Below are 114,989 nucleotides of genomic sequence, written 5' to 3' on the forward strand. Positions count from 1 at the left end.
ATGCACCGGAGACTGCGAGCATGGCCGCAGCGGAGCCGAGAAGAAGGCTCTTGATTTTCATTTCTGACCTCCAGTCAATTTCCTTAAACGGTCTGGGCGTTGGCTGCGAGGCAGCGTTCCCTGTCCCATCCCCAACTAAAAAGAAGATAAACGCCAATCCGTCCCTCTTCCGAGATTGAAGATACCGAACGGCTTACGCGAAGCAACGGGGATTTTGGTTTCTGCGGGCCCCGCGGGGGAGGTTGGGGTGTTGCTGTTGCACAAAAGACACGATTTCGCTCACGAAGCCGCCCAAACCCTTTACAGCCGTTAATAAATTTCACGGATTTCGGGCGAGAATCAACAGGAATCGCGGCCCTCAATCGCAACTGATCGACCGACGAATGGGCATTTTCTGAAATTGATTCGGGTTTGTGGACAGGCGCTTTGCTGTCCGCGCGGTTCGCTGTGTCATGAACAGGCGGGTGATTCACGCGCACACGCGCCCTGGCGTCCAGCACGTATCTGGGTAAACGGAAAATCCTGGCACGGGGTGGCGGAGAGGAAGGGATTCGAACCCTCGAGACGGTTTCCCGTCTACTCCCTTAGCAGGGGAGCGCCTTCGACCACTCGGCCACCTCTCCGGCAAAGCCCGAATTAGCGATAGTTCCAATGCTGTGCAAGGATTTTTCATTTCCCTTGAGGATTTTTTGCCGGCAGCACAATCATATCCGCAGCCGAATCGTCGCTTGCATCGCCGGCAAGCGCCCGCATCGCCTGGTGCTGGCTCAGAAAGACCCGGCCGGTCAGTTGCTCCAGAAAGTGCGACCGCTCCAGACGGTCCATGACCGGGCCCTTGATCTCGCTGAGGTTAAAAGTGACGCCGGTGTCATTCAGCCGTTCATTGATCGCTTCGAGCGATTCCAGCGCGCTCATGTCGATTTCGTTGACTGCCGGGCACATCAGGACGACATGTTCGAGATCCGGCCGCTGCGTCGCCTCGTCATAGATGCGGTCTTCCAGATAGCGCGCATTGGCGAAATAGAGGCTTTCATCAACGCGCAGCGTGAGGATACGCCTGTCGGTAATGACATCGTGGCGCAAAACGTTGCGATAATGCTCGGTACCCGGCACGCGTCCGACAATGGCCGTATGCGGCCTTGACGTGCGGTAGAGGTGAATGAGGATCGAGATCAGCACGCCAGCGGTCACGCCGAGTTCGACACCGAGGCCGAGCGTGATCAGGACCGTCGTGCAGACCGCGGCAAAATCAGCCTTCGAATATTTCCAGGCCTTCGGGAGAATCGAGAAGTCCACGAGCGACAATACCGCAACAATGATGGTCGCGCCGAGCGTCGCCTTGGGGAGAAAGAAAATCAGCGGCGTAAGGAAAAGTGCGGCGATTGCCAAACCGACGGCCGTATAGGCGCCGGCGGCCGGTGTTCGCGCGCCGGCGTCGAAATTGACGACCGACCGCGCGAACCCGCCGGTGACCGGATAGCCGCCTGAGAACGCCGCGCCGATATTGGCGGCGCCCAGTCCGATGAGTTCCTGGTCCGGATCAATCCGCTGACGCCGCTTGGCGGCCAGGGTCTGGGCGACGGAAACGGATTCGACGAAGCCGATCACCGAAATCAGGACGGCGGCCGCCGTGAGTTCGCCCCACAGCTGGGGCGAGAAGGATGGGAGTGTCAGCGGCGGAAGGCTTTGCGGGACACCGCCCACCGTTGCCACACCGCGATCCGCGAGACCGAAGGCCCAGACCGCCAGCGTGGACAACACAACGGCTGCGACCGGGCCGGCCTTGGCGATGACATCTGACATGCGCGGTCCGAAACCGATACGCATCAGCAACGGTTTCAGACCTCTGCGTACCCAGAAAAGAAAAGCCGTTACGGTGAGGCCGATGGCCGCCGTGAATACATTGACCTGCGAAAGACTCTGCGCGATCGACACAAGCAGTTCGAATAGGTTGTGGCCCGACGCCTCGATGCCGAGAACGTGTTTGATCTGGCTGGCGGCGATGATGATGCCCGATGCGGTTATGAAACCGGCAATCACCGGATGCGACAGGAAATTGGCGAGAAACCCCAGCCGGAACACACCGAGCAGCAGCAGGAAGCCGCCGGACAGGAACGCCAGCGTCAGGGCGGCGGCGATGTATTGATCCGTTCCCGGCTCGGCGATCTGGCCGACGGCCGCGGCTGTCATCAGCGATACGACGGCGACCGGCCCGACCGCCAGCGCACGGCTGGTACCGAAGACCGCGTAGAGGATAATCGGCGCGATCGAGGCGTAGATGCCCATCTGTGCAGGCAGGCCGGCGAGCAGCGCATAGGCGAGCGATTGCGGAATGAGCATGATCGTGACGACGACGGCGGCGACGAGGTCGTCCGCCAAGGCGTTCCGGTCGTAGGTACGACCCCAGTCGAGAAGCGGGACATATCGCCGGATGCTTGAAGCGCTCGATCTTGCCATTCGATTTTCCACTGTCGCAAAACCGGCCCCACCGCCGCCGCCGGTTGGCGGCACCGGTCTCGTCCGGCGTCAATGGGCAGACGATCAGCCGACCATTTCGGGCCTGGCCAGCCACTCCTTGCCGCGCAGCATTGCGCGCCAGTACATTGGCGGCAGGATCTTTTCTTTCAGGAACCATGCCGCGCGGGTCGGCTTTTGCCCGTTGATCAGCCATGTCGGCATGCTTGGCAGCAGCTTGCCGCCGTAGCCGAACTCTGCAAGCACGATCTTGCCGCGTTCGACGGTGAGCGGGCAGGAGCCGTAGCCGTCATAGTGGGCCACGGAGCGGGCATGCCCCATATCGTGCAATATATTGTTGGCAACTGTCGGCGCCTGTTTGCGCGCCGCCGCGGCCGTTTTGGCGTTCGGCGCATTCATTACATCGCCGATCGACCAGATATTGTCGAAATGCTTGTGCCGCAGCGTGTTCTGGTCGACATCCACCCAGCCTGCGGCATCGGCGAGCGGGCTGACCCGAATGAAATCGGGTGCCGTCTGCGGCGGCACGACATGGATCATGTCGAATTCCAGCTCCTCCTGCCGCTCATTGCCGGTTTCGTCCGTGACCGCAAACCAGGCCTTTCGGGCAGGTCCGTCGATCCCGACCAGCCGATGCCCGAACATCAGATCGGCGTGGTAGCGCTCCATGTAATCCATCAGCGCCGGTACATATTCCTTGACCCCGAACAGCACGTTGCCGGCGTTGCAGAACCTGATATCGATATTGTCGAGAACACCGGCGCGTCTCCAATGGTCCGCGGACAGATAAAGCGCCTTTTGCGGCGCACCGGCGCATTTGATCGGCATGGGCGGTTGGGTGAAAACGGCACGCCCGGCTTTCATTTCGCTGACCAGCTTCCACGTGTAGGGCGCAAGGTCGTAGCGGTAGTTCGAGGTCACGCCGTTCTTGCCGAGCGTCTCGACAAGGCCTTCGACCCCGTTCCAGTCAAGTTTGAGACCCGGCGCGACGATCAGCCGGCGGTATTTGACCACCCGGCAGCCGTCGAGGATGACGGCGTTGTTCTGCGGCTCGAAAGCCGAAACGGCGGCCTTGATCCAGTGAACATCGCGCGGGATCAGGGAAGCCATCGTCTTGGCGGTGGTCGAAGCATCGAAGATTCCGCCGCCGACCATTGTCCAGCCCGGCTGGTAGTAGTGGATGTCCGCCGGATCGATGATTGCGATATCGAGATCGCTGTCGCGGGCATGCAGGCTGGAAGCCACGGCAATGCCGGCGGCGCCGCCGCCGACGATGACGATGTCATGGCTCGCGTCGGCCGTATCGGTCGGTGTCCTGCCGCCATTGGCGATCCTTCGGACAACGCCGGACATGTCGTATCCGGCCTTGCGGGTCGTCTCCAGTATTGAGGGCAGGGGCGTGCCGCGTGCACCCTGGTCGAGTGACCACAGGGTCGCCGATCGGGTGCCCGTGCGGCAATAGGCCAGAGTCGGTTTCGGCAAGGACTGCATGGCTGCGCCGAAAGCCACGGCATCGCTGTCCTTCACCCGGCCGGCCGTCACCGGGATATACTGGCACTCAAGGCCGGCCTTGGCCGCGGCATCGCTGATTTCCTTGAATGCCGGCTGGTCGGCGCCTTCGCCGTCCGGCCGATTGCAGATGATCGAGCGGAAACCCTGATTGGCGATGGCCGCAAGGTCGGCCGGGTGGATCTGTGGGCTGACCGCCAGGGTGGCGTTGATATTCTTGATGTCCATTATGAATTCCTCCTGTGCCGCTGGCGGTCCGGGCATCTGCCGGACATGTCAGAGCGCGTTGACGGGCACTTTCAGCATCGGCCGGCCATCATCGTCCTTTGGCACTTCGCCAGCGCGCATATTGACCTGCAACGACGGGATAATGAGTTTCGGCATGTCCAGCGTTGCATCGCGCTCGGTGCGGAACTTCACGAATTCCTCGCGGGACTTGCCGCCGCCGACATGGATATTGTTGGCCTTTTCCTCGCCCACGGTGGTCTCCCACTGGATATCCCGGCCGTTGGGTCCATAGTCGTGGCACATGAACAGGCGTATTTCGTCCGGCAGGGCCAGGATCTTCTGGATCGATTCGTAAAGCGTTGCCGCATCGCCTCCGGGGAAGTCGGCGCGCGCCGAGCCGCCGTCCGGCATGAACAGCGTGTCGCCGACAAAGGCCGCATCGCCGATCACATGGGTCATGCAGGCGGGCGTATGGCCGGGCGTGTAGATCGCGAAGGCACGCATCGTGCCGATGTCGTAGGAATCGCCATCCTTGAACAGCGCATCGAATTGTGAACCGTCGCGCTGGAATTCGGTTCCCTCGTTGAAAACTTTGCCGAAGGTGTTCTGCACCACCATGATCTGGTCGCCGATACCGATCTTACCGCCGAGTTTCTCCTGGATGTAGGGTGCGGCGGACAGATGGTCGGCATGCACATGCGACTCGATGATCCACTCCAATTGCAGGTCGTTCTGCCGGATATAGTCGATGATTTCGTCGGCATGCTCATAGGTGATGCGTCCGGCGGCGTAGTCGATGTCCATGACGGAATCGACAACCGCGCAGGACTTGCTGGCCGGATCCTTGACGATATAGCTGATCGTGTTGGTGGCGGGATCGAAGAAGGCCTTGACCTCCGGTTTGACCGACATGTTGACTTGGTAGGACATGATATTCTTCCTCTTGCTGATGGACGGCCTGCGCTGGTGTCTCAGGCGCGTGCCGGCGGTGAAAGCGCATTCAGCGCAAAGCGGGTGAGGGCGATACCGGCGACCATTGCGCCGACGAACAGGACTGTGCTGCCATAACCAAGGCCAAGCGCCGGTATGGCGCCGCCGGGGCAGAAGCCTGAAATGCCCCAGCCGATGCCGAAGATTGCCGAACCGGTGATCAGGCGCTGGTCGATCATCCGGTTGGCGGGCAGATAGTAGGCAGCTTCGAGCACGGGTTCGGCCCGAGCGCCGAATACCAGCCGGTAGCCGATCGCCGTGGTCACGAGCGCGCCGCCCATGACGAAGATGAGGCTGAGATCCCAGCTTCCTGCAAAATCGAAGAAATTGAGCACCTTGGCCGGGTTGGCCATTCCGGAAATTGCGATGCCGAGGCCGAAGATCATGCCGATCAGCAGTGCGATTGCGATACGCATGACTCAGATGCCTCCCAGGATGTGGCGGACGATGAAAACCGTGGCCGCTGTCGACGCCATGAAGACCAGCGTCGCAACGATCGAGCGCGGGGACAGACGCGCCATGCCACAAACGCCATGTCCGCTGGTGCAGCCCGAGCCCAGTGTGACGCCGATGCCGACGATCAGGCCGCCGGCAACCAAGGCCGTTGCCGATATCGGAACGGAAAAGGCGATATGTCCGCCGCTTGCCGTGAAGATCAGCGGCGCCAGAACAGAACCGGCGAGGAACGCAAGGCGCCATCCCCAGTCCGCCGACAACGGCGGTATGATACCGGCCAGGATGCCCGTCATGCCGGCAATCCGGCCGTGAAAAGCCATCAGCAGGGTCGCGGCAAGCCCGATAAGAATGCCGCCGGCCAGTGAAAGAAAGGGGGTGAACTCGGTTTCCATTCTGTTTCCCTCCAGGAATTTTTGGGCCGCCCGGTTATTGGATGCTCCGGCCGGCCGTGCCCCGCCGGGCTGCGGTGATCGCGTAGATCGTGCCGGTTTTCCCACGGGGTTGGCTCTGATATATATGAGGGGAATCTAATATTCAATATTTAGAATATTAAAATATGCAAAAATTACGCTGCATAACGCGGTGCCCTGACAGTCGCCCGGCCTTGGTCAATGAATTTAATGAAAACGCGACCTGCTGCGCCTGGGCGCGGCGTTGGTCAATCGATATTCTGTCGCACCGGTTTGCAAAACAGCTCGTACATTGTCTCGATAAGGGAAGACACTTCTTTATCAGCGATACTGTAATAGATCATCCTGCCGTCGCGCCGTGCCATTACAAGGCGATCGAATCGCAGCCGTGCAAGCTGCTGGGATACGGTGGCCTGCGGCATGGACAACATGCCTTCAAGGTCCGACACGGACTTTTCGCCTTCGGTCAGGATGCACAATATCAACAGGCGCGTTTCGTGGGACAGGGCCTTCAAGAGTTCACTTGCTTTGCGCGCCTGTTCCAGCAGCGTTTTCATTTCGTCCGGACTCATGTCCGGGTTCCATTTGGGAAGTGCCATGTCCCTGTCCGATTCAGCGCCTACGATCCGGCTCACATATATAGCATCGGATATGCTGAATCCAGACAACGGATATTCACGACAAGTCACGGAAAATACAGCTGTCCTTGTGGCGCGATCAGCCGCCCAAGGAACGGGTGGCGACGCGGCGCGGCGAACCGGAGCGCCAGAACCGTTGATCGCGGCTGGAAGCTGCGCCATTTAATCCGCCAACCGGAGGAAGAACATGGGATTGATGTTGAATGGCGCTTACCTGGCGCAGGATCCACAGCCCGATACCAGGGAAGACGGTGAGTTCCAGCGTACCAAAAGCACGATCCGCAACTGGATAACCAGAAATGGCGCGGCGGGGCCGGCGGGTGAGGGCGGTTTTCGGCCTGAACCCGGACGTTATCATCTGTTTCTGGCTTGGAACTGCCCGTGGGCGCACAGGGCTTTGCTGGCGCGCCTTTTCAAGGGCCTGAACGACGACATCGGTGTCTCCTTTGCCGCACCGCGCCGCACCTCGGATGGCTGGGTCTTCGAGAAAGAAGGCGCGTTTGCCGAACCTCTGTTCGGCGCGGCGGCGCTCCATGAGATCTATGCCCGGGTTTCGCCGGCCTATACCGGCCGGGTGACCGTTCCGGTCCTGTGGGATCTCGAGCGCGGGGTGGCTGTCAGCAACGAGTCGGCCGATATCGTGCGTATGCTTGATCAGTCCTATGACAGCGGCATCCGTCTTTATCCGGATGACCTTGCCGCCGAAATCGAGCGGTGGAACGAACGCATCTACAATACGGTCAATAACGGTGTCTATCGGGCCGGATTTGCCCGGACACAGGACGCCTATGGTCGTGCCGTTGTCGAAGTGTTCGACACCCTTGACGCGATCGAGCGGCAACTCGGCAAAACACGGTATCTGACAGGCGATATGTTCACCGAGGCGGACCTGCGCCTGTTTCCGACACTGGCGCGATTTGATGTGGCCTATCACTATGCCTTCAAATGCAATATCCGGCGCTTGCAGGACTATGGGAATCTCTGGGCCTATGCGCGCGAAATCTACCAGATGACGGGAGTTGCGGACACGGTCCGTTTTGATATCTACAAACAGGGGTACTTTTCGCCCAGTCCCCTGCGCAATCCGCTTGGTATCGTCCCTGCCGGCCCTGAGGTCGATTGGTCAAGGCCTCACGGGCGAGGTTGACGGTTGCCAACAGGCATGCCTCGTCTTGACTTCAAAGCAATGTGCCGTCACACCCTTGGGTTGGGGTTTCTAAATCGGGCGGTTGATGCAGAAACGTGCATTCATCATTCATCTCGCGCGCGCCACCGGCAGGAGGCCGTTTGTGGATGAACTCGTGCGGGCGTGTCCTGTCCAGGCAGAGATCGTCGACGGCGTCGACGGCAGCACCCTTGCGCAGGACCGGATAGACAATGTGTACAGCCCTCGGCTGCACCAACCGCACTATCCGTTCAGACTTCGTCCGGCCGAAATCGGTTGTTTCCTGAGTCATCGCAAATCCTGGCGAAGGATCGTCGATGAAGATCTCGACTACGGCCTCATATTTGAGGACGATGCGGCGCTCGACGCCGCCATTGCCGAACCCGCGATCGCCTTCGCGGAAAACCACATCGCCAATGCCGGCTACATACAGATGCCTGTGAGAAGCTTGCCCGGAGAAGCGGAACTAAGCTCCGAAAGCGCTGGCTTCAGGCTCCTGTCTCCTCAGGTCACACCTCTGAGACTGTCGGGACAATTGATCAGCAAAGCCGCGGCGCGGCGGCTGCTCTATTTGACCGAGGTCTTCGACCGCCCGGTCGACACCTTGCTTCAGATGCACTGGATTACCGGTATCCGGCCGCTGGTGGTGACACCCTCCGGCCTGTCTGATCATACGCAGGCCGCCGGAGGCAGCACCATCGCGTCCGGCAAATCCGTTTTCGAAAGGGTGAGCCGGGAGATCAGGCGTTTCGCCTACCGCCGCAAGATCGAGCGGCTTTCGCGCAATCACAAAGCCCCTGCCTAGCGCGTGGTCTGTTTCAGCAAAGACTGTGCGGCGTTCTTCTCATAGTCGGTAAAGGCAAGCGCGCGTTCGCGGTTGGCTTCGATCGCAGGCAGCCTGGCCGCGTATTGTTCAGCGGTCGCCGTCTCTATCGCGGACCTGATCTCTTCGGCGGAATGGCAGACCAGCATTCCATCGGTGTCGAAAAAGCGATCGATGTCCGGCGCGCCCCAGTAAATCGGCACAGTTCGGCAGAGCAGACAGTCCACCAGCTTTTCGGTAAAGTAGCCGTGCTCGCGGCTGTTCTCGATAACGATCGAATAACGATAGGGCGAGAGACCTTCTTCCTTTGTTTCGATCCGCCTGTAGGCAAGACCCAGCAGGTCGACCTCCCAGCCGCCGCTCGCGCACCAGTCGGCGATTTCATGCCTCAGAGCGTGTCCCTCCAGTTCCCGCTTTGCCGAGGCAATCAGCGACATGTGCCGGCTCTTGTCCCGACCCGTTTCGTTGGTCGGATCGACCCAGGCGCCGCCGAACGGCATGACCAGCGCATTGCGTGTCCAGCGCGTCATCGCCGGGCGGTGTGTGATGATGCGATGGAACCGCCCTTGCAGCGCGATCGCAGCCAGATAGTTGCGCCGGTGGACGGCAAAAGGTTCCGCGATCAGCATTGAGACCCGACACGTCACGCCCGGCCTTGGATCGAGGAAATACCGCGACCGCGGATAAAGAATGAGGTGGTCGTCGCGTTCGAGGTCGCCGACGGTGCCTGAAACAGGGGATGTGCCCAATGGCCATTTCAGCTGGTCGAGCCGCACGTCGGCCAGCCTGCCGCGCAGTTTGTGTTCATAAGGCAGGATGCCGATCTTCATGCGGATAGTCTCTTCGCGCCCACGCGAAGGTTGTCATAACGGGAAATGCCGTGACTGCAAGGCCGTCGCCGCAACAAATTCGCCTGCGGTGTTCGGCGCCGGTTGTGTTTGAGGTCAACCGGCCAGCTCGCGGCTGTGACGGTTGTGCGCCGCAATGACCGGCTCCATGTCGAGCGTGGTGATGCGGCCATCCTCGACGACGGTTCTGCCGTTGATCACCGTGTGACGTGCATTTTGCGGTGCGCAGAACAGCACTGCCGCGACCGGATCGTGCAGGGCGCCGGCATAGTTGATGGTGTTGAGGTCCAGGGTAAAGAAATCCGCGCATTTTCCGGCCTCCAGTGCGCCGATATCATTGCGTCCGAGAACCGCCGCGCCGCCCAGTGTCGCCAGTTCCAGCGCCTGTCGCGCGGTCATCCATTCGTTGCTGCGCAACGGATGGGACTGAGACAAAAGGAAATGCTTGCGCGGACCCTCGGGCGGCAGCAGCCCCATCTGCAGGCGTGAAAGCAGCATGGCCTGGCGCGCTTCGAGAAGCATGTTGGACGAATCATTGCTGGCCGATCCATCGACGCCCAGGCCGACCTTGACGCCGGCGTGGAGGTATTTCTTGACCGGCGCGATTCCGGATGCGAGCCGCATGTTCGAACACGGGCAATGCGCGGCTCCGCATCCGTTTTGAGCGAATTTCGCGATTTCCTCGTCGTCGACATGGATCGCGTGGGCGAACCAGACATCATCGCCCAGCCATCCGAGATCCTCCATCCATTCGACCGGCCGCTTGCCGAAGCGCTCCAGCGTGTAGCGTTCCTCGTCGAGGGTTTCGCAAAGATGGGTGTGCAGCATCACCTTCTTGTCGCGCGCCAGCACCGCCGTCTCGCGCAACAGGTCTTCCGAGACCGAAAAGGGTGAGCAGGGGGCGAGCACGATGCGCGTCATCGCGCCGTGACCGGCATCGTGTTAGCGGTCGACGACCCGGATGCAGTCGGCGATAATGTCGTCCTCCTCTTCGACGCAATCGTCCGGCGGCAGGCCGCCCTTCGATTCGCCCAGCGACATCGAGCCGCGGCTCGCATGGAAACGTACGCCGAGATCGGTCGCGGCCTCGATCAGGAAATCGACCTTGTTGCCGCTGCGGAACAGATAGGAGTGGTCGAAGACGGTGGTACAGCCGGAAAGGACCAGTTCGCCAAGGCCGACCAGGGCGCTGGTGCGGGATGCTTCCGGATGGGTCTTTGCCCAGATGCGGTAATGCGCCTGCAGCCAGGCAAACAGATTGTTGTCCTGTGCGGCAGGCAGGTTGCGCGTCAGCGTCTGATTGAGATGGTGGTGGGTGTTGACGAAGCCGGGCAGCACGATTTGCCCGCATGCATCGATGATGCGGTCCGCATCGGCTGGAAGCGTGTCGCTCGGGCCGACCGCCCTGATGATGCCGTCCTCCGCATAAAGGCCGCCCCCCGGCAGTTCCCGCCGGTCTTGGTCCATGGTCACCAGCATGTCGGCGTTCTTTACAAGCAGTGAGGCCATGGGTGTCTCCGTCCGGAAGGAGTGGAACGATGATTGCCATGCAATCCTAGCGGCTCGAACGGCCCGTTCCACCGCAATTGTCGCGAAACACTTTCAGTTCACTGGTTTCATTAAATGGGATCGTATCTCTTTATTCGAAATATTTGCTGGCACCGGAAATTCTGGATAGGTAAAGGAAGGCATGCAAACCCAATGGAGCGCGCAATGAGCAATGGCGGCGAAGGTATGAAGCGAAGGTTGCGGTCACGCGAGTGGTTCGACAATCCCGACAATCCGGACATGACGGCGCTTTATCTGGAACGCTATCTTAATTACGGGCTGACACGCGAGGAACTGCAGTCCGGAAAACCCATCATCGGCATCGCCCAGACCGGCTCGGATCTGTCGCCCTGCAACAGGCCGCATCTTGAGCTGGCAAAACGCGTGCGCGAGGGCATACGCGAAGCCGGAGGCATTGCCATCGAGTTTCCGGTTCATCCGATACAGGAGACGGGCAAGCGGCCGACCGCCTCGCTCGATCGCAATCTTGCCTATCTCGGCCTGGTCGAGGTGCTTTACGGTTATCCGCTGGACGGTGTCGTGCTGACCACGGGCTGCGACAAGACGACACCGGCCTGCCTGATGGCGGCGGCAACCGTCGATCTTCCGGCCATCGTGCTGACGGGCGGGCCGATGCTCAATGGCTGGTTCCACGGCGAGAGGGTCGGTTCGGGGACGGTTGTCTGGAAGGCGCGGGAACTGCTGTCGGAAGACAAGATCGACTACGACACCTTTATTGAGATGGTGTCCGATTCCGCGCCTTCGATCGGCTATTGCAACACCATGGGCACCGCGACGACGATGAATACGCTCGCCGAGGCGCTGGGCATGTCGCTGCCGGGTTGCGCGTCGATACCGGCCCCGTATCGCGAACGCGGCCAGATTGCCTATCGGACCGGAAAACGCATTGTCGACATGGTCCACGAGGACCTGAAACCGTCTGACATCATGACCCGTGAGGCGTTCGAGAACGTCATAACCGTCAACTCGGCGATCGGAGGATCGACGAACGCTCCGATCCACATCAACGCCATTGCCCGGCATGTCGGCGTGCCGCTCTCCCTCGATGACTGGGAAAGCCGCGGGCTCGACGTGCCGCTCATCGTCAATCTGCAGCCGGCCGGCGAATATCTCGGCGAGGACTTCCACCGCGCCGGCGGCGCACCCGCCGTAATTGGCGAACTGATGCGCCACGGTCTCATCCACGAACGCGCGGTCACCGCCAACGGCAGGTCGATCGGCGACAATTGTCGCGACGTCGTGAGCGAGAATGGCGACGTCATTCGTGACTTTGACAGTGCCCTGAAAAAACAGGCCGGTTTCAAGGTCATGCGCGGCAACATATTCGATGGCGCCGTCATGAAGCTGAGCGTGATCTCCGACGCTTTCCGGGAACGCTACCTGTCGGACCCGGATCATCCCCAGCAATTCGAGGGCAGGGCGGTCGTGTTCGACGGGCCGGAGGACTACCATCACCGCATCGACGATCCCGCGCTGGGCATTGATGAGAACTGCGTCCTGTTCATGCGCGGCGCCGGGCCGATCGGCTATCCGGGCGCCGCCGAGGTCGTCAACATGCGCGCGCCGGCTTATCTCCTGAAACGGGGCATTCGCGAACTGCCTTGCATCGGCGACGGGCGCCAGTCGGGAACCTCGGGTTCTCCGTCCATTCTGAACGCTTCGCCGGAAGCTGCCGCCGGCGGCAATCTGGCGCTGTTGAAGACCGACGACCGTGTGCGCATCGACCTTTCGGCGGGCACGGTCGACATGCTGGTTGACGGCGCCGAGATCGAGCGCCGCCGTTCCGAACTTCAGGATGCCGGCGGATATCAGTATCCGGCCTCCCAGACGCCGTGGCAGGAAATGCAACGCGGCGATGTCGACCAGTTGTCGGATGGAATGGTGCTCAAAAGCGCGGTGAAGTATCAGCGCATTGCCTCGAAGGGGCTGCCCCGCGACAACCATTGACGCGTTTTCAGCCTTTCTCGGCGTCGCGCAGAAACGCCGAGATGACCTTTGGAAGGTCGCCGACATGCAGCAGGGGCGCATGGCCCTGACCGGATGCGATGTAGCGCTGCATATCCGGGTTTCGGCTGGCCATTTCATCCAGCGTTTTTTGTGACAGGAGCGATGAGTTTTCACCGCGGATCGTCAGCAGCGGAATATTGCGCAGGCCGTCGAACTGCGGCCATAGGGTCGGCAAGGGCACGTTCAGGTCGATCGCGTGCAGCATGTCAATCAGCGCCGGATCGAACCGGCCGACGACCTTCCCGTCCTTTTCCTCGAAGCTGGCGGCAGCAAGGTCGCGCCAGTCCTGGTTGGACAGGGCGCTGAAACTGGCGCCTTGCAGCGTTTGCAGGGTCTCGGCCACGGCCAGTACGTTGGATGGTTGCTTGATGCGATCGTGATGGGCCATGATCTGCGCCAGTCCGGCTCCCTCCACCACCGGTCCGGCGTCGTTGAGGATGGCCGCAGACATGATGCCCGGCCGCATCGCGGCAAGCGCATGAATGATCAGCGCCCCGCGGGAGGTTCCCACAAAGACTGCATGTTTGACGGCCAGCGCCGCACAGCCGGACAGAACATCGTCCGTCTCTGTCTGGATGTTGTAGTTGGATTTGTCCTTGTCCCAGTCGGACAGGCCGCGGCCGCGATAGTCGAAACTCACGACACGCCGCGGCGCCGCCTCGCTCCGCGACAATATCAGGGCCAGATCGTGAAAGTCGGCACTGTTGCGCGTAAGGCCAGGCAGGCACACGACCGTGGCGTGGTCATCCGCTCCGGCTTGTCCGCGCCCGTAGTCGCGCGCCGCAAGCCTTAGACCGTCGCTCGCGGAATAAAAGACCTGCTCGAAACCGGGTTCGGCACGTGTTGCAACGGTATCGTCCATGACTGACCTTCCGGCATTATCCCCCACCGGTGGTCAGATACGGCATCCGGACGGCAAAGCAAAGCCGTGGTGCTTCAATTACCGATACGCTTGGACATCGGCATTTAGCTGTAACGGGTGGATCGGAGGATCCGGAAAGCCGCCGCGGTCAGCGGCGGCCGTAACGCAGATCCGCAACGATATTGGCGTTCTGACCCAGCCTGACCTTGTAGACCTGATAATTCTCCATCACCCGCTGCACGTAGTTGCGCGTCTCGGTAAAGGGGATGTTCTCCACCCAGTCGACGACAAAGTCGATCGACTTGCCGCGCGGGTCGCCATATTTCTCGATCCACTGCCGCGAGCGGCTTGCGCCGGCATTGTAGGCGATGAAGGTCAGGACGTAGGAACCGTTGAAGTCCGAGATGTGCTGACCGAGATAGTGAGCGCCCAGCGTTGCATTGTAGGCTGCGTCCCGGGTCAGCTTTGATTTGGAATAGGCGATGCCGTGTTTCCTTGCGACCGATTTTGCCGTGGTCGGCAAAAGCTGCAGCAGGCCCCTGGCATTGGCCTTCGAAACAGCCGCCTTGTCGAAGGCGCTTTCCTGCCGGGCGATCGCGTAGGCCAGTGCCTTGCCGGATCCCGAGATGTTTGCGTTCTGTGGAATGACCCCGGTCGGGAAGGCCAGCGCCGCGACGTCGAGGCCGCGATGGTAAGCGATCTTTCCGACCTGCAGCGAAAGGCGGTGCTCGCCCTTCTTTTCGGCCATGGCCGCCAGGATGGCGAGTTCGCCCGGACTGGTCAGCTCTCGGGCAAGCGCGATATAGAGCGCCTTGGCGCGGTGCGCGTGGCCGGCTTCCGTCAGGCGGTGAATGGCGCGCACCGCATGGCGTCCGGCAAAGTGGGTGCGCTCCGTCGCGGTCGGCGACGGGTAGCGCACATTGATTCCCTTCCTGTTGATCCGCGCGGCGGCCAGCTGCCCGTAATAAGTGGCGGAAAATCTCGCGGCCTGCGCGAAATAATCGGTCGCCTTTCCTGGGCCGCCGGCTTCCGCTGCGCGTCCGAGCCAGTAATAGCCGCGTGAAAGGGAGAGCGGCCGTGTCGCGGTCTTCAGCACCCGTTGAAAATGTGTCGCCGCCGTCTTGCCGTCATTGGAAAGCCGCAATGCGTACCAGCCTGCGTGCCACTCGGCCTCGATAATGTCCTTGGGCCGCGAGGAGGCATGGCGAGCCGCCAGCCGGTAGGCGGTCTTCAGGTCTCCTTCATCCGCGAGCGCCCTGGAGATGATGCGGGATTCGACCCACCATTCATGGGTGTTGACGAGGGCATCCGGATTGCGCGGCGCCTGCAGCAGCAGCTTGGCCGCGGTATCGTAATTCTTCTTGCGTCTGTGGTAGGAGATGCGCGCAAACAGGTAACCCGGATCCTTTTGCCAGCTTGGATGCACGGCCTTGATCAGTTGCGCGGCCTTTGAACTTTTGCGGATGACGGCAGCGCGCGCCTTGAACAGCGATTGTGCATTGGCAAGCGCATCCACTCGGTCGGCCTGCGTGATGCGGTCGCGGTAAAGGAGCATGTCCATGCGGCGCTTGTGATCCGCACGCGTCAGCAGATCCGAAAACGCCTTGAGCACCTGGGATTCCAGCCGCTTGTCCAGAACCTGCTCGCGCCACACCGGTGCAATGACCGCCGCCGCCTTCGATTTCCGGCCGGTCGCCGACAGCGCCCGTGCCAGCGCAATCGCGCCTTCGATCGTCTCGGGCTTCGTGGTGCCGAAAGCGGTGATCACCTGTTGCGGCGTTGCGCCTTCGCGCGACAGCGCCCGCTCCGATTTTTGCCGAAGAGCGCCGAGACCGGGCCAGTGGGAAAGTTCGCTGGCGGCAGCGGCGATTTCGGATGAGGGAACGCCGCGCGCTCCGGAGATCGCAATGGCCCAGGTCAGCACTTCCCGGTCGAGGGAGCCGCGCGGCAGGCTGTCGCGAATGGAGCGCGCCGTTTTGATTTCGTCGTCCGAGAGCGCATCGAGACCGCGCTTGAGCTGGCCGGATTTGACGGACGGGTTGTTGATCCGGTGAACGGAAGACGTCACGTCGCGCGGGGCAACGGTGTTGTTGGCGATTTGCTGCTGTCCGGGACGCCACTTCGGCACAGGTACCTTGGACAGACTGATCTCCGCGCCGGCCGTGTGGGCCGCGCTGAAACACAAGGACGAAGCCAGCAGTGTCGTTAACGCCAGTCTGATCATCAGAACATTATCCCTTCAATTTGGGCGGAAATCAGCCCGCATATCGTTTTCGTCACGCCTGCATGGCCGTCATTCAGAGTGACAAAGATCGGTGAAAAGAGCGTTAAGCGGAGGTTATTGCGGCCAATTGTAATAAAATGTGTCAGGACCGGCGCGGGCATGGAATTTGTCGCACAGCGGCGCTTGCGGCGAAGATGCGCCGGGACTATGGTGCAGCGCTTTTTGCCGCCGGCGCAGTCGGTTATTCTGCGTGCGATGATATGTCAATGCGGGCCAGCGCGCTGGTCTTGTCAGGAGTTAGCATGTTCAAGGGGTCTCTTCCGGCGTTGGTGACACCGTTCAACGACGCCGGTGAATTCGACGAGCCGGCCTTCCGCAACTTTGTGGAATGGCAGATTTCGGAAGGAAGCAATGGTCTGGTGCCGGTCGGCACGACCGGCGAATCCCCAACCCTTTCGCACGCCGAACACAAACGGGTTGTCGAGCTTTGCATCGAAACCGCCGACAGGCGGGTTCCGGTCATCGCCGGCGCGGGCTCCAACAATACCAGCGAAGCAATCGATCTGGCACGGCATGCGGAAAAGGCCGGTGCCGATGCGGTGCTCGTTGTCACGCCCTATTACAACAAGCCCAACCAGCGCGGTCTGTATGCCCACTACGCGTCGATTGCAGCTGCGATTTCGTTGCCGGTCTTCATCTACAACATTCCTGGGCGCTCAATAATCGACATGAGCGTCGAGACGATGGCGGCACTGGCCGGCGATTTCGACAACATCGTCGGCACGAAGGACGCAACCGCCAAGCTGGACCGCGTATCCGAGCAGCGGCAGGCCTGCGGCGCTGATTTTATCCAGCTGTCGGGAGAGGACGGCACGGCGCTTGCTTTCAATGCCCATGGCGGCGTCGGGTGCATTTCGGTGACGGCCAATGTCGCGCCGCGGCTTTGCGCCGAGTTCCAGGATGCCATGGCCCGCGGTGATTACGCGGTGGCACTGGAGTATCAGGACCGTTTGATGCCGCTTCACAAGGCGCTGTTTCTGGAACCCAATCCCGGGGGTGCGAAATACGCGCTCAGCAAGCTCGGCCAGATGACCGAGACCCAGCGGCTTCCGATGGTTCCGATCGAGGCGCAGACACGCTCCGCGATTGACGAAGCCATGCGCCACGCCGGCATCGTGAATTAGGAAATGACGGCAGAAGCGGTTGAATATCATGTCGAAGGCCGGTTCAAAGCCAGCAAGACGCACCGTTGCGGAAAACCGTAAGGCGCGTTTCAACTACGAGATCGTCGACACGTTCGAGGCAGGCCTCGTGCTGACCGGCACCGAGGTGAAATCCTTGCGCGAGGGCAAGGCCAATATCGCGGAGTCCTATGCCACCGAGGAAGGCGGCGAGATCTGGCTGATCAACTCCTATCTGCCCGAATATCTTCAGGCCAACCGCTTCAATCATGAAACGCGCCGCAGGCGCAAGCTGCTGCTCAACAAGCGCGAGGTGCGCAAGCTGATCGGTGCCGTTCAGCGCGAGGGCATGTCGCTGGTGCCGTTGAAGATCTATTTCAACGACCGCGGCCGGGCGAAGCTCGAAATCGCACTGGCGAAAGGCAAGAAGCTGCACGACAAGCGCGAGACCGAGAAGAAGCGCGACTGGGAGCGCCAGAAGGCGCGTCTCATGCGCGAGAAGGGCTGACGGGCGTCGCCTATTTTTGTTTAAGAAAGTCCGCTACGTTCTTAAAAACACTCGTGAACATTTCTTCTGTCAACCGGCCTGTATTGGTGTTGTAGCGCGAGCAGTGATAGCTGGAAAAAACGGTCAGTTCCCCGGCCTGTGTCATGCCGCCATGGCGGAACGGATGGGCGGCGACGCGTTCACCAAGGGTCCGTATCGTCGAATCATGGGCGATCTTGCCAAGCGTGAGGACCGCGCGCAGGTTCGGCATGGCCGCGATGGACGCGGACAGAAACCGCCGGCAGGTATTGATCTCTGCGCCGACAGGTTTGTTTTCCGGCGGAACGCAGCGCACTGCATTGGTGATCGCCGTGTCGACCAGGGTGACGCCGTCATCGGGTCTGGCATCAAATGTGCCGCGCGAAAATCCGTAACGTGAAAGCGTGCCATAGAGCAGGTCGCCGGCAAAATCGCCCGTGAATGGCCGGCCGGTTCTGTTTGCGCCGCGCAATCCGGGGGCAAGGCCGACAATGAGGAACCGGACCGCGCCGGCGCCGTCTTGCGGGTAGAATGTATGAACAGGGGCGTTGTGCCAGTCCGCATGTGCTTCGCGCTGTGCGGCGATGAAGGCATGCAAACGCGGGCAAAGGGCGCAATCCCGCTCGGGCTCTGTCGGGTCGGTCATGCCGCCCGGCATATACCAAAGCCACTAATGATTGAAGTCGTATTCCTCTTCTTCCTCCATGCGCGGCTGGCGCGCTTGCGGCTTGTCCGATTCGGCGCGTCCGATCTCCGACTTCAGCGATGCGAGATCAATAAAGTTGTCCGCCTGCCTGCGCAGGCAGTCGGCGATCATCGACGGCTGGGTCGCGAGCGTCGAGACGACAGATACTTTCCGGCCGCGGCGCTGCAGTGCCGCCACGAGGCTCTTGAAATCGCCGTCGCCCGAGAAAATCACCAGGTGATCGACGGTTTCGGACTGCTCCATCGCGTCGACGGCAAGCTCGATATCCATGTTGCCTTTGATCTTGCGCCGACCGCCGGAGTCGGTGAATTCCTTCGCCGGCTTGGTAACGACCCGGTATCCATTATAGTCCAGCCAGTCGATGAGCGGGCGGATCGATGAATATTCCTGATCCTCGATAAGGGCGGTATAGTAATACGCGCGCAGCAGGTAGCCGCGGCCCTGAAACGCTGTCAGTAGTTTCCGATAGTCGATATCAAACCCAAGACTCTTTGCTGTTGCATAGAGATTCGCACCATCTATGAACAAGGATATCTTTTCCCTCGGATCGAACATTATTTCACCTATGGATTATTTGTTTATGCGGGCGCTACAAAGAAGGAATATAATACACGTATTAACCAATCATCACCGAACAAAATAGCTTTCCCATCGATGCAATTTTATTGCATACACTGAGTAAGTAAACAATGTAAATCGGTCTCAACAATGGCCGCACAACAAATTGTGAACCGTTTTATTTTTGCAGCCAGTACACAAGGGAAATTGAAAGAATTCGCGCCTGCCGTCACTTTGCCGAGTAACGGATTTCACGGATCATCCCGGCTTTGCGGCGATCAGGCGAACGGACAATGGCAAGTGGCGCTGACGCGCCGCAATATCCGATTGCAACCAGTGCCTGATGACCGCTGAACTTGGACGTGGCGTAGTGCGGCGGCCCTTCGCATAAGCTGCAGTCCAGCCATAAGATGATCCCGATCCGGCTCCTCACCGGCGAAAAACGCCATTTACGCTTGAATTGTTGTGCTTTTGGGGGTATCGCCAACCCAATCACGAAATTTTCGCGAATATAAAGGACAGGCCATGGCCCGTGTCACAGTAGAAGATTGCATCGACAAGGTCGACAATAGGTTTGATTTGGTATTGCTCGCCAGCCACCGCGCGCGTCAGGTCTCGCAGGGTGCGATGATCACGGTCGATCGTGACAACGACAAGAACCCCGTGGTTGCGCTGCGCGAAATCGCTGACGAGACACTGTCGCCTGGCGATCTGAAGGAAGACCTCATCCACTCGCTGCAGAAGCATGTCGAGGTGGACGAGCCCGAACCCGATCCCGCGACCCTGCTTTCGGCCGAGCAGACCGAGGAAACCGTCATCGTTACCGGAGAGGTTCCGGCCGAGCCGGAAGGCGAGGGCGTCTCCTTCGACCGTATGTCCGAAGAAGAGCTGCTTGCCGGCATCGAAGGGCTGGTTCCGCCGGAAAAAAGCGACGATTATTGAGCGGCCGCAAAAGAACCAATACCGTTTCTGTCAGGACGCGCCGGGTCGGATGGCCTGGCGCGTTTTTTGTTTTGACGAAAGACTTTGACTGGCAGGATAATGTACCGAGGTCGGTCAAAGTCGAAGGAGTGAGTTTTACATGATGCGCCAGTACGAGCTCGTAGAGCACGTGCACAAATACAAGCCGGACGTCAACGAGGCCTTGCTGAACAAGGCCTATGTCTACGCCATGCAAAAACACGGCAAGCAGACGCGGGCCAATGGCGATCCCTATATCTCCCATCCGCTGGAAGTGGCGGCCATCCTGACCGACATGCGGCTGGACGAGGCGACGATCGCGGTTGCGCTGCTGCACGACACGATCGAAGACACGTCGGCGACGCGAGATGAGATCGATGAGTTGTTCGGCGAGGAAATCGGCGGCCTCGTCGAGGGGCTGACCAAACTCAAGAAACTTGATCTCGTTTCCAAACGGGCCAAACAGGCGGAGAACCTGCGCAAGCTGCTGCTTGCGATTTCGGACGATGTGCGCGTTCTGCTCGTCAAGCTGGCGGACCGGCTGCACAATATGCGCACGCTCGACTTCGTTCCGCCGGAAAAACGGGCGCGCATCGCTGAAGAAACGATGGAGATCTACGCGCCGCTGGCCGGCCGCATGGGTATGCAGGACATGCGCGACGAGCTCGAGGAGCTCTCTTTCCGGCACCTGAATGCGGAGGCCTATGAAACGGTCACCAACCGGCTGAAGGGGCTGTCGAAGAAAAACAGCGGCATCATTCGCAAGATCGAGACCGAGCTTGGCGACCTGTTCGAGGAGCACGGGCTGAACGCCACCGTGACGGGGCGGCAGAAAAAGCCCTATTCGGTGTTCCGGAAGATGCAGTCCAAATCGCTGTCATTCGAGCAGCTTTCGGACATTTACGGATTTCGCATCATCGTCAACAGCATCGGCGACTGCTATCGCGCCCTCGGCATCGTGCATATGCGCTGGTCGGTGGTTCCGGGCCGCTTCAAGGACTACATCTCTACCCCGAAGCAGAACGATTACCGGTCCATCCACACGACGATCATCGGTCCGTCCCGCCAGCGTGTCGAGCTTCAGATCCGCACCCTTCGCATGCACGAAATCGCAGAATACGGTGTCGCCGCGCACGCCATCTACAAGGATGGCGGCGAAAGGGAAAACGGGATCCTGCCGCAGGATTCCAATGCCTATTCCTGGCTGCGCCGCACCATCGAGCAACTGGCGATGGGCGACAATCCGGAAGAGTTTCTGGAACACACGAAACTCGAGCTCTTCCACGATCAGGTGTTCTGTTTCACGCCGAAGGGCCAGCTTATCGCGCTGCCGCGCGGTGCCACGCCCATCGATTTCGCCTATGCGGTGCACACGGATATCGGCGATACCTGCGTCGGCGCCAAGATCAACGGCCGGATCATGCCGCTCGTCACGCAACTCAACAATGGCGACGAGGTGGAAATCATACGCTCCGGCGTCCAGGTGCCGCCGGCGGCGTGGGAGGAAATCGTCGTCACCGGCAAGGCGCGGGCGGCAATCCGGCGGGCCACCCGGGCTGCCGTGCGCAAGCAATATTCCGGTCTCGGCTATCGGATACTGGAGCGCGCCTTCAATCGCGCCGGCAAGAATTTCGGCCGCGACCAACTCGAACCGGTGCTTCATCGCCTGGGCTTCAAGGACATCGAGGACGCGATCGCCGCCGTGGGGCGCGGGGAACTGTCTTCAAAGGATGTTCTGACCGCCGTACATCCCGACCATCAGCACGAGCGGGTGGCCGTCAAGCAGTCGACCGCCGACGAGGGCTGGTTCAATCTGCGCAGCGCCGCCGGCATGATCTTCCGCATACCCGGTCGTTCGAAACAGGCGAAGAACAGGCGCGAACAGAGATCCGTAAACGGTGCTGATGCGTTGCCGATCCGCGGAACGGGTGACGATATGCCGGTATCGTTCGGAACCGGCGGCGCCGTTCCGGGCGATCGTATCATCGGCATCATGGAGCCCGGAAAGGGCATCACGATCTATCCGATCCAGTCGCCCATGCTGACGCAGTTCGATGACGAGCCAGAGCGCTGGATCGATGTGCGCTGGGATATCGACGAGGCCGGCAGCAAGCGTTTCCATTCGCGCATATCGCTCAATGCCATCAACGAGCCGGGGACGCTGGCCGAGGTTGCCCAGACCATTGCCGCAAGCGATACGAATATCCAGACCCTCTCCATGGTCCGCGTCGCCGATGACTTCACCGAGATGGTGGTCGATCTTGAAGTCTGGGACCTGAAACACCTCAACAAGCTGATCGGCGCCCTCAAGAAACTGTCCTGCATCAGCACGGTATCGCGGCTTTACGAATAGGGTTGCGGCACCATGGCAACCGCGCTCATTGCAAGTCACGATGCGATGGATGGAGCGGTGCGCTCACCATGGCAAACCGAAGCCATTGAAACTGTCGTCTGAAAAGTAATATTTAACAACATCCGTTATATTGTGTGCGGATGAACTGTTTCGAAGAATGAAGAATAAAGGTCCCGCATGCTCTTTCGTCGTCGCAAGCCAGCCGGATTTTTGGAAAAGATCCGGGTTTTCCTTTGGCCGCGACGGTCGTTTTCGCGATCGTTCCAGTATTTCGGCAAGCGCATCCTTCGTCTGACGGCGACCCCCCACGCGATTGCCGCCGGTGTTGCTGCCGGCGTGATGGCCTCCTGGACACCGTTTATCGGGCTTCATTTCGTCATCGCGGCCGCGCTCGCCATGCTCCTGGCCGGAAATGTCCTCGCTTCCGCGCTTGGAACGGCTTTCGGCAATCCGTTGACATTTCCCTTTATCTGGACAGCGACCTACAAGCTCGGCAAATACCTGACCATCGATGATTTTGACGGCAGGGTTCCGCCAATCGACCTCAGCGGCTGCCTTGAGCGGCTTGGCTGGCACCAGGTGTGGGATGCGATTCAGAACCTCTGGGAGCCCATACTCAAGCCGATGGCTATCGGCTGTATTCCGTTTATGCTGGTTTTCGGACTGCTTTTTTATGTCGTGACCTATTTCAGCGTGTCCACCTTTCAGAATCAGCGCCGCCGCAGGCTCATGAAGCGGCGCCGCGTCGACCTGAGCGGCGAGCAGACCGTCTGAACGCGGCCGACAGGGACAATTGGCGCGATGATAATCGGAATTGGCAGCGACCTGATAGACATTACCCGTATCGAACGGTCCATCGACCGTTTCGGGGACCGCTTCACACACAGGATTTTTACCGACGTCGAACGGCAGAAGTCAGACGGTCGCACGGCGCGCGCCGCGAGCTATGCGAAGCGCTTTGCGGCGAAGGAAGCCTGTGCGAAAGCACTTGGAACCGGCGTGGCGCAAGGTGTCTTCTGGCGCGACATGGGCGTGGTCAACGATGCGGGCGGCAAACCCACCATGCAACTGACCGGAGGGGCCGGCGCGCGGCTTGACTCCATGGTGCCGGAAGGATACAGGCCGGCCATTCACCTGACCATAACGGACGATTTTCCGCTGGCGCAGGCATTCGTAGTCATTGAAGCACTGCCGGTTGACGCCTGATGCGGGTCCGCCATCTAATTGGGCGGTTCCACAAACGCTTCAAATACTCTAGTAAGCTGGGCTGATCGTCACACCAGGAAGGTTTCAAGCGTGTCCGAGAAGGTAGAAAAAAAAGAATCGACCTTTGGCGAAACTGTGAAGGTTATTGTCCAGGCACTGCTTCTGGCGCTGGTCATCCGCAGTTTCCTGTTCCAGCCGTTCTCAATCCCCTCCGGTTCGATGATGCCGACACTGCTGGTCGGCGACTATCTGTTCGTTTCGAAGTATGCCTACGGCTATTCGCGCTATTCGTTTCCGTTCTCGCCGAACCTCTTCTCCGGGCGCATCTGGTCGGGCGAGCCCAAGCGCGGTGACATAGCCGTTTTCCGCCTGCCGAGCGATCCGAGGGTCGACTATATCAAGCGCGTCGTCGGTCTTCCCGGGGATCGCATCCAGATGATCAACAGCGTGCTCCACATCAATGGCGAGCCGGTCAAGCGCGAGCGCATAGGCACTTTCAGCGCGGACGGCAATTACGAGACCAAGGTCAACAATGCACCCGTCTACCGCGAGACGCTGCCCAACGGTGTGACCTACGAAACGCTTGATGCGGTGCCGAATTCCGCCACTGACAATACGCGCGTTTTCCAGGTTCCCGAGGGCCACTACTTCATGATGGGCGACAATCGGGACAACTCCGCCGACAGCCGGCTGAGCGTGGGCTATGTTCCGCTCGAGAATTTTGTCGGACGGGCCGAGATGATCTTCTTCTCGATCGGCGACAACACATCGCCGCTGGAAATCTGGAAATGGCCGAGCGAACTGCGCTTCGGGCGGCTGTTTGAGATGACTGAATGAAGCAGAAGAGTGCACTGTCCGAGGCGGATCACGCCCGTCTGGAAACAATTATCGGGCACTCTTTCACCAACAAAAAGCGCCTTGAACGGGCCTTGACTCATTCCAGTGCCCACCGCAGCGGGCAGGGCAATTACGAGCGCCTGGAATTTCTCGGAGATCGTGTCTTGGGCCTTGTGGTCGCCGAACTGCTTTTCTCGCTTTTTCCGACCGCCAAGGAAGGCGATTTGTCGGTGCGTCTCAACCAGTTGGTCAGCGCGGAAACCTGCGCCGCGGTGGCCGACGAGTTGCAACTCCACAAGTTCATCCGGACCGGCACGGATATCAAGACGCTGACCGGCAAGCGCATGTTGAACGTGCGCGCCGATGTCATGGAATCCCTGATTGCAGCCATCTATCTCGATGCCGGTCTGGAAGCGGCGCGCCGGTTCGTCCTGCAAAACTGGGAAGACCGGGCAAAGGCCTCGGCCGAGGCCAGGCGGGACGCAAAGACGGAACTGCAGGAATGGTCGCACAGCCGGACAGGCGAGGCGCCATCCTATGCCATCGTCGAGCGAACCGGTCCCGATCACGATCCGCTGTTTACCGTCCGTGTCGTCGTCAAGGGCCACGGTGAGGAAGTCGGCAGCGGTCGCTCGCGTCGCGCCGCCGAACAAAGCGCCGCAACAAAACTGCTCGAAAGCCAGGGCGTGTGGAGACCATCGTGACGGAACATACCGAGCCCGATACCGGTACGGAAACGCGATCCGGATTTGTCGCCCTCATCGGTGCGCCCAATGCCGGCAAGTCGACACTGCTCAACCATCTGGTCGGCGCCAAGGTGTCGATTGTCAGTCACAAGGTCCAGACGACACGCGCGCTGGTGCGCGGGATCGTCATTCACAAGCAGGCGCAGATCGTCTTCGTCGATACGCCCGGCATATTCAAGCCGCGCCGCCGCCTGGACAGGGCAATGGTCACATCCGCCTGGGGCGGTGCCCACGATGCCGATGTGATCTTCTTTCTCGTCGATGCAGAACGCGGCCTTGTCGGCGATGCCGAGAATATCCTGGATGGTCTCAAGGACGTCACCCGCAAGAAGGTGCTGCTGATCAACAAGGTCGACCGCGTCAAGCCTGAAACACTTCTGGCGCTCACCGCCAAGGCCAATGAGGCGGTCGAATTCGAGCGGACCTTCATGATCTCGGCGCTCAAGGGATCCGGCTGCGACGACGTTCTGGATTACCTTGCCGAAACGTTGCCGAACGGGCCCTGGTATTATCCGGAAGATCAGATTTCCGATCTGCCGATGCGCCAGCTGGCCGCTGAAATCACCCGCGAGAAGCTCTATCTGCGCCTGCACCAGGAACTTCCCTACGCCTCCCACGTGGAGACCGAGAAATGGGAGGAGCGCAAGGACGGCAGCGTTCGTATCGAACAGGTTATCTATGTCCAGCGCGACAGCCAGAAAAAGATCGTGCTCGGCAAGGGCGGTGAAACCATCAAGAACATCAGCCGCACGGCGCGCAAGGAACTGGCGCAGATCCTCGAGCAGCCCGTGCACCTGTTTCTCTTTGTCAAAGTGCGCGATAATTGGGGCGACGATCCGGAACGTTATCGCGAGATCGGGCTCGATTTTCCCTCCTGACGGATGAGATCGCCGGTATGGAATGGCAGGATGAAGGCATAGTTCTGGGAGCACGCCGCCACGGAGAAAGCAGCGTCATCGCCGAAATCATGACAAGGCAACGCGGACGCCATCTCGGCCTTGTGCGCGGCGGCCGTTCGCGCCGCATGCAGCCGGTGCTGCAGCCGGGAAACAGCGTCCAGGTCACCTGGCGCGCCCGTCTGGACCAGCATCTGGGCACTTATCAGGTCGAGCCGACGGCCCTGAGGGCGGCCGCATTGATGGAATCGGCAACGGCGGTCTATGGCGTTCAGGCTCTGGCCGCGCTTCTTCGGCTGCTGCCGGAGCGCGATCCGCATCCGCATCTTTATGAAGCGCTCGGCATCATCCTGGAAAACCTCCAGGACCCGCAAAGTGCCGGTGAGCTGTTCATCCGCTTTGAACTCGCCATGCTGGAAGATCTCGGTTTCGGCCTCGATCTCACAAGCTGTGCTGCGACGGGCACCCGTGAAGAATTGTGTTACGTCTCGCCCAAATCAGGCCGCGCCGTCAGCCGCGAGGCAGGACGCCCATGGGCCGACAAGATGTTGTCTTTGCCCGAGTTCCTTGCCGAAGGCAGCCGCAAATCGGCCGAGGGGGACAGCCTCTCGGCAGCCTTCGACCTGACCGGCTTCTTCCTGCGGCGTCATGTTTACGAGCCGCGCGGCATGGAGGTTCCCGACGCGCGGTCCGGCTTTGTCAATGCAGCACTGAAAGCGCTCGCCGCAAATAACTGATTTGTCTTTCTACGCCGCCGGTGCGGCGGCGGCACGGGGCACGGCCTGCTCGCGGATGGGCCAGTGCACGATGGCGGCGAAAAGGCCGAGCAGCACGCCAATCCACCAGACGGGATTGTAGGAGCCGAAGACATCGTACAGATAGCCGCCCATCCACACGCCGAGGAATGAGCCTATCTGGTGCGACAGGAACACGATGCCGCCCAGCATACCGAGATGGCGGGTGCCGAACATGACCGCGACCAGCGCATTGGTCGGCGGCACGGTCGAAAGCCACAGGAAACCCAGCGCGACCGAGAAGAGGATGACCGATGTGCCGGTCTGCGGCAAAATGAGAAACAGGGCGATCGCCACCGATCGGCACAGGTAAAGCACGACAAGAAACATCGGCTTGGAGTGGCGCTGTCCGATCACGCCGGCGGCCAGCGAGCCGATTATGTTGAGAAAACCGATCAGTGCGACACCGATGACCGCATATCGCGCCGCCACCCCGATGTCGCTCACATAGGCCGGGAAATGCGCTGCAACGAAGGCCACCTGAAAGCCGCAGACAAAAAAACCGGCGGTCAGCAGCAGATAGTCGCCATAGCCGAGAGCCTCGCGCAGGGCTTGCCGCGCCGTCTGGTCGATCTCGTTTGCCGATTGCGTGCCCGATTGCGCATTGCCGCGTAGGGAAACGGCAAGGACCGGTACGATCAGCATCGCGACCGCAAAATAGACCAGCGTGTCGGACCAGCCCACGGCATCGATCAGGCCCTGGGTTATCGGTGCGAAGATGAACATGCCGGCCGAACCCGCTGCCGTGCCGAGGCCGAAGGCGAAGGAGCGGCTGTCCGCGTCAACATTGCGGGCAAAGGCCGCCAGAATGATACCGAAAGAGCCGGCGGCAACCCCGAGACCGACCAGAACACCGCCCCCGATGTGCAGCCAGATCGGCGCGTCCGCCACCGCCATCATATAGAGGCCGCCGGCGTAGAGCAGGGCGGAGAGCGCCAGAACGCGCCATGTCCCGTAGCGGTCGGCGATCGCGCCGAACACCGGCTGGCCGAGACCCCAGAAGAGATTCTGCAACGCCATTGCGAGACCGAACGTCGTCCGGTCCCAGCCGGTATCGGCGAGCATCGGCAACTGGAAGAAGCCGATTGCCGAGCGCGGTCCGAATGTCAGCGCGGCAATGACGCACCCGCTGGCGATAATCAGCCACGGAAATCCGGCCCTGGCGGTACTGGTTGTCATGGTCGCCCCTTTCGGATGTCAACTATAGGGCGCGGGAAACGCCTGGAAAGATTGCGGCTGGTGCTGTCGCGCTGCTTGACGGACATGCCGAAGATAGCGGGAATTTACGGAAGATCGGGACAGGCTGTCAAAGCAGCAATTTTGAGCAATTCATCAAGAAAACTGATCAAACGGTCAAGTTGTATTCGCAAGCATTAATTGTCGCACCTGGCGCGATGCCGCTTGCAAATTCGGTTTCCGGGTCCTATGTAAGGACTGTCCGGCGCTGCCGGGTTTTCTTTCGACCTGCTTATGCTCATATTGAGCAAAAGCAGGAAATGGCAGGGGAGAGGCGCGATGAACATGCTCCAGACAGCCACCAACGATTGGAATGCACAGCCGGAAGCAGGGGCGCTTGAGCGCTTTGGTGCTGTCGATATGCCGGGCCTTGAATTCACGCCCGCAGTGGCGCGCGAAACCGAGCATCTATATGCACGGGTCAAGGATCATATCCCGGCCATCGAGTGGCCGGTCTTCGCACCCTATATCCACGCCATCAACCGGCTCAAGAAAGAGCGCGGCGCCGTTATCCTGGCGCATAATTATCAGACGCCGGAGATTTTCCACTGTGTGTCCGACATTGTCGGCGACAGCCTCCAGCTTGCCCGCGAGGCCGGCACGGTGGACGCCGAAATCATCGTCCAGTGCGGTGTGCATTTCATGGCCGAGACGTCCAAGCTGCTCAATCCGGACAAAACGGTTCTGATCCCCGATCTCAAGGCCGGGTGCTCATTGTCCGAATCGATCACCGGAGCCGACGTGCGCCGCCTCAAGGCCGCCAATCCCGGCGTTCCGGTGGTCACCTATGTCAACACATCGGCCGATGTGAAGGCGGAAACCGACATCTGCTGCACCTCGTCCAACGCACTCGCCATTGTCGAGAGTCTCGAAGAGGACACGGTGCTGTGCATTCCCGATGAATATCTGGCGATGAACATCGCCAGGCAGACATCGAAGAAGATCCTGACCTGGAAGGGCCATTGCGAGGTGCATGAGCGCTTCACCGCCGACGAATTGCTCGCCTACAAGCAGACCGATCCGAACATTCAGATCATCGGCCACCCGGAATGCCATCCCGACGTCATCGCCGTGTGCGATTTCTCCGGCTCGACCTCCGGCATGATCAACTATGTCAAGGAAGAACGGCCGCAGAAAGTGCTGCTGGTGACGGAGTGCTCCATGGCGTCCAATGTCGAGGCCGAAACGCCCGGCGTTGAATTCGTCAAGCCGTGCAACCTTTGCCCGCACATGAAGCGCATCACGCTGCCGAAGATCCTCGACAGCCTCGTTTTCATGAAAGATGAGGTCACCATCGATCCGCTGATCGCCGACCGCGCCCGCCTTGCGGTCGAGCGCATGGTCAATCTGGGAAAATGAGCAGCACAACGGTCTTTTCTCCGCGTAGCTGGGCCGGCATTGACGATGTGGTTATCGTCGGCGGTGGCCTGGCCGGCCTTTTCTGCGCGCTGAAGCTCGCGCCACGGCCGGTCTCCGTGCTGGCTGCGGCGCCGATCGGGCAGGGAGCATCCTCCGCCTGGGCACAGGCCGGCATCGCCGCCGCCATCAGCGAGGGCGACACGACCGAAAAGCACCTCCAGGACACCGTGGCGGCGGGTGCCGGCATTGTTGATGAGAAGATCGCCCGCGCCATGATTGACGAGGGCCCCGATCGCATCGACGATCTGCTGCGCTATGGCGTTCCCTTCGATCGCGATCTGGAAGGCCGCCTGGCCGTATCCCGCGAGGCCGCGCATCGCGAGAGCCGCGTTGTCGGCGTGCGCGGCGACATGGCGGGCAAGGCCATCATGGAAGCGCTCATTGCCGAGGTCCGCAAAACGCCGTCAATCCGTCTGCTCGAGGGCTATGTGGTCGAAACGCTGATGACCGAAGGGCGCTATGTGACCGGGGTGGTGGCGCGCCCGGAGTGCGGCAAGTCGAAAACCCGCCTGGCGTTTCCGACCCGGGCGGTCGTCCTGTGTTCGGGCGGGATCGGTCATCTCTACGCGGCGACCACCAATCCCGGCCAGGCGAGCGGCGGCGGCACCGGCATGGCGGCACGGGCCGGTGCGGTGATCGCCGATCCGGAATTCGTCCAGTTTCACCCCACCTCGATCGATGTCGGGCGCGACCCGGCGCCGCTTGCCACCGAGGCTTTGCGCGGTGACGGCGCGACGCTCATCAATGGTTTGGGCCACCGGTTCATGACCGATCTTCACCAGGACGCGGAACTCGCTCCGCGCGATATCGTCGCGCGCGGCATCTATGCCGAGGTTCAGGCCGGGCGCGGCGCGTTTCTCGACTGCACGCGCGCGATCGGGGCACAATTCGCGGACCGGTTCCCCACGGTTCACGCCTATTGCCGCAAGGCCGGGATTGATCCGGTCCGGGAGCCGATCCCGGTTGTCCCGGCGGCCCATTATCACATGGGCGGCGTTCTGGTGGATGCCGACGGGCGGACCTCGCTTGACGGTTTGTGGGCCGCCGGTGAAGTCACTTCCACGGGCGCCCATGGTGCAAACCGCCTTGCGTCCAATTCGCTGCTTGAGGCCGTCGTGTTCGCCGGGCGCATCGCCGAGGATATCCAGGGGTTGCTGCCTGCACCGAAATGCGACAATTGGGCAAGCCCGGCCGACGAATCCGACGATATCGTTACGGAAAGCGATAGTCCGGAATTGCAGCTTCTGCGGCGCACGATGAGCGATTGCGCTGGCGTCATCCGCGACCGGGACGGGCTGACGAGGGCGGCGCGCCTCATTGCAGAACTGGAAGCCAAAAATCGCAAGGCGCGTTTCGGAAACATGCTGATCACCGCGAAATTAGTCGTGGCCGGTGCGCTGTTGCGAGAGGAAAGCCGCGGCGCGCATTTTCGCTCCGATAGACCCGCCCCAGATCCTCAGTGGAAAAAACGCACCTATCTGACCCTCCCCGAGGCCGACGACATTGTCGGCAGCGCAGCCGAAATGGTCGCGGCATGACGGACCTTTCCGCCCTGTCACCCCTCCTTGTGGAACGGTGCGCCCGCGCCGCGCTTGAGGAGGATCTCGGCCGTGCCGGCGACATCACCAGCCAGGCAACGATCGGCGCCGACGCGACCGCCAGGGCTGTTATCGCCACCAGGCAGGACGGTGTGGTGGCCGGAATGCCGCTTGTGGCGAGCGCATTCCGGATTATCGATCCCGGCATGTCCGTCCGATGCGAGGTTGCGGATGGCGCGCATTGCTCTGCCGGCGGCGTTCTTGCACGCGTCGAGGGCAACGCCCGAAGCATGTTGGCCGCCGAGCGCGTCGCGTTGAATTTCCTCATGCATCTGTCCGGCATCGCGACGCTGACCGCAGCCTATGCCGACAAGATCGCCCATACCGATGCACGGGTCTGCTGCACACGCAAGACCATCCCGGGCTTGCGCGTTCTTGAGAAATATGCGGTGCGCTGCGGCGGAGGCCGCAACCACCGTTTCGGCCTCGACGATGCCGTGCTCATCAAGGACAACCACATCGCCGTCTCCGGCGGCGTTGCGAAGGCCATCGAGGTGGCCCGTTCCCACTGCGGCCACATGGTCACGATCGAGGTCGAGGTGGATACGCTGGCGCAGTTGGAGGAGGCTCTGACCGCGTCGCCGGATGCCGTGCTGCTCGACAACATGTCGCCCGAAACGCTGACCGAGGCGGTTCGTGTCAATGCCGGGCGCGCGGTGCTGGAAGCATCGGGCAATATCGATCTGGCAACCATCGCCGCTGTGGCCGAGACCGGCGTCGACTACATCTCCACGTCGAAGATCACCATGGCGGCACCGCCGCTCGATGTCGGCCTTGACATCTTTGTCTAACGCCCGCCGACCTTGATGCCAGGCGCCGGGCGTTCCTCCAGAACCTCCCTGCGGAATCGGTAGAGTGCTGCGGGGCGCCCGCCCGTCGCCGTGCTGGTTGCGCCCGTGGTCTCGACCAGCTTGGCGCCTTCGACCAGCCGGCGGAAATTCTGCTTGTGCAGGTGGCGGCCGGAGATCGCTTCGACAGTCGATTGAAGCGCGGTGAGGGTGAATTCCGTTGGCATCAGTTCGAAGATGACGGGCCGGTATTTCAGCTTGCCGCGCAGCCGCGCCATGGCCGTTGCCAGGATGCGCCGGTGATCGAGCCGCATCTGGCGTCCAAGCGGTGCCGGCAGGCCGGTCGATCCGGTTCGGCGGTCGGCCACGGCCTCATCGACGAGGCCTGCCTCGTAAAGAAGCTCGTAGCGTTCAAGCACCCGTTCCTCGTCCCACGGGAAATCATCGTCGCCAAAGGCAAGGCGCAACCGCGAGCGCCGGTTGGGCAGTTTGCCGTGGCTTTCCTCCAGCGGACGGTCGGCCCAGGCCTTGAGTGCCGGCAGGATCGTGTCGTCGAGGATACCGGGCCGCCCGGCGCGCCAGTCCTCCCATGGCAGGTACCCGTACCAGTTGCGCCATTGCGCACCGCTGCTTTGAAGCGCGCCCGTCTGCTCGCCGTCATTTCGGGTGAGCGCCAGATAGCCGACGGAAACGATATGAAGATCGACATCGTCCGGCTGCTTGTGCCTGCCACGGTCACCGAATGTGTAGAGTTGTTCGACATAGCCGAGATGCAGTGCTGTCTGCTGTTCGACAGAGGCGCGCAAGCCGGTTTCGAACGTACGGTGCGACAGCGGATCGAATGAACCCAGCGGCAACCCGTCCGGCACCGCCTTTCCGTCTTCGTCCCGCGTGACGACGAGGATTTTGGGATCATTGCCCTCGACTGAGACGATGGCGGCGTTGAGCCCGATTTCGACGGCTGTTGAATCAGAAGCCATCGGATCTGATCTCCAGTGGCAGGATAAAGGGTTTTCCCTCTGCGGCTTCCGCGCCACGCCCGATCCGGGCGATCGCTTCGATCATGCGTCCGTCCCGGCCGAGCGCCGCGTCCGCCAGCTGGATCAGGCGGGCATTGGGTGTCGCCGAGGGCGATCGCCGCCTGAGTTCCAGCGCAAGCTGCATCGCGTCCAGATCCGGATTGAGTGCCAGGGCGACGCTATAGGCCGCGGCGGTGGATCGCGAGATGCCCATCCAGCAGTGGATGAGAAGGGGGGCGGAACGGTCCCATTCCCGTGCGAAATCGATCAGACGGGAAACATGGTGCCCTTCCGGCGGGCGCAAGCCTTCGATATTCGCGCTGATGTCATTCATGTCGAGGCGAAGATGGCGCTCCGCCAGGATGCCGGGAGGGCGTCGGACTTCGTGTTCGTTGGAGATCAGCGTGATCATCTCGCGCGCCTGATGCGCCCGGGCGGTGGCGGGAAGCTTCGAAAGCGAGCAGACGACAATATGTGTCATAGTGAAGACTCAGGCGCGTTTCTTGTCGTGTCCGCGCAGTGCCTCTATTGCCTCGAAGCGCCGCACGAATTCCCCTTGCACGTGCGTGGCCGGCAGCGGATCGAGCGAGACCATATCACGGCTTACTCCGCGCGGTCGCCCGAAAAGCTTCTCAGCCTCGCTCTCGGAAAATCCCGCCAGCTCCGTCGCTTCGAAAAATGCGGATATGCGGTCGGCGCGCTTGATGAGTGCCTTCAACGCCTTGGGCATCGCGGGCGCAAGCCCGAACCTGAGATGCACCGCTTCCTCAAGTCTCTTTTCGACCTTCTTGTAGTCGCCGCCCATGATTGCCTTGAACGGCGAGATCATGTCGCCGATGACATATTCCGGCGCGTCGTGCAGCAGAGCGACCAGGCATTCGTCTGCGCTGGCGGACGGCCGCAGGCGCCGGAAAATCTCTTCCACGACCACAGAATGCTGCGCCACCGAAAAGGCGTGGTTACCGGTCGTCTGACCGTTCCAGCGCGCAACACGGGCAAGACCATGGGCTATGTCGCCGATTTCGATATCCAGCGGCGAGGGATCGATGAGATCGAGCCGGCGGCCGGACAGCATGCGCTGCCAGGCGCGCGGCGACGTGGAAGCTGCCGGCATTCCTCAAGCCTCGCCGGCAGCGTCAGCCGTGGGAAAGGAAAGGCCGGTCCAGGCCGGCAGAGTGGCCTCCACGGGAACGTCACCGGCAAGAAGCGGCGTGTTGCTGTCGCGTGCCGCCGCGACCTTGTCGATCCGGACAAGCGCCAGGCCGCGATTGCCCGCAACCGTCCCGAGCAATCCGACAGCGCGGCCGCCGGCGGTGAGCGAGGACCCGGTTTCGGGGAGGGGGGCTTGCCCCTCGACGATGACGACGCGCCGTCTTGCGGTGGAGCGGTGCTGCATCCGCGATACGACTTCCTGCCCGACAAAACAGCCCTTTTTGAACGAAACACCGCCGTTCAGATCGAACGAGATGTCGTGCGGGAAAGCATCGGACAGAGCATAGTCGGCGCCGGCTTCGGCAACCCCGTTCTCAACCCGAAGGTGATCATAATCCTCATGTGAGGCGGTTTGCGAGGGCGAGGCGCCGTAAATCCTGTAAACGTTGGCCTCGTTCCGGAAGCGGTCGTCCAGCAGCCAGCCATCCTGCTGCTCTCCACCCCACGCCGCGTGGACCGAAACATCGTCGACGGGCGCAATCTCGGCCTTGGCGCGCAAGCGGTACATCATCATGCGTTGCACAAATCCCCCGACCTTCGCCCTGGGAAGATCCAAAAGAAAACGGTCCGCCCCGTCGCGTGATATCAGAAACTCAAACAGGATCTTGCCCTGGGGCGTCAGTAATGCACCCGGCCGCGCCACACCGTCGGGAAGATTTTCAACCTCGCAGGAGATCACATCCTGCAGCAGCATCTGCGCGTCGTCTCCGGAGATGCCGACCAGAGCCCGGTCGGTGAGTGCGGCACAGTGCATGATGACCCCATATTCCGATTGTTCAGCAGGACCTTAGGTAGTCTGCCAAACGTGAATGGACAAGAGGTCCGCTAGTCACCTGCCACGAAGAATTTCCAATCGCCCTCGGGTCCGATGCCGGTCCGGTAGAAGATATAGGCGCCAAACGCCTTCATGTCCTCATAGTCGCCCGCGGTGACAATACGGTAGAGTTCCACCATCTGGCGCTCGTCGAGGCCATCGAGTGGCAGGGCATAGAAATAGGGCCACAGATAGATCTCGGTGGGCTCGCCCGCGTCGAGATGCACATAACCTGAGCTGAAGATATCGAGCAGGATGGCCAGCAGTTCCTGTCCTTCGCCGTCACCGGAGTTTTCCTTGAGATACTCGATCGGATCGCCCTCATAGCCGCTAATGGACAGCTGCGTTTGGGTGATGCCGGTGCCGAGAAGTGGCCGAAGCCCCTCCACGCGGCCCTTTGACGCCGCCTCGATGATCAGTTCGCGCATGCGCTGCACCGGCGCCGGCAGCCTGTCGATGTCATAGCGAACCACGACCGCTTCGCCGGGAACGGCAGGCGCTTCATCGATCGTCACATCGGTCTCAAACGTATCGCCCGGCTCTGTCTCTGTATCGATCGGGATACCCGGCCTGTCATCACCCGCCCTCGGCCCGTCCGCCGTATCCGCGTCGGAACTGCCGATTCCGCTCAGCGCCAGCGCATCGTTGACAATGACTGTGCGATCACTGTGATGGGTATCGGATTTCGCGGCCGACAGGGCGAGGCCCATCGAAAGCGGGTTCAACAACATGAATGCCGTGATCCCGCCGACAACGCATCCGGTTCCCCGCGTTTTCTGCATGCCTGCAGCCGCTCCCAGTGCACCGCCGTCCGGTCTGAATTACTGTATCAGACGCTCCGGCGAAAATTCTCCAGTCAGCATGCGCCGCTTCAGATCTTCGAGCATCGCCTCGGTGGCGTCCTCGCCGAATAGTTTGACCGTCTCGCGCATGACCGTCACAAAAGCGGCGTCTGCGATAATTTCCGGTTCGATTCCGTCCGCAACGCCCTCCGCCCAGGCCTCTGTCTGATGCTCAAGGGCGGTTTGCATTTTTTCGTAGACGATCATTTCGTCTATTTCGGACAAACTTGTTTCTGTCATATCACCACCTGGAGACCAAATCTCCACTACTTCCCGACCTTAAGGTAACACGCAAATCACGGCAGAAACGGCGCAGTGAAAGATCAGGTTAACAAAGTACTAATTTCCGTAGCGCGCTATGATCTCCGATGCAAGCTCAAGCCCCTGCTTGCGATAGAGTTCTTCCGCCTCAATGGCGACGCTGTTGCATTTTCGATGCACCGAGGCGAACGAACGGTACCCCTTGTTGAAGGCGGCGACAAAGCGCGCGCGCCGTGCCGGATCGGTTGCCTCGATGTCGATAAGGGCCTGCATCCTGTTGCGCCATCCTTCTTCGGAACCCAGGCACAGCTTGCGCAAATAGTGCACCGAGCCGACGATCTCGGAAAGCTGGATCAGTCTTTGCTCATAGGGCGGCTCAGCGTTCTGCGCCGCTGCTGGCGATACAGCGATCAGAGACAGCATTGTGGAGAGCGCGGCAGCGCGGCAAAAACGTTTCATGGCCATGATTTAGCATGGAAACGAAAAGCCGCGAAAGCGGCATTGTGCGATAAGCCTTAACGGCGTTTTGAGGCACGTTTCCGAGTGAGGAACGGGCCTATTCACTGGCCGCCTTCTCGATCTTCGTTTCCGGCATGAAGGCGTGGGCGACAAAGGCGAAAGTGATGTCATAGGGCACATCCTTGCCGTCGCGCTGCACAGTGATGTTTCCGACTTCGCGGCCATCGCCGATGTCGCCCGTGTCGAGCGCAGATGCCTGTCCTTCTTCCCAGGCGATGGTAAGGCCGCGCCGCTCGAGCGGACCTTCCTCGCGGACCTTGAGCATCGTCACGGCGATCGGATCGCCGCCGTCGCGCACCAGCACCACCCGTGCCATCGCCGGGATATCCTCGGGCAACTCGCCCCGGTAGAGGAACGGACGATCCCGCGTATCGTAGCGCTCATAGGGATTGCGGCCGTAGTCGCGCATGCCCGGATTGTTGGGAACAAGCACCTTTCCGTCCGGGTGGCGGGTCTTGAAATTCTTCCAGGACTCCAGCCGCGAAGGAATGAGTTCCAGCTTCATGCCCGTCAGTTCTCCAGCAATTGCCTCGCCGGTGAATTGCTGCCACCAGCTTTCGGTGCGCCGGTCATACATGACGAGATCGGAGTTCCGAAGCTTGCCGGTCGTACCGAACGTGTCGGCCGCGCCGCCGATCCGGCGATCAAAGACCAGTGCCGCATTGCAGAGGGGGCAATAGGTCACGGTAACGGGCAAGCCGCCGACCGTGTCGTTGACAATCTCGTGCCACATGAGGATGCGCAACGGATAAGCGCGCGCGTCGCCATTGATCTCCAGACCCATCACCGGTTCCCGGTCGATAAGGTCCTCCACCTCCGATACTGCCGTGAAGCTGGGATTATCGATTGATGGAATCCCGTCCTTCGGCGGCCCGCCGGACATGATTTCGCTGTATGCGATCGCGTGCCTGGAGAAATCGGTCGACCAGCCCTCGCGCTCCCACCGGTCCGGATCGGACCATGCGGTGCCGGGTAGAAGCAGCATCCCCGCCAGCAGCAGGGCAGTGAGCCGGATGAGTGAATGCGCGCTGGCCATCGGTCGGTCTCCGGATTGTGTCAGGGGCAACCTAGCAAGCCCATCAAGCGTGCAGCCACTCAAGGGTCCTCACATTTTTTTGATGTCAGGCTTCCATCGACAGAACGCGCGGCTCCGGCTCATGGCCGTGCATGTCGATATACTCAACGCATTCCAGGACGCTTGGCGGCGTTGGCAGCGACCGGATTTCCTCGATCGTGAACCAGCCGGCATCCGCCGCATCGTCGGCGGCGACCGCCTCCTGGCCATCCGCTGCCTCAACAAGATGAACCGCCAGCACATAGTGGCTTTCCAGCACACCGTCATCGCCATGCGCAATCAGATCGTACAGCCGGAAAAACCGCGCATGATCGCCCCGTATCCCGGTTTCCTCACGAAGTTCGCGCAGGGCGGCGATGTCCAGCCGTTCGCCGGGCTCCACCTTGCCGCCCGGAAACGCGTACTGGCCCTGCGACTGGCCTTTGCCGCGCAGCACCAGGAGGTAGCGGTTCTCGCGCCGCAATATCGCGGACACAGCAATCCGGGGATAAGCCATAATCGAAACTTCCTTGCCGTGTCTTCCTTGTTATCCTGCGGGCCGGTATTTCGCCGCGATTCATCCTATTGAATAATCGACAAGGAAAACAGCCAGACAGGACCGCCATGCGCTCATCAAGACTGTCCGCAATGATCTGGATTCTCGCCGCGCCCCTGGTGTTGTCGGCCTGCGCCACGCTGAACGAGGCCGAGTGCCAGACCGCGAACTGGCGCGATCTGGGTCAGCGCAACGGCCAGGAGGGCAGGGCATCATCCTATATCGTCGAGCATGAGAAGGCCTGTTCGCGTTACGGCACGCCGGTTGACGCGGCCTCCTGGCGCGCCGGCTGGGAAGTCGGCATCCGGCAGTATTGCCGACCGCAGAACGGCCTGATTGTCGGACGCGAGGGCAAATATTACGCGCAGTCGTGCCCGGCCGATGTCGCGCCCGGTTTCCTGAGAACCTACGCGATCGGCAAGCGTGTCTATGATGCCCGTCAGGAGCGTGACCGGGTGCGCGGCGAAATCGACGATCTCACGAGCAAGATTGCGGAAGCCGGCGACGAAGGCGAACGCGCGCGCCTGGCAACGCAGTTGTCGTTCAAACAGAACGATCTGTTCCGTGCCCAGGAGCGGCTGCGCGACGCCGAGATCGATGCGGATCGCGTCACCTTCTAGGAACGATTGCCTATGTGCGGACGATTTTCCCTGACCCAGTCGGCGGACGCACTTGCGGCCTTCTTCGAATTGTCGGAAATCGAACGGCACGAGCCGCGTTACAATATTGCGCCCACACAGCCGATCCTGATGATTGCGGCCGGCGACGGCGCGGGCCGCCCGCCGGGCACCAATCTGCCGGACCGCCGCGCCTTTCTGGTGCGCTGGGGCCTTCTGCCCGCGTGGATCAAGGATCCGAAGGATTTCCCGCTGATCATCAACGGGCGCTCCGAAACGGTCCTGCAGAAGGCCTCCTTCCGCGGGCCGATGCGGCACTGGAGGACACTGGTTCCGGCGTCAGGGTTTTATGAGTGGCGGCGCCAGGGCAGGCGACGGCCCCAGGCCTATTGGGTGCGTCCGCGCGATGGCGGAATTGTTGCCTTCGCCGGAGTGATGGATTCGCTGCTCGCGGCCGACGGATCGGAGATCGACACCGGCGCGATCTTGACGACGACCGCAAACAAGACGCTGGAGCACATCCACCATCGCATGCCGGTCGTCATCCATCCCGAGGATTTCAGCCGCTGGCTCGACTGCAAGACGCAGGAGCCGCGCCATGTGACCGATCTTCTCGTGCCGGCGAATGAGGATTTCTTCGAAGCCGTCCCTGTCTCGGACAAGGTCAACAAGGTCGCCAATATGGGACCGGACATACAGGAACCCGTTGACATCGCCGGCGAAACGCCTGAATTAGCGGCCGAAGATCCCGAAGACGGCAATCAATTGTCGCTCTTCTAGCGGGCAGCGCTTACACAACGTCACGGGAGAAGAATGTTCGACCATCCGATCACCGGAGCGGCGATGGCCGGATTTCTGCTTGGCGGCTCGCTGATCATCGCCATCGGCGCCCAGAATGCCTTCATCCTGCGTCAGGGCCTTGTGCGTTCGCATGTTTTCGTCGTCTGCCTGATTGCCGCGATTTCCGACGCCCTGCTGATTGCAGCGGGCGTCGCCGGTCTCGGAACCGTTGTCGCCCGCTCGCCCGTCCTCATCAGTGTCGTCACGCTTGGCGGCGCCCTGTTTTTGTTCGGCTATGCCGTGCTGGCCTTCAGGCGCGCACTGCACCCGCACGGCCTGGAAGCGTCCAGCAAAACCGCAGCGGGCTTCTGGGCGGCGGTCACCACCTGCTTGGCGCTGACTTTCCTCAATCCGCATGTCTATCTCGACACGGTCCTGCTGATCGGCGGCCTGTCCGGAGGCTATGAGGGCTCAGCCCGTCTTGCCTTCGGTATCGGCGCGGGCATCGCTTCCTTTGTGTGGTTCTTCGGCCTCGGATACGGAGCGCGGCTGCTTGCGCCGATCTTCGTGCGGCCCGTGGCCTGGCGCATTTTGGACATCATCATCGGGCTGATCATGGCTGGACTGGCCGTCGGCCTTTTGCTGCGATACGTCAATTCATGATCGTTTAATGATCGCTGCAGGCATGACTTGACGGCGCGCCCGCGAACGGCGATAAGTTGCGCCATGAAAACGCTTCGCGGCTCCGCCGCAATTTGCATCATCTGCATCATTATCAGCTAGCCATCCGCTGGCCTGGCCGTTTTCGTCTCAAATCCGTGCAAAGACAAACGCCCTGGCCAGAGGCACAAGGGAGTTTGACCTATGGGCGACCGACGCCTTCAACTGCACAACACGCTGACGCGCGAAAAGGAAGATTTTGCCCCGATCGACCCGACGAATGTGCGTATGTATGTTTGCGGTCCGACGGTCTACGACTTCGCGCATATCGGCAATGCGCGCCCGGTCATCGTGTTCGATCTCCTTTTCCGGCTGCTGCGGCACCATTTCGGCGCGGAAAACGTCACCTATGTGCGCAACATCACCGATGTCGACGACAAGATAAATGCCCGCGCCGCCCGGGATCATCCGGACAAGCCGCTCAACGATGCGATTGCGCTGGTAACGGCCAAGACGGCCGATCAGTTCCACGCCGATGTCGGACAGCTCGGTTGCCTCGAGCCGGATTTCGAACCGCGGGCGACGGACAACATCCCGCAGATGATCGAGATGATCGGCGTGCTTCTGGAGAAGGGCCACGCCTACGAGGCGGGCGGCGAGGTTCTTTTCGACGTCACATCGACACCGAAATATGGCGAACTTTCGCATCGCAAGCTGGAGGATCAGCAAGCCGGCGCACGCATAGCCGTTGAGGACCACAAAAGGAATCCCGGCGACTTCGTCCTGTGGAAGCAGTCGGCGGAAGATGAGCCCGGCTGGCCTTCACCCTGGGGCGTTGGCCGCCCGGGCTGGCATATCGAGTGCTCGGCCATGAGCGAGCGCTATCTGGGAAAGGTCTTTGACATTCATGGCGGCGGCCTCGATCTGATTTTCCCGCACCATGAGAACGAGATCGCCCAGTCTTGCTGCGCCAATGGCACCGAGCGCATGGCGAATATCTGGATGCACAACGGCTTCCTCCAGGTGGAGGGTCAGAAGATGTCCAAGAGCCTTGGTAACTTCGTCACCATCCACGAATTGCTGGCCGGCGACACATTCGGCGCACGAAGCTGGCCGGGCGAGGTGCTGCGGCTGGCTATGCTGATGACCCATTATCGCGAGCCGATCGACTTCTCGAAGCGCAAGCTCGAAGAGGCCGAGCGGCTTTTGGAGAAATTCGCCCGCCGCGCCGGGGATGCGGCCGACGACGGGCTGCCGGACGCCGAAGTGATCGACGCGCTGTCCGACGATCTCAATTTTCCCGGTGTGCTGGCACGATTGAGCGCGCTCGACGGAGCGGCGCTGGCATCGACACTCAGGATGCTCGGCTTTTCCGCCTACAGGCAGGCGAAGACGACCGATGTCGATGAGGCGGTGATTGCGGAGCGCATCGCCACCCGGCTCGCCTTCATTCGCGACAAGGACTGGGCGAGCGCCGATGCTATCCGCGATGAACTGGCCTCGAGCGGCATCCAGCTCAAGGACGGCAAGGATCCGGAGACCGGAGACCGCGTAACCACATGGGAAGTGCTTTAGCGGCCGCCCGGAAGGCCGTCCGAACGATGAACAGGCGAACGAGACAATGAGTCAGCGCGAGAAGATCTACCTATTCGACACCACATTGCGGGACGGGCAGCAGACGCCCGGCATCGATTTCGGCGTCGAGGACAAGATTGCCATCGCCAAGCTGCTCGATGAGTTCGGCGTCGATTATGTGGAGGGCGGCTATCCGGGCGCCAATCCGACCGACACCGCCTTCTTCGAGAAGAACCGCATGAAGAGTGCCTCCTTTGTCGCCTTCGGCATGACAAAGCGGGCAGGCGTATCCGCCTCCAACGATCCGGGTGTATCGGCGCTGCTGCAGTCGCGGAGCGACGCCGTGTGTTTCGTGGCCAAGAGCTGGGACTACCATGTCGACGTAGCGCTTGGCATCACCAATGAGGAGAACCTCGAGGGGATCACGGCGTCCGTCGAGGCGACGGTTGCCGCCGGCAAGGAGGCAATGGTCGACTGCGAGCATTTCTTCGACGGCTACAAGGCCAATGCCGACTATGCGCTGGCCTGCGCGCGGGCGGCCTATGATGCCGGCGCGCGCTGGGTGGTGCTTTGCGACACCAATGGCGGCACGCAGCCGGCGGAAGTTGCGAAGATTGTCAGTGCGGTTATCGCTGCCGGCATCCCGGGGGATCATCTCGGCATTCACGCGCACAACGACACAGGGCAGGCCGTCGCCAATTCGCTGGCGGCCGTCGATGCCGGCGTACGTCAGGTGCAGGGAACGCTCAACGGCATCGGCGAGCGCTGCGGCAATGCCAATCTTGTGACTCTGATCCCGACGCTGGTGCTGAAGCCGCTTTGGAACAGCCGGTTCATGACCGAGATCGATGCGGACAAGCTCAAGCAGTTGACGCGCATCTCCCATGCCTTCGATGAACTGCTGAACCGGTCTCCCGAGCCGCAGTCTCCCTATGTCGGCGCTTCCTCCTTCGCCACCAAGGCCGGCATCCACGCCTCGGCGCTCCTGAAGGATCCGCGCACCTATGAGCATGTGGAGCCGGATGCCGTGGGCAACCAGCGCAAGGTCATGGTCTCCGACCAGGGCGGAAAGTCCAATTTCATCAACGAGTTGAACCGGCGTGGCATCGAGGTCTCCAAGGACAATCCGCGCCTCGACCGGCTGATCTCCATCGTCAAGGAACACGAGGCCGCCGGCTATGCCTATGAGGGCGCCGATGCCAGTTTCGAACTGCTGGCGCGGCGCACGCTTGGCCGGGTGCCGGAGTTCTTCAAGGTGGACAGTTTCCGCGTCATGGTGGAGCGCCGTTTCGACGCCAACGGAAATCTGAAGACCATTTCGGAAGCCATCGTCAAGGTGGAGATCGACGGCGAGACCAAGATGTCCGTATCCGAGGGTCATGGTCCGGTCAACGCGCTCGATATCGCCCTGCGCAAGGATCTCGGCAAATACCAGGCCGAAATCGAGGATCTCGAACTGACGGACTACAAGGTGCGAATCCTCAATGGCGGCACGGAAGCGATCACACGGGTGCTTATCGAGTCGCGCGACCAGAGCGGCGAGCGCTGGTGGACCGTCGGCGTATCGCACAACATCATTGATGCGTCCTTCCAGGCGTTGATGGATTCGGTGACCTACAAACTGCTCAAAATGCGCAAGGATGGATGAACCTGCTTGCCATTATTTTGTGCATGTGATTGCGTGATGCGCCGGCCTGGTGCCGGTCACGCGATCATGGGGATATTCACGGCCGCTTGATTCATTTTATCCGCCTGATATTCCAAGCTTTTGAATCTGAATAGAAATGGCATGGCCATGAACGGCACGGAGCCAGACAATACGGCAGCACGCGGATTTGCCTTCGGGATCAGCGCCTATCTGATGTGGGGCCTTCTGCCGTTCTACATGAAGGCTGTCGATCACGTGCCGGCGATTGAGGTCGTTGCATACCGCATTCTGTGGTCAATCCCGGTCGCCGGTCTGATCATCCTTTGGATGGGCCGCACGGCCGATCTGAAACATGCCGTCAGGAACCCGAGAGTGCTGGCGATGGCCGGGCTGACGGCGACCCTGATCGCCATCAACTGGGGCATTTACACCTGGGCGGTCGCCAATGAGCGCACGGTTGAGACGGCCCTCGGCTATTACATCAATCCGATCGTCAGCATCATGCTCGGCGCGCTGTTCCTGGGCGAACGCTTCACGAAGCCGCAACTGGCGGCCATCTTCCTGGCGGTCCTCGCGGTTGCCGTGTTGACCTATGATGCCGGCGGGCTCCCCTGGGTGTCGCTTTCCCTTGCGTTCAGCTTCGGTATCTACGGTTATTTCCGCAAGACGATGCCGATCGGGCCGTCCCAGGGCTTTTTCCTTGAAGTCGTGCTTTTGAGCCTGCCGTCGCTGTTCATTCTGCTGGCGCTGGACATCGAGGGGATGGGTCATTTCATGGCGGGCAACACCTTTGACACGATGCTCATGATGTTTGCCGGTCCGGCCACGGCGCTGCCGCTGATCAGTTATGCGCTGGGCGCCAGGATGCTGCGGCTCTCCACCATGGGGCTGATGCAATATGTGGCGCCGACCCTTATTTTTCTCATTGCCGTCTTCGTCTTCCGCGAGCCGTTTTCATCATGGCAGCTGCTGGCCTTCGTGCTGATCTGGTCGGCGCTGGCGCTCTATAGCTGGTCGAGCATCCGCGATATCCGTGAACGGGCACGGACGGAAAAGGCGCATGCGGCAGGAGAGTAGGTCCATGGCAAAGGTGGCGGTCATAACCGGGGCAGGGCGCGGCATTGGCGCAGCAACGGCGATCCTTGCCGCGCAACACGGTTACGATGTCTGCGTCAACTATGCCGCCAATGCCGAAGCGGCTGAGCAGACCGCTGACGCGTGCAGGAAACACGGTGCGAAGGCGATTGCCATGCGGGCAGATGTCGCGTCTCCGGAAGAAGTGACGCATTTGTTCGAGCGCTGCGACAGCGAACTCGGATCGCCGGCTTTGCTCGTCAACAATGCCGGGGTGATCGGTGGCGCGACGACGGTTGAAAATCTTGCCAGTGAGGTTCTGCGGCGCACCTTCGCCGTCAATGTCGAAGGCGCATTCTACTGTGCGCGAGAAGCCTTAAGGCGCATGTCGAACCGGAACGGCGGCAGCGGCGGCGTTATCGTCAACATCTCCTCGATCGCCGCGACGCTCGGCAGTCCCGGCGAATATGTGCACTACGCGGCCTCGAAAGCGGCTCTCGACACAATGACCGTCGGTCTTGCCAAGGAGGTCGGGCCGCTCGGCATCCGGGTCAATGCGATACAGGCCGGTACGGTCGATACGGACATCCACAAGACCGGCGGCAATCCGGATAGGCCGGCAAATGTGGCCAGGGCATCGCCACTCGGCCGGGTTGCGACGCCCATGGATATCGCCGAGGCCGTTCTGTGGCTTGCCTCCGAAAAGGCTGGCTATGCGACCGGAACGATTCTGCGTCTCGGTGGAGGGCTTTAGGTCGCAGTGACAATTTCAACATTCGCTGTTCCCAATGAGGCACCTGCACAATCGCAGCGTGATCCGATATCTTCGGCGATCTCAAATTGGCAGCGGGTTCGAGGAGTACAAAGCCATGGAGACAAACCGGCCCGGAAGCATAAGGGAAAATCCCGGGCATAGCAGAACCTGCAGGTCCTGGATCGGTGTTGCGGCTTGCGTGTTTGTTTTTCTGCCGTTGTTCGGCGCTCCTGCGACGGCCAGCGACAGTGCAGCCGATACAAGCGAAAACAAGAAGGCCGAACTTCCGCGCGTTGCAATCGTGACAACCGGCGGAACGATTGCCGAAAAGGTCGGATGCGGCTCCGCAGGCGCGGTGCCTGCGGTATCGGGAAGCGCACTTGTTCAATCGGTTCCGGGCCTCTCCGATATTGCGCGTATCGAGGTAACGGACCTCATGAACGAAGATTCTTCGCAGATGAAGCCGTCGGACTGGCTGCATCTCCACTGCATCGTGAGGCACATATTGGACCGCGAGGAAATATCGGGTGTGGTCGTCACCCACGGCACGGATACGATGGCCGAGGCAGCCTTTCTGCTGGACGTGCTTTTGACATCGAACAAGCCGGTGGTCTTTACCGGCGCCATGCGCACCGCATCGGATGCCGGCTCGGACGGTCCCGGAAATCTGCTCAATGCCGTCCGTCAGGTCCTGTTGTCCTCTGACAGGAACTGGGGCGTCACCGTCACCTTGAACGGCTACATCAATGCCGCGCGCAGTGCGCGCAAGACGCAGACAACCAATGTTCAGACCTTCACATCCGGCGAAAAAGGCTATCTAGGCTATCTGTATGATGGCCAGCTTGTTCAGTTCAACCAGCCAGCCCAACGGGTGCAGGTGGAGCTGACCGGCAATCATTCGGCCACTCCGCCATATATTCCGATCCTGAAGGACTATTCCGGCTCGGACGGACGCTTTATCCGACACGCGCTCGAAACCGGAGCGCAGGGCATCGTGGTCGAAGGCGTCGGAGCCGGCAATGTCAATCGGGAGACCTACCAGGCCATGCTGGAGGCCAAAAAGCGCGGGCTGCCGGTTGTGATCGCGACCCGCGTGCCGAACGGTTCAGTGGAGCCCGTCTATGGTGACGAGGGCGGCGGCGCGGCACTCAAGAAGGCCGGTGTGATCCTGGCCGGCGATCTGCCGGCGGAAAAGGCGCGTCTGCTTCTGATGGTCGGCCTCATGCGATACGGGAACGATCCGGGTAAGCTGAACGCCCTTTTCGGGGAATTGTATCGATGACTGCCCGCCGAAACAGGGCAGGCAAGCCGTGATGCAGAACATCGTGAAGCTTTGACTCTGTGTTCGATTTTCCGCAATTGAATCATAGTCTTTCGCCAGACACGCCTGCCCCGGACATCAAGCATTCCTGACCCATATCGGAAAACGGACCTTGAGGCACAACGCGCGAACGGCCGGAGAGAGCCAATGCTGTAAGTTCGTTGAGAAGCAACGAATGGTGACTTTCGCCGAATTCGCCCAATCTGCTTGTCATCTTCGATGATAATCCCGCGCCCGCATCAATAAACGCGGCCAAGCGATGGTGTCGCGCTCTAAGACCGACCGCAATCGGGTCACCGCGCCGATCTTCCTGCTAGTCTCGCGGGTCAAACTGTCGAAGCGGCTAGATCTGGATCGCGATGCCGAACGTGCGCTAGACAGTGTACCGAGGTTGATCGTGGCGAACTGGATGGAGGGGAAACTCAGTTAGGATCGGAATTGCCAAAGATCATCGCCGGTAAGTTGAAAGGTCCACAACTTTGTCACATCGTTCTCCGAACAGCTCAACGGCGTGATCGACAGCCGTATCGCTCGCCAAAACCTCGGCGTCTGAGAACACGTCAATGCATGTTTGAAGCCTTCTATCATCTCTGGCACGTCCATCATCAAACAACTGGCGCTTCTTGGCTCCCATTCCAAACCCGAGAAAAAGCACAACGACAAACGCTCCTAAGAGAAATGGTGTGATCTTTGCTGGCTGCCGTTCTAGGCCAAAAAAATACAAGACCGCACCGCTTAGAAAGGCGAGTACGGCTGGTATGACATCGCCAACCACCCCATCTCTGCTGTTGCCGCCTGCGTAGCCGGTGAGCCCACCAAGTAATGCGACCGCAAGTATCATCCAAAAAGCGACGAGCGCCTCGACCCTGTTGTTTGGCTTGTGGGAGATTGCGCACAAAATCCAAAAGACAATGCCCACTCCTAAAGAAACAATAAAGAAGTTGAAGAATACTCGAAAGGCAGACAGGTATATTTCGGAACCAAAGAAAATATCAGTCATCAGTGCCGATCAGACTCCCTGCGAAGATAGTAGTATACCAGATTGCCATTTGCGATTGCTCTTTCAATCCAGGGCTCACGCTGTGCCAAGTACCTCATGTCATCCGGCACGCCATAGGAGTAGTTGTCCTCTAACGACGGGATACGCCTGCGTTCACCGTAACCTCCGTAGTAATCATCGAGAATGTCCGCGTACTCCAGAATCCGTCTGATCTCGGACTCGTGATTGTCACTAAGTCGTGAGATTGAAACGCCCCATTCACCCATGGAGATAATTGCACTGAATGGCGGCGCTGGGAGCCATGTGGGATCATCATCGTCACAGCAATCGTCGCCCTCGCAATCGTCGGCCATAACGCCGGGGACACCATTTTGATTGAAGCTAAGGATTGCAGAGCAGATTCGTTCAACCGCCCTTTCTCCTTCAAAGCCGGAATAAATGATCGGGCAGCTCTGCGCATAAGCTTGAGTGGCCATAGCCGCTGTTGCGCAAGCGCTCAATAATAAAGCAAAGATACGCATGCAGTATCTCCCTAAACGTTGGCAGTTGCTTTGAAAGCGTAGCACAACCTTAAGAATATGGCGATAACTCGCGAAACCACCGTCACCCACCTACGCGATGTGCTCCGGCTCGGTGCTCGATCAGCTGGTTTGGCAGATGCAGCGTTGGTAACCTTGGATCAGCTTTGTCACATCCCCGATAGCGGCCACTGGGGCTAGCGCAACAAAAGTCCACTTCGTCCGCACTCCAAACATTGAGGCAAAACGCGGCGGTGGCCGCTCTGGGTCAGTTTTGACGCAAAGGTCAAAGTTGTCTGACGTTCGACACGCGAAATGATCTCGCCGACTGAGTTTGAGTCCAACGGTCCGGACGCATCATGTTTCAGGTGCCTGTGAAATCGCTTCCTTTGACCGGTGGAATGGTTCTCATCGGTGGTTCGGTGCTGTGGGTGCTGATCACAGCCCTCAGGTCTTTGCGATGCGAAGCTGAGCGAGGAAATGATGCGGGATTTCGGCGATGCCGCGGCGTTGTCGCCGTACTTGGAAGGCGATGAGGCAGATCCGAAACAGGATTCGGATAGGGCTCGAGGTGGCCGGCTTGCCTAATTGGTTGGCCGCATGCACCATGTAAAGCGCGAATGCAGCCATTGGCGTGTGACATTATGAGTGACCGACCGCTGACCAATCTGGACTTTTTCGACGGTGGACCGGGTGCCGGCGCCTGTTTTCGCTCCGATCAGCCGGCGGTTGCGCAAAACATCATGAGCGAGCGCTACAAGGCGCATCATCTGACCTGTCTTGCCGGCGAGCATGATTTCGATTTCTTCCATGTCGGGGCCGAAGTGCCGGTCGGATCGTTCAACGTCCTGCGCTACGGTTCCCATGTCGAGATCGAGCCGGGCGCCTTCAAGGACTTCTTCATGCTGGAGATGCCTGTCGCGGGCGGCGCGCGGGTGCAGCAGGGCGGCATGCATCTGGGTTCCAGCTACGATACGGCCCTGTTCCTTTCGCCGGACCAGCGCATTCACTCCGTATGGACCAGCGGCACAACCCAGCTCATGCTCAAGATCAAACGCTCGGAACTCATTACCCGTTGGCAGAAACGGCTTGATGACCCGGTGGCGGAGTTGCCGGACGTGTCGCCCGAAATCGACCTGAACAGGCCCGCCGGATGGCGCATAAGGCGGTTGATGCATCTGCTCTATGAGGAGCTCGAACGAAGCCTCAGGTTCGAAGACGAGAGCGTGACGCAAACGCCCCTGGCGGCGGCCGTCATCGACAATGTGTTCGAATATTGGGCGCAAGCCCACAGCCACCTTCTCGAAGGCCCCACCTTCAGAATATTGCCGGTCCACATCAAGCGCAGCGTCGCCTATATCGACAGCCACCTTTCGAAGGACCTGAAAGTGTCGACGCTTGCCCGCATCGGCAATGTCAGCGAGCGCGCCATCTATGACGGCTTCCTCAAATTTCTGAAGCGATCGCCCAAGCAGTATATTCTCGAGCGCCGTCTGCACTGCGCGCGCCAGGATCTGATAGCCGGAAAGGGCTCGGTCGCCGGCGTGGCCCGCAAATACGGCATCAACCATCTCGGGCGTTTTTCCCAGTATTACCGGCTCAGATACGGCGAAAACCCCTCGGAGACCTTGCTCCAAGGGTAAAGGTGCCCGGCGTCGGCTTTGCTGCAGTTTCCGGATAGTGATGCGCGCTGCGGAGTTGCGGGCAATTCGTACGCGTGCACACTGCTCCGATGAACGGCGGCGGCACGGCACTTTTCGATCGCATGGCGAGCACTGGCACAAAGCTGCTGGCTGCGTATTTTCCGGTCGCCGATCCGCTGGTTCCTCTGGAGCTTCTCGATGTTTACGGCGATGAGCGGGTCGACCTGATCGAACTCGGCATCAGGGCACCGGATCCGCATCTGGAAGGCGATACGATCAGGCGATCCATGCTGCGTTCGACCGGGTCTGGACGTGTTGCCGATGCCGGCGAAGCACTGCAACGGATGGCCGGATTTTCGTCCGGTTCCCAAAGTGTGATCTTTGCCTATCCGCATCCTGAATTGGTGGCGGGCACCGAAGATTGGGATGGAGCGGATATCCTGCTCTGTGCGGGGCCTTATACGAGCACACGCGATCATATCGTTTCGGGCGCGAGGGCCGCGGATGTCTCGATCGCCGAGTTTGTTCCCTACCGGATCGAGGATGCCGACCTTGAACGGGCCTCCACCGCGTCATCTTATGTCATGCTGCAATACGCCCCCGGCAAAACCGGAATTCGGGACGGGTTCGACCGGTCGGCAAGGGCCCGATTACAGCAGCTTCGCCAGCACGGTATCGCCGCGCCCATTCTGCTCGGCGTGGGCATTTCAACGTCAGATCAGTGCAGGCATGCGCTGGATTGCGGTGCGGACGGCATTGTAGTCGGATCGAAAACGGTGATGATGGCGGAAAAGGGCAGGGCGGCTTTGACGGACTATCTTGGTGAAATCAGGCGGGTGATGGATGGACGGTGACCTGGTCATTGGCATCGATGTCGGAACGACGGCAGTCAAGGCGGGCCTGTTGGATTCGGGCGGTACGCTCATCGACGACTACGCCGCGCCGTATCCGACCAACCGTCCCGACAGCGCCCTCGTGGAGCAGGATCCGGAGAGCTGGGTTTCGCTGGTATCGGCTTCGCTGGAGCGGCTTGCGGCAAATGGCCTGCCGATTGCGGCCCTCGGCATCTGCTCGCAGGTCAACACCCACGTTTTCGTCGGTGCCGACGGCGCACCGCTTTTCCCGGCCATCGTCTGGCAGGATGGCAGGGCCAGTTCTGAGGCCGCCGAACTCGATGCGCGCGTGACCGACGAGCAGCGGATGGCGTGGTGGGGTGCGCCCCTGCCGATCGACGCCAGCAACGTGCTGGCCCGGATGCTGTGGATGGCGCGCCACAGGTCCGACATCTGGGAAGAGACAAAGCATGTGATGCTGCCCAAGGACTACTGCATTTTCCGGCTGACGGGTGAATTGACCGCCGATCCCCTGTCGAATATCGGCCTTGTGGGGAAATCCCTGGATTATATCCCCGAAGTCCTGGATCTGGTGCCGGGCGCTGCCGAGCGCCTTGTTCCGCCAAGCGATATGAGATCAATTGTCGGCCGCGTGCGTCACGGGCCGGCGAGCGGCGTTCCGGTGGCGAACGGAACCATGGATGCCTGGACGGGACTGCTCGGTTGCGGAGGGCATGCGGACGGAACCACCGTCTATCTCAGCGGCACCAGCGAAATCCTCGGCATCACAAGCCGGACGGTGTCGGCGACCCCCGGCATCGTTGTCTTTCCCGAATATCAGGGTATTCGCCTGCATGCCGGGCCGACCCAGTCCGGCGGCGCGTCGCAGATGTGGTATTGCGGCTTGCAGGATTTGCGGCCGGAGCAGATGGCGGCTTTGGCGGCCCGTTCCGACTATGCGCGCCCGGCGCCGATTTTCCTGCCGCACCTGCATGGCGAGCGGGCGCCGATCTGGAATGCGGATGCCCGCGCGCTCTTTCTAGGGATCGAGGAACGCACCTGCGCCGCCGACATGGCCCGGTCTGTCTATGAGGGGGTGGCCTTTTCCGCCAGGCACCTTTTGCAGAGCCTGGAAGCGTCTGCCGGTGTCCGAAACGACGTGATCAATTGCGGTGGCGGCGGTTTTCAGACGGATATCTGGAACCAGATCCGCGCCAATGTGCTGGCGCGCCAGTGCCGCCGGCTGGCCGTCAAGGATCCCGGCGTGCTCGGTGCCGCCGGGCTGGCGGGATGGGCAATAGAAATGCACCCGGACCTTTCGGCGGTCTTCAGGCAGATCACCCGGTTCGACCGCACATACGAGCCGGATGCAAAGATGGTTGCGCTTTATGAACAGCTCTTTCCGATCTATGTCGATGCCATTTCGGCCAATGCCGAGCTTTGCAGGGCATGGCTGAATGTGGATGCGAGACACCCTTGATGCCATGCGATTATCCAAAAACTGCGATATTCGACGGGAGCAGTACCCGACTCGACCGAAAACGGTTCTTCATCGCGGGGCGCGCGCCTATTCTTTCGCAAACACCTATAAAACCGGGAGGGAAATGATGTTTTTTGCTGGAACGATTGCAAGAGGACTTGCGGCGCTGCTCGTGCTCACCGGCGTGGCGATGGCGCAGAACGTCACCGTTGTCACACCTTATCTGGCGCAACCCGGAACGCAGATGTATCTCGAAGGTTTCGAGGCAGAGGCTGCCGGCAAAGGCTGGAATGTCAACGTCATTGACACGGCCGGAGATGTTGCCGCCGTCATCAGCCGCATCGAGGACGCTGTCACGCAGAAGGTCGACGCCATCGTCATCAATGTCGATCCGGCGCAGGTCGCGGCCGGCCTGGAGGCGGCTGCGGCGGCTTCGATCCCGGTGATCGGAATGGACAGCGGGGCCGATCCGCTCGTCGTCACCAACGTCACGTCGAACGGTTATGCGATGGCGGCCGAGACTTCCGTCTATGTCGCCAACCGCATCGAGGGCAAGGGCCGCATCGTCATGTTCGTGTTCGACGCTTTTCCGCCGGTGCAGATTCGCGGCGTGATCGCCGACGCGGTATTCGGCAACTATCCCGATATCGAGGTCATCGACCGCATCACGCCCGATGTGCAGGATGGCGGCATCGCGGACAGCCGCGCCAAGATGGAGGCCCTGCTGGCCGCCAATCCGGAGAAGGGAAGCATATCGGCCGTCTGGGCGGCATGGGACCAGCCGGCCCTCGGAGCGCTGCAGGCGATCGAAGATGCGGGACGCGCCGATGAGGGCATCGTCATCGTCGGAATCGACGCCAATCCGCAGGCGCGCGACGCCATCGCGGCAGGCGGCAATTTCGAAGCGTCGATCGCACAGGATTTCATCGGCATTGGCAAGGCCACGGCGGATGCCGTGGCGCGGGCTATTTCCGGCGAGGAGATCCGGGAGAGGGTGACATACGTTCCGACGGTTCTGGTCACGAAGTCGAACGTGAACAACTAGTGGCCCGGCGGAAACCGGCAGGCCCCCGAACGGGGCCTGCAATTTTCTGAGAACCGGCGAATGAACGCACTCTCCATCCGCAACCTGTCAAAATCCTTCGCCGGATCGCCCGCACTGTCTGACGTGGCTCTCGAACTGCGCGGCGGCGAGATCCATGCCCTGATGGGAGAAAACGGCGCTGGAAAGAGCACGCTGATCCGGATCCTGGCCGGCGTCGAGACAGCCGATGCGCTGGTGCTTGAGAAGGACGGCCGGGCCCTGCCGCTCAGCAATGCCCAGAACGCCCACGACGCCGGGTTCCGTTTCATTCACCAGGAACTCAACATCGTGCCGCAACTGTCAGCGGCGGAGAACATCTCGCTGGGCTTGCCTTATCCGCGCCGCCTCGGGCTTGCCGTTGACTGGAAGGAACTGAACAGCCGGGCAGGGATGGCGCTGTCGCGCCTCGGCGTCGATCACATCGATCCGGCAATGCAGGCGGCACGGTTCGATACCGGTGACCAGATGCTCATCAAGATCGCAAGCTGCCTGGTCGACGCCGAGGGAAGGACGGCCGATCTCTACGTCTTCGACGAGCCGACAGCGGCGCTGACCGGCGAGGAGTCGGAAAAGCTGTTTGCCGTGATTTCCGGATTGAAAGACAGCGGTGCGGCCGTTCTCTATGTCTCTCACCGCATGAACGAGGTGATGCGCCTGTGCGATCGCGTCACGGTGCTTCGCGACGGCCGCAATGTCCTGAGCGCTCCGATTTCCGAAACGAGCAAGGAGGAGATCATCACCGCGATGACGGGACGCTCGGTCGCCGAAATCTATCCGCCGCGCTCCAGCGACGTGGGCGAGGCCGTGGTTTATGCTGCCTCCGGCGTTTCGACGGACGAGGTCTCAAGGATCGAGTTCAAGTTGCGCGCCGGTGAGATACTTGGTGTTGCCGGTCTGGCCAATGCTGGCCAAAGCGGCGTCCTGCGCATCGTCATGGGGCTGGCGGAGCCGGGGAAAGGACGGATCGAATTCGGATCAGAGCCTGCGCCGAAAACGCCGTCCGAAGCCTGGGCGCGGGGCATTGCCTATATTCCACGGGAACGCCGCCGCGAAGGCCTGATGCTCCAGATGCCGGTGTGCGACAATGCCGTGCTGCCGCACCTCGATCGCTTGCGGCGGCTTCTATTCATGGCGAACCGGCGCGGTGAACGCGCAATGGCGACACGCACGGCCGATGATGTGCGCCTCAAGGCCGCCGGACTTTCGCAGCCCGTCTATCAGCTTTCCGGCGGCAATCAGCAGAAGGTCCTGTTCGCGCGGGCCCTCGGCAGGCAACCGGCGATCCTGGTGCTCGACGAGCCGACGCGTGGTGTCGATATCGGCGCGAAATACGACATCTATGCGCTGGTCCGGGAACTGAGCGAGGCGGGATGCCCGGTCATCATGACTTCGACCGATCTGTCGGAGACGCTGGGCATGTGCGATCGCGTATTGATCATGCGGGATGGCGCGCAGCAGGCAATCATCGATGCAGCGGGCCTGACACCGGCCGACCTTCTGAGCCGGATCTACGCGTCATGAGACGGGCGACGGGGGATTCATGCTAAGAATACTCAGAATCTACGGCACCCTGATCGGCTTTGCGCTGATCGTCGTGCTCTTTTCGGTCCTCCTGCCGGGCACGTTTTTCACCTCCGGCAATCTCATCAATATCTCGCAGCAGATCAGCATGCTGGCCGTCGTCGCGTTCACCATGACGATCGTCATGGTCATGAACGATTTCGATCTCTCGGTCGGTTCCATGGCGAGCCTTGCCGGCGTGACGGCGGCGGTTCTGTTTTCGCTGGGATACCCGGTCTATGTCGGTGTCGGTGCTGCATTGCTGGTCGGCCTGCTGGGCGGTGTGTTCAACGGTGTTCTCGTTTCCCTTGTCGGTATCCTGCCATTCGTCGCGACGCTCGGAACGCTCACCATGTTCAGCGGACTGGCCTTCCTGGTCAGCGGCGGCCGGACCATATTCGGGCGCGATATTCCAAGCGAATTCTCAGGCTTCGCGCGCGGCGGCATCCCGCTTGATTTTATCGGTCTCGATGGGCAGAAGCTGCCCTTTCTCAGCCTTGTCGCGCTCCTTGTGCTCGCCGTCGTCTGGTTCGTCCTTGAACAGACGACCTATGGGCGGCGCCTCTACGCGATCGGCGGCAACAAGGAGGCTGCCCGGCTGGCCGGCGTGCGGGTCAAGTCGCTGCGCCTGTCGGCCTTTGCCCTGACAGGACTTGGCGCAGCCATTGCCGGCCTGATGTATTCAAGCCGCGTGGCATCGGCGAATCCCACACAGGGAAGCGGTCTCATGCTCGACGCGATCGCGGCCGTCTTTCTGGGCATGACGATGAGCGAGGAGGGCGAGCCGCGCGTGCTCTATACGCTGGTCGGGGTCTTGATCCTGGGCGTTTTGGACAACGGCCTCACCCAGCTCAGTGTCGACAGCTACATCCGCGAAATCATGGTCGGCGCCATCGTCGTCAGCGCCGTGGCGTTCTCCAGCATCACCAAGCAGAGCCGCTAGATCTAGAGCCCCATGCAATTGGCGTAGAAGGTTGTCGTTGCCGGCCAGTCGGAAAAGACGCCGATGACGCCGACCTGCCGGGCCAGCACATCCAGAAGCACCAGCGTGTCACCGTCGTTTTTGGTGATGTCGCCGATGGTCTGGTGGTACCAGCCGCCGCCGGATGCGAGCGGGCCGGAGCGTTCAACCGTCCATGCAATGATGTCGAGACCGGCATCCTTTGCGGCCTTGGCGTAGGCGGATGGCACCGGTTTGCCGTTGTCGCCTGTCGTCACGAGGACCCAGAGCGGCGGCGCGATGATCCGGACGCCGCTTGCCTTCAGTTCTTCCATGGACGGTTTCCAGGTCTTCGCATCCTGCGGGTCGAAGCCCCCACGGCTGAACCGGCCCTCCAGCAATACGGCCTGCTTGCCGAATTCCGGCTCGTTCTTGATCCAGTAGGCGATATCCGCCGGATTGAAGGATTGTACGAAGACGTGGCTTGCCGGAACATTCGCCTGCTTGTAGGCATCGATCATCTTCTGGGCATATTGTTCCTGGGTGAAGTCGCCCTCATAGGGCATGTCCACTGCCGGCGATTTGAGTTCTGGCGTGTGTTTCAGGCCGAGTTCCTCGAAAAGCTCGATCGAATCCGCCAGTGTCATCAACCGCCCGCCGGTTGAATAAAGATCCGTCCGCCAACTCGCCAGCCCGCCGACATAGTCCTCGACCGTTGTGGCGTTCTTGTCGGACGAATCCATCTTGCCCGTCAGTTGGCGGAACTGTTCGAGCGTGATGTCGGATGTGCAGCACTTGGCCTGCGCCGGCTTTCCGGCCGCGGAATCGGCAGGCGAGAACGGCACGGAGCAGCTTGCGGCGATTTCCGGCTTCAGCAATATGTCGGTGGTCGTATGCAGGTCGCATTGCGAATGGCGGCACACCAGTTCGCGGTCCTTGGTAAAGGTCACATCGCATTCCATGATACCGGCGCCCATTCGCGCTGCCGCACGGTAGGACTGTTCGGTATGTTCGGGAAACTGCAGCGGCGCACCGCGGTGACCGATGGAAAAATCGCTCTTGAAGAAGGGCCCTTTCTCGCAGGCCTTGAGCGCTTCCTTGAGTTCGCCGTCATTCAGGCTGTCGAGCAGGTAGAACGGGCGCGGGCCGAGTTGCACCGACTGATCGTCGGCGGCGGCGATCGTCGGCATGATGAACTGTATGAGCAGGGCGGACAGCAGTCCGGCGAACATGGCGGGAATTTTCATGGGCGGTCCTTCAGCGGATTTCGGACAATAGATACCGTCGGTGAATGTCTCTTCAATATCCACACTATGCACGCTTTGCGACGGTTCGATAAAGACGGGCGGTTCAAGTCTTCCAGACGACCGAGTAAAGGTCGGGCCGGCGGTCGGAAAGGTTCCGGACAGAGCCCTCGCGCCGCGCCCAGTCGAGGGTTTCGAGATCCAGATCGGCGAAGATGACCGTCTCGATGTTCTCGCTTGCCTCGGCCGCAATGCCGTCACGCGCGAAGGGAAGGTCGCTGGGTGTCAGGATCGCCGATTTGGCGAAGGAACCGAATTGTTCCGGCACATTGACCATCTGCCCGGCCATACCCGCGGTCGCGACATAACACTGGTTCTCGATTGTCCGCGCCGCGCAGCAGTGCCGCACCCGCAGATGGCCGTGCACCGTGTCGGTCAGATAGGGCACGAAGAGCATCATGGCGCCCTGGTCGATCAGGTGCCTGGCAAGTTCGGGAAACTCGCTGTCATAACAGATCATGACGCCGATGGGCCCGCGATCCGTCTCGATCACGTCGGCGGAATAGCCGCCCTCGACCGCCCAGGCACCGGCCTCTGTCGGCGTCGGATGCAGCTTGTCGCGTGTGTGGACGGTTCCGTCGCGCAGGAACACGAAGGCCGTGTTGCGCGCTGTACCGCCGTCATCGACCGTCAGGTGCGATCCGGCAATGATATTGATCCCGTGTTCGCGGGCCAGCTTTTGGCCGAATTCGCCGAATTCCCTTGTATGTGCGTGCGATCGTGCCGCGACGTCGCGCGGCTCGATCGGCTCCTCCGCCGAAAGCAGGCACAGCGTGAAAAGCTCGGGGAAGATCACGAAGTCCGATTGATAATCCGCCGCGGCGCGCACGTAGTATTCGAGGCGTGTATAGAATTGCGCCGGTTCGGCCGTGCCGTCGGCGCGCCACTGCACCGATGCGATCCGGACCTTGGCTGTATTTGCGCTCATATCACTCGCTCCCCTCGGAAGGATGCGCTCACATCTTGTCGATGACCGCGCGGTCGCCGGCGTCCGTGCCGCCAGCTTCCCATTGGGCGGCGATCAGGGGAACGATTTCGGCCGCATCGGAAACCACCAACGGTTTGGCGAGGTGGGCCGAGTGCAGGAAACCTGACGTGCCCATATGGTTGAGCAGTTCCAGCAGCGGGTTCCAGAAACCGTCGATGTTGGCCAGCACCATCGGCCGGTTGTGTCGGCCGAGCTGCGACCATGTCATGATCTCGATGATCTCCTCCAGCGTGCCGATACCGCCGGGCAGGGCGACGAAGGCACCCGATTTATCGAACATGGCGTGCTTTCGCTCGTGCATGTCACGGGTGACGATCAACTCGTCGAAGGCGAGCTGCTTTCCGTTTCCGGCCTCCCGGCTTTGCAGGAATTCCGGGATGATGCCCGTCACCTGTCCGCCGCCGTTGAGAACCGCCTCGGCGACCGCGCCCATGATGCCGCCGGTGCCGCCGCCATAGACCAGCCGAATGCCGCTGTCGGCAATGGCTTTGCCGAGCACGCGTGCGGCGGCCTCGAATGCGGGATGATTGCCCGGTTGCGAGCCGCAATAGACGCAGATTGACCGATTCTCCACCATCTTGTCGAACAAGCATGGCCGGCCCGGACTGGTCAAGCCGTTGCCGCAAACGCACAGCTGGCGCTTTTTTGTCGATAACCGGTGCGATCTGGCCGCCAACGGCGCTCAAAACACCGCAAATGCTTGTTTGGGTCAGGCAAAAGTTCTAATTTGGCGGCGATTTCCGGGAACCTGCGCTACGCACGTCGTGCACGTGGCAGGAAAACCGATATTGATGCGGAAGGGCGCGATCCGCAGGTGTGCTGCATGTTTTATGCTGCGCCGACTGGAGTATGAAATGAAGAACAATAAGTCCCTGATATGGGCACTTGCCGGATTGCTGATCATCATCATCGTCGGGGTCTACGTCTACCAGACCGACCCGTTTGCCGAACCGGACGCAACGGAGACGGCACAGCAGGGCGAGACCGGTTCCGAGCCTGCCGCAACGGGCGATGAAGAAAAGACGGCCGCGGCGCAACCGGACAACAATGAAAGCGGCAGTGAATCCGCTTCCGGCGACGAGACTGAGGTCAGTGCGCCGACCTTCGATGTCGTGCGGGTCGAACCCGATGGCTCGACGTTGATTGCCGGCCAGACGACGCCGGGAACACAGGTCGAAATCGTCAGCGGCGGGCAGGTCATCGCCAAGGCGGACGCCGGAGCCAGCGGCGATTTCGTCGCCGTCGTCGAAGAAGCGCTTAAGCCGGGTGACCACGAAATCGTGCTGCGCGCGGTCGGCGAGGGCAATGCCTCCACGCAATCCGAGGAGGTCGCGACGATCAGCGTGCCGAAGGATGATCCTGCCGAACTGCTCGTCATGGTGACCAAGCCGGGCGAAGCCAGCCGCATACTGGCGAAGCCAGAAACGGACGCTGCCGGTCAGGAGACGGTCGTGGCCGCTGCCGAGAGTGAAAAGACGCAGCAGGATGGTGACGCCGGGACCGGTGTTGCCGAAAAGCCGGCGCAAAGTCAGTCGGAAACACAGGCTGCGTCCGAAGAGCCGAAGCAGGAGCCGGAAACCAAGACGGCGATGGCAGAGGAAACCGCAGATGCCGCGCCTGCCGGCGACGTGTCTGAGCAGGAGGGCGGCGAACAGAAGGTTCCCGCCGCGCAATCCGATGACGGTGCGGTGCAATCGGATGGAGAACAGACGGCCGTTGCTGCATCCGCCGAAGACGGAAATGCCCAGACCGCAGCGTCCGCTGAGACCGGCGATGCGCCGAAGGCCGAACCCGAAACAGCTGCATCTGACAAGGCTGAGACCGAAGTCGCCATGGCGCCGGCCGAGGCCGCTGCCGATGAAAATGAAACGGAAAAGTCCGGCGCTGTTGCCGCCCTTCCGCAGACAACGCTGCGCATCGACGCGGTGGAGATCGAGGGCGGGCGGATTTTCGTCGCGGGCTCTTCGACGCCGGGTGGCGAGGTGCGTGTTTACGCAGACGGCGAACCGATCGGTTCGAGCACGGTCAGTGAATCCGGACGTTTCCTGGTCGAAGCCGACAAGGACCTTGCCGTGGGCGACCACATTATCGGCGCCGACCTGATCATGCAGGCGGGGGATGCGCCCTCCCTGCGTGTCGCCGTTCCTTTCACGCGGCCAGAAGGTCAGATGGTTGCCGCGGTAGCGTCCGAAGAGCCTGAGGAAAACACCAGCGCTGCCGGACAGGCTTCCGCTGCCACCGGGGAAGCGACCGACAGCGCGGCGGTTGAAGCCGCCGACACGCCGTCGGCTGCGCCAGCGGAAGAAACCGGATCGGCATCCGCAGATGAATCGGCGGAAAAGTCGAACAATCAGCAGGTTGCGGAGACAAGTTCAAGTTCGGATCAACAGGCTGAGACGGCAAATAATGCCACTACCGAAACCGAGGAAACCGTGGCGCAAGCCGAAGCGGCGCCCGCCACGGACACCGCACAGGCCGACGCGCAATCGCAGGTGATCGAACAGGGCTCGGCGGATGATTCCACGGCTGACGCCTCTGAAAGCACCGATCAGCCCACCGTCATTGCCAGCGCGGAGGCGCAGGATGATGCGGCGCCGACGGTCGTTCAGCCGGCTCTGGAGCCGCGTGACAGCTCGGTTATCATACGCCGCGGCGATACGCTCTGGCAGATTTCGCGGCGCATATACGGACGCGGCGTGCGGTACACGACAATCTATCTGGCCAATGCCGATCAGATCCGCAATCCGGACAAGATCGAACCCGGGCAGATCTTCATGGTGCCGGACGAACCGCTGGAAAATTCCGAGGAACTGCACCGTCAGCGGATCCGGAGCAGGTAGGTCGATGCCGGCCACCGTTGCTTGACGGTGAAACTCTGGAACCTATCTAAACAATGGGCGGCGATCGCGGAACATCGCCGCCTTTTCCGTCGGAGATACCGTCCGGCGCATGGGGGCGTTCCGAACACGCTTTAATAGGCATATTCTTGTCAGACCAGAACAAAACCGTCGCTTCCGACACCGCCAATCCGCTGCATACGCTGCGCAATCTGTGGCCCTACATGTGGCCGTCGGACCGGGCGGACCTGAAACGGCGCGTCATGATTGCCGCGGCGTTCCTCGTTCTCGCAAAGCTGTCGCAGGTGGTGGTGCCCTATTTCTTCAAATGGGCGACGGACGCGCTGAACGGCAATCATGACGGGCTCGATTTCCTGCCGGCCTTGCTGATCGCGCCGATCATGCTGGTCATCGCCTACAACGTCGCCCGGATCGTTCAACTCGGTTTCAACCAGCTCCGCGATGCGCTGTTTGCCAAGGTCGGACAGCACGCCGTCCACCAGCTTGCCTATAAGACATTCGTTCACATGCATCGGCTGTCCCTGCGCTTTCATCTGGAGCGGCGCACGGGCGGGCTGTCGCGGATCATAGAGCGCGGCGTCAAGGGTATCGAGGCGATCGTGCGTTTCACGATCCTCAACACGCTGCCGACCCTGCTGGAATTCGCCCTGGTCGCGGTGATCTTCGGTTTCGCTTATGGCTGGTCCTACGTCGCGGTCACCGCCATTGTCATCTGGCTCTATATCTGGTTCACGGTGCGTGCCAGCGATTGGCGCATCGCCATCCGCCGGGACATGAACGAATCCGATACCGATGCCAACACCAAGGCCATCGACTCGCTGCTCAATTTCGAAACCGTCAAATATTTCGGCAACGAGGACATGGAGGCCGCGCGCTACGACCGTTCCATGGCGCGCTATGAGGTGGCGGCGACGCGTATCTGGACATCGCTCGGCTGGCTGAACCTGGGGCAGGGGCTGATCTTCGGCGCCGGCATGGCGGCGATGATGGTAATGTCGGCCATGGCCGTGCAACGGGGCGAGCAGACCATCGGCGACTTCGTCTTCATCAATGTCATGCTGATGCAGCTTTCAATCCCGCTCAATTTCATCGGCTTCGTCTATCGCGAAATTCGCCAGGGTCTGACCGACATCGAGAACATGTTCGACCTGCTCGATATCGATGAAGAGGTCGTCGACAAGCCCGGCGCCAGGCCGCTGGAGCTGAAAAGCGGTGCCATACGCTTCGACGATGTGTATTTCCGCTACGAGCAGGACCGGCCGATCCTCAAGGGCATCTCATTCGAAGTGCCCGACGGCAAGACCGTTGCCGTTGTCGGGCCGTCCGGTGCAGGCAAGTCGACGCTCTCGCGTCTTCTCTTTCGCTTCTATGACGTTCAGGAAGGCGAGATCACCATCGATGGACAGGATATTCGCGGTGTGACCCAGAAATCGCTGCGCGAGGCGATCGGCATGGTTCCGCAGGACACGGTGCTTTTCAATGACACGCTCGCCTACAATATCCGCTACGGCCGGATCGAGGCGAGCGATGAGGAAGTCCGTCAGGCGGCCGACATGGCGCAGATCGGCGGCTTCATCGACACGCTTCCGCAGGGCCTCGACACCATGGTCGGCGAGCGCGGGCTGAAGCTTTCCGGTGGCGAGAAGCAGCGCGTTGCCATTGCCCGCACGATCCTCAAGGCGCCGCCGATCCTCATACTCGACGAGGCGACATCGGCGCTTGATTCAGCCACCGAGCAGGAAATCCAGTCGGCGCTCGATTATGTCAGCCGCGGCCGCACGACACTGGTGATTGCCCACCGCCTTTCGACCGTTATCGGCGCCGACGAGATCATCGTCCTTCAGGATGGCGTGATCGCCGAACGCGGCACGCACCAGCAGCTGCTGGAGCACAAGGGCCTTTACCTCGATATGTGGAACCGCCAGCTTGAGGCCCGGGAGACGGAGCAAAAGCTCAAGGATTTCCGCGAGCACGACGAACTCGGTGTTATCGTGCGCAAGCGGCCTTACGATTACGTCGAGTCGGCAGACCCATTGCCTGAGGACTGAGTCAATCGGTTGTTCAAGTCCGGCGCCAATCCGTCTATATAGGCGCGGTCCGTTTTCCGCAGGTCGCGGGCCGCACACGCCACGGAGTTGTCGATGAGTCTCTACGATACGGTGACAAGCACATTGGTGCCGGTTCACAAGGAAGGCTACAAATTCGTGCTCGCCTTTCTGGCTGCCTCCCTGGTCCTCGGCTGGATCTGGGATCCTCTGTTCTGGATCGGCCTGCTGCTGACCGCCTGGTGCGCCTATTTCTTCCGCGATCCGGAGCGTGTGACGCCGCTTGACGACGATCTCGTCATCAGCCCCGCGGATGGACGCGTATCATCCATCGTGTCTGTCGCTCCGCCAAGGGAACTCGGCCTCGGCGAAGACGAAATGCTGCGCATCTCCGTCTTCATGAACGTTTTCAACTGCCACGTGAACCGCGCGCCGATGGCGGGCAGCGTCCGCGAAGTGGTCCACAAGCCCGGCCAGTTCCTGAACGCGGAACTGGACAAGGCCAGCGAGGAAAACGAGCGCAACGGTCTGGTCATCGATACGGCCAAGGGGCCCATCGGCGTCGTGCAGATCGCCGGGCTGGTGGCCCGCCGCATTGTCTGCTGGACATCGGCCAACGATCACCTTGACGCCGGAGAACGCTTCGGCCTGATCCGTTTCGGCTCGCGGCTCGACGTATTCCTGCCTGCAAACGCCACACCGCGCGTAACGGTCGGGCAGACGGCGATTGCCGGCGAGACCGTCCTCGCCGAATTCGACGCGGCCAAGGGTAAAACCGTCTCCCGCAAGGCTTAGAGCGTGTCTGGCTTGGTTTGAAGCATTTGATGGTGGAAAATCGGTCCAGTCGGCTAGGCGCGTTGCGCAGCGCGATGTGGTGCATCGGGCAAGCGGCGCAACGACGCCGATGGGCCGATTTTCCCCACCCTTGAAAGGAAAGAAGATGTTAAAACGCACAGATGAATGGGCCGGGCGATTTTGGCCCCTGGCGTCGTTGGCTCGCGCTTGTGGTGGGGTGGCACCACGGCGCGCAACCCGCCTAGCCAGAGACCAAAATCGCCGCGGTCAAATGTTTCAAACTAAGCCAGACACGCTCTAGCACCATGGATTCCGGTTTTTCACCCTTCGATCCAAACGGCTCCGCAAAGGACGACGAGAGCAGGGGACCGCGCCTGCGCGATATCTCGTTGCGCATGATGGTGCCGACCATCATTACGGCACTGGCCATCTGTGCGGGCCTCACGGGCATTCGTCTGGCCTTCGAGCAACGTTTCGAACTGGCCGTGGCCATGCTGTTGCTCGCGGCGCTGCTGGACGCCGTCGACGGGCGCGCGGCCCGTCTGCTGAAAACCTCGACCAAATTCGGCGCTCACATGGATTCACTTGCCGATATCGTCAATTTCGGCGTGGCGCCGGCGCTGGTGCTCTATGCCTATCTGCTCGACCAGATAACCTCCCTGGGATGGATCGCGGCGATGATCTACGCCATTGCCGCCGGCCTTCGCCTGGCTCGATTCAACGTCATGGAGGACAGGATCGACAAGGCAAGCTGGCAGGCCGACTATTTCCTCGGCATACCGGCGCCCGGTGGCGCAATACTTGTGCTTTTGCCGGTCTATCTTGGCTTCCTGGGTGTCGAACCGGATCCGGTTGTTGCCTATGTCGCGGCTGTCTACACGCTGCTGATCGCTTTTCTGCTGGTCAGCCGCGTTCCGGTCTATTCCGGCAAATCGCTTGGCCAGCGAATCCGCCGTGATCTGGTTTTCCCGCTGCTGCTGGTAATTGTGCTTTACGTGGCCCTGTTGATGACCTTCACCTGGCAGACCATGACAGCCAGCACCTTGCTCTACCTGTTCTCGCTCCCGTTCGGCGCCCGCGCCTGGCGCAAGCGCTACGGTGCCGAGAACACGACCGGCAAACCGGACGACCTTGAAGGCTGAAGCAGGTCCGCATCACTCCAGTGTAAAGACCTCGATCTGGCGGTCCATGCCGCGAATGGCCTGCGCACCAAGTGATCGGGTGGTCATGTGGTGCCGAACCTTTTCCTGCGTCGCCCCGTCGAACAGGACCGTCTTCTTCAGCACCTTTGCAAGGCTCTCGAGCCGTGCGGCAAGGTTCACGACTTCGCCATAGACGGTAAAGGCCTGCCTTTGCGAAGAGCCGACATTGCCTGAGGCGACATTGCCCGAGGCAATACCGATACGGACCCTGTAATCGGTTGTTTCCGCCAGACGCGCAAGATCAACCGCCGCCTGCACGGCGCTCACCTCAGGCGCCTGGATTTCCATCGGCGTGTTGAATGTCGCGAGCAGCCCGTCGCCGGTAAAGCTGATGACGATCCCGTCTTGGCTGCTGACAATGTCTGTTGCTGCCGCGAGAAAGGAATCCAGCGCCTCGATCACCTCCTGCGGATCGCGATTGGCGGCGAATTTGGAGAAATCGGCAATGTCCAGAACGAGCACCGTTGCGTGGCGGACCTGCGGCTTCAGCGCTTCGGGTTCATTTATGAGCCTTTCGGCAATGGCCTGGGGCACGTAACGTCCGAGCATATTGGAAATGCGTTCGCGCGCCCGCCGCTCGGTGTCCTGCCGAACCTCGGCTGCAATCTGGGCAAAGAAAACCCTGCGGGCGCGGAACACCGCCAGCGCCATGATCAGGGCGCCCGCCAGGAGGAAACCGGTTTCCTCGATGCGGTTGCCCCTGCCGATGAAATCGATCGAAAGAAACACGGTCTCGTAGTCGTTTTTGTTCGCGTTGGGCGGAAGGTCGCCCCATGACAGGACGTTCTCCATGCCGTTGATGACCCAGAAGAAGGCAAGCCACCAGCCGGCGACCGCAACGGTGCCGGCCCAGATAACGAGACGCCAGGACAGTGACAGCGTCGCAAGCGCGATGATCGGAAACAGGTAATAGATGCCGTAGGCGCGAAAGGCGATAATCTGCGGCACGTCGCCGGTCCGGCTGATCGGGATGAGCGCGAAAAGCGCGCAGATGCCGAGCGTGTCGAGGGTGTAGATCGCGTATTTCAGCCACCACCGGTCAAACCGGGTTCCGATAACCGCGAGGTGCGCAATGCCGAAGGCCGCAAAGAAAAAGAGGACCACAAGTCCCGCGAAGCGTGGCTCTGAATCCGTGGCAAAAGTCGCTCCCGCATACCAGATGACAGCGGCCACGATGACCGCCGTGCGGCATGTGATCGCCAGGCGGAGACCGTTCTCCTCGGTCTGTTTCAGGCGTTCAAGCGCATGTTCGCGTATGCGTTCAGACATGTGAGCCCCTTTGTCCAGCGCAGGAGACAGTTTTCGCCGTGTTCCGCCACGGAGTCCATCGCCAATGCATTTCACTTATTGTCGAGGAAGATTCGCATGCGTCATTGCGCTATGTTGTCGGCGTTGAGGAGATCTTATGAAACACAATCCGCATCATCCGATGAAGTCTACAGAGGGAATGGTCGACTATGACCGCAACTCTGCCGCCCAGCAGCAGATGGTCAATACACAGGCCGGGCGATTGAGTGATCTGGTGTCGGCTCTTGCACCGGCCGGCCCTGAAATGACGATCGTGGACTATGGCTGCGGTCCGGGCTCAAGCGCCATTGAGGCGGTGCGGCCGTCGATCGAGGCCAGCCGCGCGCATTTCCCGCAGCTTCCCGTCTCCGTCATTCACGCCGACCAGCCCGGCAACGACTGGAATGCCCTTTTTCAGCTCGTTTCCGGGCCGTCCGGCTATCAGGCCGGCCCGGGGGAAATCCGCACCAGTGCCGCCGTCGGTTCGTTCTACACGCAGATGGTCCCTGCCAACTCGGTCGATGCGGCCACATGTTTTGCCGCCAGCCATTGGCTCAGCCGGGCGCTGGAACTTGATGCGCCGGGTTCGGTCTGGTTCGCCGATCTCGAAGGCGAGGCGAGGGCGCAGATGTGGGCGCAGGCCCGTGAGGATTGGGTGACGTTTCTGCGATGCCGGGCGGCGGAAATCCGCAGCGGCGGGTTCCTGCTCGTCGGGACCCTGGGTTCCGTCCCAGACGAGACCGAGGTCAATGGCGCCGCAGCCTCCGGGCGGGGAATTTACCGGGCTCTGCAGGTGGTCGCCCAATCGATGGTGGATGATGGGCTGATCGGCAAGGCTGTCCTCGACCGATTTGTCTTCTCACTGTGGTTCATGACCGGGCAGGACGCCAGGGGACCGATCGAGGAGGATGCACAATTGATGGAGGCGTTCGCTATCGAGGAAATCAGCGTGACGCCCGCGCCCGGCAATTACCGCGACGTCTTTGGCGCCTATGCGGGCGATCCCGACGACTACGCCAGACGCTATCGCGGCTATATTCGTGCCTTTGCGGATTCGACACTGCGCAAGCAGCTGTTCGAGCCTGCCGCCGCCGATGCCGCCGGCGCGGACAAGCTGGCGGACGAATATTTCGACCGGCTGGAGGAACTCTACCGGACCCAGACCGTCAAATATGCCTTCGAGCTCTGGCACCTTCTGGCTGTCCTGAGGAAGAAGTAAAGGACATGGCAGCCGCTTCGGCCTATGCTTGTTGATTATCAATCAGGAAAACGAAGGGAGCGTTGGAATGACTTCAACGGTTGGCTGGTTCATCCAGGCTGAGATCAGGAGTGGCAAGCTGGATGCGCTGAAAGACCTGATCTCCGAGATGTGCGCGCGCTCACGGGATAACGAGCCGGGCACGATCGCCTATGAATGGTTGATCAGCGCGGACGGCACCACAGGACACCTCCATGAGCGGTACGCGGATTCAGATGCCGCACTGACGCATCTGGCATCGTTTGGCGAGAACTTTGCCGAGCGCTTCATGCCGCTTGTCGGCGCTCTGAACATGAGTGTTTACGGATCACCGAGCGAAGCGCTCAGCCGGGAACTGGCCGACATGGAGCCTGTCTATTTCGAAAAAGTGGACGGTTTCGCCCGATAGGCGGCGTGCCTTTTTCAAAGCCGGAGCGCATAAAAAGACAATGGCCGGCCCAAGGACCGGCCATTGTTTGTCGATCTGCCCTATGCCGCCTTCTTCCCGTATTTCTGCAGCACCTGGTCTGCCTGCTTGCCGGTCACCTCGGCCAGATGATCGAAGGCCTTGCGGAAGCTGGCGACGCCGGCGGTCGCCGAACGCAATTCGATGATCAGGTCCTGGATTTCCGATTCCGGCATGATGGCGTTGACCGCGTCCCAGCCTTCCCAGCCCGGGCGGGCGTCAAAGCCCAGCAATTGCCCGCGCCGTCCCGACACGATGGCATTGATGCGGGCCGTTGCGTCATTCGGGCAGAAGATCTCCACCTTGCACATGGGTTCCAGCAGCACCGGTTTGCAGTTCGGCATGCCCTCGCGCATTGCGAGCTGGCCGGCCATCCGGAAGGCCTGGTCGGACGAATCTACCGTATGGTAGGAGCCGTCGGCCAGATTGACGGAGACGTCGACCACCGGGAAGCCAAGCGGACCCTCTTGCAGATAGTCGCGAATGCCCTCGCGCACGGACGGAATATACTGCTTGGGAACCACGCCGCCCGTGATCGTATCCGTGAAGACGAAACCTTCACCGCGCGGCAGCGGTTTGATGTCCAAAACGACGTCGCCGAACTGGCCGTGGCCACCGCTCTGTTTCTTGTGGCGCCCGCGCACATTCGTCGATTGCCTGATCGTCTCCTTGTAGGGCAGGGTCGGATTGCCGGTCTCGGCCGTGATGCCGTATTTGCCGGTCAGCCGTTCAAGCGCAACCCGCAGATGCATCTCGCCCTGTCCCTCGAGCAGCGTCTCGCCGGTATCCTGAATATGCGTGAAACGCAGCGACGGATCCTCTTCGACGGAGCGCTGCAGCGCAGCCGAGAGCTTCACCTCATCCTTGCGCTCTGTCGGCGCGACGCGTTTGGCGATGACCGGGTCGGGTATATCGAGCTCGCAGAGATTTTCCGGCGGCTTGCCGTTGGCCGAAAGGGTTTCGCCCGTCAGGACGCCCTCGACCTTGTTGAGCGCAACGGTTTCGCCAATACCGGCCTCGCCGCGCCGCTTGCTCTGCTGGCCAACCAGATCGAGCACGCTTGACACCCTTGCTTCCGAGCCGTCCGGACGGGTGACCGTGTCGCCCTCCGAAATCGTGCCGGAAAGCACCCGGGCAATCGAGAGTTTGCCGCCATGCTCGGAATAAACGGTCTTCAGAACCTGCAGCAGCGGCTCCTTGCCGGCTTCCGTGGCAAGGCCTAGGCGCTCGCGGGTCCGGGATATGCCGGGTGCCTCATGTCGCAGGGCCTTCAACAGCCGCCAGACACCGTTTCCATGCGATGCCGACCCGATGAATACCGGGCAGATCTCGCCCGTCTGCATTTCCTTGACGAGATCGCCGAAGACCAGATCGCGCTCCGGGTTGATATCCTCAAGAAGCTGCTCCATCAGCACGTCGTCATAGTCGGCGATCTGTTCCAGCATCTCGAAACGGGCCTCGACCTCGCGCGCCTGTTCCTCGTCCGGAATGTCGATAACCTCGCTCGTGGCGTGCTCCTTGTAGACATAGGCCCGCTCAAGGGCGAGATCGATAAAGCCTGTCGCGATCCCGTTCTGCCAGATGGGAATCTGGCGAACGACCAATGGCGCCTTCGAGGCCGGCTGCACGGCCTTCAGAAGATTGCGGATACTGCCCTGGAACTTGTCGATCTTGTTGATGAAGAGCATGTGCGGAATGCCGCGGTCTTCCAGTGACCGCAAGATGATCTGCAGTGCCGGGAGCTTCTTTTCATCGGCCTCCGCCACGATGATCGCCAGATCCGCGCCGCCGAAAACGCCATTCGCTTCGCTGAGAAATTCCACCGATCCGGGACAGTCAATGAATGTGTAGCGGTCGCCCAGATAATCGGTGCTTGCTACATTCGCCTCCACGCTCATCGAGTGCGCCCGTGCCTCGGGCGATGCGTCGCCGACCGTGTTGCCCTGATCCACACTGCCTTGTCTGGCTATGGCCCCCGCGCGCGCCAGGACGGCTTCCAAAAGGGTTGTCTTACCGCTTCCAAAAGGTCCGACCAGCGCAATGCACCGGGGCCCTGCTTCTCTGCCGCCTGCGGTTCCTCCGTCACCGTCACCCATTTTCACCTCCCTGTTCGAATTAGTACCTCGCTACAGCCTTACCGCCGATGGCGGCGTAATCTTACCATCGTCCGACGTCGCTCGGTGTTTTGTCAAATTCTTTTGGAGGGCGGTGGAGAATTTCCGCTACTGCGGATTGGTCCGAATGGCGATCACACCCTCCGTTCTTGCCCGGATTTCCGGTGTCGCAAGGCAGGTTGCGACCGCTTCGTATCCCGGCGCGCCCGGATAGGCGGTGACAGGGGTCGGCGGGCTGTGATTGGCCGGACAGAGGATGATGCTCTCATGGACGCCGACGCGATCAAGGTCCAGGATCGCGCTTGACCGGGTTATGATGAACAGCGGTTTTGTGTTCGCTCTCCGGCCACGCAGATACGCAATCAGCGCCCGTTGGGAGGGCCGGTGGAGTCCCTGTTCTATCAGATCGATGACCGGAATTTCCTCACAGTCCCGCTCAAGGACCGCCAGCAGCGAGAGCAGTGCATCCGATCGCTCCGCGCCATTTGCCGCAAGTTCGGTAAGGGCCTCTTCGACCCGCGCAGATAGCCCAGGGTCTTTTGCCAGTTGCGTCTTGGTTTTTGCGGCGCCGTCTGCCAGCCGGTCGAGGCCGATGAAGACGCCACCGGGCAGCGTTTCGGCAAGCCGATGGGCAAGCCTGGTCTTTCCGCTGCCCAACGGGCCGATCACATAATTCAGCGGATGAATGTCGAGCAGCTCGAAACGCTCGCCGCCCCAGGGCCAGGGCAGCTCGAATACGACGGCCGGCGGAGCAGGTGTCGGAGATGTGCGCGTCTCATCTGCGGTTTCCTCCGGCTGGCGGCGCGCAATATGGCTGCGCCGCTGCCTTACCCGCTCGGCCTTTTCGGCAATCTGGCGCATCTGGCCTTCGAGCAAGGACTGATGCGCGGCGAGGAGGGCGTCGAGGTCGACATCTTCCTGGCCAAGCGCGTTTGCGATCTGCGCGAGGCTCAGGCCCATGGCGCGAAGCGCAACGATCTCGCTTGCGCGGTCCATCGCCTTTGGTCCGTAGGTGCGCCAGCCTGCCTCCGTGCGGGTGGGTTCGATCAGGCCGCGCTGCTCGTAGATGCGCAGCGCCTTGACGGACACGCCGAGTTTCCGTGCGGCTTCGGTCGGGTTCAGATATTCGGTCGGAGCGTTCATGAATCACCTCGCGATTCGTTGGGACGCATCCCTTATAGGAGCGGCCGCAGGGGCCGGGTCAACCGTGACGCTCTTGCGCGTTGTGATCGCGTGCTGCCGCCAGAAGCGAGAACACTTCGGCGTCCTCGATATCGAGCGCGGTCAGGTGCTCTGCGAGGTTCTCGACATATTCAAGGCTTGAGCCGAGAACGCCTGCGCCGGTTGCGATATAGCGCACCTGCTCATCTCGGGTCAGGTCGCTGCGGATGCGGCTGGCCTCATGATTTGCGACGAAAGTGACGGCCGGCAGGGGCCCCACCTCGGAAACCGCCTCCACGAAGGTGGCGATATAGACACCGGTCGCCATTTCGCGGCGCCACAGGATGGCCGTCTCCTCCTCGACGCAGGCGCCGTCAATGCGGAAGGCCAGCCCCGTGCAGCCGGTTCCCCGGTCAAGCGCCGCCATCAGGCCCGGTGCGTCGCGGGTGCCCCGCGCGCCCAGCTCATCCTTCAGGCAGAACGAGCGTGCATAGCCGTCAACATGCGCCTTGCGGACCTCGACGAATTTGAAGCCCGGATCCCACATGAGCGAACCGTAGGCGAAAACCCACAGGTCGCCCTCGGGCCGATCCGCGAGAACGCGTTTGCGCATCGCCTCGCGCTCTTCATCGCTCAGCCGCCAGTGCGGCGGCAGGCCGAGCGCCTTCATGCGTCCGTCGAAATCGGAAGGTTTGAAGTTCCGGAAAAAGGAGTCCGCTGGATCGACGATCTTGCCGCGCAACTCGGGATGATGTGTGAAAGGATCGTGCTCAGCGCTCATGAGATGCGATCCTAATGTCCATGCGCGTTTTCACAACGGATAAATGGATCGCGGCAGCCGCCGCGCAAAGAAAAAAGGCACCGCCGCGGGGCAGTGCCTTTTTGTCGGAGGCCTATTCGGCCGCGTCGGGTCGCGTAACCGGCAGATCGTCATTGTCCGCCCGTTTGTGCTGTTCCTCGTCATCGGCTGCCACGGTCTTGTTTTCGGAGCCTTCGGGCTCCGCCCGGGTGCCGTCTTCGACGCGTTTCGCCTTGCCGCCCCACAGATCCCGAACATTGGTCGGAAGCGCCAGCATTGACGGGATCAGGACCAGCGTCAGCATGGTCGAGAACGCCAGGCCGAAGATGATCGCCGTCGAAAGCTGGACCCACCAGATCGAGGTGATGCCGCCGACGGAGATCGTCTGGGTGAAGAAGTTCATGTTGATCTGCAGTGCCATCGGAATGAGGCCGAGGATCGTCGTGATCGTCGTCAGCATGATCGGACGCAGCCGCTGGGCGGCGGTCTTCAAGGCCGCCTGGCGAATGTCCGTCACGCCCTCGGCCCGCATGCGGTTGAACGTGTCGATCAAGACGATCGCATTGTTCACCACGATACCCGCCAGCGCGACGATCCCGGTTCCTGTCATGATGATCGAGAAACGCTGTCCGGTCACGGCCATACCGACCAGGACACCCGACACCGCCAATATGACGGTCGAGAGCGTCAGAACCGTCTGGTAGAACGAGTTGAACTGGGTCAGCAGAATGATGAACATCATGAACAGGGCGGCGATCGCCGCGCGGCCAAGAAAGGCGCTCGATTCCTGCTGCTCTTCATCCGCGCCGCGGAATTTGAGGAAGACGTTCTCCGGCCATTCCTGCGTGTCTAGCCAGGCCTGAACCTCGCGCACAGCGTCATCCGGCGTCGCCGCCCGACCATCGACCGTCGCTCCGTCGGCAACACTTGCCTTGACGTCCATCGCATAGAGTCCGTCGCGCCGTGTGATCGACGAAACTTTCGGCTGCGGGGTGCGCTCGATGAAGTTGGACAGCGGCACCTGGCCATTGGCGGTCCGCAGCTTCAGCAGCTCGAACTGGTCGAGGGTCCGCTGATCCTCCGGCAAGCGCACGCGAATATCGACCTCGTCCTCGGAATCGTTGGGACGGTATGTGCCGATCAGCACGCCATTGGTGACGAGCTGGACCATCGATCCCACGCCGACGATGCCGGCATTGTAACGGCCCGCCTGTTCGCGGTCGACGTCGATCTGCCATTCGATGCCGGGCAGGGGACGGCCGTCTTCCTGGTCGGAAAGGATATCGACGGTGTCGACGAATGCGCGGATGCGGTCCACGGCAGCGACCATGGTGTCATAGTCGGTCGATTTGACTTCAAGCTGCAGGTCCTTGCCCGTGGGCGGTCCGCCCTCGATCTTTCGGACTTCGACCTTGATGCCGGCCATGTCTGCAGTGCGTTGGCGAATGTCCTCGAAGATCTCGACGGCCTTGCGCCGGCAGCAGTAGTCCGCCAGTTCGATCTGCAGTTCGCCGACGACATCCGCCGGCTTGTCCTGGACGCCACCCAGCACATCCGGGCCGCCGCCGCCGGCCGCCGATGCGGACATCACGACATTGTCGATGCCCTGCACCTGCAGTACCTCGGCTTCCACTTCGCCGACCAGATCGCGGATTTCAGCTGCGGACATGTTGCCGCGTGCGGAGACCATCACAATGGCGACATCCGGTTCTTCATCGACGAAGAACTCGACGCCCTTGTTGTTAGCGGCAAAGAACATGAAGCTTGCAACAGTCATGCCCAGAATGACCACGATGACGAGGATGTTGCCCCAAAGCGTGCCGGCAGCGTAGCGCAGGAAGCGCAGATAACCGCCGGTGATGCCCGGAACCTTCTTGACGTCAAGCTCGGCACGGGACGAAAGCATCAGCGCCACTTCGTCGGCCTGGTCTTCTTCGGCCGGCTTGCTCTCGCGACGCGAGTTGATGAAGCCGGTGGCGTAGTAGCTCAGTGCAAAGGCGAGCAAAGCCGTCCCAAGGGCACCGCCCAGACGAAGCGATGCATCAAGGCCCGCCAGCGGCGCCGCATAGGCGAACACACCGGCAATCGCGCCGACGAACAGTCCGGTTGTCCTTTGCGAGTTCCTTGCCGCGAACGCAGCGATCCGCGCGAAAGCGGTGCCCGTCACGGGCAGGAAAACCAGAGCCGTCAACAGCGATGCAGTCAGGACGATGATGACCATCCTGGGCAGATAGCTCATGAACTCGCCCGGAACGCCCGGCCACAGAAGCAACGGAAGGAAGGCGGCAAGCGTCGTGGCAGTCGAGGAAACGACCGGCCAGAACATCAGTTTCGATGCGCGCTTGTAGGCGTCCGCTGCGTTCATGCCTTCCGAGATCTTCCGGTCCGCATACTCGGTGACGACGATGGCACCGTCGACGAGCATGCCGACCGTCAGAACCATGCCGAACATGACCATCATGTTGACCGTCATGCCGAGGCCGGCCAGGATCAGGAAGGCGAGCATGAAGGAGCCCGGAATAGCGAGGCCGACCAGCAGGCCGGAGCGAACGCCGAGGGTTCCGACGACCGAAATCATGACCAGAACGATGGCGGTCATGATCGACGATTGCAGCGATCCCAGAACCTCGAAGATGAAGCTCGACTGATCGAGAAGGTAGTTCACCTTGATCGATTGCGGCCAGTCCTTGGTAAAGTCCTGCACGACGGCCCGTACTTCATCGTTGTTCTCGATGATGTTGGTGCCGATGCGCTTGGTCACCTCGATGGCGATGGCCGGCTGGCCGTTGACGCGCGTGAAGGCGGAGGGGTCCTTGTAGGTCCGCCGGATCTCCGCCACTTCGCCAAGCGTCACAACGCCTTCACCGCTCTGCTTGATCGGGATCTCGTAGACATCCTGCGCCGTTTCGACGAGGCCCGGAACCTTGACGTTGAAGCGGCCGTTTCCATCGTCGATGAAGCCGGCGGCGACGAGCTGGTTGTTCTGTGTCAGCGCATTGAGAAGCTCGTCCTGCGTGATGTCGTAGGATTCCATCTTCATCAGATCGAGCACGACCTCGAGCAGCTCCTCGCGGTTGCCGCCAAGACTCGCCTCGCGCACCGATGATATGGCCTCGATCTCGTCCTTGAGCCGGCGCGCATGCGTCGTCAGCGTGCGTTCGGGAACGTCGCCCGAAAGCGTCACAATGATTGTCGGCTGCAGGGCGAAGTTGGTTTCCGTGATCGTCGGCTCGTCCGCCTCGTCGGGCAGTTCGGCCTTGGCCTCGTCGACCTTGTCGCGCACGTCGGCGAGCACCTGGTCGCTGTCTGTCTCGATATTGAATTCCAGAACGATGCCGGCATGGCCCTCGGAGGCGATCGCCGTCAGTTCCTTCAGCCCGTCAATGCCTCGAAGCGAGGTCTCCATCGGTCTGATAAGAAGGCGCTCTGCATCGCGCGGGGAAATGCCCTGCTGACCGATCGACACATAGTAGATCGGCACGTCAATGTCCGGATTGGCTTCTTTCGGAACGCTGATATAGGACATGATGCCCGCAGCGATCATGAAGACCATCAATGTGAGGACGGTCTTCGGCCGTGAGATTATGGTTTGAAGCGCGGAAGTCATGAGCGGACGTCATCCTTGCTCGTATTTGCGGCGATATCGGCCGCGACAGGCTCGACTGTCTGGCCGGCGGTCACATAATCCTGGCCGACCGAAATGACCTTGGTGCCCGGCTCCAGTCCGGTCACCCACATCGTTTCCTGTGTGTGGGCGACAATGTTGAGCGGCCTGAACGCCACTGCGTCGTTTTCCTCGACCACCCGCACGCCGATGGAGCCATCGTCGCTGAGGGTCAGCCAGGAGGGCTTGATCCGGTAGGCTTCGGCACCGTCCAGTTCGATTTGCGCAGCGGCGGTCACACCGTCACGCAGGACATTGCCCGGATTGGGCATTTCGACCTCGATGAGGAATGTGCGCGTCGCCGCATCGGCCGACGGTGCGATGTAGCGGATATTGCCCGTCACGGTTTCGCCGGTAATTGGCTGGACAACCACGCCATCACCGACATCGATACGGCCGATCTGACGTTCGGAAACCTGACCGACAAACAGCATCGGATCGGTATTGATCAGCGTAACGCAGACATCGCCGCTGGACAGGTTGTCGCCAACCTCGGCAATCGGGTCCTGAACGACGCCGCTGGCCGTTGCGGTGATGTCGGTATAGGAAAGCTCGTGGCGCGCCTCGTCCAGCGTCGCCGATGCACTGTCCATCGCCGCCTTCAGCGCTTTCAGGCGCGTTTCGGAGGCAAAACCCTTCTCACGCAGCGCAACGGCACCCTCATAATCGAACACCGCCTGGTCATGGGCCGCGAGCGCCCGGTCGACGGCGCGTTCACGCACGCCGCGGTCAAGCTGGCAGACAAGCTCGCCGGCCTCGACACGGTCACCCTTCGATACAAGGCGTTTTTCGATCGTGCCTCCTGTTTCGGCGCGCACCGGAACGATGGCATCGGCCTGGGTGCGTCCGCGCACGAGCAGGACATCCGGACGCACTTCCGGATTGACGGTCACATAGCGGACCTTGAACAGCGCGTCTTCATTGCTCTGCCTTTCGGCAGGCGGTGGAGTCGCATTGGCCGAATTGGCCTGGCCGCCGACGACAATGTTGCCGGTGCCCATCCACCCTATGACCGCGCCCGCTATGACCAGTGCGGCAATGTGAGATCCCTTGATGCGAAATGCCATGATCTGGCTCTCCTGTCGTCGTTCTATTCAGCCGCTTCGCTGGCGGGGTTGGGAGCCCGCGTCAGCGCTTCCAGCTTGTCCCTGTTTTCCAAAAGATATTTGAGGCTGGCCTCGTGCACGCAGCGGCCGTATTCGGCCACCCATCCCAAGCCCGGCGGGCCGCTTTCCGCACAGGTTTCGGCCTCATCGAACATCTCAAGATCAGATCTTAAGTCTTTGATTCTTTTGTCTATAGCGCGCGTAATCGTCTCACCATCCAGAAGCCCGGCGCAAAGCGCAATCAGCAGGAACTCGGATTTGAACGTGTCCGGCCGCGGCAGCACCTGGAGCGATTCAATCAGCTCCGCGCGTCCCTTGTCGGTAATCGAATAGATTTTTCGCGGTGGCTTGCCCGATTCATACTCTTCGCGCACGGTAACGCAGCCATCATCCTGCAGCCGCGAGAGCGCAGGGTAAATCGAGCCGAAACTGGCGTCGACAAAATAGGAGAAACGCTCCTCGGTCGACATCTTCTTGATCTCGTAACCGGTGGCGTCCGAAAACTGCAGAATGGCCAAGCATACTGTGCGTACGTTCATGAGCATATCCCTTGCTCTGCGTCCTCCCGATACGCACCGGTCAGCCGGCTGGATCAGGGCGCAATGATATTTTTGATGAGCATATAGTCACTCAATATATATCAAACAAGAATATGACGTAAAATAATATGAACAAAATTCATAAAGCTGACGCGGCGTGTTTTTACGCTCCGCAGGCGTTGATGTCGGGCCATCGAAACGGGGCCGCACTGAATGGGAGTTCGAAATGCGAAAATATCTGGCAGACCTGTTCGCCGTCGGTGCGCTGTTCCTGGCGGCCCTGTCATCGACCGGAACCGCTGCCGATACCGAATTGGACCGCAAGCTGAAACAAGCGCACGCTGCGGGAGAACTGGTTGGCCTGCATGGGGTCCTTATCGTTCACAAGGGCGATGTGATCGCCGAAGCCTATTTTGACGGCAATGACGAGCGGTGGGGAACACCGCTGCCCGATGTCGAACACGGCGCGGCGACGCTTCACGATCTGCGTTCTGTTACCAAGTCCGTTGTCGGTCTGCTTTACGGGATTGCGCTGGATGAGGGGATCGTACCGCCGGTCGACGCGCCGCTGATCGCGCAATTTCCGCAATATGCCGATCTGGCAGGCGACCCGCAACGTGACCGGATATTGGTTCAGCACGCGCTGTCCATGAGAATGGGTACCGAGTGGAACGAGGATCTTCCCTACACCGACCCGCGCAACAGCGAGATCGCCATGGAAAATGCGCCTGACCGTTACCGCTTCGTTCTTGATCGGCCGATGGTCGCCGACCCTGGAGAGGAATGGCGCTATAACGGCGGTGCGACGGCCATTATTGCCAAATTGATCGCCGACGGGGCGGGCATGCCGATTGATCAATATGCCCGCCAAAAGCTGTTCGAGCCGCTCGGCATCGAGAATTTCGAGTGGGTCAGGGGCAGGGGCGGCGTTCCCTCGGCGGCGTCGGGACTGAGGCTGGCCCTCCCGGATCTCGTCAAAATCGGACAACTCATCCTTGATGACGGCGTCTACAATGGCACGCGTGTCGTTTCCCGGGAATGGCTGCGGGAGTCCTTCAAGCCGCGCGCCGAGCTCAACCAGTTGCGCTACGGATACCAGTGGTGGCTGGCATCCTGGGGCGATCCGCCAAGCTGGGTAGCGGGTTTCGGCAATGGCGGCCAGCGTCTGACGGTGCAGCCGGAACACGATCTGATCGTCGCGGTCTTTGCCGGCAACTACAATCGGCCGGATGCCTGGAAGCTGCCGGTCAGGATCATCGAGGAGTTCATGGTCCCGGCTGTAAGGGCCAGAACGAATAAATAGGGCGCCTCACTCCGGGTGCCGGAAATGCTTCCAGCGGTCGTCAGGAACATCGTAGAGCATGCCGGTTTCCTGCAGCGCCGGATCGGCAAGCTTGACGATTTTGGCGGCGACCTCCGACGGGTGCGGCACGGTCATCGGATCCTCGCCCGGCATGGCAAGCGCCCGCATGGCGGTGCGGGTGCGGCCGGGATTAACGCAATTGACCTTCAACGGCGTGTTGGCGGTTTCCGCTGCCCAACAGCGCGCGAGTGCCTCCAGCGCCGCCTTGCTCGCCGCATAGGCGCCCCAGAACGCCCGGCAATTATGCGCGGCGCCTGATGAAAGGATGATCGCTCTTCCCGCGTCGGATTTCTGAAGCAGCGGCTCGACCGAGCGGATGACCCGCCAGGTTGAGGTCACATTCTTGGTCATCACCTTCTCGAAGGCCCTGGCCTCGAAATGGCCGACGGGCGAGAGCGGCCCGAGGATGCCGGAATTGGCGACAAGGATGTCGAGCTTCTGCCAGCGCTCGTTGATCGCGGCGCCCAGCTTGTCGATGGCTTTCATGTCCATCAGGTCCTGGGGCACCAGCGTTGCCGTACCGCCCGCTTCGCCTATGGCATCGTCGAGCTCTTCCAGCCCGCCCACGGTTCGGGCGACGGCAATGACATGTGCGCCGGCACGGGCCAGTTCCAATGCGGTGAAATAGCCGATGCCGCGCGATGCGCCGGTCACCAGCGCGATGCGGCCGTTTAGGTCTAACATTCCAACTATCCGTGTTTGGCGAGCAAAGAGAGGGTGCGTGTGGTCTCCGTGCCGTCCCGGTCCGTCAGGGCGGTCGGGTAGTCGCCTGTAAAGCAGGCGTCGCAGAATTGCGGGCAGGCATTGTCGCGTCCGGGCTCGCTGACAGCCCGGTAGAGACCGTCGATGGACAGGAAGGCGAGGGAATCGACCTTGATATAGTCCCTCATGTCCTCGATCGACATGCGCGAGGCGAGAAGTTTCGACGTCTCCGGCGTATCGACGCCGTAGAAACAGGACGCCGCCGTTGGCGGCGATGCAATGCGCATATGCACTTCCGCGGCGCCCGCATCGCGCACCATCTGCACGATTTTCTGCGATGTCGTGCCGCGCACGATGGAATCGTCGACCAGCACGACGCGTTTGCCCTCGATCGCCTTGCGGTTGGCGTTGTGCTTCAGCTTGACGCCCATATGGCGGATCGAGGCGGTCGGCTGGATGAAGGTACGCCCAACATAATGGTTGCGGATGATGCCGAGATCGAAGGGAAGGCCAGCCTGTTGCGCAAAGCCGATGGCCGCCGGCGTTCCTGAATCCGGCACCGGTACCACCATGTCCGCATCGACCGGGCTTTCCCTGGCAAGCTGTTCGCCGATCATCTTCCGGGTCTCGTAGACGTTCCGGCCTTCGAGATTTGAATCCGGACGGGCGAAATAGACATATTCGAAGATGCAGAAGCGTGGCTTCAGTTCTCCCCAGGGGAAATAGCTGCGCAAGCCTTCATTGGTAATGACCAGCACTTCGCCCGGTTTGAGGTCGCGTACGTAATGTGCGCCGATAATGTCGAGCGCGCATGTTTCGGATGCCAGGATATAGGCGCCGTCGAGATCGCCGAGCACGAGCGGGCGGATGCCGAGCGGATCGCGCGCGCCGATCATCTTCTTGCCCGACAGGCCGACCAGCGAGAAGGCACCCTCGAGCTGTGTGACGGCATCGATGAACTTGTCGATGAACAATTCCCGCTCGCTCATGGCGATAAGGTGGAGCAGCGTCTCGGTGTCGGATGTCGACGAGAAGATCGCGCCGCGCTTCTGCAACTCCCGCTGCTTGGTCAGCGCGTTGGTAATGTTGCCATTGTGCGAGATGGCGAACCCGCCGCCGGCGAACTCGGCAAAGAACGGTTGCACATTGCGCAGGCCTTCGCCGCCGGTGGTCGAATAGCGGGTATGGCCGATGGCCCGGCTGCCCGGCAGGCGCGCCAGAACCGAAGGCTTCGTGAAGGTATCGCCGATCAGCCCGACATGGCGTTCGACCGAGAACTGGCTGCCGTCATAAGAGACGATGCCGGCGGCTTCCTGTCCGCGATGCTGGAGCGCATGCAGGCCGAGCGTGACGACTGCCGAAGCGTCGGCCTTGCCGAAAATCCCGAAGACGCCGCATTCGTCGCGAAAGGCGTCGGCTTCACCGTCAAGATCGGTGCTGGTGAACTCTGTCACGGAGACGGGCCTCCTGATCGCTGCCTGCGTTTTCGCCGCCCAAGCCTTTAAGCCGGTCCAGGATGGTCGCGTCCGCGTCCTCCGGCAGGATGTTGACGAGCTGCTCGCCGATGGAATCGAGCAGTGGCTTCGATTTCGCATCCGCCACCCAGGTCGGCTGCTGCGGTCCGGCGACGAGCCAGTTGAAAAACAGCATGGCCACGGCGACAAGCAGTATACCGCGCGCGGCGCCGAATACGAAGCCGAGTGTGCGGTCGAGCGCGCCGATGCGGCTGTCGATGACGAAATCCGCGATCCGCATGGTCAGAACCGACACGACGATCAGCGCCACGAGGAAGATGATGCCGGCGGAGACCACCATCGCAATGGTTTCGCGCTCGGTATATTCGAGAATATAGGGCACGAGCAGCGGATAGAAGTAATAGGCGGCTGCCGCCGCCGCGATCCAGGATGCAACCGAAAGCACCTCGCGCGAAAAGCCGCGGACCATCGCAAGAACCGCTGAAAACAGGGTGACGCCGATGAGTATTCCATCAAGTATGGTGATTGGCATTGTGACTGAACCTCGGGGATGCCGGATAGAACGGGCCGGCCTACCATATTTCTATTCGTCTTCGCCTTGCGTTAGCCGGGCTTTGGAGCCGGCAATCTTCACAACAAGATCGGCCAGAGCATCGACCGTATTCCAAGTCCCACTGGCGTTCTTCGGCATGTCCGATGATCCTTTCGGCAACACGGCTTGTCCGAAACCCAATTTCTCAGCTTCTTTAAGGCGCTGCGCGGTGTGCGCGACGGGCCGCACGGCGCCAGACAGGCTGATCTCGCCGAAATAGACGCAATCCGCAGGAAGAGCAAGACCGGCAAGTGATGAAACCAGTGCAGAAGCGACGGCAAGGTCCGCGGCCGGCTCTGAAATCCTGTAACCGCCTGCAACATTGAGATAGACGTCGTGTTGGCCGAGGCGCACGCCGCAATGGGCTTCGAGCACGGCCAGGATCATCGAAAGGCGCGCCGAATCCCAGCCGACGACCGCGCGCCGGGGTGTGCCGAGCGGCGAGGGCGCCACCAGTGCCTGGACCTCGACGAGGACGGGGCGCGTGCCCTCCATGCCGGCAAACACCGACGCGCCGGGCGCCTTGTCGTTGCGTTCGCCGAGAAACAGCTCCGAAGGATTGGCGACCTCGCCGAGCCCGCCATCGGACATCTCGAACACGCCGATTTCATCGGTCGGGCCGAAGCGGTTCTTGACCGTGCGCAGGATGCGGTAGTGGTGGCCACGATCGCCCTCGAAATAGAGCACCGCGTCGACCATGTGCTCGACGACGCGCGGTCCTGCGATCTGGCCTTCCTTTGTGACATGCCCGACCAGCACCACGGCGGCGCCCGTTTTCTTGGCGAACCGGATCATCGCCTGCGCGCCGGTGCGCACCTGCGTGACTGTGCCCGGTGCCGATTCGGCGACATCGCTCCATAGCGTCTGGATGGAGTCGATAATGACGAGGTCCGGCCGCTTTTCCTGCGCAAGGGTCGCCAGGATATCCTCGACATTGGTCTCGGCGGCGAGCTTGACGTCGGTATCGGCGGCGCCGAGGCGCTGCGCCCGCAGCCGGATCTGCGCCACCGCCTCTTCGCCGGATACATAGATGATGGTATTGCCCTGGCGGGCAAGGGCCGCCGCCGCCTGCATCAGCAATGTCGACTTGCCGATGCCCGGATCGCCGCCGACAAGCAGCGCCGATCCGCGCACGAAACCGCCGCCGGTCACCCGGTCGAGTTCGGAAATGCCGGTCCTGATGCGCGGTGCGTCCTCGATATCGCCGGAGAGCGAAGTGAGCGCAACGGGCTTGCCCTTGCTGCGCGGTTTGCCCGGGCCGCTGGCAATGCCGCCGGCCTCGTTTTCCTCGACCAGCGTGTTCCACGCCCCGCATCCGTCGCATTTGCCCGCCCAGCGCGAGTGAACGGTGCCGCAGTTCTGACAGACGAATTGGGCCTTGGCGCGTGCCATGCTGTCTCCCGTTATCCGCTCTTCCCGGCCGGCAGGTAGTGCCTGCGATAGCGCGAACCCAACAGCGTCAAAAGCTCGTAGCCGATGGTGCCGGCCGTTGCAGCGACATCGTCCAGCGGAACGTTTTTCCCGAACAGCTCGATGAAATCGCCGGCCTTCAGCGAGCCCGCCGGAAGGTCGGTAATATCGAATGCCGTCATATCCATCGTTACCCGTCCGAGAACGGGCAGTTTGTGCCCGCAGGCAAAGCCGTGGCCGCCTTCGGGGTGGTGGCCGCGCAGCGTCACGCCGGTGCCTGACAGGGCGCGCATATAGCCGTCGGCGTAACCGATCGAGCAGATGGCGATGCGGCTGTCGCGCCTCAGCGTCATCGTGCCGCCATAGCTGACCGTCTCGCCGCGCTTTGCTTCCCGTACGGTGATGATCCGCGCCTCCGCCGAGACCACCGGGTCGGTCAGGGGGCGGACGTGGTCGCCGACGGCGCCGCCGAACAGCGCGATGCCGGGACGCGTCAGGTCAAACCGGTACGCATCGCCGAGCATGATCCCCGCCGAGTTGGCCAGGCTCGCCTCGACGCCGCCGAAGGCTTCGGCGATATCTCGGAACGCGGCGAGCTGCTGGTCGTTGAGCGGGTGCTCCGGCTCGTCCGCGCAGGCAAGATGGCTCATGACAAGCACCGGCGAGAAGCCGGGCGGACGCGTCACGTCGTCGGCCAGCGCCGCCGCCTCGTCGATTGAAAGGCCCAGCCGGTTCATGCCGGTGTCCACCTGCAACGCGCAGGGGTGCTCGCCATTGTCGATGCAGGCCTGGGTCCACAGCGCCACATGCTCCATCGACGCAAGGACCGGCACCAGTTCGGCAACCCGGCAGGTTTCTTCGATGCCAGGCAGGATGCAGTTCATGACGAAGATACGGGCATCGGGCGCGTGCTGGCGCACGACGGCACCCTCGCGCGCCGTGGCGACGAAGAAATCGCGGCAGCCAGCGTCATAGAGCGACGTTGCGACCGGCTCGGCCCCAAGGCCGTATCCGTTGGCCTTGATGACGGCCGAACAGCGGGCAGGGGACGAGTGCTCGCGCATCTTTCGCCAATTATCGGCAAGCGCCTGCAGATCGATCGTCAGGCGCGCGCCGAAGCCCTCGTCGATATCCGATTCAGCGATGTCGTGCGGTTCGTTCAATGAGCCGGTCTGTTCCGTTGACGCAATCACTCATGGCTGTATTGCAGGTAGGAGTTATCCGCAAGGTCGGAGAAGCGCGTGTACTCCGCCTGGAAGCCGAGCGTGACGGTTCCGGTCGGGCCGTGACGCTGCTTGGCGATGATAACGTCCGCCATGCCGCGCACCTTGGTCATCTTCTCCTCCCAGCGCATATATTCCTCGGTCTTGATGTCGTTGGCGACCTCTTCCGGAGAGCGGCGCGGCTCGGTGTTCTTGACGTAATATTCTTCGCGGTAGACGAACAGCACGACGTCGGCATCCTGCTCGATGGAGCCGGATTCACGGAGGTCGGAGAGCTGCGGCCGCTTGTCGTCGCGGTTCTCCACCTGACGCGAAAGCTGGGACAAGGCGATGATTGGCACGTTGAGTTCCTTGCCCAGCGCCTTCAGTCCGGTGGTGATCTCGGTGATTTCCTGGACCCGGTTGTCGCCGGCCTTCTTTGAACCGGTCATCAGCTGGACATAGTCGACGACCAGAAGGTCGAGCCCGCGCTGGCGTTTGAGCCGCCGCGCCCTTGCCGCAAGCTGAGCGATCGAAATGCCGCCGGTCTGGTCGATATAGAACGGAATCTTCTGCATTTCCTGGGAACAGCCGACGAGCAGTTCGAAATCCGCTTCTGTGATTTCGCCCCGGCGGATCTTGGAAGAGGAGATCTCGGTCTGCTCCGAGATGATACGTGTCGCCAGCTGCTCGGACGACATTTCGAGCGAGTAGAAGCCGACCACGCCGCCATTGACGGCCTTGGCGGTGCCATCCGCCTGAACTTCCGACTGATAGGCCTTGGCGATGTTGTAGGCGATGTTCGTCGCCAGCGACGTCTTGCCCATGCCGGGCCGGCCGGCAAGGATGATAAGGTCCGAGGGCTGCAGCCCGCCCATGCGCGCATCCAGCGACGTAATGCCGGTCGAAATGCCGGAAAGCCCGCCGTCGCGCTGATAGGCGGCCCCCGCCATATCGATGGCGAGTGCCACCGCGTCGTTGAATGCCTGGAAGCCGCCATCGTAGCGCCCGGTTTCCGCCAGTTCGAAGAGCCGCCGCTCCGCGTCCTCGATCTGGTTCTGCGGCGGCATGTCGAGCGGCGCGTCATAGGCGATGTTGACCATGTCCTCGCCGATGGTGATCAGCGAGCGGCGCAGCGCAAGATCGTAGATGGCGCGGCCATAGTCTTCCGCGTTGATAATGGTGACGGCCTCGGCGGCGAGACGGGCGAGATATTGCGCCACGGTCATGTCGCCGACCTTCTCGTCGGCCGGCAGGAAGGTCTTGATGGTCACCGGATTGGCGGTCTTGCCCATGCGGATGATGTCGCCGGCCACTTCGAAAATCTTGCGGTGAAGCGGCTCGTGCAGATGGCCGGGCTTCAGGAAGTCCGAAACGCGATAATAGGCGTCGTTGTTGACGAGGATAGCGCCGAGCAGGGCCTGTTCGGCTTCTATGTTTCCGGGTGCTTCCCGATAAAGTCCACTGCCTTCCTTGCCGATTGCATCGTCTATCGGTCTCGCCGGATCGCTCATTTCGTTCTTCTTCTTCGTTACGTGACGGTCTTCTTCGTGCCGGGCAGATATAACGCCTGCTGCATAGCGCGGTGTGTAATTCGCGCGGCCATGCTCAATGTCCACAACACACAATGTGGAAAAATGAATCTTAACTGATTCTGTTTGACTTCCGAACGGGAATCAAATTGCGGGCCGCGAAAACTACTTCGCTTTGGCCTCGCGTTTCTTGCGTGCCGATTCGTTTGCCTTTTTTACCCGGTGCGGCGCACGGTCGCTTCGGCCGATATAGTCGCGGGTCAGCGGCACGGCATCCGGCCGATGGGCGAGCTGGAGCTGGAAGACGACGAGATCCTGCCAGCGGAACGCGGCCTCGCAGGAGGCGAGGTAAAAGTCCCACATGCGGCAGAACCGTTCGTCGTAAAGCTCTGCGGCCTTGTCCCAGTTCTCCAGGAAACGGGCCCGCCAGGCCTTGAGCGTTTCCGCATAATGCAGCCGCAGCACTTCCACGTCGGTGATGACGAGACCGGAACGCTCGACCGCCAAGACGATCTCGGACAGTGATGGAATGTAGCCGCCCGGGAATATGTGCTTCTTGATGAACGGATTGGTCGGCGTCGGCGGTTCCGACTGGCCGATCGTGTGAAGCAGCATGACCCCGTCATCGGCCAGCATCTCGGCGCATTTATCGAAATAGGTGCCGAAATGCCTGCGTCCGACATGCTCGAACATGCCCACCGAAACGATGCGGTTGAAGGTCTGGTCGAGCTTGCGGTAATCGAGCAGTTTGAACTCGACCTGGCCGGCAAAGCCGTCTTCCCGCGCCCGTTGCTTGGAAACCGCGTGCTGTTCGTCCGACAGCGTCACGCCGGTGACCCTGGCATTGAACTGACGCGCCAGATGCAGGCCCATGCCGCCCCATCCCGAGCCGATGTCGAGAACCTTGAGGCCTTCGCGGTCCATGATCAGCTTGGAAGCGATGTGACGCTTCTTTGCCATCTGCGCCTGCTCGAGATCCATCGACGGATCCTCGAAATAGGCGCAGGAATACTGGCGGTCCGGATCCAGGAACAGGTCGTAGAGTTCGCCGGACAGATCGTAGTGATGCTTCACGTTCGAGCGCGACCGGCCGAGCGTGTTCCACTCCAGCAGGTGGGCGGGAATGCGCCGCAACTGCTCGATCAGCTTCACCCATTTTGTCGGTGCGGTGCTGTTCAGCTGAATGTTCTTGAAGAGGATCTCCAGCAGACGGTAGATGTCGCCATCGGGCAGGTCGATCTCGCCGTCCATATAGCATTCGCCGAGCTTGAGATTAGGATCGAGAGCGACCGCCCGTTCGGCCCGCGCGCTGTTGAACCGCAAAGTGACCGGTTCGCCGGTTCCATCGCCGAGGCGCAGGTCACTGCCGTCGGCAAATTTGATTGTCAGATCGCCGGTCTTGATGAGCCGGCGCACGAGGTGGCTCAAAAAACGGTTCACGATCAAAATCCTCAACGACCAAAGGACAGGCGAAGGCTGCATCGCTGACAGAAAAGTGTAGCAGCCTTTGCAAAATAGTCCAGTATGTTGTTTTTGCTGAGGAAAACAAGAATTATAACCCCCGGATTTAAGGGGCTTTGGCATGGCGGTCGGTTCGGCGGACTGCCTTGAGCGACCTTCGCAAACGAAAAAGCCCGGCGCATCAGCCGGGCTTTTACTCAGGATCGGTTCTCGATCAGGCCTTGGTTTCATCCTCGGCGGCCGTATCGCCTTCGGCCTCTTCCGAAGCTTCCGCTTCCGCTTCCGCTTCCGCTTCAACTTCGGCTTCCGCGGCTTCCTCGTTTGCCAGTTCCTCGGTCTCGAACTCGACACCCTCGTCGAAGAGATCCTCCGCGTTCACCTCTTCTTCCGCTTCTTCGGTGCCGTATATCGCGTCGGCCGAGGTCAGATCCTCGCCCTTGGCCTGGCGTTCGGCTTCATCGACCGAGCGGGCGACATTGAGCTGAATGGCCACTTCGACTTCGGCATGAAGGGAAATGATGACTTCATGCATGCCGATCGCCTTGATCGGCGTGCGCAGCTCGATCTGGCTGCGGCCGACGGAAAAACCCTCTTCTTCCAGGATGGTGACCACGTCGCGGGCAGCGACCGAACCGTAGAGCTGGCCGGTTTCCCCGGCAGCGCGCACGACGATGAAGGACTTGCCCTCCAGCTTGTCTGCCACCTGCTGGGCTTCGCCGCGGCGTTCGAGGTTGCGGGCCTCAAGCTGCGAGCGCTCGTTTTCGAAGCGCGCCTTGTTGGCGTCGTTCGCACGCAGCGCCTTTCCCTTCGGCAGAAGATAGTTGCGCGCAAAGCCGTCACGGACTTTGACGACATCGCCCATCTGTCCAAGCTTGGCGACGCGTTCAAGAAGAATGACATCCATTGTGGTTTCCTTTCGTGAATTTCAGTTCGTTTGATTGTTGGAGTTCGATGAATCGCCGGGGTCGTCCGGTGGGTTGCCGGAGGTCGACAGCGGCGCCGTTCGCGCCGTATCGAAAAGGCCTGCGAACAGGAAAACGATCAACGGCAGCGGAAACAGGATGAAGATCGCCATATAGGAGAACCACAGTGCCACGAACCGCCATGCCCGCCCCACGGTGCGGTGATGAAGCATCGCAAGGCCGGCCAGCATGAAACCGCCCGCGAAAGCGCCGGAAATGGCCGACCCGATCAGACCCGCCGTGCCGCCGATGAAGCTCAGAGCAAGTCCGGCGCCGAAGATCAGCAGGGCGAGCCGCGACATGCGCAGCGCAGCCGGAATGAAATCGGCCGGACGTTTGCCGCGCCCGGACACGCGAACGATGCCGCAGGCCAGATACCAGGTCGTGAAAAGGATGATTACCCACATCGCCGATTGCAGCGCCGGCAGGACACGGGTCATGAATGTGACCATCTCGGCGGTGACTTCCGCGTCCAACTGGCTCTGCGGGTTCTGTTCGGCGAGGATGGTAAAGACGTCGTCGAGGACTGGCCGGACGAGTTCCTCGCCATAGCCGACAGCGTAGCCCAGAATGATCAGGGAGAGCGACACCAGGCCGCAAATGTGCAGCATGATGTCCGACAGCGGGTACCATGCGAGCTTGCCTTGCGGCCCGCCGATCTCCTCCGCCGGACGGGCAAGGTTGCTCAGATGTGCGATCCACGCGGCGGGCAACAGTGTTGTGACGGCGACCATCAGCGCGCCGAGCGGCGATATGACCGCTGCGATGATAACGGTGCCCGTTATCACAGACACGGCGCCAGCGAAGTTCGACCAGCCGAGACCGGCAATCAGAATGGGCAGTACCGCACAGGCAGACAGCAGCACGGACAGGGGCGAAAGGTTGCCCGGACCCATGATAAGAAGGGCCGAGGCGACGCCGCCGACCAGTCCCACCAACAATGATTGCGTCCTGCTGTTCATAGGTTTCGCTGTCCTGCTTGCCGAAGCAGTTAGGGGTGTCGCGGACAATCCGCCTGCTCACCCCAACTCGGGATTTTCATTGAGCCGCACCGTGCCCATCACGGCGGGAAGCGGCCGGGTTTTCCCGACCGCGATCTTCGCGGACCTGTGCCTACTTGACGAGGTAGGGAAGCAGTCCGAGGAAGCGGGCGCGCTTGATGGCGCGCGCAAGCTCACGCTGCTTCTTCTGGCTCACGGCCGTGATGCGTGACGGAACGATCTTCCCGCGCTCGGAAATGTAGCGCTGCAGGAGACGCACGTCCTTGTAATCGATCTTCGGCGCGTTGGCGCCCGAAAACGGACAGGTCTTGCGGCGGCGGTGGAACGGGCGCCGGGTCGGAATCTGATTAATGTCAACCATGACTGGGCTCCCTATTTGCGGTCTTCGCGCGGACGGCGCGGACGGTCATCGCGGTCGCCGCGGCGCGGACGGTCATCGCGGTCGCGCTTTTGCATCATGACCGACGGGCCTTCCTCGTGCTCGTCGACGCGGATCGTCATGTAACGCAGAACGTCCTCATTGATGCGCATCTGGCGTTCCATCTCCTGCACGGCATTGGCCGGTGCATCGATGTCCATCAGCGTGTAGTGCGCCTTGCGGTTCTTGTTCATGCGGTAGGAAAGGGACTTCAGTCCCCAGTTTTCAACACGCCCGACCGATCCGCCATTGGATTCGAGGATACCCTTGAACTGCTCGACAAGGGCCTCGACCTGCTGGCTGGATACGTCCTGCCGGGCAAGGAAAACATGTTCATATAGAGCCATGGTAAGCTTGCCTTTCTTGGTCACACATCGTTCTGACACCACGGCTTCCGGCGGCTAAGCCTCAACAACCCTCTTTTCGCCGCACGGCGGCGTTCAAGAAAGGCGTTGGATACGAGACGGTCGAGAGCGGAGACACGGGAGGCCGGAAATCTCTATTTCCTGTCGCCGGATGGCGGCCCTCCGTTCAGCCCCCAGCCAGATGACCGGGCGTTTCGAACAGCGCGCTTATACGCCATTTTCATGCCGATGCAAGAGAATTCGCGCCGATCACGGGCGGGACGCTACAGGCGGGCGTCTACTGCCGGCGGTAAAGAAGCCAGTCCTTGAATGCCTTGCCGTTGCCGGGCGGAATCTCGGAGAAGCGGGTGACACGGTTTCGGCCGCTGTTCTTCGAGGCGTAAAGCGCCTGGTCCGTCTTGCGGAACAGATCGGTCGCGTCATCGGCTTCTGAGCCCATGCACACGCCGAGCGACAAGGTCACAGGCCCGTAATCGACGCCGGATTTGTTGTTGACGAATTTCTTGTCTTCGACCGCTGCGCGCAATTCCTCGGCAACCTGGCAGGCCATTTTTTCCGTGGTATCCGTGTGCGCGATGGCAAATTCCTCGCCACCGATACGCGCGACGAAGGCCTCTTCGCCGCAGGTCTTGCTCAATATGCCGGCGACATAGGAGAGGATCTTGTCGCCGATAATGTGGCCATAGGCGTCGTTGATGCGCTTGAAGTGATCGATATCGGCAAAGATGAGGCTCGAATACATGGCGCCTTTCTTGTCGCCATGGACTTCCGCGATATGGGAGTCGAAGGCGCGCCGGTTGGCAAGTTTCGTCAGCGGATCGGTATTGGCAAGTTTTTTGTAGCGCTCGAGTTCGTTGTTGATTTTCTTGATTTCCGCCGATTTCTCATTCATCGAGACGGCGACTTTCTTTCCGTGATCCAATGTCGAATGGGTCGCCTCGGACAGCAGATTGACGATCTGTGTGAGAAGGACGGTGTCTCTGCCCTGCGGTTCGCCCATCCGGACCGTCGTGTCGCCAAGCACCTTGCCGTAGTTTTGCAATGACGTCTGCTCTTCCCGCAACAGGGCAAGAACTTCCTTGATTTGCCTCGCAATACGCGTCTGCGCTTCCTCGAATACGCCGTGGCCGTGATGATGGGCCAGGTAGCGCCGTCCCAGCTTGTCCAGGTCCTCCTGCGATATCCGATTGCCGAGTCTGGCCAGTTCCTTGCTCAGTTCCTGGTTGGTGCCGGTGACAGATTCATAAAAGAGTTCGTAGTTGCGCGGCAGGCCCGCAACGCCCTGCTCACCCATCATCATGACTATTTTTTTGGCGATATCTGTCATTGGCGAAGTAATTCCGGTGCCGCCGCCGCATGGCGAACGTATTTGCTTTGCCGTTCCTATTATGGGGTATTGAGTAAATATTTCGCAAAAATTGAACAGTTGTACGGAACCGAAGTACAACTTGCGCGAAGGCATGAGCGTGCCTTGCCTGCCAAGGCTCCATGAAATTTGTTGATTGTCAGGTCGGCGCCGCTTGTGTGATTTCTGATCAAGTATTAATAAATATAAAGAGCATTGTAATTTAAAATTTTATTCAAATTTATTTCATTGGCCTGTATACCTAAAAATTAACGTTAACTTAACGAACGATTTGATCGCGCGTTAAATATTCATTAGCTATTTTCCAGGGCGAGAACCGAAAGCCCGAATGTGATCGGATTCATAAATTCCCGATAACTAGGTGCTGTGAGAATAAAAACTGGTGATGTGGTGGTGACCAGTATTCACCGAGGAGAGCAACGAATGAACGCAACGTCTACAACCAGCAACGTGATCCGGGCGGCACGCTCCGTTGATCGCGCAGAGAATATAGGGCGTCCGGTCGACACCGCTGAAAAGGCGGTTGTCAGCAGCCTGAATGACGTCGTCGAACGCATGATGACAACAAATCGCACCATGCCGACCAGCAAGTCCGACCACGCCGTCAATCTTTACGATGCGGCCATTCGCGACGCTGTCGCCGATATCGAGCGCATGGAAGCCGAGAGGGAAGCCGCGCAGCAGGTTCTCGAAGAAAGCTTCACCGAGCGCGAAAGCAAAGTGCGCAACGACATCGTGTTCCACGAGCAGGGTCTCGAAGCGGCGCGCGAAGAGCTGAAGCAGCTCGGCGCCGAGCACAAGCAGCAGGGCGAGGAACTGATTGCCCGTTACGACAGTCAGATCGCCGCCGCGATGCGCATGAAGGAGGCCAACAAGGCCGCACGCGACATCCTGCTGGGGGACATTTAGGACGGGCCCGCCAGGCGATTGCCGGCAACAAACCCCTCCGACAGATCGGAACGGGCGCAGTATCTGCGCCCGTTTTTCTTTGCCCTGATATGTTTCACAAGCTGCGCGCTGCCGCACCGATTTCACTTTCCCGCATTTGCAAACAGCGTCGGCGTCCGGTAAAGCGCGTCGCAAACTTGACTTGCAGCCTGTTCGGTGGTGAGAGGCGGCAAAGCAGATGGGGATTTTCGCATGAGCATTGCTTTCACATTTCCGGGGCAGGGCAGCCAAAGCGTCGGAATGGGCAGGGACCTTGCCGAGGCCTTCCCCGAAGCCCGTGCCGTATTCGACGAGGTCGACGATGCGCTCGGAGAAAAGCTGTCCGCGCTGATGTGGGACGGGCCGGAGGAGGAACTGACCCTGACCGCCAATGCGCAGCCGGCCCTGATGGCGGTATCGCTTGCCGCATTGCGGGCGCTCGAGGCCGGCGGGCTGGCGCTTCCGGAAAAGGTTGCGTTCGTGGCCGGACACTCACTTGGTGAATATTCGGCGCTGGCGGCAGCCGGCGCGCTTTCCGTCGCGGATACTGCGCGGCTGCTGCGTGTCCGCGGCAACGCCATGCAGGAGGCCGTTCCGGTCGGCGAGGGGGCCATGGCAGCAATCATCGGTCTTGATGAGGCCGATGTGGAAGCCGTATGCACGGAATGCGCACAGGACGGCGTGTGCCAGATTGCCAACGACAATGGCGGTGGCCAGTTGGTCATCTCCGGCTCGCGCGCCAACGTCGAAAGGGCTGCCGGCCTGGCCGGGGAGAAAGGCTCGCGCAGGGCGCTGTTACTGCCGGTCTCAGCGCCGTTTCACTCTGAGCTCATGCAACCGGCTGCCGATATCATGCGTCAGGCGCTCGAGACCGTGGATTTCAAAACGCCGGTGGCGCCGCTGGTTGCCAATGTACTTGCCGGCCCCGTCACCGATCCGTCCGAGATCAAGGCGTTGCTGGTCAAGCAGGTGACCGGCCGCGTCCGTTGGCGCGAGACCATATCCTGGTTTGCCGCCAATGGCGTAACGGAGGTCTGTGAACTCGGCGCCGGGAAGGTCCTGACGGGACTGGCCCGCCGTATCGACCGGTCGATTGCGGCCAAGGCCATCAATACGCCACAGGATATTGAGACCTACCTGCAGGGTTGATTGCAAGCTTCATACAATTTCAATCATAGGAACTGAGATGTTTGAACTGACTGGCCGCAAGGCACTGATAACCGGCGCATCCGGAGGCATAGGCGAGGCGATCGCACGGGTTCTGCACGCAAACGGCGCCATTGTCGGTCTTCACGGAACCCGCGTTGAGAAGCTCGAAAGCCTTGCCGGCGAACTCGGCGGCAATACGCACATATTCCCGGCCAATCTTGCCGATGCCGATGACGTCAAGGCGCTCGCCGAGAAGGCTGAGACCGAGCTTGAGGGCGTCGAGATCCTGGTCAACAATGCCGGCATCACGAAGGACGGGCTGTTTGTGCGGATGTCGGACGAGGACTGGCAATCGGTCATCGACATCAATCTGACGGCGGTCTTCCAGCTGACGCGCCAGCTGACGCATCCGATGATGCGCCGGCGGCATGGCCGCATCATCAACATCACATCCGTCGTGGGTGTCACCGGCAATCCCGGCCAGGCGAACTACTGCGCGGCAAAGGCGGGCATGATCGGTTTCTCGAAATCTTTGGCCCAGGAGATCGCGACGCGAAATGTCACGGTCAATTGCGTGGCGCCCGGCTTTATCGAATCGGCGATGACCGACAAGCTCAACGACAAGCAGAAGGACGCCATCATGAACGCCATTCCCATGCGCCGCATGGGAACCGGCGCTGAAGTCGCGTCGGCGGTGTCCTATCTTGCGTCCGATGAGGCGGCCTATGTGACGGGCCAGACCATCCACGTCAACGGTGGCATGGCAATGATCTGAACCGGGCCTGCTGTCACGGTAAGCCGGGGAATTTGGTGTTTATCGGCAACTTTGGCCGACGAAGACACTTTACCGGAAAATTCGGGCTTTGCGGTTGACATAAACCGTGATAAGGCCCGCAGCCAATGCTGACAACGGCCAGCTGGCGTTGCGGCATGCCCGGTCAAACCGGGAAATCCACAGGCCCGTTTTTTGACGGGGCATGTGCGCCTGATTATAAGGCGCTTGAACTTGATTGAGTGACTGCATGCCGCTATCCAAGGCATTGCAAAAGGATAAGGGTCGAGGATAACGACATGAGCGATATCGCAGAACGCGTTAAGAATATTGTTGTCGAGCATCTTGGCGTCGACGCCGAGAAAGTAACGGAAGGCGCCAGCTTCATCGATGATCTGGGTGCCGATTCTCTCGACACTGTTGAACTTGTCATGGCGTTCGAGGAAGAATTCGGTGTCGAGATCCCGGACGACGCCGCAGACACGATCCTGACCGTTGGCGATGCGGTCAAATATATTGAAAAGTCGCAAAACTAAGTTCAATCTGCGGGGCGGCATGAGTCCCGCATTGCCGTTTTGGCTTGTGGACTTTCGATCATAAAACGATACGTGCCAGCCCGGGAAATTTCCGGGCTGTATAATTGTTGCGGCACTGTTTCGCCGATGTTCGGATACATCCAGGTTTCGCAGTGCAGATAACGCCGAGTGCAGGCATTAGGATGGGAACACCATGAGGCGTGTAGTAATCACGGGAACCGGCATGGTTTCCCCCCTCGGCAACAGTACCGAGGTGACGTGGAAAAGGCTGCTGGCCAGCGCCAACGCGGCCGACAGGATACGCGAGTTCGAGACCGAGGATCTGGCAGCGAAGATTGCCTGTCGCATTCCGGTCGGTGACGGCAGTGACGGAACGTTCAATGCCGACGACTATATGGAACCGAAGGAACAGCGTAAGGTCGATCCCTTCATAACCTATGCCATGGCCGCGGCAGACCAGGCGCTTGAGGATTCGGGCTGGAAGCCGGAGAGCGACGAGGACCAGATCGCCACCGGCGTTTTGATCGGCTCCGGCATCGGTGGACTGCAAGGCATCATTGACGCCGGCGATACGCTGCGCGAGCGCGGTCCGCGAAGGGTTTCCCCGTTCTTCATTCCCGGGCGGCTGATCAATCTCGCCGCCGGCCAGGTCTCGATCCGTCACAATCTTCGCGGCCCGAACCACTCGGTTGTAACAGCCTGCTCGACAGGCGCACACGCCATCGGCGATGCCAGCCGCCTGATTATGCTCGGTGATGCCGAAGTCATGGTCGCCGGCGGTACCGAATCGCCGATCTGCCGTATCGCAATGGCCGGCTTTGCAGCCTGCAAGGCGCTTTCGACGAGTTACAATGACGATCCCAAGAGCGCCTCGCGTCCCTATGACGAGGCCCGTGACGGCTTCGTCATGGGCGAGGGCGCCGGTGTCGTTGTTCTTGAGGAACTGGAGCACGCAAAGGCCCGCGGTGCGAAGATCTACGGCGAGGTCATCGGCTACGGCCTGTCGGGCGATGCCTACCATATTACGGCACCGTCGGAGGACGGGGACGGCGCCTATCGCTGCATGCGCTCTGCCATGAAACGCGCCGGCGTGACGGCACACGATATCGACTACATCAACGCCCACGGCACATCGACCATGGCCGATACGATTGAACTTGCGGCGGTCGAGAGGCTCGTCGGCGATGCCGCCCCGGGGCTGTCCATGTCTTCGACGAAATCCGCCATTGGCCACCTGCTCGGGGCGGCGGGTGCTGTCGAGGCGATCTTCTCGCTCCTGGCGATCCGGGACAATGTCGCACCGCCGACACTGAACCTGGACAATCCGTCGGTCGAAACTCCCATTGACCTCGTCCCGAAGGTCGCCCGCGAGCGCGAGATCAACGTCGCGCTGTCCAATTCATTCGGATTTGGCGGCACGAACGCCTCGCTGGTACTGCGGCGATTTGACGGATAAAATATTTCGGATATGAACCGGGCTGCCATCTGTTGCCATATTCGTGTTCATAGTGGCATGTCTGACATGGGTGATTACCGGTATTGGGGATAGATTGTGAGTGACGGCAATATGTCTGACGATCAGGGCGGCTTCGGACGCTCCAGGTCCAACGGGCCGATAGTTCCTCAATCCGCCAGACAGGCGCTCAAGCCGGAAGAGGCGCCACAGCCGCCCAAGCGGTCGGAACGGGCACGCAGCCAGTTCGTGGTCTTCCTTAATTTCATGCTGTCCCTGGTCGTTTTTCTGATGTTGGCGGCGGGCGGCGCCGTTTATTTCGGCAAGATCCAGTTCGACGGACAAGGGCCGCTGGAACGCAACACCTACGTTCTGGTGCCTGAAGGCGCAGGCCTGAACTGGATCGCCAACATGCTCCAGCGCCGCGAGGTCATTTCAAGCGCCACGATCTTCAAGTTCGGGGTCACCGCCTATATGGCCGACGACTCGCTGAAAGCGGGCGAGTACGAGGTCAAGGCCGGCGCGTCGATGCGCGATGTTATGGATCTGCTGCGGTCCGGAAAGTCGATCCTGCACTCCGTGACCATTGCCGAGGGACTGACCGTTGAGCAGATATTCTCTCGCTTGTCGGCCAATGGGGAACTGACCGGCGATCTGCCCGAGGAACTGCCGCCGGAAGGTTCTCTGCGTCCGGAAACCTATAAATTTACCCGTGGTACGACGCGTGCGGATATCATAGATCAGATGCGCGCGGCGCAGACTGCGCTGATCGACGAGATCTGGGAGGACCGCCGCGACGGCCTGCCGATCAAGACAAAGGAAGAATTCGTCACCCTGGCTTCCATTGTTGAAAAGGAAACGGGCAGGGCCGATGAGCGGTCGCTGGTCGCTTCGGTCTTTTTGAACCGTATCGAACGCGGAATGCGCCTGCAGAGCGACCCGACGATCATCTACGGTCTGTTCGGCGGCAAGGGCAAACCTTCCGACCGGCCGATCTATCAATCCGACATCAGAAAACCGACGCCCTACAACACCTATGTCATAGACGGACTGCCGCCGACACCGATCGCCAATCCCGGCCGGGCCGCGCTCGAAGCCGTTGCTAATCCCTCCCAGACGAATAATGTGTTCTTTGTGGCGGATGGCACAGGCGGTCATGTGTTTGCCGAAACGCTTGAACAGCACAACCGCAACGTCCGCCGCTGGCGCCAGATCGAAGCCGAGCGCGCCAAGCAGGATGAAAAGGCGGCCGAGTAGAACCGGCCGCGGCGGCGGCCATGCGGCTGCCCGGAGGGTGCTGGCATGACCTTGCAATCGATGACCGGCTACGCCCATCAGGACGGTAACCTTGGCGCGCTGCGCTGGACATGGGAGTTGCGGAGCGTAAACGGCCGTGGTCTGGATACGCGCGTTCGCGTTCCGGCTGGTTATGAGCGGCTGGAACAGGACATCAAGAAAAGGCTTTCGACAGCATTCAGGCGCGGCAGCATTCAGGTGACGCTCAGCGCCGTTCGCGAAACGAAACAGATCGAAGCCGTCGTCAATCAGGATGTGCTCGATGCGGCGCTTGCGCTTGCCAAGCGGCTCGGCGACGAAATCGATGCGGAACCGCCGCGCATCGACGGAATACTCAACATTCGCGGCGTGCTGGAATTCAACGAACCCGTGCCGGATGACAGGACCGTTACGGCGGAGCACGCGGCCATACTTGAGAGCCTTGATGGCGCCATAGCCGCGCTGGCCGCCATGCGCCAGGCGGAAGGCGAGAAAATCGGCAGCTTCATCAAAAGCCAGATCGACGGGATTGAAACGCTTGCGCGCAAGGCGGATGAAGACCCGTCGACGGAACCCGGCAGCATCGCCGAAAGGCTGGGCATGCAGGTCAGGATGCTCCTTGAGACGGGTGTCGAACTTGATGAGGACCGGTTGCACATGGAAGCCGCGATCCTTGCCGCCAAGGCCGATATCCGAGAAGAAATCGACCGGCTGTTCACCCATGTCGCCGCATGCCGCGCGCTTGTCGAGGAGGGCGGCGCCGTCGGCCGCAGACTGGATTTTTTAGCGCAGGAATTTAACCGGGAATCGAATACGATCTGTTCGAAGTCCAACGCCTCGTCGGTGACTGCCGTCGGCTTGGAGCTCAAGGTGCTGATCGATCAGTTCCGCGAGCAGATACAGAATTTGGAATAGGAGTTGCGTTGGCCGACATGCCGTCAACAAATGTCAAACGCAGGGGCCTCATGCTGGTGCTCTCGTCACCTTCAGGCGCAGGTAAATCGACGATTGCCCGTAACCTTCTGGAAAATGACAACGATCTGAACCTGTCGGTCAGCGTTACGACCCGGAAGCGACGGGGCAGCGAGATCGATGGCGTCCACTATCACTTTCTCACCGATGTCGATTTTCAGCGGTTGCGTGATACCGATGCGCTGCTCGAGTGGGCTGAAGTGCACGGCAATTTCTACGGAACGCCGCGCGAGCCCGTGGAGCGCAGCATGGCGGAGGGTCACGACATGCTGTTCGACATCGATTGGCAGGGCGCGCTTCAACTGCAGGAAAAAATGCCCGCCGACGTGGTTTCGGTATTCATATTGCCGCCGTCGCTTGCCGAGCTGAAGTCACGTCTGCACCGCCGGGCCGAAGACAGCGACGAGGTTATCGAACAGCGGCTGGAAAACTCCAGGGAAGAGATGCAGCACTGGCGCGACTATGATTACGTCGTCATCAACGACGATCTGGACCGCGCCTATTCTGCAGTTCGCTCGATTGTGCTGGCCGAACGGCTTCGCCGTGACCGCAGGCCCGGACTGTTCGACTTCGTCTCCGGCCTGCTCGACGAAAAGCTCCGATAGCTCGATTGCTCAGGATCCGGTTGCCTTGACGGCTTCCGCAATCAGGCGATCTGATCGACGGCCTGCAAGTGGCCCCGCTCAAGCAGAAGAGGATCGTCCGTGAGCACGGATTCCACGCCCGAGCGCAGGAGATATTTTGCCCGCAACGGATCGTTGACGGTGGCCACTCCGAATTCCGTTGCTGAAGCGCGAACGATCTCCAGGGCTTCGTCGTCCACGAACTTGTCCTGCACGTGAATGATCTGCACCCCATGCTCCTCGGCATAGGCATCCGGATCGTCCGGAACGCAGATCAGGGCGATTGCGCGCGGAACATCCGGCATTTTCTCGGCGATGCGCCGCATGCAGCGTGCTGAAAAGCCCGAGACGAACAGTTTCCGTTCGCCGAAGGGCCACAGTTCCGCAAGCGCGTCGCAGGCCCGGTCCGACAAATGATACTCGCGGCCGGCAAGCTCCTTGAGCTCGAGCTGAAGGTTGAGGCCATTGTCGACGACGCAGCCGATGAACTCCTCGAGGGTCGGAACCTTGCAGTGCCCGAAGCCGTGTCCGAACCAGCTTCCTGCGTCGAGATCCCGTATTTCGTCCAATGTATGGTGTGCGACGAAACCGGACCCATTCGTCGTCCGGTCCAGTTCCAGGTCATGAATGATCACGAGTTCATCGTCAGCCGTCAGCTGCACGTCCGTCTCGATCCACTTGGCACCCATCTCGGCTGCGCGCTGAACGGCCTGCAATGTGTTTTCGGGCGCGTAAAGCGAGGCGCCCCTGTGTGCCAGCAACGGAGCGTCCACGATCGGCGAGGCATGTGGCATTCGGTCTTCCTCTTTTCATACGGTTGCTGGGGCCGGCCACGTTCCCGAAGCCCGGATCCGTTTCGGTGGGTCAACAGCGATCCGGGACACGCCCGTCGAATCAAGGACAGGTTAGCGGTTCTTTGTGACAAGCGCGATAGGCCGGCCATTCAATCCGCCTTCGCATTGTTTCACCGCTCTCGGCCCGACAGTCGTTTACAGCCCGGTCATTAGACGGCTTTCTTCATGCAATAAGTGCAATGCAAATGTTGTTTTCCGGCAAAGTGGCGATGTGCAGTAACGCGCTAACAATTTGTTGGTTCAAGCGCTATGGGACTTGGAAATACTATGGGCAGGGCGCTAGTCTTGATCGCGGAATCAGGGATATGTGCATTATGGACATGGCCGGCGAATCAGAAAGACTTGTGCTGTCGGACAGTGAGCGCGAAGTCATGAATGTCGTTCGCCGGCGCGGTTCGATCTCGCGTGCCGATATCACCGACTTCACCGATCTCTCTCAGCAATCGGTTCACCGCCTGGTCGACAATCTGCTCCAATACAAGCTGCTGAAAACGGAAAAGGCCATCGTCAAGGGGCGCGGTAAACCGAGCCCGCAGATCACGTTTGACACCGAAGCCACGACTTCGCTCGGTGTGTCCGTGAGCACCAATGCGATCGAATACACCGCAGTCGATCTTTCCGGAACGCCGATTTGTAGCGGGGAATTGAAAGCCCTTCCGAACGATCGTGATGCGGTGATGGCTGAAATGGCCGAGCTGGTTGCGGCACTTCAGTCGCATGGTGTCCTGTCAAAGCGCCGTTTCATCGGTGTCGGTGTTGCGATGCAGGGCCTGCGCGTCACCCACCACAATCAATTCACGACACCCTGGCCACTCGATAACTGGGCGCGTATTCCGATTGATGAATTGTTCCAAGCCGCATTGGGTGAGCCTGCATATGTTGAGAACAACGCGACAAGCGCGGCGATTGCGGAGCTCTTCTGCGGCGGTGGCTCGGGACATCGCTGTTTCGGATATCTTTCCTTCAACCATGGCTTCGGTGGCGGTCTGATGTGGAACGAGGCGCCGGTCTTCGGCGGACATGGCAACGCGGGCGAGATTGGCTCGATCTTCAAGTGGTCGGAATTGCCTCACAGGCCGGCATTGGAGCAACTGCTGATCCGGCTGTCGGATCGCGGAATTGTCGCGTCCTACCCGCAGCTCCTCGCCGAGTTCGATCCGAGCTGGGAAGGCGTTGCCGAGTGGATTGCCGAGGTCAAACCCAGTCTTGACCTTGCCATCCGGGCGCTTTCGGCCGTCATCGATCCGAATGCGATCTTTTTCGGCGGAGAGGCGCCGGCAGCGCTCCGCAAGATGCTGATAGAAGCCTGTGAGCCGCCGGATACGGATCGCCTCGGAACGCCGAAACCCTATCCGCAATTGCTGCCCAGTGCCATTGACGGTGATGCGGCAACGCTCGGAGCGGCGATGCTGCCGCTCCAGCAAACCATCTTTCGCAGCCGGTCATAGGCTGCAGTAATCGAAGCGATGTCTTTTCAATACACCGCTTGTGCCAATCTGCAGAATTCCTCCACCGAGAGTGTTTCGGCGCGGCGTTGCGGATCGATTCCGGCACCGACGAGCAGCCCTTCGCCGCCCAGGGCCTTGAGACTTTGGCGGAGCATCTTTCGGCGCTGACCAAAAGCTGCCTGCGTGACCTTGGCAAGACTGGATGCGGCGCAGGCGAGGGGCGTTTCCCGCGGGGTCAGGTGCACGACCGAGGATGTGACTTTCGGCGGCGGCGTAAATGCCTGGCGCGGCACGTCGAAAACGAGTTCGGCCTCCATCCGCCACCCGGCCAGAACGCTGAGGCGTCCATAGGCGCTGGTGCCTGGCCGGGCGACAATACGCTGTGCGACCTCCTTCTGGAACATCAGCGTGAGCGATGCGAAATAAGGCGGCCAGGGTTCGGTGAGCAGCCAGCTCACGAGAAGCGGCGTGCCGATATTGTAAGGCAGGTTCGCGACGATCTTTATCGTATCGCCGGCCGCGAGGGCGGCAAAATCCACCTCAAGCGCGTCGCCTTCAACGATTTGCAGGCGTTGGGGGTAGTGCCCGGCGATCTCCTGCAAAGCGGGCATGCACCGCGCGTCCCTTTCCACGGCGATGACCTTCCGTGCGCCGCAGGCAAGCAGGGCCCGGGTCAGCCCTCCGGGTCCGGGACCGACTTCGAGAATGACTGCGCCGTCGAGATTGCCGGCCGCCCGCGCGATCTTTTGCGTCAGGTTGAGGTCGAGCAGGAAATTCTGACCGAGTGTCTTTTTGGCGTTCAGACCGTATCGGGCGATCACATCGCGCAGGGGAGGAAGCCCGTCGATCGCCGCCATCAGCAATTCTCCCGGGTACGCGCCATGACCATCGTGTCCGCCAGCCTGACGGCGGCGATCAGACTGTCCGGCCGGGCTGTCCCGGTGCCGGCGATATCGAACGCCGTTCCATGGTCAGGCGATGTCCGGATGAAAGGCAGTCCAAGCGTTGTGTTCACCGTATCGTCGAAACCGAGCACCTTTGCAGGAATGAGCGCCTGGTCGTGATACATGCAGATGGCTGCATCGTACCCGCTTCGCGCGGCGTCGTGGAACATGGTGTCCGCCGGAAGCGGCCCGAAAGCGTTGATGCCGGCTGCCTTCAGCTTTGAGACCGCCGGTCGGACGATATCGCCATCCTCGCTGCCGAGCGCCCCGTCCTCGCCTGCATGCGGATTGAGGCCGGCCACTGCCAGCGCCGGTTCGGCGATACCGAACCGTGCCTTGAGATCAGATGCGGTGATCATCGCCGTTTCGACAATGAGTTCCGTGGAGAGCGTGCCGGGAACCGAATGGAGCGGAATATGAACGGTTACGGGCACGGCTTTGAGCTTGGGGCCCGCCAGCATCATGACGGGCCTGCACTGCATCTTGAAGTGCCGTTGTGCGAGTTCGGCCAGAAACTCGGTGTGGCCGGGAAAGGAAAAGCCAGCCGCATACAGCACGGATTTTGCGATCGGATTGGTGACGATGGCGCCGGCTTTCCCGGCAGCAGTCAGTGACACGGCCCGCTCGATGGATTCGATGATTGCCGGCGCATTCTCGGAGGCCGGTGTGCCGGGACGGGCAAGAACGGGATTGTCGAGCGCAAGGACCGGCAAGGCATCACCGCATGACCACGCCTCCGATATATCGCCTATCTCCGCAAGTGATACGTCAATGCCGAGCGTTTCGGCCCTTTGCACAAGCATGGCCGGGCAGGCGATAGCCACCAATGACGGAAGGTCCAGCGTCTTGCGTCGGCCCCACATGTTAAGTGTGATATCAGGACCGATCCCCGCGGGATCGCCCATCGTCAAAACCAGGGGAGCGGCATTCCGGGTCTGTGGCATGGTTGATCGGAACGTTGGATCACTTGTAGATGACCCGGGCCCTCTCGCGCAGTTCCTTGAGATATTTTTCGCTGTTCTTGTTCTGGCTGCTCGAGTCGGAAGACTGCTCCGACCTGAAGACCATTTCCGCCGCGAGGTCGTCCGAGACCTCCTTGCTGGAACAGACCGCGATGAACTCCACGCCGCGATCCGTCACCCTCGTCGCCGTTGTTTTGCCGGAGGCTGTTTTCTCGACCAGCGCCTTCCAGTCCGGCGGCAGTGCCGGTTGCATGACACGGCCGAGGTCCCTGACCGATACGTCCTTCAGCCCCTTCGCGAATTCGCGCGTGCTGTTGCAGCTCACAAACCGTCCGCGCATCGACTCGGCCTCGCGCTTGCGGCTGTTCAGGATGGATTTGCGTTTCGAGGCCGGGACAACGAAGATCACCTGCTGCAGGATATACTCGGTCGTCGTCGGCTTTTCGCCGCCGCGCTCGAGCATTTTGGCCACGAGGTCCTCTGTGCTCATGCGTCCGCCCGAATTGTACCGCGCGCTGACGACGCGGGGCCATGACATCTGCACCCGGATAAACTCCTTGAAGTGACTGGCACCGACGCCAGCCTGGCTGAGCATTTGCGACAGCTGCTTGCTGGACAGCTTGTTGGCAGAGGCAAAGCGGCCGAATGACTGATTGACCTGAGCGTCACTGACGCCGGCGCGAAGGCGCGATACCTCCGACATTTTGATCGCTTCCTCGACCAGCTGCTCCCGCGCTTTCTTTTTCAAATCGCCACGTTCGCGCTGCAACTGCAGCAGCTTGACGCGTCTTTGAACATCGCCCGACGTGATCGCTTTCCCATTCACGATGATGGAGATCTTGCCGGCTGCGAAGGCCGGAGTGTTGAAGGTGGCTGCCGCCGCGATGACCAGCGCCAGTGCCAACACGGCTCTCATCATCACTGGATACGACAATCTGGCAAACCCGCTGCTCATTCCTTTGGTTCCTCGTTCCCCCTCAGGTGGATATTTTCGCAAAACTAGGCGTCGCGGTAAATCCCAACGTTATTTTGGCGAAATAAAGGCTCTTGTCCTGCTGAACGTGGAGATACACCGCCCGATCAACTAGTTGTTATTCAGGAATCCGTCCAACGAAGCAGAGCCGAAGTTAACGTCGCCCAAGGTACGCAGGCTGATCTTTGCGCCGACGCTCCAGTCGATTGCCTCGTCGGCATCGCGCTGTTGGGTATAGGAAAGCGTGATGGCGAAACATTCGTCGGCATAGCCGAAGCCGATTGTATTGTCGGCCATGAATTTGTTCTCGATGTCATAGCTCACGGAGCCGAATGCCTTCCAGTACTCGGTGAACTGTATCGAGGCGGCGCCCTTCAATTCGTTACGACTGGTTGTCGATCCATAGCCGGGCTGCGGCTTCACGGTCGTATGCGCGAATGCGGTGCTTATGATCTTTCCACTGTAGGAAACACCCACATCCGAGCGTTCAAGGTTGAATGACGTCTCGTCGAAGCGGCCCTCGGCGGTCATCGAGAAGCCGTTTGGAAGGTCCACGCCGACACTTCCCACAAAGTCGGACCGATCGGTCTCCAGTCCGGAGAACGCGCCGACATTGACGAGGTCAGGTGTTGCGAAGGAATTCAGTCCGGCAATCTGGTAGGACTGGCCGAATATGCCGCGCAATGAAACGCCATTGCGGAAGGTGCCGGTATAACGAACACCGAGATTCGCACGCGTTCCGCCTTCCATGCGGTCATAGCCTGAGAACTTGTCGCGCTCGAAAAGCGTGCTGGCGTCGAACACGAAGCTCTGCGCATCCTCGTTGGGAAGACCGCCGGCCAGTTGCTCGTCGTTGCGCGCAAATATCTGACCGATCGGTTCCACGACATGCGATACGGAGGCGGTGGCGATCTGGATCGGGTAGCGCGCCTCGACGCCTGCCGTCAGAAGGCCCCGCGCCGGCGTCGTCTGCGTTGTGAACGGGCCGGTATAGCCCATCGGCGCATCGACATCGAGATAATACAGATCGCCTCTGGCAGCGGCGATCGGCGTGATCAGCAGTCCCTGATCGGTGACAATGGTGCGTTTCCACTCCAGTTCGGTCGTCAGACGGGTGCTCGTTCCCTCGACACCGGGATATTTGTCGTTGGCGGCGTCAATCTCGGCCTCGTCGCGCGTCAGGCTGAGCAGGTTGGAATTGAACGTCAACTCGCCGCCGGCAACCGGCCGATCGAAGATCCGCGTATAATCCAGCGACGGATGCACGATCGGCTGCTCTTCCTCATCGGTGCTGGCCGGGTTGGTCGACTGAATGTCGAAATAGAAGCCGCGCAGGTCGAAGAAGTTGCGCCCGGAAAGGCCGGTCAGATAGATCTGGGACGTCTCCGTTATCTCGTTGTAGCCGCCGATGTCATAGGTGTTGGAGAAACTGTTGTCGCTCTGCACCATGACGTCCCAGCCGAACGTCCAGCGCGGGTTGATCTGGAACTCGCCGCGCGAGGCGATCATGCCGCGGTTATCGACACCCGCGTCCACCGTTCCCGCGTCGAACGCATTCGGCGAAAGCTGATGAATCCCGGCGATTTTCAAGACATGCTTGCCGCTCTCGAACTGCTGGCGGAACTCGGCTTCACCGAGGAACCCCTGCCGCGTATAGCCGGAAACGGTTACCGTCAGATCATAGTGCGGGTTCAGCGCGAAGTAATATGGAACACCGACCTTGGCGCCCAGTTGCTTGCTATAGCTGAATGACGGGATAAGAAAGCCGCTTTTGCGCTTGACCGTATGGTCCGGCACCACGAGGAAGGGAAGATAGGCGATCGGCCTGCCGAACAGTTCGAATTGCGCGCCTTCCAGGCGTATGGTCTTCGTCTTGCCGTCCTGTGTGACCCGTCTTGCCTTGATCTGCCACAGAGGCGGTTTGCTCGGGTCTTCCTCACAAATCTCGCATGCCGTGTAGACACCATTGTTCAGCGTCGTGCGCTCTCCGTCGAAACGCTGCGCGCTGTCAGCTACAATCCGCGTGTTGTCCGGGCGCTCAATGCGCAGCGCATTGACAAATCCGTCACCGAAATCGTCCGTAACGTCGAGTTCCTGAGCGTAGATGATGTTACCGTCCGGCTCGATCATCTCGATGTCGCCATAGGCTTTCAGCCGACCGGTCCGCTGATGGTATTCGAGCCGCCGCGCAACCATCCGGTATCCGTCATAGTCGACCTGGACGGCACCCGTCGCGATAACGGTCTGGGTGTCCTGGTTGAAGACGAGTTCGTTGGCTGTCAGCAACAGCTGGGCGTCCGGTGACGCCTGGAAGTTGATGTCGGTGCCGTTAATGCCTTGTGCCTGGGCCGACGAGACGAGGGCGTCGGGCGCCGTGCTTGCCGCAAGGACAGCGAAAAGGCCTGCGATACGCAATATTTTATTTTTGCAGATCGCTGCCGATCCCACTACCCATCCTCCTTGTGGAGAAGCACCGTAATCCCCAATGCCGACGCTACGATTGCAGGCAACCACGCAGCCACGAAAGGCGGCACGGCACCGGCAGTCCCGAACGATTTCGCCAACACTGACACGACATAAAGCAGAAAGCCGGCCAATATGCCAGATAAAATCACCGCTCCGGACTGTCCAAATCGAACAAATTTCAGAGACACCGTTGCAGCAATAAGTGTCATTGCGATCAGGAGCATCGGCAGAGCAAGAAGCGATTGATATTGCATTGCAAACGCATTGGCGCCCAGGCCGTAGGACCGGGCGACCTCGATTTTCCGCGGCAACTCGAAAAATGAGATCGATTGTGGCGATGCCAGCGTCTCCTCGACAAACTCCGGCCGCAGGTTGGTCTTCACCGTCGTCTCGGCGACATTTACAGGCTTTTCCCCGCGGTCGATTCGCGTTGTATTCCGAAGAATCCAGTGACCGTCTTCCAAAACCGCGGTCTCCGCGTCCAAACGCGAGGCGATCCCGCCTTCATTGTCGAATCGAAGAAATGTTGCGCCGCCGAGCAACAGCCCGCGGCGCGCAACGGAGTCGGCGCCGATGATCGTTACCCCGTCCGCCGTGCGTTGCCGCAGCCAGGGTGGGCGCTCGATTGTGCCGACGGTTCCGCGCTTGATGCCGAGGCCCAGTTCCAGTTCCTGCACCTTGGAAAGCGCATAGGAAGAAAATGGGTTGACCACGGCGACCATGATCACACCGATAAGGAAACTGGCGGCGCAAAGCGGGGTCAGGAACTGCCATGCCGAGATGCCTGCCGACCGGGCAACCACGAGCTCATATTTCCTGTTGAGAATCAGCAGCACCGATATCGATGAAAACAGGATAACGAAGGGGACCGTCTCCTGGATGATATTCGGCAGGCGCAGCAGGGACAGAAGCGCGCCAAGACCGAGCGTGTAGCCGGGAAGACGCGAGGCGCGGCTGGAAAACTCAGTGAAATCAACCATGTATATTATGGCGAGAACGCCGAGGATGAACCAGATCGTCATCACGACATAACGCCGGAAGAGATAACGCCAGAGCGTGAAGCCGATCATTGCGCGCTCCTCTTGCCGCTTCCCGTCAGGTCTGACATCCAGTTGCGCAGATGGACCAGGAAGGGTTGGTCCTCTGAACTCAATCGGCTCGACAGATCGGTCAGATAGCGCGGCGTTCTGTAAGTCCAGTTCGTGATCATGAAAAGGCTGCAGATCCCGATCGCGCCAAGAGGGACAGCGTAGCACAAAATGCTGAAGATGCGGCTGCTGGAGGATTCGTCCACAGAATAGAACCCGAAGCCGCGCAGCAGAAACGCAATCGACGCGGCTGTAACCACGCTCCAGACCTGCTCATGACGGTTGGAATGGGCTTTCCCCAGGAAAAACACGGTAATGAAGCCAAAAGTGAGCGGGTAAAGCCATTCCGACAATCGTTTGTTTATGCGTTTGATGAAGTCGCGGGGGTTGCGCTCGTAATAGGGATCGCTCGTGTCCGGGTTGAACAGATAGCTGGTCGGTCTTTCCTTTGGAGGCGGTGCGCCGGTACGCCCGGACGAACCGCCGATCAGGCTGAGATCCAGCGCATAGGTGGCAAAGCGGATGATCGAAACATTGCCGCTGCCATTATCCTTGCGGTGAAGCTCGCCGTCCGACAGAATCAGCAGATCGCGTCCGCCGCCTTCCGTGAAGACCCCGTGTTTCGCGTGGTAGAGCAGATCGACATCCTTGTCGCGCTCATCCGCCAGGAAAATGCCGCCGAGTTGCCCGCCGGGAAGTTTCTCGGCGACACTGACATAAAGACCGTCCTCGACCTTGTGAAACGCGCCCGACTGGACCGCAGCGGAAAAAAGATCGGCGGATGCCTGGCTGACCAGGATCTTTATCTGCTTGTTTATCCAGGGTTCGACGAAATTGCTTTCGGCCAGGCTGAGCAGCGACATCAATGTCGCGACCAGCAGGATGGGGCGCGCGATCAAGGCGCGCGATCCCCCGGATGCCTCGATCACCGCGAGCTCTGAATCCGTGTTCATGGTGCTCAACGTCTGGGCCGCGCCGATCATGAGCGCAAAGGGCATGACGATGACCATCATGGTCGGCATGACAAGCCCGGCCAGCTTGAGAAAGGCAAGCAGCGATTGCCCGGTGGAGCTCAGGAGGTCCACACGAAGCAGAACCTGCGTTGTCATTGCGATGGTGGCCGTCGCGAGCATCGTGCCGACGGAAAGGATCAGCACTCTGCTGAGTATGTATCGTTCAATGAGCTTCATTCAGCACAATAATCCGGCAGACCATCAACCGGCTGCGAATTGCCGCGACCGGATTTACCCACTATTTGCTTATACCTAACACGCGGTGAGCTGCGATAGTAAACACTTCATTAACACATGTTCGCACGCTGCATTGTGTGACAAATCGGTACCCATAATCCTGTAACGCCTTTGTCGGTGCGCCGCCGATTCCGGCGCATGCCGGATCTGTGTACTTGTCATTGCGCTTGAAAAGGCCAACATGTTGCTTTGACTGTTGTCGTTCCTCGTTCGGACCAGCGTCCGATATACCCACTGAAATTGCGGAGCTTTTATGTCGCGGAAAATCAACTTTACCTTCTCCAGATCTTCGACGGCCAATGACGGATTGATCGTCCTTTTATGCCCGAAGGGTGGGGAATTGCCCGAAAGTGCCTCGATCGCCGACCCCGAGGGTGTACTGAAGAAGGCAATGCAGGTTGCCGAATTTGAAGGAAAGAAATTCTCCGCTCTTGACGTCCTCGCGCCGCAGGGAAGTCCCGCGGACCGTATCGTGGTCGTTGGCATCGGCGATGCTGCTGATTTGAACGGCAATGACTGGCTGCGAATAGGCGGTGCGATCTTCGGTCAGGTCAAGAAGTCGCGAAAGGTGGTCGTCTATGCCGATGCCGGCGCGTTGGAGATTCCGGCGGACGACATCGCAAACATGGCGCTTGGCATCATGCTGCGCAGCTACGAGTTCGATGCCTACAAGACGAAGAAGAAAAACAATGGTGGCGCCGGGAAGGACAAGGACTTTGCCGTGAAGCTGGTCAGCGGCAATGCGGCCACGGCGAAAAAATCCTTCGCGGCGGCGCAGGCCGTCGCCGACGGCGTCATGCTCGCACGCGATCTTGTCAATGAGCCGGCCAATATCCTCGGACCCGTCGAATTCGCCAAGAAGGCGAGCGCGCTCGAAAAACTCGGTGTGGAGGTCGAAATTCTTACCGAGAAAGAGATGAAGAAGCTGGGCATGCGTGCGCTTCTGGGCGTTGCACAGGGCTCGGTTCGGCCGCCGCGCCTTGCAATCATGCATTGGAAGGGCGGCAAGCAGAAACAAAAGCCGATCGCCTTCGTCGGCAAGGGCGTCGTGTTCGATACCGGCGGCATTTCTCTCAAACCCGGCGCCGGAATGGAGGACATGAAGGGAGACATGGGCGGAGCCGCCGCGGTGCTCGGTCTGATGCATACGCTGGCTGCGCGCAAGGCCAAGGCCAATGTGGTCGGCATTCTCGGGCTCGTCGAGAACATGCCGGACGGCAATGCCCAGCGGCCCGGCGACATCGTAACCTCGATGTCCGGCCAGACAATCGAGGTGATCAATACGGATGCCGAAGGACGCCTGGTTCTTGGCGATGCGCTCTGGTACTGCCAGGACCGGTTCGATCCGCAGTTCATGATCAATCTCGCGACCCTGACCGGAGCGGTGATCGTGGCGCTCGGCCATCATCACGCGGGCCTTTTCTCCAATGATGATGAATTGTGCGAGCGCCTCGCGGAGGCCGGAAAGGTGACCGGCGAGCATGTCTGGCGCATGCCGCTGGCGCCGGAATACGACAAGATGATCGATTCCAAATTTGCCGATATGAAGAATGTCGGCGGCCGCTGGGCGGGTTCGATTACGGCAGGCCAGTTCCTGCAGCGATTCGTCAACGACACGCCCTGGGCGCATCTCGACATCGCCGGCACCGCAATGGGTTCGCCGCAGACCGAAATCAACCGTTCCTGGGCTTCCGGTTTCGGTGTGCGGTTGCTCGACGAGCTCGTGCGCGCCCATTACGAGCGGTAATCGCCAACTTGGCGGTTGTCCGTTCATGGTCTCTGCGTGTAGCTTCCGGGCGATGACGGACGTGCTTTTCTATCACCTGACCGAGTCGCGGCTCGAGGACGCGCTGCCGCCGCTGCTGGAGAAAAGTCTGGAGCGCGGGTGGCGCGTGGTGGTTCAGACAGGCAGCGAAGAACGCCGCGATGCCCTGGACCAGCATTTGTGGACCTATCGCGATGAAAGTTTCCTGCCCCACGGCACGGACGTGTCGCAGCAGCCCGACCGGCAGCCCGTTCTTGTCTGCGCGACACCGGGAAATGCCAATTCGGCGCAGGTACGGTTTCTGGTCGACGGCGCGGAACCGGCGGAGCTCGCGGACTATGAGCGTGCCGTGTTCATGTTCGATGGGCATGACCAGGGTCAGGTCGAGGCGGCGCGGTCCCACTGGAAGGTCCTGAAAGACGCCGGGCACGAACTGACATACTGGCAGCAGACGCCTGACAGGCGTTGGGAGAAGAAGGCTTGACGGAAATGATCCGGCAGGACCGTCTGCCGGTCGCCTTCGTCCTGCTGCTCTTGGCTTACTTCCTGGTTCAGACCCTGACTTTCTCGCTTTTCAAGAGCGGGGCCGATATCGATACGACGGAACTGATGATGTACAACCAGTTCTGGTCGCTGGGATATTGGGGAAGCCAGCCGCCGCTCTACAATTGGATGACGCATCTGGCCGCGGATGTTTTCGGCACGTCGATCATCGTCTATTCGGCGGTAAAGTTTTTTCTCTTGTTCGCGGCCCTGGTTTTCGTATTCCTGAGCGCGAGGGAGCTGGGTTTTTCCACGCGCGCTGCTGTCGCGTCGGCGTTGGGCGTCTTTGCGGTGCCGGAAATCTCCTGGGAGACCCAAAGGGCTTTATCTCACAGCGCCGCGGTCAATGCTTTCTGTGCGATGAGCCTTTTTGCGTTCGTGCGTCTGCGCAGGACGGGCGAGCTGGCAGATTACGGGTTCTTCGGCCTTGCTGCCGCGGCGGCTGCTTTGTCCAAATATAACGGCGTCTTCTTCCTTTCGGCGATCGTGTTGGCCGCCTCACTGACGCGCGGCTTTGCCGGTGCAATTCTGAACCGGAAAATAGTCGTTTCGGTTGCCGTATTCGCGGTTGCCGTCCTGCCGCATCTCTTGTGGGCGCTGGACAATACCGAGATCGTTTTCCACCGGCAGGTAAAATTCGGCGTCGGTGAGGGCACTGGTGCCGCTGGAAATCTGCTGTCGGCCGTTCTTTCCTGGACAAAGGCGAATGTCCTGACCGCGATCCTTGTCGTCGTCGCTGTATTGGCCACATATCTTGTGGACCGGGCTCGCGCGCGCCGGTGGACCATCAGCGTCGGGGAGACCGGCAGATTTTTGGTCCTCACGATTCTGTTTTTTGAGCTCATTTTGCTGGGCCTGTTGCTGTTTTACGGCGCCACAAGAATGGAAAACCGTTGGCTCCAGCCCGTTTTGCTGATCCTCCCGCTGACGATTCTGTCGCTGTTTGAGTGCGGTTCGCGGGTCGATGCCGATCGACGCCCACCCGGCAACCCGGGACTGACCAGGACGTTTTCCACAATGGGGCTGATCATCATGGCCGCGACACTCGTCGCCTTGCCCTTGTCCGAGGTGGTCATGGGCCGGATGAAGGCAAATGAGACCCACTTTGCCTATGACGTTTTGCTGGAAGATCTTGAAAAAGGGGCGTCCGGACGCGTCGGCACGGTCGTTTCGAACGAGTCGGACGTGTTCGGCAATCTGTTGCTTTATGACCCCGACATGCGATTCTACAGCACCAACCTGATCCGGGCCGGGCACGACATCCCGGTTCCGGCGGTCTTGATCTGGTCGGGGCACGGCAATGTTCCGCACTATCTGTCGGAGATCGCGAAGGCTGTGGGGTGGCCGGTCGACGACATTAAGGTTCACAGGTCGACCATGCCGGTAAACGGCAATACCAGGCGTGTTCGCTACAGCTACTTGGTCGTGCATGAGCCAGTACACCAGGACACGACCGGTCCTGATACGCATTGACGGGACCGCCGCTGCCGATTGCGATTTAAATCCTGTTCCATTCCTGCTAAGAGCCCCTTCGGGAAGTAATGATTGGTTTGGGCTGAGCCTGTTTGTCCAATATCAAACGCGCCGATAGGGGCAAGGCAGGCTCAATTCGAACGGGCGAAACCAGTTCAGGTGCTTTTTGAGGAGAGGCCGGCTGACGGGAGGTCAGCCTGCAGCGTCGTCTTTTCGTCAAAAATCGCTTGAAACTGGCTATGTCAAACCAGCCGTTAACTCCCGAAAGGGCTCCAAGAGCCGATCAGATTCGAAGACAGCCAGGCAACGTTCGTGCACGCCATTCTCAGTCCACTGAAAAACCAAGAACTCGACCCGGCATCGCAAGACTGGATGAAGGCGGGAATTGCAGCCTGTGCGATCCTTACTCTCTATCGCGTTATTCTTTTCCTTTTCGACCAGACCGACCTGTTCGTGGACGAATCGCAGTATTGGCTTTGGAGTCAGGATCTTGACTTCGGTTATTACTCGAAGCCGCCGCTGATCGCCTGGACGATCCGCCTCTTCACGGAGATCGGGCAGAGCGATTCGATTTTCTGGGTGCGGCTGCCGGTTCCGCTTTTCCATTTCGCGACCGCTCTGATCCTGGGTTCGCTCGGCAAATATCTCTACGATGCGCGCACCGCCTGCTGGGCGATGATCTCCTACATCACCATGCCGGCCGTGACTCTCGGCAGCGCCGTCATTTCGACCGACACGATCATGGCGCCGTTCTTCTCTCTGGCGCTGCTGTTCTATTTCCGGCTGCTGCACGAGGGCCATGCCCGATTTGCGCTGCTCGCCGGTGCCATGGCGGGGCTTGCTTTTCTTGCCAAATATGCGGGCATCTATTTCATCATATGCGTGGTACTGGCGGCCGTCTTCATGTCCAAGGCGCGGCCATCGTGGCGCAACGCGCTTCTGGTTCTGGTGACATTCGCGGTCGTCGCCATGCCGAACCTCGTCTGGAACTATTTCAACGACCTGACGACCTTCGAACATACGATGGACAATGCGGACTGGGTTCGCAGGAACTCCAGCGAACTGGACCTGAAATATCTCAAACTCGCCGAGTTCTTCTTCAGCCAGTTCGGCGTTTTCGGTCCGATCCTGTTCGGGTCCCTGATCGCCAGTGTTTACAAGGCGCGCGAAGCGGATTCGCGTATCCTTCTGTTCTTTTCTGTGCCTGTTATCCTCATCGTGTGCGTTCAGGCATTGCTGTCCAAAGCCTATGCGAACTGGGCGGTCGCCGCCTATTTTGGTGGCACGGTGCTCGTCGTGGCGGGACTTCTGCAGGAGCGCTACTACCGGTTGCTCAGACTTTCCGTCTGGATCGGCGTTGTCATAGCCATCGGCCTGCCGTTCCTGACGGCCATTGCCTATCATGTAAGCATTGACGGCGAAAAACCCGCTCTCAAACGCATACTGGGAAGGGAAAGACTAAGCCAGGACATCATTGACGCGGCGAAAGCGAACAATGCCGACTTCATCCTGGTGGGTGGGCGCGATATCCTTGCTGATCTCTTCTATACCGGGCGCGATTCCGGCGTGGTCATCCGCTCGATAAGACCGCGCGGCCGGGCGCAGAATTACTACCAGCAAAATTTCTCCCTGGATGAGAACACACCCGGAAAGGCTGTACTTTGGGTCGCCGGCCGGCCGACCGTGGAGTGCGACGGGGAAATAATCCAGCCCGTGGCAACCCTGACGACGCAGGGCGGCGCGTATCATGGCGGTGAGATGTTCGCCTTCCTGATGGACCGTGGGTGTTTCGATGGCTGATCCGGATCATGGTCAACTCACCGAGGAGGTCCTGCTGGGGCTCGGGCTTCTCTTCCTGCTGTTCAACATATTTCCGGGCATCGACCTCTGGGTGTCGGGGTTTTTCTACGACAGCGTCACCGGAGGGTGGACGGCACAAAACGCCTTCTTCAACGCCTATCGCGGCGCATTCAACGTCGCCAGCATCGGGCTGGCCGTAACCTGTCTTGCGCTTTGGGTCGTGTCGATCTGGCGCGGGCCCGTCTTCAAGGTGCCACAGCCTGTCTGGGGTTTCGTTCCGCTTCTCTACATTCTCGGACCGGGCATTCTTGTGAACGCAGTCCTGAAGAACATGTGGGGAAGGGCCCGCCCTGGCGACGTGGCCGAATTCGGCGGCGAAAGGTCGTTTTCGCCTGCTTTCATCATATCCGACCAGTGTGACGGCAACTGCTCATTCGTATCGGGCGAGGGCTCCGGAGCGACCGCCTTTTTCATCTCCGTGCTGGTCTTGAGCGCTTACATACCCAACAAGGCATTGCGCAATTGCATTT

General features: G+C 60.6%; 105 protein-coding genes, 1 tRNA gene and 2 pseudogenes (1 of these 108 running past the window's edge). 53 read left to right on the plus strand and 55 right to left on the minus strand.

Annotated features, from left to right (window positions below; translation table 11 throughout):
- Nucleotides 1-533: 533 nt before the first annotated feature.
- The 7 genes from OOZ53_RS16005 to OOZ53_RS16035 form a co-directional block, all read right to left on the minus strand.
- Nucleotides 534-623 (minus strand) — tRNA-Ser (locus tag OOZ53_RS16005).
- 46 nt (nt 624-669) lie between these two features.
- Nucleotides 670-2,457, minus strand: coding sequence for a SulP family inorganic anion transporter (locus OOZ53_RS16010; RefSeq protein WP_271090671.1), 1,788 nt, complete (start codon nt 2,455-2,457; stop codon nt 670-672).
- A gap of 84 nt (nt 2,458-2,541) precedes the next feature.
- Nucleotides 2,542-4,212, minus strand: coding sequence for a bifunctional protein tyrosine phosphatase family protein/NAD(P)/FAD-dependent oxidoreductase (locus tag OOZ53_RS16015; protein WP_271090672.1), 1,671 nt, complete (start codon nt 4,210-4,212; stop codon nt 2,542-2,544).
- A 48-nt stretch (nt 4,213-4,260) separates the two neighbouring features.
- The gene (locus tag OOZ53_RS16020) at nt 4,261-5,142 is read right to left on the minus strand and encodes an MBL fold metallo-hydrolase (RefSeq protein WP_271090673.1); all 882 of its coding nucleotides are present in this window, start codon (nt 5,140-5,142) and stop codon (nt 4,261-4,263) included.
- Nucleotides 5,143-5,183: 41 nt separating this feature from the next.
- Entirely contained in the window at nt 5,184-5,618 is a 435-nt protein-coding gene (locus OOZ53_RS16025) for a DUF6691 family protein (RefSeq protein ID WP_271090674.1), read from the minus strand.
- A gap of 3 nt (nt 5,619-5,621) precedes the next feature.
- On the minus strand, nt 5,622-6,050 hold the full coding sequence (locus OOZ53_RS16030; RefSeq protein WP_271090675.1) for a YeeE/YedE family protein: 429 nt from the start codon (nt 6,048-6,050) through the stop codon (nt 5,622-5,624).
- Between the two features lie 266 nt (nt 6,051-6,316).
- Nucleotides 6,317-6,667, minus strand: a complete 351-nt coding sequence (locus OOZ53_RS16035; protein ID WP_271090863.1) for an ArsR/SmtB family transcription factor — start codon at nt 6,665-6,667, stop codon at nt 6,317-6,319.
- A gap of 226 nt (nt 6,668-6,893) precedes the next feature.
- Between OOZ53_RS16035 and OOZ53_RS16040 the strand changes: the two genes are divergently transcribed.
- Together OOZ53_RS16040 and OOZ53_RS16045 are read left to right on the plus strand one after the other, a co-directional pair.
- Complete coding sequence (locus OOZ53_RS16040) at nt 6,894-7,853, plus strand: glutathione S-transferase family protein (RefSeq protein WP_271090676.1); 960 nt, start codon at nt 6,894-6,896, stop codon at nt 7,851-7,853.
- Nucleotides 7,854-7,938: 85 nt separating this feature from the next.
- On the plus strand, nt 7,939-8,676 hold the full coding sequence (locus OOZ53_RS16045; protein WP_271090677.1) for a glycosyltransferase family 25 protein: 738 nt from the start codon (nt 7,939-7,941) through the stop codon (nt 8,674-8,676).
- Here OOZ53_RS16045 and OOZ53_RS16050 read toward each other — a convergent pair.
- Nucleotides 8,673-9,524 carry a glycosyltransferase family 10 domain-containing protein gene (locus OOZ53_RS16050; protein WP_271090678.1) on the minus strand — a complete coding sequence of 284 codons (852 nt, stop codon included), beginning with the start codon at nt 9,522-9,524 and terminating at the stop codon, nt 8,673-8,675. The two genes, OOZ53_RS16045 and OOZ53_RS16050, sit on opposite strands and share 4 nt — an antisense overlap.
- Before the next feature lie 114 nt (nt 9,525-9,638).
- Nucleotides 9,639-11,051: pseudogene (locus tag OOZ53_RS16055) on the minus strand (8-oxoguanine deaminase).
- Between the two features lie 204 nt (nt 11,052-11,255).
- Here OOZ53_RS16055 and OOZ53_RS16060 point away from each other — a divergent pair.
- A complete protein-coding gene (locus tag OOZ53_RS16060) occupies nt 11,256-13,058 on the plus strand; it encodes an IlvD/Edd family dehydratase (RefSeq protein ID WP_271090679.1) in 1,803 nt (600 codons plus the stop codon).
- A gap of 7 nt (nt 13,059-13,065) precedes the next feature.
- Here the strand turns inward: OOZ53_RS16060 and OOZ53_RS16065 are convergent, their stop codons facing one another.
- Nucleotides 13,066-13,980: an alpha/beta fold hydrolase gene (locus OOZ53_RS16065; RefSeq protein ID WP_271090680.1), complete on the minus strand. Its 915-nt coding sequence runs from the start codon at nt 13,978-13,980 to the stop codon at nt 13,066-13,068.
- A gap of 148 nt (nt 13,981-14,128) precedes the next feature.
- On the minus strand, nt 14,129-16,204 hold the full coding sequence (locus OOZ53_RS16070; protein ID WP_271090681.1) for a lytic transglycosylase domain-containing protein: 2,076 nt from the start codon (nt 16,202-16,204) through the stop codon (nt 14,129-14,131).
- 302 nt (nt 16,205-16,506) lie between these two features.
- On the opposite strand from OOZ53_RS16070, the gene dapA reads away from it, so the two are divergent.
- Together dapA and smpB are read left to right on the plus strand one after the other, a co-directional pair.
- A complete protein-coding gene (dapA, locus tag OOZ53_RS16075) occupies nt 16,507-17,388 on the plus strand; it encodes a 4-hydroxy-tetrahydrodipicolinate synthase (RefSeq protein WP_271090682.1) in 882 nt (293 codons plus the stop codon).
- Between the two features lie 28 nt (nt 17,389-17,416).
- Nucleotides 17,417-17,893 (plus strand): SsrA-binding protein SmpB, encoded by a 477-nt coding sequence (gene smpB, locus OOZ53_RS16080; RefSeq protein ID WP_271090683.1) that lies wholly within the window; start codon nt 17,417-17,419, stop codon nt 17,891-17,893.
- Between the two features lie 10 nt (nt 17,894-17,903).
- On the opposite strand, the gene OOZ53_RS16085 is transcribed toward smpB, so the two are convergent.
- Together OOZ53_RS16085 and OOZ53_RS16090 are read right to left on the minus strand one after the other, a co-directional pair.
- Nucleotides 17,904-18,557, minus strand: a complete 654-nt coding sequence (locus OOZ53_RS16085; RefSeq protein ID WP_271090684.1) for a uracil-DNA glycosylase — start codon at nt 18,555-18,557, stop codon at nt 17,904-17,906.
- Between the two features lie 24 nt (nt 18,558-18,581).
- A complete protein-coding gene (locus OOZ53_RS16090; RefSeq protein ID WP_271090685.1) occupies nt 18,582-19,172 on the minus strand; it encodes a LabA-like NYN domain-containing protein in 591 nt (196 codons plus the stop codon).
- A gap of 153 nt (nt 19,173-19,325) precedes the next feature.
- Between OOZ53_RS16090 and OOZ53_RS16095 the strand changes: the two genes are divergently transcribed.
- The 9 genes from OOZ53_RS16095 (at nt 19,326) to recO (ending at nt 26,910) form a co-directional block, all read left to right on the plus strand.
- Nucleotides 19,326-19,529 carry a hypothetical protein gene (locus OOZ53_RS16095; protein WP_271090686.1) on the plus strand — a complete coding sequence of 68 codons (204 nt, stop codon included), beginning with the start codon at nt 19,326-19,328 and terminating at the stop codon, nt 19,527-19,529.
- A 171-nt stretch (nt 19,530-19,700) separates the two neighbouring features.
- Nucleotides 19,701-20,117 (plus strand): DNA-directed RNA polymerase subunit omega, encoded by a 417-nt coding sequence (rpoZ, locus tag OOZ53_RS16100; RefSeq protein WP_271090687.1) that lies wholly within the window; start codon nt 19,701-19,703, stop codon nt 20,115-20,117.
- Between the two features lie 139 nt (nt 20,118-20,256).
- On the plus strand, nt 20,257-22,488 hold the full coding sequence (locus OOZ53_RS16105) for a RelA/SpoT family protein (RefSeq protein WP_271090688.1): 2,232 nt from the start codon (nt 20,257-20,259) through the stop codon (nt 22,486-22,488).
- Nucleotides 22,489-22,665: 177 nt separating this feature from the next.
- Nucleotides 22,666-23,262 carry a DUF2062 domain-containing protein gene (locus tag OOZ53_RS16110; protein ID WP_271090689.1) on the plus strand — a complete coding sequence of 199 codons (597 nt, stop codon included), beginning with the start codon at nt 22,666-22,668 and terminating at the stop codon, nt 23,260-23,262.
- Between the two features lie 27 nt (nt 23,263-23,289).
- Nucleotides 23,290-23,694: a holo-ACP synthase gene (gene acpS / locus OOZ53_RS16115; protein ID WP_271090690.1), complete on the plus strand. Its 405-nt coding sequence runs from the start codon at nt 23,290-23,292 to the stop codon at nt 23,692-23,694.
- A gap of 90 nt (nt 23,695-23,784) precedes the next feature.
- Nucleotides 23,785-24,531 (plus strand): signal peptidase I, encoded by a 747-nt coding sequence (lepB, locus tag OOZ53_RS16120; protein ID WP_271090691.1) that lies wholly within the window; start codon nt 23,785-23,787, stop codon nt 24,529-24,531.
- The gene (gene rnc / locus OOZ53_RS16125) at nt 24,528-25,235 is read left to right on the plus strand and encodes a ribonuclease III (protein WP_271090692.1); all 708 of its coding nucleotides are present in this window, start codon (nt 24,528-24,530) and stop codon (nt 25,233-25,235) included. The genes lepB and rnc overlap by 4 nt, the downstream gene beginning before the upstream one ends.
- A complete protein-coding gene (gene era / locus OOZ53_RS16130; RefSeq protein ID WP_425499169.1) occupies nt 25,229-26,155 on the plus strand; it encodes a GTPase Era in 927 nt (308 codons plus the stop codon). The genes rnc and era overlap by 7 nt, the downstream gene beginning before the upstream one ends.
- A 17-nt stretch (nt 26,156-26,172) precedes the next feature.
- The gene (gene recO, locus OOZ53_RS16135) at nt 26,173-26,910 is read left to right on the plus strand and encodes a DNA repair protein RecO (protein ID WP_271090695.1); all 738 of its coding nucleotides are present in this window, start codon (nt 26,173-26,175) and stop codon (nt 26,908-26,910) included.
- 9 nt (nt 26,911-26,919) lie between these two features.
- Here the strand turns inward: recO and OOZ53_RS16140 are convergent, their stop codons facing one another.
- Entirely contained in the window at nt 26,920-28,146 is a 1,227-nt protein-coding gene (locus OOZ53_RS16140) for an MFS transporter (RefSeq protein WP_271090696.1), read from the minus strand.
- A 336-nt stretch (nt 28,147-28,482) separates the two neighbouring features.
- On the opposite strand from OOZ53_RS16140, the gene nadA reads away from it, so the two are divergent.
- From nadA to nadC, 3 genes are read left to right on the plus strand one after another with little or no spacing between them, the layout of a single operon-like run.
- The gene (nadA, locus tag OOZ53_RS16145; protein ID WP_425499163.1) at nt 28,483-29,562 is read left to right on the plus strand and encodes a quinolinate synthase NadA; all 1,080 of its coding nucleotides are present in this window, start codon (nt 28,483-28,485) and stop codon (nt 29,560-29,562) included.
- Entirely contained in the window at nt 29,559-31,160 is a 1,602-nt protein-coding gene (locus tag OOZ53_RS16150) for an L-aspartate oxidase (RefSeq protein WP_271090697.1), read from the plus strand. The genes nadA and OOZ53_RS16150 overlap by 4 nt, the downstream gene beginning before the upstream one ends.
- Nucleotides 31,157-32,011, plus strand: a complete 855-nt coding sequence (gene nadC / locus OOZ53_RS16155) for a carboxylating nicotinate-nucleotide diphosphorylase (protein ID WP_271090698.1) — start codon at nt 31,157-31,159, stop codon at nt 32,009-32,011. The genes OOZ53_RS16150 and nadC overlap by 4 nt, the downstream gene beginning before the upstream one ends.
- Here the strand turns inward: nadC and OOZ53_RS16160 are convergent.
- From OOZ53_RS16160 to OOZ53_RS16200, 9 genes are all read right to left on the minus strand, one after another.
- Nucleotides 32,008-32,988: an NUDIX hydrolase gene (locus tag OOZ53_RS16160; RefSeq protein WP_271090700.1), complete on the minus strand. Its 981-nt coding sequence runs from the start codon at nt 32,986-32,988 to the stop codon at nt 32,008-32,010. The genes nadC and OOZ53_RS16160 overlap by 4 nt on opposite strands.
- A complete protein-coding gene (locus OOZ53_RS16165; RefSeq protein ID WP_271090702.1) occupies nt 32,978-33,508 on the minus strand; it encodes a tyrosine phosphatase family protein in 531 nt (176 codons plus the stop codon). The genes OOZ53_RS16160 and OOZ53_RS16165 overlap by 11 nt, the downstream gene beginning before the upstream one ends.
- A gap of 9 nt (nt 33,509-33,517) precedes the next feature.
- Complete coding sequence (locus tag OOZ53_RS16170) at nt 33,518-34,141, minus strand: HD family hydrolase (RefSeq protein WP_271090703.1); 624 nt, start codon at nt 34,139-34,141, stop codon at nt 33,518-33,520.
- Between the two features lie 3 nt (nt 34,142-34,144).
- A complete protein-coding gene (ygfZ, locus tag OOZ53_RS16175) occupies nt 34,145-34,993 on the minus strand; it encodes a CAF17-like 4Fe-4S cluster assembly/insertion protein YgfZ (RefSeq protein ID WP_271090705.1) in 849 nt (282 codons plus the stop codon).
- Between the two features lie 71 nt (nt 34,994-35,064).
- Nucleotides 35,065-35,835, minus strand: a complete 771-nt coding sequence (locus OOZ53_RS16180; RefSeq protein ID WP_271090706.1) for a hypothetical protein — start codon at nt 35,833-35,835, stop codon at nt 35,065-35,067.
- A gap of 39 nt (nt 35,836-35,874) precedes the next feature.
- On the minus strand, nt 35,875-36,135 hold the full coding sequence (locus OOZ53_RS16185) for a hypothetical protein (RefSeq protein WP_271090707.1): 261 nt from the start codon (nt 36,133-36,135) through the stop codon (nt 35,875-35,877).
- A 99-nt stretch (nt 36,136-36,234) separates the two neighbouring features.
- Nucleotides 36,235-36,615 (minus strand): TIGR02301 family protein, encoded by a 381-nt coding sequence (locus OOZ53_RS16190; RefSeq protein WP_271090708.1) that lies wholly within the window; start codon nt 36,613-36,615, stop codon nt 36,235-36,237.
- A 97-nt stretch (nt 36,616-36,712) separates the two neighbouring features.
- The gene (locus tag OOZ53_RS16195) at nt 36,713-37,711 is read right to left on the minus strand and encodes a DUF3179 domain-containing protein (RefSeq protein WP_271090709.1); all 999 of its coding nucleotides are present in this window, start codon (nt 37,709-37,711) and stop codon (nt 36,713-36,715) included.
- Nucleotides 37,712-37,796: 85 nt separating this feature from the next.
- Nucleotides 37,797-38,246: an NUDIX hydrolase gene (locus tag OOZ53_RS16200; RefSeq protein ID WP_333780600.1), complete on the minus strand. Its 450-nt coding sequence runs from the start codon at nt 38,244-38,246 to the stop codon at nt 37,797-37,799.
- Nucleotides 38,247-38,377: 131 nt separating this feature from the next.
- Here OOZ53_RS16200 and OOZ53_RS16205 point away from each other — a divergent pair, with 131 nt between their 5' ends.
- The 9 genes from OOZ53_RS16205 (at nt 38,378) to OOZ53_RS16245 (ending at nt 47,144) form a co-directional block, all read left to right on the plus strand.
- Nucleotides 38,378-38,905, plus strand: a complete 528-nt coding sequence (locus tag OOZ53_RS16205) for a DUF2799 domain-containing protein (RefSeq protein ID WP_271090710.1) — start codon at nt 38,378-38,380, stop codon at nt 38,903-38,905.
- A 12-nt stretch (nt 38,906-38,917) separates the two neighbouring features.
- The gene (locus OOZ53_RS16210) at nt 38,918-39,682 is read left to right on the plus strand and encodes an SOS response-associated peptidase (protein ID WP_271090712.1); all 765 of its coding nucleotides are present in this window, start codon (nt 38,918-38,920) and stop codon (nt 39,680-39,682) included.
- Nucleotides 39,683-39,730: 48 nt separating this feature from the next.
- A complete protein-coding gene (locus tag OOZ53_RS16215; protein ID WP_271090866.1) occupies nt 39,731-40,345 on the plus strand; it encodes a LysE/ArgO family amino acid transporter in 615 nt (204 codons plus the stop codon).
- A gap of 201 nt (nt 40,346-40,546) precedes the next feature.
- Nucleotides 40,547-41,917, plus strand: a complete 1,371-nt coding sequence (gene cysS, locus OOZ53_RS16220; RefSeq protein WP_271090714.1) for a cysteine--tRNA ligase — start codon at nt 40,547-40,549, stop codon at nt 41,915-41,917.
- A 46-nt stretch (nt 41,918-41,963) separates the two neighbouring features.
- Nucleotides 41,964-43,565 (plus strand): citramalate synthase, encoded by a 1,602-nt coding sequence (cimA, locus tag OOZ53_RS16225; protein WP_271090716.1) that lies wholly within the window; start codon nt 41,964-41,966, stop codon nt 43,563-43,565.
- A gap of 141 nt (nt 43,566-43,706) precedes the next feature.
- The gene (gene rarD, locus OOZ53_RS16230; protein WP_271090717.1) at nt 43,707-44,642 is read left to right on the plus strand and encodes an EamA family transporter RarD; all 936 of its coding nucleotides are present in this window, start codon (nt 43,707-43,709) and stop codon (nt 44,640-44,642) included.
- Between the two features lie 4 nt (nt 44,643-44,646).
- Complete coding sequence (locus OOZ53_RS16235; RefSeq protein ID WP_271090718.1) at nt 44,647-45,393, plus strand: SDR family oxidoreductase; 747 nt, start codon at nt 44,647-44,649, stop codon at nt 45,391-45,393.
- 199 nt (nt 45,394-45,592) lie between these two features.
- Entirely contained in the window at nt 45,593-46,675 is a 1,083-nt protein-coding gene (locus OOZ53_RS16240; RefSeq protein WP_271090719.1) for an asparaginase, read from the plus strand.
- Between the two features lie 277 nt (nt 46,676-46,952).
- Complete coding sequence (locus OOZ53_RS16245; RefSeq protein WP_271090867.1) at nt 46,953-47,144, plus strand: DUF6441 family protein; 192 nt, start codon at nt 46,953-46,955, stop codon at nt 47,142-47,144.
- 18 nt (nt 47,145-47,162) lie between these two features.
- On the opposite strand, the gene OOZ53_RS16250 is transcribed toward OOZ53_RS16245, so the two are convergent.
- Both OOZ53_RS16250 and OOZ53_RS16255 read right to left on the minus strand, forming a co-directional pair.
- Nucleotides 47,163-47,714, minus strand: a complete 552-nt coding sequence (locus OOZ53_RS16250) for a hypothetical protein (protein WP_271090720.1) — start codon at nt 47,712-47,714, stop codon at nt 47,163-47,165.
- Entirely contained in the window at nt 47,714-48,235 is a 522-nt protein-coding gene (locus OOZ53_RS16255; RefSeq protein ID WP_271090721.1) for a hypothetical protein, read from the minus strand. Before OOZ53_RS16255 ends, OOZ53_RS16250 begins: the two co-directional genes overlap by 1 nt.
- A 641-nt stretch (nt 48,236-48,876) precedes the next feature.
- Between OOZ53_RS16255 and OOZ53_RS16260 the strand changes: the two genes are divergently transcribed.
- The 6 genes from OOZ53_RS16260 to OOZ53_RS16285 all read left to right on the plus strand — a co-directional run bounded on the left by OOZ53_RS16260 (nt 48,877) and on the right by OOZ53_RS16285 (nt 55,775).
- Nucleotides 48,877-49,875, plus strand: a complete 999-nt coding sequence (locus OOZ53_RS16260; RefSeq protein ID WP_271090722.1) for an AraC family transcriptional regulator — start codon at nt 48,877-48,879, stop codon at nt 49,873-49,875.
- A 74-nt stretch (nt 49,876-49,949) separates the two neighbouring features.
- Nucleotides 49,950-50,729 carry a tryptophan synthase subunit alpha gene (locus tag OOZ53_RS16265; protein WP_271090723.1) on the plus strand — a complete coding sequence of 260 codons (780 nt, stop codon included), beginning with the start codon at nt 49,950-49,952 and terminating at the stop codon, nt 50,727-50,729.
- Entirely contained in the window at nt 50,719-52,188 is a 1,470-nt protein-coding gene (locus tag OOZ53_RS16270) for a xylulokinase (RefSeq protein WP_271090724.1), read from the plus strand. Before OOZ53_RS16265 ends, OOZ53_RS16270 begins: the two co-directional genes overlap by 11 nt.
- Before the next feature lie 124 nt (nt 52,189-52,312).
- Nucleotides 52,313-53,233 (plus strand): substrate-binding domain-containing protein, encoded by a 921-nt coding sequence (locus tag OOZ53_RS16275; RefSeq protein ID WP_271090725.1) that lies wholly within the window; start codon nt 52,313-52,315, stop codon nt 53,231-53,233.
- A 60-nt stretch (nt 53,234-53,293) separates the two neighbouring features.
- The gene (locus tag OOZ53_RS16280) at nt 53,294-54,793 is read left to right on the plus strand and encodes a sugar ABC transporter ATP-binding protein (RefSeq protein WP_271090726.1); all 1,500 of its coding nucleotides are present in this window, start codon (nt 53,294-53,296) and stop codon (nt 54,791-54,793) included.
- Between the two features lie 19 nt (nt 54,794-54,812).
- Nucleotides 54,813-55,775, plus strand: a complete 963-nt coding sequence (locus OOZ53_RS16285; protein WP_271090727.1) for an ABC transporter permease — start codon at nt 54,813-54,815, stop codon at nt 55,773-55,775.
- Nucleotides 55,776-55,777: 2 nt separating this feature from the next.
- Here the strand turns inward: OOZ53_RS16285 and OOZ53_RS16290 are convergent, their stop codons facing one another.
- The 3 genes from OOZ53_RS16290 to OOZ53_RS16300 form a co-directional block, all read right to left on the minus strand.
- Nucleotides 55,778-57,019, minus strand: coding sequence for a glycerophosphodiester phosphodiesterase family protein (locus OOZ53_RS16290; protein ID WP_425499164.1), 1,242 nt, complete (start codon nt 57,017-57,019; stop codon nt 55,778-55,780).
- Between the two features lie 103 nt (nt 57,020-57,122).
- A complete protein-coding gene (locus OOZ53_RS16295) occupies nt 57,123-58,004 on the minus strand; it encodes a carbon-nitrogen hydrolase family protein (RefSeq protein ID WP_271090728.1) in 882 nt (293 codons plus the stop codon).
- Between the two features lie 28 nt (nt 58,005-58,032).
- On the minus strand, nt 58,033-58,653 hold the full coding sequence (locus tag OOZ53_RS16300; protein WP_271090729.1) for an LOG family protein: 621 nt from the start codon (nt 58,651-58,653) through the stop codon (nt 58,033-58,035).
- 265 nt (nt 58,654-58,918) lie between these two features.
- On the opposite strand from OOZ53_RS16300, the gene OOZ53_RS16305 reads away from it, so the two are divergent.
- The 4 genes and pseudogenes from OOZ53_RS16305 to OOZ53_RS16320 all read left to right on the plus strand — a co-directional run bounded on the left by OOZ53_RS16305 (nt 58,919) and on the right by OOZ53_RS16320 (nt 64,904).
- The gene (locus OOZ53_RS16305; protein WP_271090730.1) at nt 58,919-60,904 is read left to right on the plus strand and encodes a LysM peptidoglycan-binding domain-containing protein; all 1,986 of its coding nucleotides are present in this window, start codon (nt 58,919-58,921) and stop codon (nt 60,902-60,904) included.
- Nucleotides 60,905-61,050: 146 nt separating this feature from the next.
- Nucleotides 61,051-62,970, plus strand: coding sequence for an ABCB family ABC transporter ATP-binding protein/permease (locus OOZ53_RS16310; RefSeq protein WP_271090731.1), 1,920 nt, complete (start codon nt 61,051-61,053; stop codon nt 62,968-62,970).
- Between the two features lie 69 nt (nt 62,971-63,039).
- A pseudogene (locus OOZ53_RS16315) lies at nt 63,040-63,762 on the plus strand (phosphatidylserine decarboxylase); the annotation flags it as partial.
- A gap of 305 nt (nt 63,763-64,067) precedes the next feature.
- Nucleotides 64,068-64,904, plus strand: coding sequence for a CDP-alcohol phosphatidyltransferase family protein (locus OOZ53_RS16320; protein WP_271090732.1), 837 nt, complete (start codon nt 64,068-64,070; stop codon nt 64,902-64,904).
- A 12-nt stretch (nt 64,905-64,916) separates the two neighbouring features.
- On the opposite strand, the gene OOZ53_RS16325 is transcribed toward OOZ53_RS16320, so the two are convergent.
- Nucleotides 64,917-66,233, minus strand: a complete 1,317-nt coding sequence (locus OOZ53_RS16325) for an adenylate/guanylate cyclase domain-containing protein (RefSeq protein WP_271090734.1) — start codon at nt 66,231-66,233, stop codon at nt 64,917-64,919.
- Nucleotides 66,234-66,369: 136 nt separating this feature from the next.
- Between OOZ53_RS16325 and OOZ53_RS16330 the strand changes: the two genes are divergently transcribed.
- Nucleotides 66,370-67,470, plus strand: a complete 1,101-nt coding sequence (locus OOZ53_RS16330; protein WP_271090735.1) for a class I SAM-dependent methyltransferase — start codon at nt 66,370-66,372, stop codon at nt 67,468-67,470.
- 67 nt (nt 67,471-67,537) lie between these two features.
- Entirely contained in the window at nt 67,538-67,897 is a 360-nt protein-coding gene (locus tag OOZ53_RS16335) for a putative quinol monooxygenase (RefSeq protein WP_271090736.1), read from the plus strand.
- Between the two features lie 80 nt (nt 67,898-67,977).
- Here the strand turns inward: OOZ53_RS16335 and OOZ53_RS16340 are convergent, their stop codons facing one another.
- From OOZ53_RS16340 to OOZ53_RS16365, 6 genes are all read right to left on the minus strand, one after another.
- Complete coding sequence (locus OOZ53_RS16340; protein ID WP_271090737.1) at nt 67,978-70,050, minus strand: elongation factor G; 2,073 nt, start codon at nt 70,048-70,050, stop codon at nt 67,978-67,980.
- 126 nt (nt 70,051-70,176) lie between these two features.
- Nucleotides 70,177-71,211 carry a MerR family transcriptional regulator gene (locus tag OOZ53_RS16345; protein ID WP_271090738.1) on the minus strand — a complete coding sequence of 345 codons (1,035 nt, stop codon included), beginning with the start codon at nt 71,209-71,211 and terminating at the stop codon, nt 70,177-70,179.
- 58 nt (nt 71,212-71,269) lie between these two features.
- Entirely contained in the window at nt 71,270-72,010 is a 741-nt protein-coding gene (locus tag OOZ53_RS16350) for a gamma-glutamylcyclotransferase (RefSeq protein ID WP_271090739.1), read from the minus strand.
- Between the two features lie 112 nt (nt 72,011-72,122).
- Entirely contained in the window at nt 72,123-75,635 is a 3,513-nt protein-coding gene (locus OOZ53_RS16355; RefSeq protein WP_271090740.1) for an efflux RND transporter permease subunit, read from the minus strand.
- Complete coding sequence (locus tag OOZ53_RS16360; RefSeq protein WP_271090741.1) at nt 75,632-76,759, minus strand: efflux RND transporter periplasmic adaptor subunit; 1,128 nt, start codon at nt 76,757-76,759, stop codon at nt 75,632-75,634. The genes OOZ53_RS16355 and OOZ53_RS16360 overlap by 4 nt, the downstream gene beginning before the upstream one ends.
- Nucleotides 76,760-76,782: 23 nt before the next feature.
- Complete coding sequence (locus OOZ53_RS16365; RefSeq protein ID WP_271090742.1) at nt 76,783-77,337, minus strand: PadR family transcriptional regulator; 555 nt, start codon at nt 77,335-77,337, stop codon at nt 76,783-76,785.
- Between the two features lie 226 nt (nt 77,338-77,563).
- Between OOZ53_RS16365 and OOZ53_RS16370 the strand changes: the two genes are divergently transcribed.
- Nucleotides 77,564-78,640: a serine hydrolase domain-containing protein gene (locus tag OOZ53_RS16370; protein WP_271090743.1), complete on the plus strand. Its 1,077-nt coding sequence runs from the start codon at nt 77,564-77,566 to the stop codon at nt 78,638-78,640.
- 6 nt (nt 78,641-78,646) lie between these two features.
- Here the strand turns inward: OOZ53_RS16370 and OOZ53_RS16375 are convergent, their stop codons facing one another.
- The 12 genes from OOZ53_RS16375 to OOZ53_RS16430 all read right to left on the minus strand — a co-directional run bounded on the left by OOZ53_RS16375 (nt 78,647) and on the right by OOZ53_RS16430 (nt 91,147).
- Nucleotides 78,647-79,384, minus strand: coding sequence for an SDR family NAD(P)-dependent oxidoreductase (locus tag OOZ53_RS16375; protein ID WP_271090744.1), 738 nt, complete (start codon nt 79,382-79,384; stop codon nt 78,647-78,649).
- Nucleotides 79,385-79,389: 5 nt separating this feature from the next.
- Nucleotides 79,390-80,856: an amidophosphoribosyltransferase gene (gene purF, locus OOZ53_RS16380; RefSeq protein ID WP_271090745.1), complete on the minus strand. Its 1,467-nt coding sequence runs from the start codon at nt 80,854-80,856 to the stop codon at nt 79,390-79,392.
- A complete protein-coding gene (locus OOZ53_RS16385; RefSeq protein WP_271090746.1) occupies nt 80,828-81,409 on the minus strand; it encodes a CvpA family protein in 582 nt (193 codons plus the stop codon). The genes purF and OOZ53_RS16385 overlap by 29 nt, the downstream gene beginning before the upstream one ends.
- Before the next feature lie 51 nt (nt 81,410-81,460).
- On the minus strand, nt 81,461-82,861 hold the full coding sequence (radA, locus tag OOZ53_RS16390) for a DNA repair protein RadA (RefSeq protein WP_271090747.1): 1,401 nt from the start codon (nt 82,859-82,861) through the stop codon (nt 81,461-81,463).
- Between the two features lie 11 nt (nt 82,862-82,872).
- Nucleotides 82,873-84,042 (minus strand): alanine racemase, encoded by a 1,170-nt coding sequence (alr, locus tag OOZ53_RS16395; protein WP_271090748.1) that lies wholly within the window; start codon nt 84,040-84,042, stop codon nt 82,873-82,875.
- A gap of 26 nt (nt 84,043-84,068) precedes the next feature.
- Nucleotides 84,069-85,595, minus strand: coding sequence for a replicative DNA helicase (locus tag OOZ53_RS16400; RefSeq protein ID WP_271090749.1), 1,527 nt, complete (start codon nt 85,593-85,595; stop codon nt 84,069-84,071).
- A 183-nt stretch (nt 85,596-85,778) separates the two neighbouring features.
- On the minus strand, nt 85,779-87,095 hold the full coding sequence (locus OOZ53_RS16405; protein ID WP_425499165.1) for a cyclopropane fatty acid synthase: 1,317 nt from the start codon (nt 87,093-87,095) through the stop codon (nt 85,779-85,781).
- A 193-nt stretch (nt 87,096-87,288) separates the two neighbouring features.
- Complete coding sequence (rplI, locus tag OOZ53_RS16410; RefSeq protein WP_271090751.1) at nt 87,289-87,978, minus strand: 50S ribosomal protein L9; 690 nt, start codon at nt 87,976-87,978, stop codon at nt 87,289-87,291.
- Between the two features lie 21 nt (nt 87,979-87,999).
- Nucleotides 88,000-88,998, minus strand: a complete 999-nt coding sequence (locus tag OOZ53_RS16415) for a YybS family protein (protein ID WP_271090752.1) — start codon at nt 88,996-88,998, stop codon at nt 88,000-88,002.
- A gap of 151 nt (nt 88,999-89,149) precedes the next feature.
- On the minus strand, nt 89,150-89,398 hold the full coding sequence (gene rpsR, locus OOZ53_RS16420) for a 30S ribosomal protein S18 (protein ID WP_136658698.1): 249 nt from the start codon (nt 89,396-89,398) through the stop codon (nt 89,150-89,152).
- An 11-nt stretch (nt 89,399-89,409) separates the two neighbouring features.
- Nucleotides 89,410-89,802: a 30S ribosomal protein S6 gene (gene rpsF / locus OOZ53_RS16425; protein WP_271090754.1), complete on the minus strand. Its 393-nt coding sequence runs from the start codon at nt 89,800-89,802 to the stop codon at nt 89,410-89,412.
- A gap of 295 nt (nt 89,803-90,097) precedes the next feature.
- Entirely contained in the window at nt 90,098-91,147 is a 1,050-nt protein-coding gene (locus tag OOZ53_RS16430; RefSeq protein ID WP_271090755.1) for a GGDEF domain-containing protein, read from the minus strand.
- Between the two features lie 462 nt (nt 91,148-91,609).
- Between OOZ53_RS16430 and OOZ53_RS16435 the strand changes: the two genes are divergently transcribed.
- From OOZ53_RS16435 to fabG, 3 genes are all read left to right on the plus strand, one after another.
- Entirely contained in the window at nt 91,610-92,095 is a 486-nt protein-coding gene (locus OOZ53_RS16435; RefSeq protein ID WP_271090756.1) for a hypothetical protein, read from the plus strand.
- 231 nt (nt 92,096-92,326) lie between these two features.
- A complete protein-coding gene (fabD, locus tag OOZ53_RS16440) occupies nt 92,327-93,262 on the plus strand; it encodes an ACP S-malonyltransferase (protein ID WP_271090757.1) in 936 nt (311 codons plus the stop codon).
- Nucleotides 93,263-93,299: 37 nt separating this feature from the next.
- Nucleotides 93,300-94,037: a 3-oxoacyl-[acyl-carrier-protein] reductase gene (gene fabG, locus OOZ53_RS16445; protein WP_271090758.1), complete on the plus strand. Its 738-nt coding sequence runs from the start codon at nt 93,300-93,302 to the stop codon at nt 94,035-94,037.
- Between the two features lie 69 nt (nt 94,038-94,106).
- Here the strand turns inward: fabG and OOZ53_RS16450 are convergent, their stop codons facing one another.
- Entirely contained in the window at nt 94,107-94,286 is a 180-nt protein-coding gene (locus OOZ53_RS16450) for a hypothetical protein (RefSeq protein ID WP_271090759.1), read from the minus strand.
- A gap of 47 nt (nt 94,287-94,333) precedes the next feature.
- Here OOZ53_RS16450 and OOZ53_RS16455 point away from each other — a divergent pair, with 47 nt between their 5' ends.
- The 5 genes from OOZ53_RS16455 (at nt 94,334) to gmk (ending at nt 98,875) form a co-directional block, all read left to right on the plus strand.
- A complete protein-coding gene (locus OOZ53_RS16455; RefSeq protein WP_136658704.1) occupies nt 94,334-94,570 on the plus strand; it encodes an acyl carrier protein in 237 nt (78 codons plus the stop codon).
- Between the two features lie 193 nt (nt 94,571-94,763).
- Complete coding sequence (gene fabF, locus OOZ53_RS16460; RefSeq protein ID WP_271090760.1) at nt 94,764-96,026, plus strand: beta-ketoacyl-ACP synthase II; 1,263 nt, start codon at nt 94,764-94,766, stop codon at nt 96,024-96,026.
- Nucleotides 96,027-96,122: 96 nt separating this feature from the next.
- Nucleotides 96,123-97,280, plus strand: coding sequence for an endolytic transglycosylase MltG (mltG, locus tag OOZ53_RS16465; protein ID WP_425499166.1), 1,158 nt, complete (start codon nt 96,123-96,125; stop codon nt 97,278-97,280).
- 45 nt (nt 97,281-97,325) lie between these two features.
- The gene (locus tag OOZ53_RS16470) at nt 97,326-98,213 is read left to right on the plus strand and encodes a YicC/YloC family endoribonuclease (RefSeq protein WP_271090761.1); all 888 of its coding nucleotides are present in this window, start codon (nt 97,326-97,328) and stop codon (nt 98,211-98,213) included.
- A 17-nt stretch (nt 98,214-98,230) separates the two neighbouring features.
- Entirely contained in the window at nt 98,231-98,875 is a 645-nt protein-coding gene (gmk, locus tag OOZ53_RS16475; RefSeq protein ID WP_271090762.1) for a guanylate kinase, read from the plus strand.
- Nucleotides 98,876-98,916: 41 nt separating this feature from the next.
- Here gmk and OOZ53_RS16480 read toward each other — a convergent pair whose 3' ends face one another.
- The gene (locus OOZ53_RS16480) at nt 98,917-99,687 is read right to left on the minus strand and encodes a glycerophosphodiester phosphodiesterase family protein (protein ID WP_271090763.1); all 771 of its coding nucleotides are present in this window, start codon (nt 99,685-99,687) and stop codon (nt 98,917-98,919) included.
- 380 nt (nt 99,688-100,067) lie between these two features.
- Between OOZ53_RS16480 and OOZ53_RS16485 the strand changes: the two genes are divergently transcribed.
- Nucleotides 100,068-101,195: an ROK family transcriptional regulator gene (locus tag OOZ53_RS16485; RefSeq protein WP_271090764.1), complete on the plus strand. Its 1,128-nt coding sequence runs from the start codon at nt 100,068-100,070 to the stop codon at nt 101,193-101,195.
- A gap of 26 nt (nt 101,196-101,221) precedes the next feature.
- On the opposite strand, the gene rsmA is transcribed toward OOZ53_RS16485, so the two are convergent.
- The 6 genes from rsmA to OOZ53_RS16515 form a co-directional block, all read right to left on the minus strand.
- On the minus strand, nt 101,222-102,052 hold the full coding sequence (gene rsmA, locus OOZ53_RS16490; protein WP_271090765.1) for a 16S rRNA (adenine(1518)-N(6)/adenine(1519)-N(6))-dimethyltransferase RsmA: 831 nt from the start codon (nt 102,050-102,052) through the stop codon (nt 101,222-101,224).
- Complete coding sequence (gene pdxA, locus OOZ53_RS16495; protein ID WP_271090766.1) at nt 102,052-103,083, minus strand: 4-hydroxythreonine-4-phosphate dehydrogenase PdxA; 1,032 nt, start codon at nt 103,081-103,083, stop codon at nt 102,052-102,054. Before pdxA ends, rsmA begins: the two co-directional genes overlap by 1 nt.
- 19 nt (nt 103,084-103,102) lie before the next feature.
- On the minus strand, nt 103,103-104,020 hold the full coding sequence (locus OOZ53_RS16500) for a SurA N-terminal domain-containing protein (protein ID WP_271090870.1): 918 nt from the start codon (nt 104,018-104,020) through the stop codon (nt 103,103-103,105).
- Nucleotides 104,021-104,185: 165 nt separating this feature from the next.
- Nucleotides 104,186-106,489, minus strand: a complete 2,304-nt coding sequence (locus OOZ53_RS16505) for an LPS-assembly protein LptD (protein WP_271090767.1) — start codon at nt 106,487-106,489, stop codon at nt 104,186-104,188.
- A gap of 32 nt (nt 106,490-106,521) precedes the next feature.
- On the minus strand, nt 106,522-107,610 hold the full coding sequence (lptG, locus tag OOZ53_RS16510) for an LPS export ABC transporter permease LptG (protein ID WP_271090768.1): 1,089 nt from the start codon (nt 107,608-107,610) through the stop codon (nt 106,522-106,524).
- The gene (locus tag OOZ53_RS16515; protein ID WP_271090769.1) at nt 107,607-108,818 is read right to left on the minus strand and encodes an LptF/LptG family permease; all 1,212 of its coding nucleotides are present in this window, start codon (nt 108,816-108,818) and stop codon (nt 107,607-107,609) included. The genes lptG and OOZ53_RS16515 overlap by 4 nt, the downstream gene beginning before the upstream one ends.
- Nucleotides 108,819-109,131: 313 nt before the next feature.
- Here OOZ53_RS16515 and OOZ53_RS16520 point away from each other — a divergent pair, with 313 nt between their 5' ends.
- The 5 genes from OOZ53_RS16520 to OOZ53_RS16540 all read left to right on the plus strand — a co-directional run.
- Nucleotides 109,132-110,625, plus strand: coding sequence for a leucyl aminopeptidase (locus OOZ53_RS16520; protein WP_271090770.1), 1,494 nt, complete (start codon nt 109,132-109,134; stop codon nt 110,623-110,625).
- Nucleotides 110,626-110,677: 52 nt separating this feature from the next.
- Nucleotides 110,678-111,127: a DNA polymerase III subunit chi gene (locus tag OOZ53_RS16525; RefSeq protein ID WP_271090871.1), complete on the plus strand. Its 450-nt coding sequence runs from the start codon at nt 110,678-110,680 to the stop codon at nt 111,125-111,127.
- A 5-nt stretch (nt 111,128-111,132) separates the two neighbouring features.
- Entirely contained in the window at nt 111,133-112,659 is a 1,527-nt protein-coding gene (locus OOZ53_RS16530) for an ArnT family glycosyltransferase (protein WP_271090872.1), read from the plus strand.
- Between the two features lie 312 nt (nt 112,660-112,971).
- Complete coding sequence (locus tag OOZ53_RS16535) at nt 112,972-114,459, plus strand: ArnT family glycosyltransferase (protein WP_271090771.1); 1,488 nt, start codon at nt 112,972-112,974, stop codon at nt 114,457-114,459.
- Nucleotides 114,452-114,989: the 5' portion of a phosphatase PAP2 family protein gene (locus OOZ53_RS16540; RefSeq protein ID WP_271090772.1), read on the plus strand. The gene runs 179 nt beyond the window's last position; 538 of the gene's 717 nt are visible here — the first part of the coding sequence; its start codon is at nt 114,452-114,454; its stop codon lies beyond the right edge, outside the window. The genes OOZ53_RS16535 and OOZ53_RS16540 overlap by 8 nt, the downstream gene beginning before the upstream one ends.

Source organism: Allohoeflea poritis (genome assembly GCF_027889715.1).
In the GTDB taxonomy this organism is placed as follows: Bacteria; Pseudomonadota; Alphaproteobacteria; order Rhizobiales; family Rhizobiaceae; genus Hoeflea_A; species Hoeflea_A poritis.

Coding starts and splice junctions, on each gene's coding strand:
- OOZ53_RS16320 (WP_271090732.1), top strand. CDS start 64,068: ATGGATTCCGGTTTTTCACCCTTCGATCCAAACGGCTCCGCAAAGGAC.
- OOZ53_RS16340 (WP_271090737.1), bottom strand. CDS start 70,050: ATGGGTGACGGTGACGGAGGAACCGCAGGCGGCAGAGAAGCAGGGCCC.
- OOZ53_RS16090 (WP_271090685.1), bottom strand. CDS start 19,172: ATGTTCGATCCGAGGGAAAAGATATCCTTGTTCATAGATGGTGCGAAT.
- OOZ53_RS16235 (WP_271090718.1), top strand. CDS start 44,647: ATGGCAAAGGTGGCGGTCATAACCGGGGCAGGGCGCGGCATTGGCGCA.
- OOZ53_RS16405 (WP_425499165.1), bottom strand. CDS start 87,095: ATGCAGCCTTCGCCTGTCCTTTGGTCGTTGAGGATTTTGATCGTGAAC.
- OOZ53_RS16270 (WP_271090724.1), top strand. CDS start 50,719: ATGGACGGTGACCTGGTCATTGGCATCGATGTCGGAACGACGGCAGTC.
- OOZ53_RS16290 (WP_425499164.1), bottom strand. CDS start 57,019: ATGAAAATTCCCGCCATGTTCGCCGGACTGCTGTCCGCCCTGCTCATA.
- OOZ53_RS16530 (WP_271090872.1), top strand. CDS start 111,133: ATGATCCGGCAGGACCGTCTGCCGGTCGCCTTCGTCCTGCTGCTCTTG.
- OOZ53_RS16050 (WP_271090678.1), bottom strand. CDS start 9,524: ATGAAGATCGGCATCCTGCCTTATGAACACAAACTGCGCGGCAGGCTG.
- OOZ53_RS16010 (WP_271090671.1), bottom strand. CDS start 2,457: ATGGCAAGATCGAGCGCTTCAAGCATCCGGCGATATGTCCCGCTTCTC.
- nadA (WP_425499163.1), top strand. CDS start 28,483: ATGAACATGCTCCAGACAGCCACCAACGATTGGAATGCACAGCCGGAA.
- OOZ53_RS16335 (WP_271090736.1), top strand. CDS start 67,538: ATGACTTCAACGGTTGGCTGGTTCATCCAGGCTGAGATCAGGAGTGGC.
- OOZ53_RS16470 (WP_271090761.1), top strand. CDS start 97,326: ATGACCTTGCAATCGATGACCGGCTACGCCCATCAGGACGGTAACCTT.
- OOZ53_RS16355 (WP_271090740.1), bottom strand. CDS start 75,635: ATGACTTCCGCGCTTCAAACCATAATCTCACGGCCGAAGACCGTCCTC.
- OOZ53_RS16275 (WP_271090725.1), top strand. CDS start 52,313: ATGATGTTTTTTGCTGGAACGATTGCAAGAGGACTTGCGGCGCTGCTC.
- OOZ53_RS16350 (WP_271090739.1), bottom strand. CDS start 72,010: ATGAGCGCTGAGCACGATCCTTTCACACATCATCCCGAGTTGCGCGGC.
- OOZ53_RS16020 (WP_271090673.1), bottom strand. CDS start 5,142: ATGTCCTACCAAGTCAACATGTCGGTCAAACCGGAGGTCAAGGCCTTC.
- rpsF (WP_271090754.1), bottom strand. CDS start 89,802: ATGGCTCTATATGAACATGTTTTCCTTGCCCGGCAGGACGTATCCAGC.
- cysS (WP_271090714.1), top strand. CDS start 40,547: ATGGGCGACCGACGCCTTCAACTGCACAACACGCTGACGCGCGAAAAG.
- rarD (WP_271090717.1), top strand. CDS start 43,707: ATGGCCATGAACGGCACGGAGCCAGACAATACGGCAGCACGCGGATTT.
- OOZ53_RS16415 (WP_271090752.1), bottom strand. CDS start 88,998: ATGAACAGCAGGACGCAATCATTGTTGGTGGGACTGGTCGGCGGCGTC.
- ygfZ (WP_271090705.1), bottom strand. CDS start 34,993: ATGCACTGTGCCGCACTCACCGACCGGGCTCTGGTCGGCATCTCCGGA.
- OOZ53_RS16525 (WP_271090871.1), top strand. CDS start 110,678: ATGACGGACGTGCTTTTCTATCACCTGACCGAGTCGCGGCTCGAGGAC.
- OOZ53_RS16015 (WP_271090672.1), bottom strand. CDS start 4,212: ATGGACATCAAGAATATCAACGCCACCCTGGCGGTCAGCCCACAGATC.
- OOZ53_RS16485 (WP_271090764.1), top strand. CDS start 100,068: ATGGCCGGCGAATCAGAAAGACTTGTGCTGTCGGACAGTGAGCGCGAA.
- OOZ53_RS16200 (WP_333780600.1), bottom strand. CDS start 38,246: ATGGCTTATCCCCGGATTGCTGTGTCCGCGATATTGCGGCGCGAGAAC.
- OOZ53_RS16260 (WP_271090722.1), top strand. CDS start 48,877: ATGAGTGACCGACCGCTGACCAATCTGGACTTTTTCGACGGTGGACCG.
- fabG (WP_271090758.1), top strand. CDS start 93,300: ATGTTTGAACTGACTGGCCGCAAGGCACTGATAACCGGCGCATCCGGA.
- OOZ53_RS16520 (WP_271090770.1), top strand. CDS start 109,132: ATGTCGCGGAAAATCAACTTTACCTTCTCCAGATCTTCGACGGCCAAT.
- OOZ53_RS16435 (WP_271090756.1), top strand. CDS start 91,610: ATGAACGCAACGTCTACAACCAGCAACGTGATCCGGGCGGCACGCTCC.
- OOZ53_RS16040 (WP_271090676.1), top strand. CDS start 6,894: ATGGGATTGATGTTGAATGGCGCTTACCTGGCGCAGGATCCACAGCCC.
- OOZ53_RS16190 (WP_271090708.1), bottom strand. CDS start 36,615: ATGAAACGTTTTTGCCGCGCTGCCGCGCTCTCCACAATGCTGTCTCTG.
- OOZ53_RS16345 (WP_271090738.1), bottom strand. CDS start 71,211: ATGAACGCTCCGACCGAATATCTGAACCCGACCGAAGCCGCACGGAAA.
- OOZ53_RS16330 (WP_271090735.1), top strand. CDS start 66,370: ATGAAACACAATCCGCATCATCCGATGAAGTCTACAGAGGGAATGGTC.
- OOZ53_RS16105 (WP_271090688.1), top strand. CDS start 20,257: ATGATGCGCCAGTACGAGCTCGTAGAGCACGTGCACAAATACAAGCCG.
- OOZ53_RS16385 (WP_271090746.1), bottom strand. CDS start 81,409: ATGCCAATCACCATACTTGATGGAATACTCATCGGCGTCACCCTGTTT.
- OOZ53_RS16285 (WP_271090727.1), top strand. CDS start 54,813: ATGCTAAGAATACTCAGAATCTACGGCACCCTGATCGGCTTTGCGCTG.
- OOZ53_RS16185 (WP_271090707.1), bottom strand. CDS start 36,135: ATGACAGAAACAAGTTTGTCCGAAATAGACGAAATGATCGTCTACGAA.
- OOZ53_RS16085 (WP_271090684.1), bottom strand. CDS start 18,557: ATGACCGACCCGACAGAGCCCGAGCGGGATTGCGCCCTTTGCCCGCGT.
- OOZ53_RS16110 (WP_271090689.1), top strand. CDS start 22,666: ATGCTCTTTCGTCGTCGCAAGCCAGCCGGATTTTTGGAAAAGATCCGG.
- OOZ53_RS16450 (WP_271090759.1), bottom strand. CDS start 94,286: ATGCAGTCACTCAATCAAGTTCAAGCGCCTTATAATCAGGCGCACATG.
- OOZ53_RS16150 (WP_271090697.1), top strand. CDS start 29,559: ATGAGCAGCACAACGGTCTTTTCTCCGCGTAGCTGGGCCGGCATTGAC.
- OOZ53_RS16060 (WP_271090679.1), top strand. CDS start 11,256: ATGAGCAATGGCGGCGAAGGTATGAAGCGAAGGTTGCGGTCACGCGAG.
- OOZ53_RS16500 (WP_271090870.1), bottom strand. CDS start 104,020: ATGATGAGAGCCGTGTTGGCACTGGCGCTGGTCATCGCGGCGGCAGCC.
- rsmA (WP_271090765.1), bottom strand. CDS start 102,052: ATGGCGGCGATCGACGGGCTTCCTCCCCTGCGCGATGTGATCGCCCGA.
- OOZ53_RS16170 (WP_271090703.1), bottom strand. CDS start 34,141: ATGCCGGCAGCTTCCACGTCGCCGCGCGCCTGGCAGCGCATGCTGTCC.
- OOZ53_RS16365 (WP_271090742.1), bottom strand. CDS start 77,337: ATGAACGTACGCACAGTATGCTTGGCCATTCTGCAGTTTTCGGACGCC.
- pdxA (WP_271090766.1), bottom strand. CDS start 103,083: ATGCCACAGACCCGGAATGCCGCTCCCCTGGTTTTGACGATGGGCGAT.
- nadC (WP_271090698.1), top strand. CDS start 31,157: ATGACGGACCTTTCCGCCCTGTCACCCCTCCTTGTGGAACGGTGCGCC.
- fabF (WP_271090760.1), top strand. CDS start 94,764: ATGAGGCGTGTAGTAATCACGGGAACCGGCATGGTTTCCCCCCTCGGC.
- gmk (WP_271090762.1), top strand. CDS start 98,231: ATGCCGTCAACAAATGTCAAACGCAGGGGCCTCATGCTGGTGCTCTCG.
- OOZ53_RS16065 (WP_271090680.1), bottom strand. CDS start 13,980: ATGGACGATACCGTTGCAACACGTGCCGAACCCGGTTTCGAGCAGGTC.
- OOZ53_RS16250 (WP_271090720.1), bottom strand. CDS start 47,714: ATGACTGATATTTTCTTTGGTTCCGAAATATACCTGTCTGCCTTTCGA.
- OOZ53_RS16095 (WP_271090686.1), top strand. CDS start 19,326: ATGGCCGCACAACAAATTGTGAACCGTTTTATTTTTGCAGCCAGTACA.
- OOZ53_RS16025 (WP_271090674.1), bottom strand. CDS start 5,618: ATGCGTATCGCAATCGCACTGCTGATCGGCATGATCTTCGGCCTCGGC.
- OOZ53_RS16400 (WP_271090749.1), bottom strand. CDS start 85,595: ATGAGCGATCCGGCGAGACCGATAGACGATGCAATCGGCAAGGAAGGC.
- OOZ53_RS16165 (WP_271090702.1), bottom strand. CDS start 33,508: ATGACACATATTGTCGTCTGCTCGCTTTCGAAGCTTCCCGCCACCGCC.
- acpS (WP_271090690.1), top strand. CDS start 23,290: ATGATAATCGGAATTGGCAGCGACCTGATAGACATTACCCGTATCGAA.
- OOZ53_RS16325 (WP_271090734.1), bottom strand. CDS start 66,233: ATGTCTGAACGCATACGCGAACATGCGCTTGAACGCCTGAAACAGACC.
- OOZ53_RS16195 (WP_271090709.1), bottom strand. CDS start 37,711: ATGGCCAGCGCGCATTCACTCATCCGGCTCACTGCCCTGCTGCTGGCG.
- fabD (WP_271090757.1), top strand. CDS start 92,327: ATGAGCATTGCTTTCACATTTCCGGGGCAGGGCAGCCAAAGCGTCGGA.
- OOZ53_RS16280 (WP_271090726.1), top strand. CDS start 53,294: ATGAACGCACTCTCCATCCGCAACCTGTCAAAATCCTTCGCCGGATCG.
- smpB (WP_271090683.1), top strand. CDS start 17,417: ATGTCGAAGGCCGGTTCAAAGCCAGCAAGACGCACCGTTGCGGAAAAC.
- radA (WP_271090747.1), bottom strand. CDS start 82,861: ATGGCACGCGCCAAGGCCCAATTCGTCTGTCAGAACTGCGGCACCGTT.
- rpoZ (WP_271090687.1), top strand. CDS start 19,701: ATGGCCCGTGTCACAGTAGAAGATTGCATCGACAAGGTCGACAATAGG.
- OOZ53_RS16480 (WP_271090763.1), bottom strand. CDS start 99,687: ATGCCACATGCCTCGCCGATCGTGGACGCTCCGTTGCTGGCACACAGG.
- OOZ53_RS16370 (WP_271090743.1), top strand. CDS start 77,564: ATGCGAAAATATCTGGCAGACCTGTTCGCCGTCGGTGCGCTGTTCCTG.
- OOZ53_RS16180 (WP_271090706.1), bottom strand. CDS start 35,835: ATGCAGAAAACGCGGGGAACCGGATGCGTTGTCGGCGGGATCACGGCA.
- recO (WP_271090695.1), top strand. CDS start 26,173: ATGGAATGGCAGGATGAAGGCATAGTTCTGGGAGCACGCCGCCACGGA.
- OOZ53_RS16205 (WP_271090710.1), top strand. CDS start 38,378: ATGATCTGGATTCTCGCCGCGCCCCTGGTGTTGTCGGCCTGCGCCACG.
- OOZ53_RS16360 (WP_271090741.1), bottom strand. CDS start 76,759: ATGGCATTTCGCATCAAGGGATCTCACATTGCCGCACTGGTCATAGCG.
- OOZ53_RS16515 (WP_271090769.1), bottom strand. CDS start 108,818: ATGAAGCTCATTGAACGATACATACTCAGCAGAGTGCTGATCCTTTCC.
- dapA (WP_271090682.1), top strand. CDS start 16,507: ATGTTCAAGGGGTCTCTTCCGGCGTTGGTGACACCGTTCAACGACGCC.
- OOZ53_RS16455 (WP_136658704.1), top strand. CDS start 94,334: ATGAGCGATATCGCAGAACGCGTTAAGAATATTGTTGTCGAGCATCTT.
- OOZ53_RS16430 (WP_271090755.1), bottom strand. CDS start 91,147: ATGACAGATATCGCCAAAAAAATAGTCATGATGATGGGTGAGCAGGGC.
- OOZ53_RS16030 (WP_271090675.1), bottom strand. CDS start 6,050: ATGGAAACCGAGTTCACCCCCTTTCTTTCACTGGCCGGCGGCATTCTT.
- OOZ53_RS16210 (WP_271090712.1), top strand. CDS start 38,918: ATGTGCGGACGATTTTCCCTGACCCAGTCGGCGGACGCACTTGCGGCC.
- rplI (WP_271090751.1), bottom strand. CDS start 87,978: ATGGATGTCATTCTTCTTGAACGCGTCGCCAAGCTTGGACAGATGGGC.
- rpsR (WP_136658698.1), bottom strand. CDS start 89,398: ATGGTTGACATTAATCAGATTCCGACCCGGCGCCCGTTCCACCGCCGC.
- OOZ53_RS16375 (WP_271090744.1), bottom strand. CDS start 79,384: ATGTTAGACCTAAACGGCCGCATCGCGCTGGTGACCGGCGCATCGCGC.
- rnc (WP_271090692.1), top strand. CDS start 24,528: ATGAAGCAGAAGAGTGCACTGTCCGAGGCGGATCACGCCCGTCTGGAA.
- lptG (WP_271090768.1), bottom strand. CDS start 107,610: ATGATCGGCTTCACGCTCTGGCGTTATCTCTTCCGGCGTTATGTCGTG.
- OOZ53_RS16160 (WP_271090700.1), bottom strand. CDS start 32,988: ATGGCTTCTGATTCAACAGCCGTCGAAATCGGGCTCAACGCCGCCATC.
- cimA (WP_271090716.1), top strand. CDS start 41,964: ATGAGTCAGCGCGAGAAGATCTACCTATTCGACACCACATTGCGGGAC.
- OOZ53_RS16295 (WP_271090728.1), bottom strand. CDS start 58,004: ATGAGCGCAAATACAGCCAAGGTCCGGATCGCATCGGTGCAGTGGCGC.
- OOZ53_RS16035 (WP_271090863.1), bottom strand. CDS start 6,667: ATGGCACTTCCCAAATGGAACCCGGACATGAGTCCGGACGAAATGAAA.
- OOZ53_RS16255 (WP_271090721.1), bottom strand. CDS start 48,235: ATGCGTATCTTTGCTTTATTATTGAGCGCTTGCGCAACAGCGGCTATG.
- OOZ53_RS16305 (WP_271090730.1), top strand. CDS start 58,919: ATGAAGAACAATAAGTCCCTGATATGGGCACTTGCCGGATTGCTGATC.
- OOZ53_RS16045 (WP_271090677.1), top strand. CDS start 7,939: ATGCAGAAACGTGCATTCATCATTCATCTCGCGCGCGCCACCGGCAGG.
- OOZ53_RS16070 (WP_271090681.1), bottom strand. CDS start 16,204: ATGATCAGACTGGCGTTAACGACACTGCTGGCTTCGTCCTTGTGTTTC.
- OOZ53_RS16140 (WP_271090696.1), bottom strand. CDS start 28,146: ATGACAACCAGTACCGCCAGGGCCGGATTTCCGTGGCTGATTATCGCC.